This is a genomic window from Streptomyces sp. NPDC104309, assembly GCF_055584025.1.
The window spans coordinates 113,941-229,283 of record NZ_JBVJMV010000011.1 but is presented as its reverse complement, the minus strand read 5'-3'; the positions used below and the strand labels follow the sequence as shown (position 1 = coordinate 229,283).

Genomic DNA, 115,343 nt, shown 5'->3' with positions numbered 1-115,343 from the left:
CGAGGTGGAACAGCCGGGCGCCATACCGCCGTTCAGTGGACGCTGGGCGCCGAAGCCGCCGCTCGTGCAGCACATGCCCGTACAGGAGCCCGGAGCGCGCCCGGCCCGTGCGCTGCCGTACCAGCCGGACGCCCAGGCGAAGCTGGTGGACGGGGCGGTGCGCGTGGCGCTCAGCAACACGGGGCGCTCGTCCGCGCACTTCGCGCTGTACCCGTACGCGGGCGAGTTCCCCGTTCCGCAGCACCGGGATGTAAGGGGCACGGCGCAATGGACGGTGCCCCTTACCGGTGCGGCGTACCGGTTCACGGTGACGGGACCGAACGGCTTCCGGCGCGAGTTCGCCGGGCCCGCGAAGGGCGGCGTCTGTGCCGGGGCCGAGGTCGCCTCGCGGATCGACGCGCACGAGCGGGACCTGCACGTCACCCTGCGCAACACGGGACGGACCACGCTCACCTTCACCGTACGGCCGCTGGGATACGTCGAGGAGGCGGATCTGCGGGACTGGACCAGGACGGTCAAGGTCAAGCCAGGACGCAGCCGTACGGTGGTGCACTCGGCGGCCGACGCGCACGGCTGGTACGACCTGGCCGTCACCGTCGACGGGGACGACGCCTTCCGGCGCAGGCTGATGGGGCACATCGAGACCGGCCGGGCGAGCGTCTCCGGTTGACGGCTGACGGGCTGCGGGCTGACACGCCGACGGGCTGACGGGCCGGTCGGCGGGCCCTTGTACGTACGGGAGTTCGGCGCTCGACGGAACCACCGGAGCATGGGCCGCGTTTACTTGATCATGCGTGCACCGATCGAGAAATGGGCCGGGGTCACGCCGGGCGCCGCTCCCGAGGAGGCGGACCCCGTCGTTCTGGAGTGCGCCCGCCTGCTCGTCGCCGAGCCGGGCGGTGAGCAGGCGGTCCTGCTCACCCTCGGTCTGGTGAACATGGCGCCGTACGTCCTCGGACGGCGTGGCGCCCCCGTCGAACGGGCCGCAGTGGACGCGCTCGCCGCCGCGGCGAAGGCCCTGGACGCGCGGTTCCCGGGGGCCGACGGCTGCGGACACACGGCTCATCCGTACACCGGGAGCCTGGAGAGGTGGGACACGGACGCGAGCGCGCTGCGCGACGCGCCGGACGTTCGGGTTCCGCGCGCTGCCCCGGACGGGGCCGAGGCCTGCCCCCGCAACGCCGCCGGCTGGGCGCGGACAGCCGCCGATGTGATCCTGCCGGGCAGTGTGGAGGGCATCCCCGACATCGTCCCGGAGGACCACCTGAGCAGCATCAGCAGCCTGGGGAGCGTGCTCAACGACTATCCGAACGCCGATCCGTTCCGGGACCTGGACGCCCACACCATGCCGCCCGGCACCCTCTCCCGGGCCGCTCTCGCCGGCTATGTCGTCGTCGCCCACGCCAACTGCTGGTACGCGGCGCCCGGACGGATCCGGCAGCGCTCGCTGCTCGACGACATGATCGAGGGTCTGGAGTCCGTGCTGCCGCTGCTGCCGGACGCGGCGTGCGCGCACGGGGACGGCGAGCACCCGGCGCTGAGCTCCGGCAGCGACGAGCAGGCCGCCGAGGGCATCCACCTGCAGAGCCCCGGCGGCCGGGCACTCCTGCGCCAGGAGCACGAGGACGGACACGGCGCCTCGCTGGAGGCATGGACCTGCACCACCTTCCTGCACGCCCTCGCCGTCGAGGCCCGTGACCATCTGCGCGGCGGGCTCGACGCCCTCTTCGGCACCCGGGAGACGGCTCATCTGGACGCGGTGTACCTGCGTCCCGACGGCCGCCTCGCCATCGAACCGCTGAGCGAGCGCCATGTCCCGTTCAAGGACGAGACGGCCTCCGCGGAAGCGGCGCTCTGGGCGGCCCGGAGGTACGAGGAACTCGGCCCCGGCGGACCCGCGCTCGACCGGTCCGTCCTGCTGCTCCTGATGGGAACGGCGGCCGAGTCCCTGGAACTGCCGTACGGGGTGGCCCGGGAGATCCTGGGTGTCCTGCGTACCGCTGCCGCCACCCTGCACGGCGAGGCGTGCGCCCACGAGGACGGCCACGCCCCCCGGCGTGAGCGCACCGCCGACCGCATGGCCCGTGTCGCGCACCTCTACGCCCCCGAGACCTGCCCCGCCCCCGGCCCCGGCCCCGTCTCCGTCCCCGGGAGCGGGCCGCTGACCTGCCCCGCCCACCTGGCGGAGGTCGTGGCGAAGGGCATCGCGGAGATCGAGGAGCGGTTCGAGGCGGAACTGGAGGCGGAGGAGGGGCGGCCGGCCGGGTGAGCAGGAACCCGCGGTGAGTCCCGAAGCCATTGTGAGTATGGCCACGAAAGGGGCAAATGATCACCATCGACTGCAAGAGTGGCTGTTCTCAGGTCATGTGTTCTTTACGGGTAATTCATGTTTTGTCCCGCTGAAGAGCCACGAACCCTCAGGGAGCACGTCCGTTGGCTGCCATTGCCCGTTGGTGCATCAGGCACCGCCTCATCGCCGTTCTCATCTGGCTCCTCGCCCTCGGCGGTGCGGCCACCGCGGCGGGTTTCGCGGGTTCCGCGTACTCCAACGACTACGAGGCGCCCGGTACGGAGTCCGGCCAGGCCGCCGAACTCCTCAAGAGCGGCTTCACGGACCTCGGCGGTGACACCGACACCATCGTCTGGCACACCACCGACTCCACCGTGCGGGCCGCCGATGTCCGCCAGACGATGACCCGGACCCTGCACGAGGTCGAGGCACTGCCCGGCGTCGGAGCCGTCACCGGGCCGTACGGGGCGTCCGGAGCCGGGCAGATCAGCGAGGACGGACACACCGCCTACGCCACGATCACTTTCGACCGGCAGTCCGACGACATCCCGGTGCAGCAGGCACAGGCCGTCGTCGACACCGCGAAGGCGGCCGCGAGCGAACATCTCCAGGTGGAACTGGGCGGCTCGGCCGTGGCCCTCACCGAGGCGCCGTCCGTCCACTTCAGCGAGGCCATCGGGGTCGTCGTCGCGGCTGTCGTCCTGTTCCTGGCCTTCGGCTCGCTCGCCGCCAGCATGCTGCCCATCGCCACCGCCCTCGTCTCCGTCGGAACGGCGTACGCGGGCATCGTGCTGCTCGGTCACGTGATGACCGTCGCCGACTTCGCCCCCATGCTGGGCATGCTGATAGGGCTCGGCGTCGGCATCGACTACGCGCTGTTCATCGTCACCCGGCATCGCACCGGGCTGCGCAGAGGCATGACGGTCGCCGAGGCGGCGCGGAACGCCGTCGCGACGACCGGGCGGGCCGTCGTCTTCGCCGGAGCCACCGTCTGTATCGCACTGCTCGGCATGCTGATCCTGCGGCTCGGCTTCCTCAACGGCGTGGCGGTCGCCGCCTCGCTCACCGTCGTCCTGACCGTGGCCGCCTCCGTGACCCTGCTGCCGGCCCTGCTGTCCTTCATCGGCATGAGGGCGCTGAGCCGGCGCGAGCGCAGACAGCTCGCCGAACGCGGGCCGCAGCCCGAACTGCCCACCGGCTTCGCCGCCCGCTGGTCCGCCTTCGTCGAACGCCACCCCAAGCTGCTCGGCGCGTTCGCCGCCGTGGTGATGCTGGTGCTCGCGCTGCCCACGTTCTCCCTGCACCTGGGCACCTCCGACCAGGGCAACAACCCGTCCACGTCGACCACCCGGCAGGCGTACGACCTGCTGGCCGACGGATTCGGGCCCGGCGTGAACGGACCGTTGACGATCGCCGCGCAGATAGACGGCGCCGGCGACCGGCTCGCGATGGACGGCCTGCCGGCCACCCTGCGGGCCACCGACGGCGTCGCCTCGACCGGCCCGGTCACTTACAACAGCGACGGCAGTACGGCCTTCGTCACCGTCGTACCGAAGTCGGCACCGCAGTCGCAGGAGACCAGCAAGCTCGTCGAGCATCTGCGTACGGAAGTCCTCCCGAAGGCCGAGGCGAACACCTCGCTCCGGGCCCATGTGGGCGGAGTGACGGCCAGCTACGACGACTTCGCCCAGGTCATCATCGGCAAGCTCCCGCTCTTCATCGGCGTCGTCATAGGGCTCGGCTGTCTGCTCCTGCTGCTGGCGTTCCGGTCGATCGGCATTCCGCTGAAGGCCGCCGTGATGAATGTGGCCGCTGTCGCCTCCTCGTTCGGAGTCGTCGTCGCGATCTTCCAGTGGGGGTGGGGGAGCGAACTGCTTGGACTGGGCAGCTCCGGTCCCATCGAACCGTTCCTGCCGGTGATCATGGTGTCCGTGCTCTTCGGGCTTTCCATGGACTACCAGGTCTTCCTGGTGGGGCGGATGTACGAGGAGTGGCTGGAGACCGGCGACAACAGACGGGCGGTCCGGGTCGGCCTCGCCGAGACCAGCCGCGTGATCAACTCCGCGGCCGTGATCATGATTTCGGTCTTTCTCGCGTTCGTCCTCAGCGGGGACCGGGTCATCGCCATGTTCGGCATCGCGCTGGCCGCGGCCGTGGCCCTCGACGCCTTCGTTCTCCGTACGCTGCTGGTCCCCGCGCTCATGCATCTGCTGGGCGGCGCGAACTGGTGGCTGCCGCGCTGGCTGGACCGGCGGCTGCCGCGGATCAGCATCGAGTCTCCCGAGTGCCGCGCGCCGCGTGCGAAGATCCCGCAGACAGCACAACCGGTGGATCCGGTGGACGTGACGCATTCGGCGCACGCGGTGGACGCGGTTCGAGAAGGAGCATGATGTTCGCGATATCCCTGGGCGACGACGGAGCGGAACTGCGTCCGTTGGAGATCTGGCAGGCGGAGGAGTTCCTCGCCCATGTGGACCGGGCCCGCGAGCTCGTCGATCCCTGGATCCCCTTCGCCTCCCACGCCACAGACCTGGACTCGGCGCGCGCCCTGCTCCGGCGGTACGCGGAGAAGCAGGCAGCCGACACGGGACGGCTCTACGGCATCTGGCTGGACGGCACCCTCGTCGGCGGCGTCCTTTTCCGGATCTTCGACACGGCGTCCGGAAACTGCGAGATCGGCTGCTGGCTGGAACCGGCTGCGCAGGGGCGCGGGCTGATCACCCGGGCGGCACGGAAGCTGATCGACTGGGCGGTGTTCGAGCGCGGCATGCACCGCGTGGAGTGGGACGCGTCCGCCGCGAACACCCGCAGCATCGCCGTGGCCGAGCGGCTCGGCATGAAGCGGGACGGGGTGCTGCGCGAGAACTATCTGTACCGCGGCGAGCGGCACGACTCGGAGATCTGGTCCGTGCTGGCACCGGAGTGGCGGGCGCGGAACGCCTGAGGACGGCCGGGGCGGGGGACCGCGACGGGCCGGGGGCGGTCGGAGGGGGCGGGCGTTAAGAGGGTTCTCATCCGGGCCGCCTAGCGTGCGGGACATGAACCCCAGGACTCCCACGAACCCCACTGACCTCACCACCCCCACCGGACCCGCCGCTTCCGACGCCGAGAAGACGGGTGCCGAGCAGACCGCCGCCGAGGACGCGGCGTACCGCCTCGACGAGGGAGCGGCCGAAGCCGGGGGAGAGCGCACGGTGGCCGCCGGGGGCACGGTGGCGGGCGCCGCCCCGGAGCCCGCGCGGGATCTCGGCCCGGACACCGGCCTCGGGGAATCCGACCTCACGGACGTCGATCGCGAGGACCTGGACCTCAAGGCTCCGGGCCTCAAGGATCAGGGCCCCAAGGACTCCGAGTTCACGGACTCCGAGTTCACGGACTCCGAGTTCGAGAACTCCGACAAGGGGCCGTCCGGTCTCGTCCCGGCTGCCGCGGCCGTGGCCGCCGCCGGTCTCGGCGTCGTCGCGCTCAGCGGCTCCTGGACCGGCAAGGTCGTCGCCGAGCGCGAGACCCTCATCGGGCAGATCAGGACCTCGACCGGCAGCTCCGCCGCCCAGCAGATCTCCGAGATCTACGGCGACGCCTGGCACTCCACGGCGCTGGTCAACGGCCTCTTCGCGCTGCTCGCCGTGCTGGTCGGCGTCTTCGCCCTGGTGCGACCGGCCTTCGGCACGCCCTCCCCGCACCCGCAGCCCGGCTGGGTGCGGGCCGTCGCGACCGCCGGCATCGCGCTCGGGGTCCTCGGTGTGGTGATCTCCATCGGTATGTACTTCGACCTCATCGTGTCCCTGCCGACCGCGGGCATCACCAAGTGAGTACGCACCGCCCCGCGACCGCCTAAGGCATCGATCCGGTCGGCCCCTTGCCGTATGCGGCGGTGTCCGCGCCCGGCTAAGGACCCCCGGCCCGAGAAGATGCGGAACTCGCCCGATGTGGCGGCACCCCCTGGGAGACGACAGTGGGAGCACGGCAGAGGCACTGCCGTCCCCAGGCCCGAACGGGCCGTCGTCCTCAGGGAGAAGCACATGTACACGCTCGAACTGCACCAGGTGAGAGAGTCCGAACTGCTGCGCCAGGCCGAGCGGGAGCGGCTTGTCGGGGAGGCCCGCCGCGTTCGCCGGGCCGCTCGTCGGGCCGCCCGTGATGCCGTACGCAAGGAGGCGGAGGGGCCGGTGAGTGCGGACAGGGACCGGTTCGCCCACGCCGCGTAGCGGCCGGGTGACGACCGTGGTCATGTCGGACGAACCGATTCCGGGGCCCGGACTGTCGGACCCGTGTGCGATGCTCGGCGACGTGGAGACCAGGTCCGTCAGTCCCGTGTTCGTCGGCCGCGCAGGTGAATTCGCCTCGCTCGTCGACGCGCTCACCCGCGCCGGCGCCGAGGACACCGACCGGGTCGACCGTCCCGGCGGCGAGCCGCAGGCGCTGCTCATCGGAGGCGAGGCGGGGGTCGGAAAGACCCGGCTGGTCGAGGAGTTCCTCGCGGCGGCGGTGCGCCGCGAGGCCGTCGTCGCCGTCGGCGGCTGCGTCGAGATCGGCGCCGACGGCCTGCCCTACGCCCCGTTCTCCACGGCCCTGCGCGCCCTGCGCCGTACCCTGCCCGACGAGATGGCCGCGGCCTGCGCCGGGCAGGAGGGCGAACTCGCAAGGCTGCTCCCCGAACTCGGCGAGGCCGACCGGGACGCGACCGACGAGCACAGCACCGCCCGGCTCTTCGAACTCACCGCCAGACTCCTGGAGCGCATCTCCGCGCAGCGCTCCGTCGTCCTCGTCCTGGAGGACCTGCACTGGGCCGACGCCTCCACCCGGCATCTCCTGGCCTACCTCTTCCGCACCGTGCGCAGCGGGCGCCTCGTCGTGATCGGCACCTACCGCTCCGACGACATCCACCGCCGCCACCCCTTGCGTCCCCTCATCGCCGAACTGGACCGGCTCCGTACCGTCCGCCGGATCGAACTGGCCCGTTTCAACCGCGCCGAGGTCCGCCGCCAGCTCACCGGCATCCTCGCCGCCACTCCCGAGGCCGCCCTCGTGGACGAGATCTTCGAACGCTCCGACGGCAATGCCTTCTTCGTCGAGGAACTCGCCTGCAGTCTGGAGAGCGGCGACCGCTCCCGGCTCTCCGAGTCACTGCGCGACCTCCTGCTCGTCCGCGTCGAAGCGCTCCCCGAGGACGCGCAGAAGATCGCCCGGATCGTGGCCGAGGGCGGTTCCACCGTCGAGTACGGACTGCTGGCCGCGGTCGCCGGCCTGGGCGAGGACGAGCTCATCGGGGCGCTGCGGGCGGCCGTCGGTGCCAACCTGCTGCTCACCACCCCGGAGGGCAACGGCTACCGCTTCCGGCACTCCCTGGTCCGCGAGGCCGTCAGTGACGATCTGCTGCCCGGCGAGCGCTCCCGGCTCAACCGGCGGTACGCGGAAGCCCTGGAGATCGACCCCACCCTGGTCCGCGCCGGTGAACGCGCCACCCGGCTCGCCAGCTACTGGTACGGCGCGCACGACGCGGCCAAGGCCCTGCCCGCCGTGCTGAAGGCCTCGGTCGAGGCCCGCCGCCGCTACGCGTTCTCCGAGCAACTCCGTCTGCTGGAAAGGGCGATGGAGCTGTGGGACGACGCCCCCGACGGAGTGCGCCGCACCCTGCGCCCCATCGACTACGCCGAGAGCTATCCGGCCTGCGGCTGCGACCCCGAGGTCACCCCGCTGCGCTATCTCGACCTGATGGCCGAGGCCACCGTCGCCGCCCGGTTCGGCGGCGAACGCGAACGCGCCCTGGCCATCGCCAAGAAGGCCATGCGCGTTCTCGACAGCGAGGACGACCCGCTGCGCGCGGCCTGGTTCTGGGTCCAGCGCTCCCGGCTGATGCAGGACCTCACCCGTGGCGACGGATGGCAGGAGCTGGCCAACGCCCAGGAGCTGGTCCGGGGCCTGCCCCCGTCCGCCGTGCACGCCGACGTCCTGATGAGCGTGGCGGGCTGGGGCGCCCTGCACCGGCCGGGCGCCGAGACGCTGCGCGCCGTCGACCGTGCCGTGGAGTACGCCCGACTCGTCGGCGACGAGTACATCGAACTGCATGCCAGGCTGACCCGTGGCTGGCTCACCGCCGACGCGGGTGGTGTCGACGAGGGCATCGCCGAGATGTACGCCGTCCGCGACCGAGCCGACGAACTGCACCTGGTCGGCATCATGAGCCGGGCCGGCATCAACCTCCCCTCCACCCTCGAAGCCATGGGGCGCTCGCTGGAGGCCGTCGCGGCCGCCGACCACGGCATCGAGATCAGCCGCAGCCACGGCATCGTCGACATGGAGGCATGGGTCCGCTGCAACCAGGCGACCTCGCTCTTCTCCCTCGGCCACTGGGACGAGAGCCGGGCCACCACCGACGCGGCGGCCCGCGCCGCCCAGTCCAGCAAGGCGCAGGGGCTCGTCGCCGCGCACCGTACCGAACTGGCCCTCGCCCGGGGCGACCTGGCCGAGGCCGAGATCCAACTCGCCCTGACCCGGCGCCATTTCGGATCACGCGACCCGCAGCCCCAGCACCTCATCTCCCCCGTGCGCCATGCCATGGCCCTTGCCGTGCAGCAGGGCAGGCTTCCCGAGGCGCGGGCCGCGTTCGAGGCCCAGGCGAAGGAGGGCTTCCCGCCCGGCACCCAGCGGTACGCGCTGCCGCTGCTCCATGTCGCCGCCGCCGCCGAGGCCGACGCCCGGGGTCTGCCCGCCGCCGAACCCGGCCGTCCCACGATCCTCGCGGGCATCCGGACCCACCTGAAGCGGCTGCCGATGCTCATCCCCATCTGGGCCGCCTACGGTCTCCTGGTCGACGCCGAACTGGCCAGGGCCGAGGGTCTCGACACCCCCGACCACTGGTCCCGCGCCGCCGCCGCCTTCGCCCCTCTGCAACGCCCGTACGAGCTGGCCCAGATCCACCACCGCTGGGCCGAGGCCCTCCTCATCGCCTCCGGCGACCGGTCCGCGGTCACCACGCTGCTGCGCGACGCCCACCGCACCGCCCGGCGGCTCGACGCGCGCCCGCTGACCGAGGCCATCGAGTTGCTGGCCGGCCGGGCCCGTCTCGCCCTCGCTCCGCCCGACCGGACCCCGGCCCCCGGCGCGGTCCACGAGATACCCGTCGCCGTCCCCGCCCGGGACGGTACCTCCGACGAGGCCATGGACCGCGAGCAGACCGAGCACCACCTGCGCGAGGCGGCCGCGGCGGCGGTGGAGTCCTTCGGGCTGACGCGACGCGAACAGGACGTGCACCGTCTGGTCGCCGCCGGTCACACCAACCGCAGGATCGCCGAGGAGCTCTACATATCGCCCAAGACCGCGAGCGTGCACGTCTCGAACATCCTCGCCAAGCTGGGCGTCGCCAGCCGCGGCGAGGCGGCAGCGCTGGCCCACCGGTTGCGTCTGTACCCGACGGGGAGTGCCTCCTGACCCCGGCAGCGCCCCTCCGGTCCCGGAACGGCCCCGGGCCGCCCGGACCGGCTCCCGGCTCGTGAAGTCGCACCCCGGCCGTCCCGACCGTCGTCCTGCAGCGATGCGTCCGGACCGGCCTCTTTACGGCCGTGTGTCCGGACCAGCCTTCCTGCGGCCGCGTGTCCGCACCGGCTTCCCTACGGCCGTGCGTCCGGACCAGCCTTCCTACGGCCGTGCGTCCGGACCAGCCTTGCCACGGCCGCGTGTCCGCACCGGCCTTCCTGCGGCCGCGTGTCCGCACCGGCTTCCCTGCGGCCGCGTGTCCGCACCGGCCTTCCTGCGGCCGCGTGTCCGCACCAGCTTCCCTACGGCTGTGCGTCCGCACCGGCCTCCTACGGCCGCGAGTCCGCACCGGCCTCCTACGGTCGCGCGTCCGGACCGGCCCCCGGAGCGTCCGGGGCATCCGGCCCGGACGTCCCGTCCGGATCGTCCGCGGCCCGGTCCTGACCGGACAGCGCCCTGCGACCGGCCTCGGGACCGCTGTCGATACCTGGGCCGCTGTCCGTGCCCGCGCCGCCATCGGCCCCGGGGCCTTCGTCCCCGAGGGAAGCGTCGTCCGCACCGGCGCCGCCATCGGCCCCGGGGCCCCCGTCGACACCCGAGCGCTCGTCCTTGCCCGGAGCACCGACCGCACCGGCCCCGCCACCGCCGCCGGAACCCCCGTCGGTACCGGAGGCTCTGACGATCACCTTTCCGGAGGCCAGGTCTATCGGCCCGCGCCCCGGGTCGCCGATGCCGAGGTCCACCCGGGTCAGCTCCAGGCGCTTCTGCTCCTCGGCGGCATGCTTGCGGCCCGGCGCGAAGAGTTCCTCGAAGAAGTTGAACACCGGTCGCACGCCCTTTCGCCTGCTGTAGCCGCTACCGCACCCGCAGCACCAGGATCCTGTCGTCTCCCGGCTTCGGGGTGCCACGGGTGTCCGTATTGCTCGTGACGAGCCAGAGCCTGTCGCCGCCCGCGGCGAGCACGGTGCGCAGGCGGCCGTACTTCCCCTTCAGGAACGCTTGCGGGGCAGCCAGGGGTTCCCCGCCCTCCGTGCCGGACAACGGAATCCGCCAGAGCCGCTCACCGCGCAGGCCCGCCATCCAGATCGAACCCTCGGCGAACGCGATCCCGCTCGGAGACGCTTCGGACGGCTTCCACTGTGCCACGGGATCGATGAAACCCTTCTTCCCCGCCTTGCCCTCGACCTCCGGCCAGCCGTAGTTCCCACCCGGCACGATCCGGTTCAGCTCGTCCCAGGTGTCCTGCCCGAATTCGGACGCCCACAGCTGCTTGTGCCCGTCCCAGGCCAGCCCCTCCACATTGCGGTGTCCGTACGAATACACCACGGAGTCGGCCTCCGGATTGCCGTGCAGTGGCAGACCGTCGGGGGTCATCCGCAGGATCTTGCCGGCCAGCGACTTCTTGTCCTGCGCGAGCTCGCGGTCCCCCGTCTCCCCGGTGCCCGCGTACAGCATGTGATCCGGGCCGAAGGCGATCCGTCCGCCGTTGTGGATCGAGCCCTTCGGGATGCCCCGGAGGACCGTGTCCGGGGCGCCCAGCAGCCGGCCCGGCGTGGTGCCCTTCTCGTCGTACTGCATGCGCGCGATGCGGTTGTCGGACGCGGTCGTGAAGTACGCGTACACCAGATGGTCCGAACCGTACGTGGGGGACACCGCGATGCCCAGCAGCCCGCCCTCGCCGCCGGGTGACACCCCGGGCACGGCGCCCAGCAGGGTCTTCTTCCCGTTCTTCGCGTCGATCCGGGTGATCGTGCCCTTGTCGCGCGAGGAGACCAGCAGATCGCCGCCGGGCAGCTCCGCCAGCCCCCACGGGGAGTCGAGACCCTCGGTGAGCGTGGAGACCACCTTCACCGAGCCCTTCGCGGGCGGCAGGTCGGCCGACGGGGACGGGTCGGCCGACGGGCCCGAGGCGGCCGGGGAGGGGCGGGACGCCGACGGCATGTCTCCGCCGCCCGCCGGGCCGCCCGCGCCGTCGCCCGGGGAGCACCCCGCGGCCAGCACCAGCGTGCCCGCGGCCAACGCGGCCACCGTCCCCCGGCGCCCGCCCCGGCGACGTCCCCGACGCCCCGCCGGGCCTCGAACAGATCCGAACACAACAGCAGATCCGAACAGAACAGCGCGCACAGCATCGATCCCTTCGACGGCCAGCCGACTACTGTTCTTACACCGCGGCCCCGCCACGGGTTCCCACGCGCGCCGAATTTCTCCAGCGGTGATCACGAAGACGGCCGGTTGATCAGTCCCACGACCCTCGCGCCGCGGGCAGCCGGGCGATCTCCACCAGATCCTGCGCGGTCAGCGTCAGCCCGGCCGCCCCCGCGTTCTCCACCGCCCACCGCTCCCGCTTGGTCCCGGGCACCGGCACCACGTGCGAGCCCTGCCGCAGCACCCAGGCCAGTGCCACCTGTGCGGCAGTCGCCCCGTGCCGCTCGGCGATCCGTCGCAGGCCGACCACCACCGGCTGGTTCGCCGCCATCATCTCGGCCGTGAACCGGGGATGCCGGGCCCGCAGGTCCTCCGGCTCGAAGCCCTGCCCCGGGGTCAGTGTCCCCGTCAGGTAGCCGTTCCCCAGCGGCATCGCCGCCAGCAGCCCCACACCCCGCGCCGAGCACCACGGAAGCAGCGACTCCAGCGCCTTCGGGGACCAGACCGAGAGCTCGGCCTGCACCGCGCTCACCGGGAAGACCTGCTGCACCCGCTCCAGCTGACGGATCGTTTCGTCATACATGCGGGCACCCGACCGGCGTGAGGCCCGCGCCCCGACCGCACAGAGCCCGAGCGCCCGCACCTTGCCGGCGGTCACCAGGTCCGCCATCGCGCCCCAGGTCTCCTCCACCGGCACCTCGGGATCGGCCCGGTGCAGCTGGTAGAGGTCGATCACATCGGTCTGGAGCCGCCGTAGCGAGGCGTCACAGGCCCGCCGCACATAGCCGGGGCGGCCGTTGGCGACGATGTGCTGATCGCCCACCAGCAGACCGCACTTGGTGGAGACGAAGGCCTCGGACCTGCGGCCCTTCAGCGCCCGGCCCACCAGCAGCTCATTGGTGAAGGGGCCGTACATGTCGGCCGTGTCGAGCAGTTGCACCCCCGCGTCGAGCGCGGCGTGCACCGCTCGCAACGCACGGTCACCGCGCTGCTGCGAGGCGCTGTACGCCCAGCTCATCGGCATACAGCCAAGACCGACCGCACCCACGGCAAGCGCCGCCGCCCCGAGACTCCTGCGCTCCAACTCCCCGAACCTTTCCTAGGTCCCGCCGTCGCGGGACCACAACGCACCCCCAACGTAGCCTCTGCCGACCGCGACCCCGCGCGCAGCCTCCCGGCGATTAGCCTCCTGACCATGACTTCGACGAAGACTCCCGACGTATGGCTGCCTGTTCCCGCCGACGAGATCGAAGGACTCCCCGACGGTTTCAACTACCGATTCTGGGACGGCGGGCGGGACTACCCCGCCGACCCGGCCGACTGCGTGTTCTATGTGGTGCCGTACATGAAGGGTTCCGAGATCGCGGTCCGTCCGCTCGCCGGCATGGCTCGGATCCGGGTCGTGCAGACGCTCACCGCGGGCATCGACCATGTCGAGCCGGGCCTCGGCCTGCTGCCGGCCGGGGTGCGGCTGTGCAATGCCAAGGGGGTCCACGAGGCGTCGACCGCGGAGCTCGCGCTCGCCCTGATCCTCGCCTCCCTCCGCGGCTTCCCCGGGTTCGTTCACGGCCAGGACAAGGAGGAGTGGCGGGCCGGCTTCTACCCCGCTCTCGCCGACAAGTCCGTACTGATCGTGGGATACGGATCGATCGGCGCCGCCATCGAGGACAGGCTCGCGCCCTTCGAGTGCGCGCGGGTGACGCGCGTCGCGCGCTCCGCACGGGCAACAGCACGCGGCCCCGTACACGCACTCGACGACCTGCCCGCACTCCTGCCCGAGGCCGATGTCGTCGTGCTGTCCACCCCGCTGAACCCGTCCACACAAGGCCTGGTGGGCGCGGAGTTCCTCGCCGCGATGCCGGACGGGGCGCTGCTCGTGAACGTCGCGCGGGGCGGCGTCGTCGACACCGAGTCGCTGCTCCTCGAACTCGCATCCGGGCGGCTGCGCGCCGCCCTCGACGTCACCGACCCCGAACCCCTGCCCGCCGGCCACCCCCTCTGGCATGCTCCGAACGTCCTGATCACTCCGCACGTGGGCGGCAGCACCTCGGCGTTCCTGCCGCGCGCCAAGCGTCTGATGGCCGGGCAGCTGAATCGATTCGCCTCGGGCGAGCCGATGCGGAACGTCGTACGCACCACGGAATGACCACGCTGTGAGTCCGCACCGTTGCGCACTGTTCCGGCAACCTCGCCAGTCGTCACGGAGCGTAGATAAGCTATGTCCCTGTGTGACTGGTCTGGTGTATCGTCCCGAAAGGGGCGCTGCCCCGAGGAAGGGACGGCGTCGGGGAGGACGCAACACACGAGGGGGCGACGGGCGATGTACGGCCGATGGGCGAACAATCTGCTACCACGGAGTGGTCGACGGCGACCGGGGTCTGCCCCGGTTCTCCCGTCGTCCGCCCGTGAGGTGGGTGTCGCGGCGTCCCCCGGGCGCGCCCGCAGGGCGGCGGGCCGTCCGCGTACCGCAGGCGCCCGGCCTGGACCGGTGACGCGGCGGGCGTGGGCGCCGGGTGCCATGGCGTGGGCGGGAGATCCGGAGTGGGCGCCGGCGTGGGGTGCGCCCCGGTGAGCGCGCCGGCCGGAGCGCTCGGGGCGTTCTTCTCCCGGCGGTCGACCGTCGGCGGCGCGTCCGCACTGGTTCCGCAGGTCCTGCTCGGCCTTGTCTGCGGGGGTTACGCGGTGGGGGCCGCCCTCGGCTGGGGGTCCTCGGAACTGGCACTCCTCATGGGGGACTTCGGCCTCAGCGCCGCCGCGCTGGTCGCGGCCGTCTCCTGTTTTCTCTACGCGCGGTCCGCCGGCGACCGGTGCCGGCCCGCCTGGCTGCTGTTCTCGATCTCCTCGCTCATGGCCGCCGGGGGCAACGCGGTCTGGGGCTGGTACGAGGTGGTGCTCGGGCGCTCGGTGCCCAGCCCCTCTCTCGCCGATGTCTTCTTCCTCTGCTTCGCCCCGCCCGCCATCGTCGGGCTGCTGGTCCTGGCCAAACGCCCCGTCACCCGGGCCGGCTGGGTCTGTCTCGCCCTGGACTCCTGGCTGATCGGCGGATCGCTGCTCACGCTCTCCTGGAGCCTCGCCCTCGCCCACACCGCCCATCTCGTGGACGCCGAGGGGGCGAGCGTGGCCCGCGCGGCGCTCTCGCTGGCCTACCCGCTGCTCGACATCGTGCTGGTCTCCATGGTGCTGGCCCTGCACTTCCGGCGATCCAACGCCAACCGTTCCGCGGTGAACACCGCCATCGTCGCCCTCGCCCTGACGGTCCTGTGCGACGCCCTGTTCACCTCCCCGCTGCTGCGCCAGAGCTATCACTCCGGGCAACTGCTGGACGCCGGCTGGTTCGGCGGTTCCCTGCTCCTCGCGTACGCCCCCTGGGGCGCCCACAGTGCGACGGGCGACGCTCTCCCGCCGCGGGGCGCGCCCCGCCCGACCAGCCGCCCCATCGCGGGATCGCTGGCGGCGCTGACGCCGTATCTCGCCGCCGCCGTCTGCACCCTGGGCATTCTCTACAACGTCATCGAGGGTCGCCGGGTGGACCGCGTCGTGGTCTTCACCGGCTGCACGGTGGTGCTCGCCCTGGTCGTCCGGCAGGGCATCATGCTCGTCGACAACATCGCGCTCACCCAGGAACTGGCGCAGAAGGAGAACCACTTCCGCTCCCTGGTGCAGGGGTCCAGCGACGTCATCATGATCGCCGCCCCGACCGGAGTCCTGCGGTATGTGAGCCCCGCCGCCGCCGGGGTGTACGGGCGTGATGCCGAAGACCTGGTCGGCGCCGAACTCGCCTCGATCATCCACCCCGAGGACCTGGGACGAGTGGTCCACGAGGTGCGCAGGTTCCTCGCCGCCCCGCCGGGCGAGGAACCCACCACCCGGATCGAGTGCCGCTTCAGATCAGGTACGGGGGACTGGCTCAACGTCGAATCCACGGTCAACCGCCACCAGGGCGGGCTGATCCTCAACAGCCGTGATGTGACCGAACGGGTGCGGCTGCAGGCCCAGCTGCAGCACAACGCCGAGCACGACCCGCTCACCGACCTGCCCAACCGCGCCCTCTTCACCCAGCGGGTCCGTCAGGCCCTCGGCGGCCGCCGCTCCGGCGACCCCGGCACCGCCGTTCTCTTCGTCGACCTCGACGGCTTCAAGGCGGTCAACGACCGCCTCGGCCACCAGGCGGGCGACGAACTCCTCGTCCAGGCCGCCCGCCGCCTCCAGGAGTCCGTGCGGGCCGGCGACACCGCGGCCCGCCTCGGCGGGGACGAATTCGCGGCCATCATCCTCGGCGACGGCACCCGTGACCAGTCCGCCCGGGAATGCCAGGTCCACGAGATCGCCGACCGGCTGCGCCTCACGCTCTCCCAGCCGTACCGCATCGGCGCCGGTGAGGTCCGGGTCGCCGCGTCCATCGGGGTCGCCTTTGCCGAGCCCGGCATCACCCCCAGCGACCTCATGCGCAACGCCGACCTCGCCATGTACCGCGCCAAGGCGGGCGGCAAGGACCGCGTCGAGCTCTACGCCCCGCAGATGCAGGCCGAAGTCGTCCGCCGCTCCGAGCTGGCGGCCCGGCTGCGCACCGCGCTGCGCGACGGCGAGTTCGCCCTGCTCCACCAGCCCGTGGTCCATCTCGCCAGCGGCAGCGTCGTCGCCGTCGCCGCACAGGCCCGCTGGCGTTCGGCCCAGGGCATCCTGTTCACCCCGGGCGAATTCCTCCGCGTCGCCGAGGACAGCGACCGCACCGCCGAGCTCGGCCGCTGGCTCCTCGAAGAGGCCGTCGAGCAGGCCGCCGACCGGGCCAGGGCCGGACACCCGGTCTCCGTCGCCGTGCGGCTCTCCGCCCGCAGGCTTCTCGACAAGGGCATGCCGTTCGGCTCCATCGAGGCGCTGCTCACCCGGCACAGCCTGCCCTCCGGCGCCCTGATGATCGAGGTGTCCGACAGTGACCCGCGGATCTCCTTCGACGAACTCGAACAGCGTCTCGTCGCGCTGCGCCGGCTCGGCGTCCGCATCGCGCTCGACGGCTTCGGCAGCGGCTACGCGGCGATCAACGCCCTGCGCCGGCTCCCCATCGACGTGCTGAAGCTGGACCGCGGTCTCGTCGAGGGAGTCGTGGAATCCGCCCGGCTGCACAAGATCACCAGCGGCCTCCTGCGCATCGCCTGCGACCTCGGCATGCAGTCCGTGGCCGATGGGGTCGACCTGCCGGAGCAGGTCCTCGCGCTGCGCGCCATGGGCTGTACGCACGGCCAGGGAATGGCCTTTTCCGGGCCGCTCGACGAGTACCGGCTGCGCCGTGCCCTGGCCCGGGGCGAGTTCCCGGTGCCCGGCAGCGCCACCGCCCAGCCGGTGCTGGCCGGTGGCTCGATCCCCCTTCTCAGTAGCTCACATTCTGAGACGCCCGTCCCACCTACTTGACACGCCGCGTGCGTCGGAGAGAGGGTCATTGCCATGCGCACCCGAATTCTCGTACTTGGAAAGCGCGTCGGCTGAAGCTGAGTCCCTCGTAGGCACTCTGCAGACCACTCCGACGCGCTCCCCTCGCTTGCCTCACGGCACGAGGGGTTTTTTGTTGCACTGGAATCACGCAAAACGTCGCAAAACACCCGCAAGAACCCTCAGCTTCGAGAAGAGAATGCCGATGACCGAGCAGGCCACCGGGGCCCACCATCCCCAGCCGCGGGCCCGTAACGGCGGATCGTCCGCCGCCACCGTTGAGCACGTCACGGGTGCGCAGTCCCTCATCCGGTCTCTTGAGGAAGTGGGTGCCGACACGGTATTCGGCATTCCCGGCGGCGCCATCCTTCCGGCGTACGACCCGATGATGGACTCCACCCGGGTCCGTCATGTGCTGGTCCGTCACGAGCAGGGCGCGGGACACGCCGCCACCGGCTACGCGCAGGCCACCGGCAAGGTCGGCGTCTGCATGGCTACCTCGGGCCCCGGCGCCACCAACCTGGTCACGCCGATCGCCGACGCCCACATGGACTCCGTCCCGCTGGTCGCGATCACCGGCCAGGTCGCCTCCAAGGCCATCGGCACGGACGCCTTCCAGGAAGCCGACATCTGCGGCATCACCATGCCGGTCACCAAGCACAACTTCCTGGTCACCAGGGCCGAGGACATCCCGCACACCATCGCCGAGGCCTTCCACATCGCCTCCACCGGCCGTCCGGGCCCCGTCCTCGTCGACATCGCCAAGGACGCCCTCCAGGCGCAGACCACGTTCAGCTGGCCGCCCACCCAGGACCTGCCCGGCTACCGCCCGGTCACCAAGCCGCACGCCAAGCAGATCCGTGAGGCCGCCAAGCTGATCACCCAGGCCAAGCGCCCGGTGCTCTACGTCGGCGGCGGCGTCATCAAGGCCGGGGCCACCGCCGAACTGAAGGTCCTCGCCGAGCTCACCGGAGCGCCCGTCACCACCACACTGATGGCGCTCGGCGCATTCCCCGACAGCCACCCGCTGCACGTCGGAATGCCGGGCATGCACGGTGCGGTCACCGCCGTCACCGCGCTGCAGAAGGCCGACCTGATCGTCGCCCTCGGAGCCCGATTCGACGACCGCGTCACTGGCAAGCTGGACAGCTTCGCCCCGTACGCCAAGATCGTCCACGCCGACATCGACCCGGCCGAGATCGGCAAGAACCGCGCCGCCGACGTCCCGATCGTGGGCGACGCCCGCGAGGTCCTGGCCGATCTGGTCCAGGCCGTCCAGGCCGAGCACAACGACGGTCACGTCGGTGACTACGACGCCTGGTGGAAGGACCTCAACCGCTGGCGCGACACCTACCCGCTGGGCTACGACCTGCCCGAGGACGGCAGCCTCTCGCCGCAGCAGGTCATCCAGCGGATCGGGCAGCTCGCCCCCGAGGGCACGATCTTCGCGGCGGGCGTCGGCCAGCACCAGATGTGGGCCTCGCACTTCATCCAGTACGAGCAGCCCGCCACCTGGCTGAACTCCGGCGGTGCCGGAACGATGGGCTACGCGGTCCCGGCCGCGATGGGCGCCAAGGCCGGCATGCCGGACCGCACGGTCTGGGCGATCGACGGCGACGGCTGCTTCCAGATGACCAACCAGGAACTCACCACCTGCGCGCTCAACAACATCCCGATCAAGGTCGCCATCATCAACAACGGCGCGCTCGGGATGGTCCGCCAGTGGCAGACTCTGTTCTACAACCAGCGGTACTCCAACACCGTGCTGCACTCCGGTGCCGACACCGAGGGCGTCCCGGCGAAGGGCACCCGCGTCCCCGACTTCGTCAAGCTGTCCGAGGCCATGGGCTGCTACGCGATCCGCTGCGAGGACCCGGCAGAGCTGGACAAGGTCATCGAAGAGGCCAACTCCATCAACGACCGCCCCGTCGTGATCGACTTCATCGTCCACGAGGACGCCATGGTGTGGCCGATGGTCGCCGCCGGCACCTCCAACGACGAGGTCATGGCCGCCCGCGGGGTCCGCCCCGACTTCGGCGACAACGAAGACGACTGAGAGACAGAGAGAGACCGACTCCATGTCCACCAAGCACACGCTCTCCGTCCTGGTCGAGAACAAGCCCGGTGTCCTCGCCCGGATCACCGCGCTGTTCTCCCGCCGCGGCTTCAACATCGACTCGCTCGCGGTCGGTACCACCGAACACCCCGACATCTCGCGCATCACCATCGTCGTCAGTGTCGAGGACCTGCCTCTTGAGCAGGTGACCAAGCAGCTCAACAAGCTGGTGAACGTCCTCAAGATCGTCGAACTGGAGCCGAGCGCTGCGATCCAGCGTGAGCTCGTCCTGGTGAAGGTCCGCGCCGACAACGAGACCCGCTCCCAGATCGTCGAGATCGTCCAGCTGTTCCGCGCCAAGACCGTGGACGTCTCCCCGGAGGCCGTCACGATCGAGGCGACCGGCGGCGCCGACAAACTGGAGGCCATGCTCAAGATGCTGGAGCAGTACGGCATCAAGGAGCTGGTCCAGTCCGGCACCATCGCCATAGGGCGCGGCGCGCGCTCGATCACCGACCGCTCGCTGCGCGCCCTCGACCGCACGGCCTAGCCCCGCACGGCCTGGCCCCGCACGGCCTGGCCCCGCACGGCTGGCGCCGTTGCCGCGACGCCGGGGCGCCGCCCCCCTCGCCGCCCGTATGGCGAGACCCGAAATCGCATCTCAAGCACCCCGCCGTACGGTGGGACGCAACACCTGCACACCAAGGAGAGACCCAGTGGCCGAGCTGTTCTACGACGACGATGCCGACCTGTCCATCATCCAGGGCCGCAAGGTCGCGGTCATCGGCTACGGCAGCCAGGGCCACGCCCACGCGCTGTCGCTGCGTGACTCGGGTGTCGACGTCCGTGTCGGTCTGCACGAGGGCTCCAAGTCGAAGGCCAAGGCCGAGGAGCAGGGCCTGCGCGTGGTGACCCCGTCCGAGGCCGCCGCCGAGGCCGACGTCATCATGATCCTCGTCCCGGACCCGATCCAGGCCCAGGTCTACGAGGAGTCCATCAAGGACAACCTCAAGGACGGCGACGCGCTGTTCTTCGGCCACGGCCTGAACATCCGCTTCGACTTCATCAAGCCGCCGGCGGGCGTCGACGTCTGCATGGTCGCCCCGAAGGGTCCGGGTCACCTGGTCCGCCGTCAGTACGAGGAGGGCCGCGGCGTTCCCTGCATCGTGGCCGTCGAGCAGGACGCCTCGGGCAACGGCCTGGCGCTCGCCCTGTCGTACGCGAAGGGCATCGGCGGCACTCGTGCCGGCGTCATCAAGACGACCTTCACCGAGGAGACCGAGACCGACCTGTTCGGTGAGCAGGCCGTGCTCTGCGGTGGTACCGCCGCTCTGGTCAAGGCCGGTTTCGAGACCCTGACCGAGGCCGGTTACCAGCCGGAGATCGCGTACTTCGAGTGCCTGCACGAGCTGAAGCTCATCGTGGACCTCATGTACGAGGGCGGCCTGGAGAAGATGCGCTGGTCCATCTCGGAGACCGCCGAGTGGGGCGACTACGTCACCGGCCCGCGGATCATCACGGACGCCACCAAGGCCGAGATGAAGAAGATCCTCGCGGAGATCCAGGACGGCACCTTCGCCAAGAACTGGATGGCCGAGTACCACAACGGTCTGCCCAAGTACAACGAGTACAAGAAGGCGGACGGCGACCACCTCCTGGAGACCACCGGCCGCGAGCTGCGCAAGCTCATGAGCTGGGTCAACGACGAGGACGCGTAACACCGGCGCCCCCGGGACGGGTCTTCGGACCCGCCCCGGGGGCGTTTTCCTTCACCGCCGGAAGAGGCGGCGTCGTACGTGTGTACAAGTCGTCCACCCCCGTGTGGGTGATCCTTCCATCGGGGCGCAGTATGCGCCCTGGCGCATGACTAGACTTCTCCACACATACACGCGTCAGGCCCACAGTGTCGTGCGTCTTCCACGCGGCAAGCCCCTCCACCGCCTGCGGCCGTCGGGACGGCCGTCCGCACTGGACCTGTGAGGACTCACGTGAGCTCGAAACCTGTCGTACTCATCGCTGAAGAGCTGTCGCCTGCCACGGTTGACGCCCTGGGTCCGGATTTCGAAATCCGGCACTGCAACGGCGCGGACCGCGCCGAACTCCTCCCCGCGATCGCCGACGTCGACGCCATCCTGGTGCGCTCCGCCACCAAGGTCGACGCCGAGGCCATCGCCGCCGCGAAGAAGCTCAGGGTCGTCGCCCGCGCGGGCGTCGGTCTGGACAACGTCGACGTCTCCGCCGCCACCAAGGCCGGCGTGATGGTCGTCAACGCGCCGACCTCCAACATCGTCACCGCCGCCGAGCTGGCCTGCGGTCTGCTGGTCGCCACCGCGCGCAACATCCCGCAGGCCAACACCGCCCTCAAGAACGGCGAGTGGAAGCGCTCCAAGTACACCGGCGTCGAGCTGAGCGAGAAGACCCTCGGCGTCGTCGGCCTCGGCCGCATCGGTGTCCTGGTCGCGCAGCGCATGTCGGCCTTCGGCATGAAGATCGTCGCGTACGACCCCTATGTGCAACCCGCGCGTGCCGCCCAGATGGGCGTCAAGCTGCTCGCGCTGGACGAGCTGCTGGAGGTCGCCGACTTCATCACCGTGCACCTGCCCAAGACCCCCGAGACGCTCGGCCTGATCGGCCACGACGCGCTGCACAAGGTGAAGCCCTCGGTACGTATCGTCAACGCCGCGCGCGGTGGCATCGTCGACGAGGAGGCGCTCGCCTCCGCCCTCAAGGAGGGCCGGGTCGCCGGCGCCGGTCTCGACGTGTACGCGAAGGAGCCCTGCACGGACTCCCCGCTGTTCGAGTTCGACCAGGTGGTCTGCACCCCGCACCTCGGCGCCTCCACCGACGAGGCCCAGGAGAAGGCCGGCATCGCGGTCGCCAAGTCCGTTCGGCTGGCCCTCGCCGGTGAGCTCGTGCCGGACGCGGTCAACGTCCAGGGCGGCGTGATCGCCGAGGACGTACGTCCGGGCCTGCCGCTCGCCGAGAAGCTCGGCCGGATCTTCACCGCGCTCGCGGGCGAGGTCGCGGTCCGCCTCGACGTCGAGGTGTACGGCGAGATCACCCAGCACGACGTCAAGGTGCTCGAACTCTCCGCGCTCAAGGGCGTCTTCGAGGACGTCGTCGACGAGACCGTGTCCTATGTCAACGCGCCGCTCTTCGCGCAGGAGCGCGGTGTCGAGGTCCGCCTCACGACCAGCTCCGAGTCGCCGGACCACCGCAATGTGGTCACCGTTCGCGGCACGCTCTCGGACGGCGAGGAGATCTCGGTCTCCGGCACGCTGGCCGGACCCAAGCACCTCCAGAAGATCGTCGCCGTCGGCGAGTACGACGTGGACCTGGCGCTGGCCGACCACATGGTGGTGCTGCGTTACGAGGACCGTCCCGGTGTCGTCGGCACGGTCGGCCGGATTCTGGGCGAGGCCGGTCTGAACATCGCGGGCATGCAGGTCTCGCGGACGGGCGCGGGCGGCGAGGCGCTGGTCGTGCTCACCGTCGACGACGACGTCCCGGCGTCGGTGCTTGCCGAGATCTCCACGGAGATCGGTGCCGCGTCGGCCCGCACGGTGAACCTGACCGACTGACGACCCCCTCGCCTCGCGTACCCGGCATCTAGACGTATGTTTTACACAAACGTCTGCACGCCGGGTACGCTGCTTTCCATGGGACACCGTGAGGATCTGCTCGAAGGCGCCAAGCGCTGCCTGCTGGACAAGGGGTACGCCCGGACGACCGCCCGTGACATCGTGGCCGCCTCCGGTACGAATCTCGCCTCCATCGGCTACCACTACGGCTCCAAGGAGGCCCTGCTCAATCTCGCCTTCCTCAAGGTGACGGAGGAGTGGGGCGATGTGCTCACCGAGCAGCCGGACGAGGCCGCGGAATCCGACGGCGGGCCACGGTCGCCGCTGGACGAGTTCCGTGACACCTGGGAGCGGGTGATCGAGAGCTATGAGCAGACCCGTTCCGTCTGGCAGCTCCAGATGGAGGTCGTCTCCCGGCTCGACCAGGACCCCGAGCTGAGGAAGGCCCTGGTGGGCCCGCAGCGCGAGGGCCGTGACGGGCTCGCCGAGAACATGCTCGGCATCGATCCGGAGACGGACCCGGAGAGGGCGCGGGTGGCCGGGCTGTTCTGTCAGGCGCTGCTCGCGGGGGTGATGGTGCAGTGGCTGATGGACAGTGATTCGGCGCCTTCCGCCCAGGACCTGACGGACGGGCTGAAGGTGGTACTCGAGGGGCGGGCGCGGTAGCGGGGGCGCGTACGGGCAGGGGCTGCGGCATCGGCTGGGCCGTCGGGCGCCGGACGGGCGCGGAGGCACCGGTGCCGGGTCGGCGGCGGGCCCGGCTCCGTTCCCGCCGGGCGGGCACGGGGATGCGCCGGTGCCGGGTCGGCGCACCCGGTCCGGTGCGGTGATCCAGCCCGTGTCCCGCGCGTACCGGCCCAGTGGAAAGCGGGTCGCGGCCCCGCCCGTACCATCAGCCGCCTGATCCCGCGCTGGACCGTGCGCGCCGACGCGCCCAGCCGTTGCGCCATCGCCTCGTCCGTCAGCCCGCTGAGCATCAGCGCCGGCACCGCGGTGTCGTCCTCGCCGCGCGCCTCGGCCGGCATCGGCCGCGACCGGGCCACGGCGGCGGGCACCTGCGAGTGACACCGCCCGGCCACCCCGAAGCCGCACCGGAGTACGCGGCTTCGGGGGAGGCGCGCCGGGTCAGAGCCGCGCGCCCTTGAGCGTCATGTGCAGCAGCAGCCGGTCCTCGCCGTCGTTCAGATCGAGGCCGGTGAGCTGCTGGACCCGGGAGAGCCGGTAGTAGAGCGTCTGGCGGTGGATGCCGAGCGCGGCGGCCGTCCGGGACGCCTGGCCCGCGCAGTCGAGGAACACCTCGGCGGTGCGGGCCAGATCCCTGTGCGACGGGGTGAGCAGGGCGCGGACCGCGGGGTCCGCGTGCGCCTGCGCGGGCAGGGCGGTCAGCAGCCGGTACGGGCCGATCGCCGACCATTCGGCGACCGGGCCGAAGCGGGCCTCGGCCGCCGCCGCGCGGGCCGCGGCCGACGCCTCGTGCCAGGCCCCGGCCAGATCCGCCAGCCCGCGCCGGGGTACCGCGACCCCGGCGGTGGCGTCCCGGCCCGCGCCGGAACGGAGCCGGTCCGCGGCGGAGTGTGCCGGGTCGAGGACATCGGTGGAGCGCAGCCGGATCAGCGCGGCCAGCGAGGGGGGCCCGGCCGCCCCCGGAGCGGGGACCGAGGACAGGGCGGCCGCTGCCGACACCGTACGGACCGACGGCGGATCGTCCGCCCACGGGGTCACGCACACCACGGTGTGCAGCCCCTCCGCGTCCCGGCCCAGCGCCTCCTGCAGCGCGGCCACCGCCATGTCGTGCTGCCAGCCCCGCCCGGCGGTGAGGACCGCACCGAACTCCCGGGACAGATCCGTGCCCGCCCGCGCCTCGTCGGAGAGCAGCCCCCCGATCCGGGCCGCCACCTCCATCGCCGCCGTCAGCTGCTCGTCGGTCGGTCCGGGGTCGGCGTCGAGCAGCCATACGTAGCCGAGCACGACACCCCGATGGCGCACCGGCAGACAGATCCGGTCCCGGAACACCCCGGCCTCCGGGGCGGCCGGAATACGGACCGGGCCGGTGGCGCGGGTGATGCCGAAGCCCTCGAACCAGGCACGGACCGCGGGCGTGGAGCGCCGGGTCAGGATCGAACGGGTGCGGACCGGGTCCATCGCCGTGTCGTCGTCGCTGTCGTGTGCGCCGAAGGCGACCAGGCCGAAATCCCGGTTCTCCAGCGTCGCGGGGGCGCCGAGCAGCCCGGAGATCTCGTCGACCAACTCCTGGTAATCGCCCTTCACCCGATCATTCTCGCACCCCTTCAGACATATGTCTGAGAACCCGGGAACGGATGCGTGACAGCTGTCGATGGCACACGATCGGAGGGATCCTTAGATTTCACGGTGGTTCTCCGTGCTGTACCGCTCTGTTCCCCCTCTGCCGGTACGGCCTTCGTTCGTACTTTCCGTGGAGGTGCCCCGTGCTGGGTCCCGTGATTCTCGCCGCGTCCCGCAGCGACAAGATGCGCCGTTTCATCTCGGCCGCACCTGGCACCAAGCAGGTCGTCGACCGGTTCATCGCCGGTGAGACCGTCGACCAGGTCGTCCGGGTCATCGAGGACGCCGCCGACAAGGGCCTCGAAGTCACCCTCGACGTGGTCGGCGAGGACATCACCACCCCCGAGCAGGCCGCCGCCGCCCGCGACGCCTACCTCGAACTGATCGACCGCCTCAAGGACCTGGGCCTGGGCACCAGGGCCGAGATGTCCGTCAAGCTCTCGATGTTCGGCCAGTCGCTGGACGGGGGCCACGAGCTGGCGCTCGCCAACGTCCGCCCGGTCGTCGAGGCCGCCGCCGCGATCGGCACCACGGTCACGCTGGACGCCGAGGACCACACCACCCTCGACTCGATGTTCGCCATCCACGAGGAGCTGCGGAAGGACTTCCCGCAGACCGGCTGCGTGATCCAGGCCTACCTGTTCCGCACCGAGGAGGACGCCCGCCGCCTGGCCGACGCCGGCAGCCGCGTCCGCATAGTGAAGGGCGCCTACAAGGAACCCGCCTCCGTCGCGTACCAGGACAAGGCCGAGATCGACAAGGCGTACGTCCGCATCCTGAAGACCCTGATGGAGGGCGAGGGCTACCCGATGATCGGGTCGCACGACCCGCGTCTGATCGCGATCACCCAGGAGCTGGCCCGCAAGGCGGGGCGCAAGCTGGACGAGTACGAGTTCCAGATGCTGTACGGCATCCGCAGCGACGAGCACGTCCGGCTCGCGGCCGAGGGCCACCGGATGCGCGTCTACACGGCGTACGGCACCGACTGGTACGGCTACTTCATGCGCCGTCTCGCGGAGAAGCCGGCGAACCTGCTGTTCTTCGGCCGCTCCATCCTCACCAAGGGCTGACCTGCCCGGCTGACCCCCACCCCCTGACACAAGGAGACAAGGCACTCATGGACGCTGTGACCCAGGTCCCCGCGCCGGTCAACGAGCCGGTCCACTCCTACGCCCCGGGCTCCCCGGAGCGCGCCCGCCTGGAGGCGAAGCTCAAGGAGCTCAGCCAGAACCCGATCGACCTTCCGATGACCATCGGCGGCGAGAAGCGGATGGGCGGCGGCGAGCGCTTCGACGTCGTACAGCCGCACAATCACAAGGCCGTCATCGGTACGTTCGCCGGCGCCACGCAGCAGGACGCCCAGGACGCGATCGACGCCGCGCTGGCCGCCGCCCCGGCCTGGCGCGCGATGTCCTTCGACGACCGCGCCGCGATCATCCTGCGCGCCGCGGAGCTGCTGTCCGGCCCCTGGCGCGAGACGCTGGCCGCGTCCACGATGCTCGGCCAGTCGAAGACCGCCCAGCAGGCCGAGATCGACACTCCCTGCGAGCTCGTCGACTTCTGGCGTTTCAATGTGCACTACGCGCGCCAGATCCTCGCCGAGCAGCCCCCGGCCAACTCGCCGGGCGTGTGGAACCGCATGGACCACCGCCCGCTGGAGGGCTTCGTCTACGCGATCACGCCGTTCAACTTCACGGCCATCGCGGGCAACCTGCCCACCGCCCCCGCCCTCATGGGCAACGTCGTGGTGTGGAAGCCGTCCCCGACGCAGACCCACGCCGCCGTGCTGCTGATGCAGCTCCTGGAAGAGGCGGGCCTGCCCAAGGGCGTCATCAACCTGGTGACGGGCGACGGCATCGCCGTCTCCGAGGTGGCCCTGAACCACCGCGACCTGGCCGGTATCCACTTCACCGGCTCGACCCCCACCTTCCAGCACCTGTGGAAGACGGTCGGCAACAACATCGCCAACTACCGCACCTACCCGCGGCTCGTCGGCGAGACCGGCGGCAAGGACTTCGTCGTCGCCCACCCGTCGGCCGACCATGCCGTCCTGAAGACCGCGCTGACCCGTGGCTCCTTCGAGTTCCAGGGCCAGAAGTGCTCGGCTTCGTCCCGCGCGTACGTCCCGGCCTCCATCTGGAACTCCGGTTTCAAGGAGAAGTTCGCCGCCGAGGTCGACTCCATCACCATGGGTGACGTCACCGACCTGTCGAACTTCATCGGCGCCGTCATCGACGAGCGCTCGTTCGCCAAGAACAAGGCCGCGATCGACCGTGCCGAGTCGGACCCGTCCTGCACGATCATCGCGGGCGGCACGTACGACGACTCGGTGGGCTACTTCGTCCGCCCGACCGTCATCGAGTGCACCGACGCCTCGAACGAGGTCTTCACGACCGAGTACTTCGGCCCGATCCTCGCCGTGCACGTCTACGAGGACGACACGTACGACGAGATGCTGGAGCAGATGGAGTCGGTCTCCGACTACGCGCTGACCGGTTCCGTCATCGCGAACGACCGCGCCGCGGCCGCGCACACCATGGAGAAGCTGCGGTACGCCGCGGGCAACTTCTACATCAACGACAAGTCGACCGGCGCCGTCGTCGGCCAGCAGCCCTTCGGCGGCGGCCGTGCCTCGGGGACCAACGACAAGGCCGGTGCCCCGCAGAACCTCCAGCGCTGGACCCTGACCCGGGCCATCAAGGAGACGCTGGTTCCGCCGACCGACTACACCTACCCCCACCAGGGCTGACCCCCTCCGGGGCGCCGCACACCCCCCGGCGCCCCGCCACGATTCCCGCCTCCCGCCCGGTTCCCCTGCCGGTCGGGAGGCGGTTTCCATGTGGGCCGGCGCTGTGGAGCGGCGGGTTCAGATCTCCACGAGCACCTGGTCCAGGGACTTGCGCACCAGGCCGGGCACCTCGCAGTCGTCGGCCGGATAACCGACCGGGATCACCGCGAACGCCTTCTCGTTCTCCGGGCGGTCCAGCACCTCGCGCAGGAACCGCATCGGGCTCGGCGTATGGATCAGCGCGGCCAGGCCCGACAGATGCAGGGCCGAGAGCAGCATCCCGACCGCGATCCCGACGGACTCGTCGACGTAGTAGTGCTTGCGCCGGGTGCCGTCCTCGCCCATCCAGTACCGCTGCTGGAACACCACGACGAGGGCCGGGGCATCCGTCATATGGGCCTTGACGGAATCCGTGCCCAGCGGGCGCAGCGCCGCCAGCCACTCCTCGCCGAGCCTGCCGTCGTAACTGATCCGCTCCTCGTGCTCGGCCGCCTCCCGGATGCGCCGCCGTACCTCCGGGTCCTTGACCAGGACGAACGTCCACGGCTGCTGATGGGCGCCGGACGGTGCGGTCGCGGCGCAGGCGATCGCGTCCTTCACCACCTGTTCCGGCACGGGATCCGCGGAGAACCGGCGTACGGTTCTGCGCTCGTCCATCCGCCGTCGCAACTCCGCGGAACGGGAAAGGGACTCGGCGGCCGGGGCCCGCTCGGGACGGTAGGGGACCGGCAGGTACGGCTTTCCATGGGTGGGAGTCCACCGCGGGGGCAGGGCTGTGGTGTCAGACATGTCGGCAGTGTGGCGGCGACGGCAGGTCCGGACCAGGGGGTCGTCGGACAGAAACGGCGCGCCCGGCCGGTCGGTGTCCGGAGAGCGGGCAGGTGCTGGCCCCGTACCGGGGCCCGGGAGCACGGAGGCCGTTCCCGCGACCGGCTCCCGTGCGGCGCACGACTCCTCGGCGCGTGACGGGTACGAGGGCCGGCGCCGGCGGCCGCGGTGTCCGGGAGACTGGGGCGCATGAGCGAGCCGACCGACCCGATCCCGCGCACCACGCACACCCACCGGCTGACCCCGGCCGCCCTCGACGAGATCCGCGCCTTCCTGGACGCCGCCTTCGAGGGGGAGTTCAGCGCCGACGACTGGGACCACGCCCTCGGCGGCATTCACGCCCTTGTACGGGACGACAGCGGGCTCCTCGCGCACGGCAGCGTCGTCCAGCGCCGGGTCATCCACGAGGACCGCTCGTACCGGGTCGGCTACGTGGAGGCCGTGGCCGTCCGCGCCGACCGGCGCCAAGAGGGGCTCGGCGGGCGGGTGATGGCCGCGCTGGAACAGGTCGTCGACGGGGCGTACGCCTTCGGGGCCCTGTCCGCGTCGGCTGCCGGGGCGGCGCTCTACGCGGGGCGCGGCTGGCAGGTGTGGCCCGGACGGATCGCCGTGCAGGGAAGGCACGGGGTGGAGATGCTGCCCGACGAGGAGGGCAGCACCTACGTCCGCGGTGGGGCCGGCCGCGCGCTGCCCCGGGTGTCCGGGACGCTGATCTTCGACTGGCGGGACGGGGACGTGCTCTGAGCCGAGCCCGCCCACCGGCCGAGCCCGCCCACCGGCCGAGCCCGCCCACCGGCCGAGCCCGCCCACCGGCGGAGCCCGCCCACCGGCGGAGCCCGCCCACCGGCGGAGCCCGCCCACCGGCGGAGCCCGCCCACCGGCGGAGCCCGCACCCTGGCGCCCCGCGCCCCATGGTCTGCCGCGCCGTGTGGCCGGCCCGCTACAGCGCGCCCGCGTCCCGGGCCGTCCACACCGACGGGTACAGCGGCCGGTAGCCCAGCTCGTCGCGGGCCCGGCCGGTCGACATCAGTCCGTACCAGGGATCGGGGTCGGCCCGGTCCGCCAGCTCGGCCGGCACCGGTACCCCGTTGAGCTGGTGCAGCTCCACCGCCGTGACCGGGGCGTCGTCCGAGACGTTGTAGCGCCGGCCCGCCAGACCGGGAGCGAACAGCAGTCGCAACAGGGCCTGCGCGATGTCCGCGTGATGCACCATCGCCAGACGCTGTGTCGCGGCCCAGCCGCCCACCCACTGCATCGACTGCGCGAGGTGCGGGTCGCCCTCCCCGTACACGAAGGGCAGGACGGCGATCCGGACGTCGAGCCCGTGCTCGCGGTGCAGGGCGAGAAGGCCCTCCTCGGCGGCCGCCTTGGACTGCGCGTACGCACCCCACATGGGGCCGCCGGGCACCGTCGCGTCTTCCTCCGTGAGCGGCCTGCCGCGCCCCGTACCGTACGAGAGGTTGGTGCTGACCTGGACGAACCTGCCCGTGCCCGCCTCCACCGCCGCCCGTGCGAGCAGCAGGGCCGCGTCACGGTTGACCGCCCACATCTCGTCGTCCGGCACCTCGCGGAACGCCGCCGCGATGTTCACCACCGCATCCGTCCCGGCCACCGCCTTCGCCACGTCCGCCGGGTCCCGCAGATCACCCACGACGACCTCCGCCCCCAGCGCCGCGTACCGCTCACCCCGCTTCGCGTCCCGCACGATCACCCGGACCGTGTCGCCGGGCGCGGTCCGCTTCAGCAGCCGGGGGACGAAGCGCCGTCCGACCTCGCCCGTCACGCCCGTCACCAGAGTCAGCATCATCGGTTCCTTCCGTCCGTCACCGCCGTGTGCCGGCGGCCTGTCGTGATCACTCTGCGACGGGTCGGGAAACGGCGGGAGAGACGCGGTGATCCAGGGACCGGCTCTCCCTGGATACGGATCGGGCCCTCGACGATGATGTGCGCGTGGACCTCGACAGAACCGAACTCGCCGACTTCCTGCGCCGCTGCCGCGCCCGCCTCGAACCGGCCGACGTCGGTCTGACCGCAGGCTCCCGGAGGCGTACGCCGGGGCTGCGGCGGGAAGAGATCGCCCAGCTCACCGGCGCGTCCGTGGACCACTACACGCGCCTGGAGCAGAGCCGCGGTTCGCGCCCCTCGCGCCAGATGCTGTCCGCGCTGGCGCGGGCGCTGCGGCTGAGCGAGGACGAGCGCGACCATCTCTTCCATCTGGCGGGGGAGGAACCGCCGCGCGACCGGCTCGGCCCCACGCAGCATGTGCGTCCCGGTCTGCTCATGGTCCTCGACCGGCTGCACGACGCGCCCGCCCAGGTCTTCAGCGACCGGGGCGAGGTGCTGGCGCAGAACGCCATGGCCATCGCGCTGGTCGGTGAGACACGGCCGGGGCACAACGTCGTCCGGTCGTGGTTCACCGACCCGGCCACGCGGACGCTCTTCCCGCCCGAGGACCACGAGACGCACTCCCGCGTCTATGCGGCCCAGCTCCGCGCGGTGTCCGCGGCGCGCCCCGACGACGCCCAGCTGGGCGCCCTGGTCAGGGAACTGCGCGAGGGGAGCGCGGAGTTCGAGGCGCTGTGGACGGAGCATCAGGTGGCGCTGCGGCGCGCGGAGCACAAGCGGTTCCTGCATCCGGTCGTCGGGCTCCTGGACCTGGAGTGTGAGGTGCTGCTCAGCGCGGCCTGCGGGCAGAGCCTGGTCATCCATACGGCGAGGCCGGGCAGCGAGGCCCACGAGCGGCTGAAACTGCTGCGCGTGGTGGGGGTGCAGGAGTTCGGACAGCGCGTGGGATGAGTGCCGGGGTCCTTCGTTCGGATCAGGCCGGATCGGCGCGCGATTCTGCCGGAGCCGTCACTCGAAGGAGCGCCGGACCCGGTCGGGACCACCGCTCCCGGGCCGGGGCGTCCGACGCGCTCGATCGGCCATGTCACCACCTCTGAGCAGGCACGATCGCACGTCGTCCGGGTCCTGATCCGGGAATCCTGGGCGGACGGCCGTAAACCTCCGTCTCAGATAGTAGGAAGTCCGAGTAATTGTGGAGACAGACCGGCCGGACTGCCCTAGCTTTGTAGGAGCCGAACGTCTCGCTAGATCCAGCGACTGGCGGTCGTGAGCGCGCGCTCCGTGCAGGCAACCCCTGCGGCGCCCGCTTCCCGCCCCTTCCGGCGCCTCGAAATCCCGATCTCGAAATCACGTTCACGGTTTTTCGATCTCGAAATCCTCGCGATCTCAAGGAGTCGATCCATCATGGCCGAGACGACTGTCCGCCGCGTCCGCCACACCCGCCGCCCGACCGAGTCGGAGCGCCAGAACGCCGCCGCCGCCCTGCAGCGGGCCCTCGACCGCCGGGACAACGGCGGCTCCACGGGCCACTGAGACGGGACGCCGGTACGAGCCGCCCGTACGGGTCGTCGATACGAGCCGCCCGTACGAAACCGCCCGTACGAAACCGCCCGTACGAGCCGTCGGTACGAGCCGCCGAGAGACCGGCGGCTCGCCCCGATCGGCTGCCGCCCCGATCGGCTGCCGCCCCGATCGGCTGGGCCGGCCCGGGGAACACCCGCTCCGCGGATGTTCGGCGGGTGCTCAGCCGCGGCTGATCTCGAAATGGTCGATCCGTTCGCCCGACTCGGCGAGCGCGGTGACCTTCATCCGGGCGTGCCGACCGGGCTCCACCTCCACCGCCAGGAACGAGAAGCCGGTGTAGCGCACCCGCGACCACTCCACGGTCTCGCTCGCCTTCCCGCCGCCCTTGACCACGTGGTACGTGGCCACGCTGTCCTGGTCCTTCACGTGCCCCTCGTAGCTGTCCGGCGCCGGGAAGTTGTACAGCGCCTTGCCCGCGCCGCCCGCCGTGACATACACGATGCCGTCCCGCGTCGGGTCGGTGCGCTCGCCGATCGGCACCTTGCGCCGCACCGCGTTCTTCAGGATCGCGTCCGTGCGCTCGTAGACGTGGTTGTGGCCGTTGATGACCAGGTCCACCTGGTGCTTCTCGAAGAGCGGCACCCAGGCGTCGCGCACCCCGCCGTCCGAGGCGTGCGCGTTGGTCGTCGAGAAGGCACAGTGGTGGAAGAAGACCACGACGAAGTCGATGTCGTGACGGGCCCGCAGCTCACCGAGGCGCCGGTCCAGCCAGCGCGTCTGCCGGCCGTCGCTGATGCCGAAGTTGGCCGGGATCTCGTACGAGACGTCGTTGGCGTCGAGGGCGACGACCCCCACGTTGCCGTGCACGAAGGAGTACGCACCGGGCTGGTTCACCGGGTCCGGGCCGTTGTCGGGCAGCGTCCAGCGGGCGTTCTGGCCGCCGTAGCCGTCCGGCGAGTACCACGCCTCCATGTCGTGGTTGCCGGTGGTCACCATCCACGGCACGGTCTTCGACACGGTCTCCGTCTGCGCCAGGAACTGGTCCCAGGTGCGGGCGTCGTAGGTGTCGGTGCTCTGCCCGGAGCCGGACGGGTCGGCGTAGCAGATGTCCCCCGCGTGCAGGTGGAACGCCGGGTTCTGGCCCAGGATCAACTGGTCGTTGCCCAGCGCGTGGTAGCTGACGCCCTGGTCACCGAAGGCGGTGAAGGTGAAGGTCTCGGCGCGCGAGGGCGCGGTGGTGAAGGTGCCGAGCGTGCCCAGGTTGCGGGTGTCGGCGGGGTCGAAGCCGTCGTGGCCGACGCCGTAGTAGTACGTCGTGCCGGGCCGCAGCCGCTCCAGGCTCGCGTGCAGGTAGAACTGCTCGGCCGCCGCGATCTTCCCTCCGTTCAGCTCGGGCGTGGTGAGGTGGCGCACCTCCGCGTCGATCCGGCGGCTCAGCGCCCACGGCTTGAGGCCGATGCGGATGTACGGCCGCCGCACGGCGAACGGGACCTGCCAGGAGACCGCCATCTGCGTCTTCGGGTCGGCCCCGTACGCCAGGTGCCGGCCGAACGGCGCCACCAGCGAACCGTCCACCTGGGTGGAGGTGTGACGCGAGGTCAGGACGGTCGGAGCGGCGTAGGCGGGCGGGGCGGCGAAAGAGGTGCCGAGACCGGCACCGGCGACGGCCGCGGTCGCCACGCCCGTGCGGAGCGCGCCACGCCGGGTCAGCCGGGTGCGCAGATATTCGTGCTGCTCGGCCATGCTCATACGGTCGGCGAGCTTCTCGGGAATTCCGAAACGGGGGATGTCCATGGAGCCGAACATCCACCCGCCGCCTGACGCCGTCCCGTCGAGTGGATGAACGGTACACGTACAGCTTCCCGTGTGTCCGTATGGTGGACATGACGTGTCATGGGGTGGGACGCGCAGTAAGGTGCGGACATGTCTCGCAGCATCAATCTCGCAGTGATCCCCGGTGACGGTATCGGCCAGGAGGTCGTGGCCCAGGGCCTCAAGGTCCTCAACGCTGTTCTCCCGCAGGATGTGAAGCTGGAGACCAAGGAGTACGACCTCGGCGCCCAGCGCTGGCACCGTACCGGCGAAACCCTTCCGGACGCGGAGCTGGCAGCCCTCAAGGGCCACGACGCCATCCTGCTCGGCGCGATCGGTGACCCCTCCGTGCCGTCCGGTGTCCTGGAGCGCGGGCTCCTGCTGAAGCTGCGGTTCGCCTTCGACCACTTCATCAACCTGCGGCCGTCGAAGCTGTTCCCGAACACCGCGACCCCGCTGGCCGGCCGTCCGGACATCGACTTCGTCGTCGTCCGCGAGGGCACCGAGGGCCCGTACACCGGCAACGGCGGTTCGCTGCGCACCGGTACGCCGGCCGAGGTCGCCACCGAGGTCAGCGTGAACACCGCGTACGGTGTCGAGCGCGTCGTCCGTGACGCCTTCGAGCGGGCGAACTCCCGCCCGCGCAAGAAGCTGACGCTGGTTCACAAGAACAACGTCCTCGTGTACGCGGGCCACATGTGGAAGAACATCTTCGACCGGGTCGCGACCGAGTACCCCGAGGTCACCACCGACTATCTGCACGTCGACGCCGCGACGATCTTCTTCGTCACCCAGCCGGAGCGCTTCGACGTCATCGTCACCGACAACCTCTTCGGTGACATCCTCACCGACCTCGCCGCTGCCGTGACCGGCGGCATCGGCCTGGCCGCGTCCGGCAACATCAACCCGACGGGCACCTTCCCGTCGATGTTCGAGCCGGTCCACGGCTCCGCCCCCGACATCGCGGGCCAGGGCAAGGCCGACCCGACCGCCACGGTTCTCTCCGTCGCCCTCCTGCTGCGCCACCTCGGCTACGAGGCCGAGGCCGTGCGCATCGAGGACGCCGTCTCCGCCGACCTCGCGGAGCGCGACGGGGTGACGACCCGTACGACCGATCAGATCGGCGACGCGCTCGCGGTACGCGTAGCGAGCTGACCCGACGACTCCGTTTCGAAGCCGCCGGGTCGCAACCGCACCCGGCGGCTTCTCCTGTGCGGCCCCGGGTGCAACCATCGACCACTGGACCGCATTCGCGTCATTTCGTGCACGGCCACCCGGGAGCGATAATCGAACGGGGCCGTGGCTCGCACTGAAGCTCGGACGTCCTAGCACCTGCCCGGCAGGAGCGGCGCGAGCGCGGTCCAACACACACAACCGGTGAAGGACACGCACTCATGACGACGCCCACGATCGAGCTCAAGCCCTCCTCGAATCCGCTGTCCGACGCGGAGCGCGAGGCGATTCTGGTCAAGCCCGGATTCGGCCGCTACTTCACCGATCACATGGTGACGATCAAGTGGACCGAAGGCCGCGGCTGGCACGACGCCCAGCTCGTCCCGTACGCACCGCTGTCGATCGACCCCGCCAACATGACCCTGCACTACGCGCAGGAGATCTTCGAGGGCCTGAAGGCCTACCGCCAGCCCGACGGCTCGGTCGCCACGTTCCGTCCCGAGGCCAACGCCAAGCGCTTCCAGGCGTCCGCGCACCGGCTCGCCATGCCGGAACTGCCCGTCGAGACGTTCATCGCGGCCTGTGACGCGCTCGTCGAGCAGGACAAGGCATGGGTTCCGACGCACGGCGGCGAGGAGTCGCTCTACCTGCGCCCGTTCATGATCGCGACCGAGGTCGGTCTCGGCGTGAAGCCGGCCAACGAGTACCTGTTCCTGGTGATCGCCTCGCCCGCGGGCGCGTACTTCCCCGGTGGCGTCAAGCCGGTCTCGATCTGGCTCTCGGAGGACCGGGTGCGGGCCGTCCCCGGCGGCATGGGCGACGCCAAGACCGGCGGCAACTACGCGGCGTCCCTGCTCGCCCAGGCCGAGGCCACCGCGAAGGGCTGCGACCAGGTCGCGTACCTCGACGCGGTCGAGCACAAGTGGGTCGAGGAGCTCGGCGGGATGAACCTGTACTTCGTGTACGGGAACAAGATCATCACGCCGGCCCTGACCGGCTCGCTGCTCGCCGGCGTCACCCGTGACTCGCTGCTCAAGGTCGCCCGCGACCTCGGCTACGAGTCCGAGGAGGGCCGGGTCTCGATCGACCAGTGGCGGGCCGACACCGAGAACGGCACCCTCACCGAGGTCTTCGCCTGCGGCACCGCCGCCGTCATCACGCCCGTCGGCACCGTCAAGTCCGCGGGCGGCGAGTGGGCCCAGAGCGACGGCGCGCCCGGCGAGGTCACGCTGAAGCTGCGCGAGCGCCTGCTCGACATCCAGCGCGGCATCGCCGAGGACACCCACGGCTGGATGCACCCGCTCGGCTAAGGGCTTTCGCCGGGCTCGTGTGCCCCGGCACCGCGCCCCGTCGATCCGTCGATCCTCCTGATCCGAACGAAAGATCCCGGCCGACCCCGTCCGTCGTCCGCGCGAAGGCCGCGCCCGGTTTCCTGCCGGGCGCGGCCTTCGTCGTGTGCCCGAAGCGGTCGCACAGTTGGAGCGCTGCTCAAAAGTGACGCATTCGAGCTTTCGTTCACCGTTGCCTCGCGGTTAGAGTGCTGCTCTAAACAGGAGGTGTTCGGGCGTGCGACTGACCCCGACGGAACGTGACCGGCTGCTGCTCTTCGGCGCCGCCGAACTGGCTCGGGCCCGCCGCGCGCGGGGGCTGAAGCTGAATGTCCCCGAGGCGACCGCCCTGATCGCGGACACGGTCTGCGAGGCCGCCCGCGACGGGCGCAGGCTCGCCGAGGCCATCGAGGCCGCGCGGTCCGTGCTCGGGCCCGACGACGTGCTGCCCGGGGTCGCGGATGTCGTCACCGAGGTCCATGTGGAGGCCGTCTTCGACGACGGTTCGCGGCTCGCCGTGGTCTCCCGGCCGCTGGGCGACGGGCTCGGCGACGACGCGCCCGGCGCAGTCGTCCCCGGCCCCGCCACGCCCGAGCCGGAGCCCGCGGCGCGGCTGACCGTCCACAACACGGCGACCGTGCCGGTCTCCGTCACGTCGCACTTCCACTTCTTCGAGGCCAACCCGCGGCTCGACTTCGACCGGTCCGCCGCCTACGGGATGCGGCTCCACGTCCCCGCCGGGTCCTCCGTCCGCTTCGGGCCGGGGGAGTCGGTCGAGGTCGGTCTCGTGCCCATCGGTGGTGGCCGGATCGCCATCGGGTTCGCCGGTCTGGTGGACGGGCCGCTCGACGCGCCCGGAGCACGCGAAGAGGCCCTGCGGCGCGCCGCGGCCTGTGGATATCTGGGAGCCGAGCGATGAGCATCGATCCGTACGAATACGCCTCCGTGCACGGCCCGCGCGCCGGGGACCGGGTCAGGCTCGGCGACTCCGGGCTGACCGTCCGCGTCGAGTCCGACGCCCAGCGGTACGGCGAGGAGTTCCTCGCCGGGTTCGGCAAGACCGCCCGCGACGGGCTGCACCTCAAGGCCGCGGCCGTCCGGGACACCTGCGATGTCGTCATCAGCAATGTGCTGGTCATCGACGCCGTGCAGGGCATCCGCAAGGTGTCGATCGGTATCCGCGAGGGCCGGATCGCGGCGATCGGACGGGCCGGCAATCCCGACACGCTGGACGGTGTCGACGTCGTCGTCGGCACGGGGACGACCATCGTCTCCGGTGAGGGGATGATCGCGACGGCGGGCGCCGTCGACACCCATGTCCATCTGCTCTCGCCACGGATCATGGAGGCCTCGCTCGCCTCCGGCGTCACCACGATCATCGGCCAGGAGTTCGGCCCGGTCTGGGGTGTCGGCGTCAACTCGCCGTGGGCCCTGCGCCACGCCTTCAACGCCTTCGACGCCTGGCCGGTCAACATCGGCTTCCTGGGCCGCGGTTCGTCCTCCCACCAGGCCCCGCTGGTCGAGGCACTCGCGGAGGGCGGGGCCTGCGGCTTCAAGGTCCACGAGGACATGGGCGCCCACACCCGCGCCCTGGACACCGCGCTGCGGGTCGCCGAGGAGCACGACGTCCAGGTCGCCCTGCACAGCGACGGGCTGAACGAGTGCCTGTCGGTCGAGGACACCCTGCGGGTCCTGGAGGGCCGCACCATCCACGCCTTCCACATCGAGGGCTGCGGCGGTGGTCACGTCCCCAACGTCCTGAAGATGGCGGGCGTCGAGAACGTCATCGGCTCGTCCACCAATCCGACGCTGCCCTTCGGCCGGGACGCCGTCGCCGAGCACTACGGGATGATCGTCTCCGTACACGACCTCAAGACGGACCTGCCGGGCGACGCGGCCATGGCCCGCGACCGCATCCGCGCCGGGACGATGGGTGCCGAGGACGTCCTGCACGACCTGGGCGCCATCGGCATCACCTCCTCCGACGCGCAGGGCATGGGACGGGCCGGCGAGACGGTGCGCCGCACCTTCGCGATGGCCGGGAAGATGAAGGCCGAACTCGGCCCGATGGACGGCGACGGCCCCGCGGACGACAACGCCCGGGTGCTGCGCTACATCGCGAAGCTCACCATCAACCCCGCCATCGCCCACGGCCTCTCGCACGAGATCGGTTCCATCGAGACCGGGAAGCTCGCCGACATCGTGCTGTGGCGGCCGGAGTTCTTCGGTGCGAAACCACAGCTCGTGCTGAAGTCCGGCTTCCCGGCGTACGGAGTCACGGGCGACCCGAACGCCGCCACCGACACCTGCGAACCCCTGATCCTCGGGCCGCAGTTCGGTGCGTACGGAGCCACCGCGGCCGATCTCTCCGTGGCCTTCGTCTCGCAGGCCGCGACCCAGCTCGGCGCCGACCTGATGCCCACGCGCCGGCGCCGCGTCGGGGTGCGCGGCACCCGGGGCATCGGCCCCGGCGACCTCGTCCACAACTCCCGTACCGGAGAGGTCGCCGTGGACGCCCACAGCGGTCTGGTCACCCTGGACGGCGACCCGTTGCGCTCCGAGCCCGCCGACTCCGTCTCCCTCAACCGCCTCTACTTCCTCTGACGCCCCCTAGGAGACTTCATGACCTTCCGCATGCCGCCCGAGTGGGCCCCGCACGAACGCACCTGGATGGCCTGGCCGGGCCCCAACCCCACCTTCGACACCGACGCCGAGCTGGACGAGGCCCGCGGCGCCTGGGCCACCGTCGCCCGCGCGGTCCGCCGCTTCGAACCCGTCACGATGGTCGTCGGACCCGGCCAGGAGGACGGTGCCCGCGCCCTCCTCGGCCCGGACATCGAGCTGGCCGTCCGCCCGCTCGACGATGCCTGGATGCGGGACATCGGCCCCACCTTCGTCACCGACGGACGTCAACTGGCCGCGGTCGACTGGACGTTCAACGGCTGGGGCGCCCAGGACTGGGCCCGCTGGGAGCACGACCGGCATATCGCCCGCTCCGTCGCCGAGCTCGCCGACGTCCCCGTGCACGGCTCCACGCTCGTCAACGAGGGCGGTGCCATCCACGTCGACGGCGAGGGCACCGTCCTGCTCACCGAGACCGTCCAGCTCGGCAAGGAACGCAACCCCGAGTGGACCCGCGAGCAGGTCGAGGCCGAGATCCACGCCCGGCTCGGCACCGAGAAGGCCATCTGGCTGCCCCGCGGGCTGGCCGGTGACTACGGGATCTACGGCACCCTCGGCCATGTCGACATCGTCGCCGCCTTCGTGCGCCCCGGCACGGTCGTCGCCCACGTCCAGCCGGACCCGGCCCACCCCGACCACGAGATCACCCGGGAGACCGTGCGCGTCCTGCGCGCCGCGACCGACGCCAGGGGCCGCCCCCTGGAGGTCGTGGAGGTCCTGGCACCCACCGTGCTGGAGGCCGACGGCGAGTGGGTCGACTACTCCTACATCAACCACTACCTCTGCAACGACGGCGTGATCCTCTGCGCCTTCGACGACCCGCGCGACAAGGAAGCGGCGGCCGTCTTCGGCGAACTGTTCCCCGACCGTACGGTGAGCCTCGTCGACGCCCGTACGATCTTTGCCGGCGGTGGAGGCATCCACTGCATCACCCAGCAGCAGCCGAAGGTCTGAACCGTGCCCCCCGCTCCACGCCGTCGCAACACCGCCCCGCCCCGCGAGGAAGTGCTGGCCGCCGCCATGGCCACCATCGCCGAACGGGGCCTGGACGGCCTCACGATGGCCGGGCTCGGCCGTGAGGTCGGCATGAGCAGCGGACATCTCCTCTACTACTTCCGCACCAAGGACGAGCTGCTGCTCCAGGCCCTGGAGTGGAGCGAGGGACGGCTCGGCGCACAACGGCGCATCCTGCTGTCGGGGCGGGTGACGGTCCGCGAACGGCTGGACGCGTACATCGATCTGTACCTGCCCGACGGTCACCGCGATCCGCACTGGACGCTCTGGCTGGAGGTCTGGAACCGTTCGCGGAGCGCGGACGACGACGCACGTGCCCGGCAGGCCGCGATCGAGGGCGCCTGGCACCGCGACCTGGTGGCGCTGCTGGCGGAGGGCGCCTCGCGCGGCGAGTTCCGTGCCGTCGACGCCGAGCGGTTCGCGACCCGGCTGCGCGCCCTGCTCGACGGGTTCAGCGTCCATGTCGCCGTCGGCATCCCCGGCACCGGGCGCCCTCAAGTCCTCGAACAGGTCAGGGAGTTCATCGACGATTCGCTCACCGTCGGGGAGCCGCGCCCGTCGCGGTGAACGAAACGCACGTAAGTACGCATGATCGTTGCCCGCCCGGCCCTTGTTGTGCTCCCGGCTGTTCGGGCACGGTGACGGACCATGGGACGAGAGCAGTGGAAGAAAATCTGGGTCGGCTCGGCGGGCAACATGGTCGAGTGGTTCGACTGGTTCGTGTACGCGACCTTCGCGGTCTACTTCGCGGATTCGTTCTTCCCCGAAGGCAATGAGACCGCCAATCTCATGAACACCATGGGCATCTTCGCCGTCGGCTTCTTCATGCGGCCGGTCGGTGGCTGGATGCTCGGCCGCATCGGTGACCGCAGGGGCCGCAAGGCGGCGCTCACCCTCACCGTCACCCTCATGTCGGCCTCCGCGATCCTCATCGCCGTCGCGCCGACGTACGACGTCGCGGGATACGGCGGGGTCGCCGTCCTGCTGGTGGCCCGGCTGCTCCAAGGTCTCTCCGTCGGGGGCGAGTACGCCGCCAGCGCCACCTATCTGACCGAGGCGTCCGCACCCCACCGGCGCGGCTTCGCCTCCAGCTTCCAGTACGTGTCCATGACGGCGGGCCAGCTCATCGGCCTCGGCCTCCTGATCGTCCTGCAGCGCAACATGTCCGACGCGGCCCTGCACAGCTGGGGCTGGCGCATCCCGTTCATCGTCGGCGCGCTCGGCGCCGCGGTCGTCTTCTATCTGCGCCGCTCCATGCTGGAGACCGAGGTGTACGCGGAGTCCGGAGTCGCCGAGCAGGCGGACCGCGGCACGCTGAAAGCGCTGTGGCAGCACAAGCGCGAGGCGTTCCTGGTGATGGCGCTGACCATGGGCGGGACCGTGGCGTACTACACGTACACGACGTACCTCACCAAGTTCCTCTCCAAGAGCGCGGGCATGGAGAAGTCCACCGCCTCGCTCGTCAGCTTCTGCGCCCTGTTCGTCTTCATGTGCATCCAGCCGCTGGCCGGTCTGCTCTCCGACCGGATCGGCCGCCGCCCGCTGCTGATGACCTTCGCCCTCGGCTCCACCTTCCTGACCGTGCCGATCATGACGATGCTCAAGCACGCCGGCACCTTCTGGCCCGCCTTCGGCCTGGCGCTGCTCGCCCTGGTCGTCGTCACCGGGTACACCTCGATCAACGCCTGTGTGAAGGCCGAGCTCTTCCCGACCGGCGTCCGGGCCCTGGGCGTCGCCCTCCCGTACGCCATCGCCAACGCGCTCTTCGGCGGCACCGCCGAATACGTGGCGCTCTGGTTCAAGAAGGCGGGCGTCGAGTCCGGCTTCTACTGGTACGTGGCGGGCTGCGCCGCGGTCTCCCTGGTCGTCTACCTGGCCATGCGCGAGACCCGCGACATCGACCTGGGCCGGGTCGGCGCCGGTGAGTCCGCGCGGGGGCGGTCGGAGCCGTCCGGCGCGACGAGCGTCACGCCCGCATCCTGAGACGGGGCACGGCACGGAGGCGGCCCTGTGCAAGACTGCCTCCGTGCCCTCGTTCGTCATGATTATTGGCAACAGGCGCGCCGGTCCGCAGTGACTGTCCGTACCACCACGTACGGCACGGCCACCGTGCCCCAGACCCGCGCGCAGACCTCTCGCACCCGCGAGGGGTTTTTTCGTTTTCCGGCCCTCACCTCGGCCGGGGCGAGGCGCGCGGGATGATGGGGGCAAGTGGAGCCTGAACGTCCGGATCCACTCATCCGACAGGAGTCAGACCAGCATGACCACCAAGGCCAAGCCCACCGACGACAGTTTCCATGTCTTCGACACCACGCTGCGCGACGGCGCCCAGCGTGAAGGCATCAACCTGACGGTCGCGGACAAGCTGACCATTGCCCGGCACCTGGACAACTTCGGCGTGGGCTTCATCGAGGGCGGCTGGCCCGGCGCCAACCCCCGCGACACCGAGTTCTTCGCCCGCGCCCAGCGGGAGATCGAGTTCGAGAACGCCGAGCTGGTCGCCTTCGGCGCGACCCGCAGGGCCGGTGGCAAGGCCTCCGAGGACCCGCAGGTCAAGGCCCTGCTGGAGTCCGGCGCCCCCGTGATCACGCTGGTCGCGAAGTCCCACGACCGCCATGTGGAGCTCGCGCTGCGCACCACCCTCGAAGAGAACCTGGAGATGGTCCGCGACACCGTCTCCTTCCTTCGCGAGCAGGGCCGCCGGGTCTTCGTGGACTGCGAGCACTTCTTCGACGGCTACCGCGCCAATCCCGAGTACGCCAAGTCCGTCGTCCGCGTCGCCTCCGAGGCCGGTGCCGATGTCGTGATCCTCTGCGACACCAACGGCGGCATGCTCCCCGCCCAGGTCCAGGCCGTCGTCTCCACCGTGCTCGCCGACACCGGCGCCCGGCTCGGCATCCACGCCCAGGACGACACCGGCTGCGCCGTCGCCAACACCCTCGCCGCCGTCGACGCGGGCGCCACCCACGTCCAGTGCACCGCCAACGGCTACGGCGAACGGGTCGGCAACGCCAACCTCTTCCCCGTCGTGGCCGCCCTGGAACTCAAGTACGGCAAGAGCGTCCTGCCCGAGGGCGCGCTCGCCGACATGACCCGCGTCTCGCACGCGATCGCCGAGGTCGTCAACCTGACGCCCTCCACGCACCAGCCCTATGTGGGTGTTTCCGCCTTCGCCCACAAGGCCGGACTGCACGCCTCCGCCATCAAGGTCGACCCCGACCTGTACCAGCACATCGACCCCGCGCTGGTCGGCAACACCATGCGGATGCTGGTCTCCGACATGGCCGGCCGTGCCTCCATCGAGCTCAAGGGCAAGGAGCTCGGCATCGACCTCGGCGGCGACCGCGAACTCGTCGGCCGGGTCGTCGAGCGGGTCAAGGAACGCGAGCTCAAGGGCTACACGTACGAGGCCGCCGACGCCTCCTTCGAGCTGCTGCTGCGCGCCGAGGCCGAGGGCCGGGTACGCCGCTACTTCCGCACGGAGTCCTGGCGCGCCATCGTCGAGGACCGCCCCGACGGCACGCACGCCAACGAGGCGACCGTGAAGCTCTGGGCCAAGGGCGAGCGCATCGTCGCCACCGCCGAGGGCAACGGCCCGGTCAACGCGCTCGACCGGGCGCTGCGCGTCGCCCTGGAGCGGATCTACCCGCAGCTCGCCAAGCTGGAGCTGGTCGACTACAAGGTGCGCATCCTCGAAGGCCGCACCGGCACCGAGTCCACCACCCGAGTCCTCATCACCACGGGCGACGGCAACGGCGACTGGGCGACGGTCGGCGTCGCGGAGAACGTCATCGCGGCGTCCTGGCAGGCGCTGGAGGACGCCTACACGTACGGGCTGCGGCGGGCCGGGATCGAGCCGACGGAGTAGCCCCCCCCGGGGCGGGCCCGCCGCACGCTCGCCGTGGGCCCGCCGGACCGGCCGTGCCGCTCAGGCGGTGGAGCGCGGAAGGCCGAGGGAGCGCATTTCCTCCACGACTCGGTAACCGGCGCTCGTGTACAGGTTCATGGCCACCTCGTTGCCGCCCCACACGGTGAACATCAGCGTCGAATCGCCGGCCGCCAGCGTCGCCTGTTCGCCGGCCGACATCGCGGCCCGGCCGTACCCCTTGCCGCGGTGCCGCTCCTGGACGTGCAGCGAGTAGCCGTAGGTGACCCCCGGGAGGTGCCCGTGCTTCAACCAGCCGGTGCCGATCGGCTCGCCCGCCGCCTCCAGCACCAGGAACGTGTTGTCGCGCGTGGCCAGGCCCTCGGGGATCAGCTCCGCGAAGTCGCGGTCGGACTTGAGTACGGCTTCCTCGCGGCTCAGGGCTCCGGCCCGGACGATGTCACCGACGTAGGCGACCTTCTCGGAGGCGAGCCACTCGGGATACTCGGTCTGCGTCATCGGCCGGGCGGTGACGCCATCGACCGGTTCCGGTGGGGAACTGACGCGCCGCGCCCTGAGCTGGCCGCGGACGTCGTAACCGTCGAACAGCTCGCCGGCGGGCTCGGTGAGCCGTATGTCGAGTCGGCCTGCGCCGCGCTCCACGCACCATCCCTCGGCCCAGTCCCGGGCGGCCCGCTCGTGCCCCCGGCCGATGTGGAGCGCATCGACGTGGAGGTCGCCGATACGGCCCGCGAGCGCACCGTTGTCGTCGGCCACGACCACGGCGACATGTCCCACTCGGGTCCCGGCGTCCGTGATCTCGGCGACGGTCCAGTTGCCGATGCCGTCGCGTACGTCTTCGAGCATGCGCTCCGCCGCGGCCACACCGAGCCCGGCCGCCGTGTACGAGGCGCGCAGCCGCCGCTCGAAGTCCTTCTGCCAGTCCGTGTTGTCGCCAAGGACGCCGAATTCTGTCATCCGATCACACTAGCCGGGGTGTTGTGGAGGGCAGCCGCCGATCGAGCAGAGGGTGAATTGCTCCTGAATCGCCGGTCAAGAAAGTGTGCGTTCAGAAGGTGAACGCTCAACACCCTCTGCCTGCAAGGGAGATGAGGTGCGGGATCGGTGCGGACCCATGTCGGCGTGAAGTATCGACGGCACTGTTCCGGCGGGGTCGACTCACGCCGCAACGCCGGTACCGGTGCCAAGTGGTAGCGGGACACCATCCGCCTCACCCGCGACGCGTAGGGCCTCTCGTCCGGATCGGGCCGGCCCGGCGTCCTGCCCGGCGCCGCTCGCTGATCCGGCCCGACCGGACGAAAGACCCCGGGTCGGCCGGCGTCCGGCCCGGCGCACGGGGAGCCGGTCCGGGTGGGTGACCGCGCAGCCGCCACCCACCTGGGTTAGCTTCGAACTATGCGGAACAGACTGTTCCCGACGCTGCTGGCCGGTCTGCTGCTGATCCTCTCGGCGGCCGTGCTCGCCATGGCACCGGGCGTAGCGCCCGCGGCAGTCGGCGCGTCGACCGTCAACGATGTCGCGCAGGCGCTGCGCAAGAGCCCGGTCTACGTCGACCCGGCCGTCGCCGACCAGCTCTCCCCGGGCCAGGCCGCCGCCCTGACGAAGAAGATCGAGGACGCCGACAAGCCCGTGTTCGTCGCGGTACTGCCGCGGACCCCGGCGTTCCCCGAGCAGACCGTGTTGCCGGCCCTGCGCACCGACACCGGCATCACCGGTGTGTACGCGGTCCGTCTCGGCAATGGGTTCAACGCGGGCGCCGATCCCCGGGTCATGACCACCCGAGCGGTCCAGAACCTCACCGCCGCCGTGAAGACACCCGGCACGGACACCGATGCCGCGACCCAGCTCAACGCCTTCGTCGACCACGCCGTCGAACAGGCCCGGGGCAGCGCCCCCGCCTCCTGGGGCGGATCGGCCGCGGGCAGGGGATCGTCGTCCACCGCCGGACTGATCGCGGTCGGCGCCGTTCTGGTGCTCGGCGGCGGCACGGCCTACGCGCTCGTCCGGCGCAACCGCAGGCGCAAGGAGGAGGACGAACGGGCCGCGCTCGCCAAGCTCCGGGTCGTCGTGGACGAGGACATCACCGCGTACGGCGAAACCCTGGACCGTCTCGACTTCCATCCCGCCGAGGCGGGCGCCGACGACGCCATGCGCGCCGACTACGAGCGGGCGCTCGACTCCTACGAGACCGCGAAATCCCGCATGGACCGGGCCCGGCGCCCGTCCGACGTGCGCGGGGTCACCCAGGCCCTGGAGGACGGCCGCTACTCCCTCGCCGTGCTGGAGGCCCGCCGCACGGGCGGTGAGCTGCCCGCCCGCCGCCCCCCGTGCTTCTTCGACCCGCGCCACGGGCCCTCGGTCGCCGACGTCCGCTGGTCCCCGTCCGGCGGTACGGGCCGCGAGGTCCCGGTCTGCGCGGCCGACGAGATCCGGCTGCGCGAGGGCGAGGAGCCATTGAGCCGCACCGTCGACACGGGCGACGACCGCCGCGGCCCGTACTGGGAGGCGGGCCCGGCATACGGCCCCTGGGCGGGCGGCTACTTCGGCGGCGGACTGCTCCCCGGGCTGCTGGCCGGCACGCTGCTCGGCTCGATGCTGTCGTCCCCCGCGTACGCGGCGGAGTACGGCGGTGGCGACTTCGGCTCCGGCGGGGACTGGAGCGGCGGGGACTTCTCCGGCGCCGACTTCGACCCGTCGGGCTTCGACGGCGGAGGTTTCGGGGACGGCGGCGACCTCGGAGGGGGCGGCGGCTTCGACGGCGGCGGGTTCTGAGCCGCTGATCGGCGAACTCTCGGGCAGGGGCGATCCATGCTAGACCTGAAGTTATGTCTGGTATCGGCCGATTCCGGGCGAGGCTGGGACGCTCCGTCCGGCGTTCACATCGGCACGATGGGGGGCGCTCGGGCCGAGCCACCCCCGCGCCGCCGCGCCAGGAGACGACTCGGCGCTCCCCGGGCCGCGACCTGCTCGCGCTGTTCAGCGTGCGCACCGTGGCAGGCCAGGTCTTCTGCTTCGTGCTGGGGCTTGTCGTGCTGCTCATCACGGGTTTCGCGGTCGCACTGGTGCTGCAGGGGCGCCGCGACAGTCTGCAGGAGGCCCGGACGCGCACCCTGAGCGTGGCCGAGACCTTCGCCCACTCGCCGGGCATCGTGGCGGCGCTGGACAGCAAGAACCCCACCGCGATTCTGCAGCCACGCGCGGAGCAGGTGCGCAAGGGCGCCCACGTGGAATACGTCGTCGTGGCCAGCACCCAGGGGATCCGCTACACCCATCCGGACCCCGCGCTGATCGGGAAACCCCTCGTCGGCCCCTGGAAGGAAGCGGTGACCGGCCCCGGCTTCACCCGGACGTTCAAAGGCAGCCGGGGGGCCTCGATCAACTCGGTGGTGCCCGTGCCGAGGCCCGACGGATCGGTGGCCGGACTGGTGTCGGTGGGCATCACCGACCGGTCGGTGAACAGCGTGGCCGACCGGTCCGTCCCGTTCAGCATCGGTGCCGGGGTGGCGGCCCTGGCGGCGACCGCGGCCGGCGCGGCGCTCGTGAGCAGACGGCTGCGGCGGCAGACCCGTGGGCTCGGGCCCGGGGAGATGACCCGGATGTACGAGCACCACGACGCGGTGCTGCACGCGGTCCGCGAGGGCGTCGTCATCGTCGGGCCCGGCCGCCGGCTGACACTCGCCAACGACGAGGCCCGCAGACTGCTCGGCCTTCCCCCCGACGCCGAGGGCCGGGAGGTGACGGACCTCGGACTGGAGCCCGCCACGGCCGAACTGCTCGCCTCCGGCCGGACCGTCACGGACGAGGTACTGCGCAGCGGCAACCGGCTGCTGGCCGTCAACCTCAGACCGACGGACGCGCGGGGCGGGCCGCCCGGCACCGTGGCGACCCTGCGGGACACCACCGAGCTCCGCAAGATCACGGGCAGGGCGGAACTCGTCCACGAACGCCTGCTGCTTCTCTACGAGGCCGGCGCCCGCATCGGCACCACCCTCGACGTGACCCGGACGGCCCAGGAGCTGGCGGAGGTGGCGACGCCCGGATTCGCCGACGTGACCACCGTCGACCTCGCCGATCCCGCGATGCCGGGGCAGGAACCGACCGCTCAGTCCGACACCCCGCTGGACATGCGCCGTACCGCCGTCGCCGCCACGGACCCGGACCAGCCCCTGTACCCGGTCGGCCGACTGGTCGGATTCGTTCCCTCCAGGATCCGCGCCATGCGGGTGAACAGCGCGGAGACCGGGCTGGGGCCCGAGGTGATCACACAGCTCGGCTGGCGGTACTGGGATCCCGAGCGGGCGGCGGGCATCATCGACTACGGCTTCCACTCGGTGCTGTCCGTACCGCTGCACGCGCGTGGCGTCATCCTGGGCCTGGCCAACTTCTGGCGCGCGTCGGGCAATCCCGAACCGTTCGACGACGACGACCAGTCCTTCGCCGAGGAACTGGTGGCGCGGGCAGCCGTGAGCGTGGACAACGCCCGCAGGTACACACGCGAACACGAGATGGCCGTGACACTGCAGCGCAGCCTGCTGCCCAGCGACCTGCCCGAGCAGAACGCCCTCGATGTCGCCCACCGCTACCTGCCGGCGCGGGCCGAGGTGGGCGGCGACTGGTTCGACGTCATCCCGCTGTCCGGCGCCCGGGTCGCCCTGGTCGTCGGCGACGTGGTCGGGCACGGGCTGCACGCGGCGGCCACCATGGGGCGGCTGCGCACCAGCATCCACAACTTCTCCGCACTGGACTTCGCGCCCGACGAACTCCTCGGGCACCTGGACGAAGCGGTCAGCCGGATCGACCAGGGCGAAACCTCCGACGGCGGCAGTGCCGAGATCACCGGTGCCACCTGTCTGTACGCGATCTACGACGCGGTATCCGGCAACTGCTCGGTGGCCCGAGCCGGCCATCCCGGCCCCGCGCTGGTGCTCCCCGACGGCACCGTCGAGTTCCCCGAGGTTCCGGCCGGCCTGCCCCTCGGCATCGGCGGCATGCCTTTCGAGGCGGCCGAGTTCCACGTACCCGAAGGGAGCCGGCTGGTCCTCTACACGGACGGTCTCATCGAACTCCGTGACCGCGACATCGACGCGGGCCTGGAGCTGCTGCGCACCACTCTGGCCGGCCGCGACCGGACACCGGAGGAGACCTGTGACGACCTGCTCGACGCGATGCTGCGCGAGCAGCCGTCCGACGACGTCGCGCTCCTCGTGGCCCGTACCCACACGCTCGATCCCGACCAGGTCGCGCAGTGGGACGTCGCCACCGATCCGGCGGCCGTGGCCGGAGTCCGCAAGAACGTCGCCGAGTGGCTCGCCGACCGGGGCCTGGACGAGGAGGCGTTCACCACCGAGCTGATCCTGAGCGAACTGGTCACCAACGCGGTGCGCTACGGCAGCGGACCGATCGAAGTCCGCCTGCTCTACGACCGCAACCTGATCTGCGAGGTGTCCGACACCAGCAACACCTCACCGCACCTGCGCTACGCGACGACGACGGACGAGGGCGGCCGGGGCCTGTTCCTCGTCGCCCAGATCGCCGAACGCTGGGGCACCCGTTACACCGAGACGGGCAAGGTGATCTGGTCCGAGCAGACGGTCGGCGAACCGGAGGAGGAGGGAGAGGAGGAAGAGGGAAGGGAGGAGGCCCGGAGTGCTGACGAAGAGCCGCCGTGACACGCTGGAAGGGGGGACGGGGATCTCGCCGGTCCCGGCATGACCGCCGGACCGATGGTTTCGTCACCCGAGGAGATCGACATGGCCAGTGACACCACCGGGGCCGCAGCAAGCCGCACGCACCCGAGCCCCACGCACGCGCCCACGTCCGGCACCACCTTGCTGGCAGCAGTCCTGATGATCATCGGTGGAGCGATGGCGATCTTCGAGGGGATCGCGGCCCTTGCGAAGGACCATCTGTTCGTCGTCACGCGCCACTACGTGTTCGAGTTCAGCCTGATGGGCTGGGGCTGGGTCCACCTCATTCTGGGCATCCTTCTCGTCCTCGCCGGCTGCGCCGTGTTCAGCGGAGCCCTGTGGGCGCGCTTCTTCGGTGTCGCCGTCGGCGGCCTGGGCGCGATCGCCAACTTCCTGTGGCTGCCGTACTACCCCTTGTGGGCCCTGGTGCTGATCGTCGTCAACATCATCGCCGTCTGGGCGCTGTGCATGGGCATGCACCGAGAAGCGGACGCGGGCCTGACCGCCTGACCCGGCACGTTCCGGGCCGAGCGGCGTCACCGCCTCCTGTCCGCGCTCCACGAAGGCCTGCGGGGACGCGGAAAACCGCTCCTTCTGTGGCACTTTCGCCACGACGGCCCGCAACACCCGCTTCATGTCGGGCAGTTCGTCCGACCGCGTGAACCGCTCTGTCCTGTCGACGCCCGAGTTCGCCGTACCGTCAGGACAGGTGCCGTCGGGACAGGACCCCGCGGCTGACGGCGCCGAGAGTTCCGTGCGCAACTTCTCGTACGTCGGAGCCAGTTGACGCAGGCTCTTCGCCAGGGCCGGGTGGTCCCCGGTGACGAGCGGGTGCTGCAGGCCGCCCAGGATGCGGGACTGCTCGTTCAGTACGGCCGCGCAATCGGACAGGCCGATCAGCTCCAGGCAGGCCGCCGCATCGCCCAGCCGACGGGCGCCGACGCGTACGCCGAACCCGCAACACACCGTGACAAGGTCAAGGATTTGCCGCTTCGGCAACGAAGATTGCCGTTTTCGCGCTCGGCGTGGACGCTCTCCAGTGAACGGAGGTGCTTCTCATGAACGACATGGGCGACACGAAGGACACGGACGGCATGAACGAAGCGGGTCAGCGGTACGACGTGGTGGTGATCGGCGGTGGAGCCGCCGGGCTGAGCGGAGCCGTGTCGCTGGCCAGGGCACGACGATCGGTGCTGGTGATCGACGCGGGCCGGCCGCGCAATGCCCCCGCGTCGCACGTGCACAGCTATCTGGGACGCGAGGGCACGCCGCCCTCGGAGCTGCTGGCCGCCGGCCGTGACGAGGTGACCGGTTACGGGGGCGAGATCGTCGAGGGCACGGTGGTGGCCGCCGAGCGGCTGCCCGGCGACGAGGGGTTCCGTGTCGAACGGGAGGACGGGGCCGCCGTGGTGGCGCGCCGGCTCCTGGTGACCACCGGCCTCGTCGACGAACTGCCCCCGGTGCCGGGCGTGGCCGAGCGGTGGGGCCGTGAGGTCCTGCACTGCCCGTACTGCCACGGCTGGGAGGTCGGAACCCGCCCGATCGGCATTCTCGCCACCGGCCCCCTGGCCGTGCACCAGGCGCTGATGTGGCGCCAGTGGAGCGCGGACATCACCTTCTTCGTCCACACCGGGCCCGAGCCGGCCGAGGAGGAGTACGAGCAGCTGGCCGCGCGTGGCATCGCCGTGGTCGACGGGGAGGTGGCCGGTCTCGAAGTGGCGGACGACCGGCTCACCGGGGTGCGGCTGGCGGGCGGCCGGGTGATCGCGTGCGAGGCCGTCGTGGTCCAGCCCCGCTTCACCGCCCGTGCGGGCGTCCTCACGGGACTGGGTCTGACGGCGGCCGAGCAGGAGATGGGCGGGCAGGTCATCGGCACGTACATCGCCGCCGATCCGACCGGAGCGACGGAGGTCCCCGGCGTCTGGGTGGCCGGCAATGTCGCCGACCCGAAGGAACAGGTCATCGGCGCGGCCCACGCGGGGATGCGGGCCGCAGCGGCGATCAATGCGGACCTGATCGCCGACGAGACCCGCAGGGCGGTCGCCGCCCGTCGCCGCACGGCCTTCTCGGCGGCGGCGGAGCGCGAAGTCTGCGAGCGGGTGCTCGGGGAGCGGCGACACGGTCTGTGACCGGCCGGCCGGCCGGCGGGGGCGTACGTCGAGCGGCCCGGTCCGGCCGGAATCGGTCACCGCACGGCCCCCCGAAGCCGAGCGCCCGCCTTCCGTCCCTGGCGGGGGAGAGGAGGAAGGCGGGCGCGCTCGGGTTCGGGCGTGAGGCGGCGGGAGTGTCAGGCCTGCGCCGCCGCGGCCTTGATCGCGGAGATGTCGAAGGTGAGCTTGACCTTGTCGCTGACCATCACGCCGCCGGTCTCCAGCGCCGCGTTCCAGGTCAGGCCCCACTCGGAGCGCAGGATGTCGGCGCTGCCCTCGAAGCCGACGCGCTCGTTGCCGTAGACGTCGGTGGCCGAGCCGTTGAACTCCAGGTCGATGGAGAGGGGGCGCGTGACGTCCTTGATCGTGAGGTCGCCGGTGATGCGGTACGCGTCGCCGCCGAGCTGCTCGGCCCGCGTGGAGCGGAACGTCATGAGGGGGAACTTCTCGGCGTCGAAGAAGTCGCCGCTGACCAGGTGGCCGTCGCGGTCGGCGATTCCGGTGTCGACGCTGGCGATCTTGACATCGATCGACGCGGTGGAGCCGGCGGGGTTGTGACCGTCGAGCTTCAGGCTGCCCTCGTGCTCGCCGAAGGAGCCGCGCACATTGGTGACCATGGCGTGGCGCACGGTGAAGCCGATGCTGCTGTGCGCCGGGTCGATCGTGTAGTCACCGGTGAGTGCGGCCAGGGCCGGGTCCACAGCGGTGGCGGTGGTGGTGGCGGACGGGGCGTTGTTGTTCTTGCGGTTGAACAGAGCCATGGCTCCTCCTCGGGGGACGTGATCGAGTGCGGGTCGAAGTTGTTGTTTAACCTTCAACGAGATTGACTGTAGCGGGATCTAGTTCAAAGTTCAACATCAAGGGGCACGGATTGTTGCGGAGGATGCCTCCGGTGTCCTCGCCCTCTGGCGACGCGCGTAGAACTCGGGCAGTATCTCCCTGCCCCTTACTTGTCATGAGCAGGAGGATCCCCCCATGGTGTCCCGTATGACACTGCGCCCCGTCCTGACCGCCCTCGCCCTCGTCCTGGGCGTCCTCTTCGCCCCCGGCGTGGGCGTCCTCGGCGGCGGTGCCACCCAGGCCCATGCCGACACGAAGCTCACCCACGCCCAGGCCACCGCCCGGTTCAGCTCCTCCGGGATCACCTGGTCGTCCTCCGGCAACTGCTCCAACCGCAACGTGGCCACCTGCACCTCGTTCGACCAGCTCAACCTGGCCACCGCACAGGGCGCCCAGACCCTCAAGAGCGCCACGGGCTGCGCGCTGAACATCACCGGCGGCACCGAGACCGGGCACGCCAGTGGGACGTACTCGCACTGGAACGGCTACAAGCTCGACTTCGGCAAGTCCACCTGCCTCACGAACTACGTCCACGGCGTCTTCACCTACATAGGGCTGCGCGGCGACGGCGCACCCCAGTACCAGGCGGGTTCCGGCAACATCTACGCCGACGAGGGCAACCACTGGGACGTGACGTACTACAACTGCGGCGGCTGCTGACCGCGCGCCGTACCCGCTCGCACGGGTGCCCCGTTCCGCCACGGACGCCGTGGGCCGATTGGGGGTCCGCGTGACCTCGGCCTCCATGACCCGCTCACGGTCGTGGAGGCCGAGGTCGTCGTGGGGGGCGGCACGGGCGGAAGGGCAACTCGGCGCGGACGCCGGCGCGTTCATCGTGGCCGGCCACGGCGAACGGGCCCGTCGGCCCGAGGCCGGTGCCGTCGCCGTGCTCTGTCCGGAGCATGCGAAAAAGCTGTGCGCGGGAGCCCGGGGGCGAGGTAGGGTCCCCGGCATGCATTTCCATCAGATCTACGGCTGACACGAGCGGGCGGAGCCCCCGGCTCCTCTCCCGCACATCCGTGCGCCCCGACGAAGGACTTCCTCTCGGACGGTGGCGCACCGCCTCGTCGTGTCCCTTTCGCCGTAGACCTGAAATGAGTGATCCTCCATGGCCCGTCGCCGTGCCCACATCGCGATGCTCGGCATCCCCGTCATCAGTCACGTCCTGCCGAGCCTCGAAATCATCCGCGAACTGGTGGCCCGCGGCCACCGGGTGACCTACGCCAACGACCCGGCGGTGGCGGACCTGATCGCCACCACCGGCGCGGAACTCGTCCCCTACGGCTCCGTCCTGCCGGTCGGCGACAACAGTTGGCCGGAGGATCCCGTCGCAGCGATGGGCGTCTTCCTCGACGACGCCGTCCAGGCCCTCCCGCAACTGCGTGCCGCCTACGACCACGACCGGGCGGACCTCTACCTGTACGACATCGGCGCCTACGCCGCGCGCGCCCTCGCCGAGGCCCAGGGCCGCCCCCTCATGCAGCTGTCACCGACGTACGTCGCCTGGCAGGGCTACGAACAGGACGTCGCGGCGCAGCTGTGGCAACTGCCGGGCGCCGACGCGTACCGAGCGAGGTTCACGCGGTGGCTCAGCGACTGCGGGGCGTCCACCACCGACATGGACACCTTCTGCGGACGCCCCGCGCATACCGTGGCCACGGTCCCCCGAGCCATGCAGCCGCACGCCGGTCAGGTCGACACCGACACGGTGGCGTTCGTCGGCCCCTGCTTCGGCACGCGGGCGGCCGACGGCGCCTGGACGCGTCCGGCCGATGCCGAGAACGTGCTGCTGATCTCGCTGGGCTCGGCGTTCACACACCAGCCGGAGTTCTACCGCCACTGCCTGGCCGCCTTCGGTGACCTGCCCGGCTGGCACGTCGTGCTCCAGATCGGGAAGCGCACGGACCCGAGGGAACTCGGCGACATCCCGTCCAACGTCGAGGTGCACTCCTGGGTGCCGCAACTCGCGGTGCTGGAACAGGCCGACGCCTTCGTCACCCACGCGGGGATGGGCGGCAGCAGCGAAGGGCTGTTCACCGGTGTTCCCATGATCGCCGTCCCGCAGGCCGCCGACCAGTTCTCGAACGCCGACAGGCTCGTCGAACTGGGAGTGGCCCGCCGCATCGACACCGCGGAAGCCACCGCGGCGAATCTGCGGGCCGCTCTCACCGGACTCGTCACCGATACGGCTGTCACCCGGCGTTCGGCACTGCTGCGAGCCGAGGTACGGGCCGAGGGCGGCACCGCACGGGCCGCCGACCTGATCGAGAACATGCTGCGCTGATCCCCGTCCCACCGGGGGGCGTGGGGGTGGAGAGGCGGCACTCCGTGTTCTCCACCCCCACGCCCCTGACTCGCCGGCGCCGTCGGCATCCACCTCCATGTGTGGCCGCGCCCCCGCATGCGAGGAAGCGCGACCGGCCGCGCACAGAGGTCAGCTGTCGCGGTCCGGCAGCGGGCCTTACCCTCCGGATGGCGCATGAACGGCACGGAGTTCCCCGCCGGTGCCCCTGCCCGCAGCGAGCCCTCCCCCAAAGGAGCTTCCACGCACGGATCCAGCCGCCCGGACCGCTTACCGCCGCTGACGCGAAGGGCGCTTCCGCGCTCAACTGCGGCAGCGGAGCACGGAGTTGCTGGCATCGCCACGGGCGCACCGACCGCCGGCGCCACGGTGCAGCGCGCGACGTTCGTGACCGGCGGGAAGGCGCTCGACCGGGCCGGGCACCGGGCGCGGTCGCCACCCTCATCGACTCACAGTCAGTGAAGGCCGCCGAGACCGTCGGCAAGGACTCCCGAGGCCACGACGGGGCGAAGAAGACCAATGGTCGCAAGCGGCACCTGGTCGTGGACACCAAGGGCCTGCCGCTGTTCGTCACGGTCACCACCGACCTGTTCTGTGCCCTCGACGGCAAAAGCAGCCCCCGGTCCGTGGGTCAGTGCTCTCTCCGCCTGCCGGAGCTTTCCGCGCCGGAGCCGGCCACGGTCGGAGCGGACTTCCCAGATCGCTGGTGACATCTGCCATGCCCGGACCCAGGGAGCGACACCGGCTTTCCCCGGAAGCATCCGATCGAGTACGGATACTCTCCGTTGAGGTGGTAGTGGTACATGACGACCTTCTTGCCGCCCCACATGATGGCGTGCGTGTGCCCGTGGCAGACATCAAGGTCTTTGTTCCTGACGATCTTCCCGTTCTCGCCGCGCGGGCCGTAGATGCCGAAGCCGTCGATGGCGTACCCCACGAGCGGTGAGTGCCGGGATTTCCCGTGCCCAGGAGCTCTGGAGGTCTTGCCGAAGCAGACCTGCGACGGACCGTGGTAGTGGTACTCGCCCTCGTAGGTATGGCCCCAGCAGCGGTCGAGGGGCAGTGCCGCGTTGGGGTCGACCGGACGGTCCTGTGCGTCGGAGGCCACCTCCAGGTGGAAGGTTCCCCCGGCCAGGGCGACTCCCGTCGTCAGCTGGTCGATGCACGTGGGCTCTGGCGCGACCGATGGATTGCGGGGAACGGTGATGTCGAGATTCCAGGGCTTGATGGGGATCGCGGCGGCGTTGGGATACCCCGTGGCGGGAATCTCCGCGTAGTACTTGTAGGCAGGAGTGCCCTTCTGCACCGGGAAATGCCCGGTCGGATGCCCGGGAAGCCCGTTGCCTTTGAAGTGCCTCGTGGTCGCCGTCGTCCTCACCTTGAGCTTGCCGTGCCAGTGCATGGTCCCGGAAACGAAGGGGCGCTTGCGCACGTCGATCACCCCGTGCGCGTCGATCCACGGGCGATCAGGTCTCGTAAGGGTTCCCCCGCGGCAAGCGAAGAGGGTGTTTCGCGCGGGTGCCGCGAGCGATGTGCCGGTGGGAGGTGTATGCAGACGCGTGATCAGGGCGCTTTCACCCTCGCTCCGCGAATCCGTGGCCTCCTGGCCGGGATGAGGTACGGAAACGGCGCCGGCCGGGGCCGTCGCCGAGCCCAGCAGCGCGCAGACCGTACTGACCGCCACCGCAACAGGTTGGAGTACGCCGTGCATAAAGCTCCCAATCTCAACAAGGACCGGAAGGCGGCGCACCAGCGGTCTTGGCCCCGGTTCCCGCCACCGATGTCACCTCACCACGCCCGGCCACCGTTGTTCCGCTGACACGAACAGGCAATCGAGTGAGCACTTGAGCAGCCCGGCCGGCGTCGGTTTCCTTGGTTTCCTTTGGGACAGGCCCGCCGCTCTCCACCAAGGATCAACCTGGCAGTACCTCGTGCCCACCGTGCCCGGCCTGGAGTTCGGGAACGCGGTGGCGAGCCCGTACGGCGGATTCATCATGCCCGGGTCGGCCTTCGCCGACTCCCACATCGCCGTCAGCCAGTGGTACGACAAGCAGAGCTACCGGGTGATGCAGTACCGGATCAACGGGCTGAATGCCTGAGACCCGTGCGGGGACGGGGCCGGGCCGGGGCATCCGGCACGGACGGGACGGTCCGGCCACCGTGCCGCCACGACGACCGGCCCGTCCCCCGCCGCCGGAGGCTCAGGCCCCCACGCTCACCGTGAACCGCCGCGGGTTGCCGTCGTTCGCGGCGCCCGAGACGTCCGGCTGCCCGTCGGGGCGTACGTCGTCGTACGGGAAGGCGTAGCCGATCGGGGTGTTGGCGTGGACCACCCGGGACCAGTGGCTGGTCGCCACGCCCTGGTAGTAGTCCGCGGCCGAGGTGCCGTTCGGCTGGTCGGGGTGGGTGAGCATCAGGGAGCGGTTGAAGCCGGCCGCGAGCCGGGCCAGCAGCGCCTTCTTGTCGTCGGGGTCGCCGGGGTTGTTGGCGAACGGTCCGTGATTGCAGGTGAAGACGTCCTTGGAGGCCGGCTTGGTGAAGGAGTGCCCGCCGTCGAAGGTCAGGAGGTCGCCGTCGACCCGGCCGGTGCGGACACCGCGGCCACCCTGCAGATCGATCCGCAGATCGGTGGTGCGGTACTTCTCCCAGACCTGGTCGACGTAGGCCGTGAACACGTCGCGGAACGGCATCTCGTCCGGCCGGTCGAAGAACGGCGCCATCAGGTTCTGCGGCGAGATCACCCGCAGCACACCGCCGTCCGCACCGCGGATCACCAGCTTGTCCCACGGCTGCCCGTCGGCGGCGGCCTGGGCGGTGAGACCGTCGGCGATCCGCTGCACCGCGCCGTCCGGGAGCGGGGCCACGGTGTGCGTGCTGTCGCCCTCCAGGGTCAGGCCGATCGGCAGCGCGGTGACCAGGTCGACGTAACTGATGTTCGCGTACAGCTGCTGAGGATTGAAGGTGAACTCGCAGAACGACCAGGTCCGCCCGTAGTTGGCGTCCGTGGACGTGGCGAACGCCGGCTCGACGAGGGCGGGGCCGGGGTTGAGATAGAAGGTGAGGGTGTCGTCGCGCACGAAGTAGACGCGCGCTCCGTACATCTGAGGAAGCGTCAGTAACACCGGCGCGCCGCCCGCCGCGTTCAGCGGGATCGCGCAGTCGACCGGCAGCGGTGTCTGCGGCGCGGCCGGGGAGTCGGGACGGTAGACCCCGCCGTCGGCCCGCAGCAGCACCCAGCGGTCGGTGCCCTGCTCGTGGCCGGTGACGTAGGCGGTGACCCCGCCCGGCAACGAGCGGTTCTCCAGGGCGAGTTCGCAGGTTGCGGGGGCGGCGGAAGCGTATGGGCTCAGGGCGGATCCCCAGAGGGGGCAGGTGAGAGCGGTCGCCGAGGCGGCGGCGCCACCCGTCAGGAACAGTCTGCGCGAAATCACGAGAGGACTCCCGAGGTGTGTGGGGGGCCACGGACGGGGGGTCTTGCCGGAACGGGGCGGGGCGTCCGCGGTGCGCACCACTCTCGTGATGGCCGCGATGGGCGTCAAGACTTGCGGGTGAGAGCGCTCTCAAGAAGGGGAAGTCTTCACAACTCGACGCTTTGAAGGGGCGGCTGCCGCAGAACCGGCGCAGTGCCGTGGCCGCCCGCGCGATGCGGCGAGACGCGGACGCGTTGATCCGCCGAGTGCCCCCGGCCGGACACTCGGGTTCGAGGAAGCCGGCCGGGCCGCGCCGGCATCCAGGATGGCGCCACATCCGGACCGCCGGTCCGGTACGGGTCACGTGCGCTCGACGTGCGTGACGCGCACGGACGCGATGTCTTTGACGGTTCCGTTCTCGATCTCCGAGTCCAGCGGTGCCGAGTCCCCCGTCTTCGTCTTCCCCGGGCCCAGTTTGTCGGCCGTCACCCCGGTCTTCCCGAGGACATCCCCGTCCTTGTCCAGGAACTCGAACTGCGCGAAGTAATTCGCGGCTCCGCTCCCGCCGTTCCTGATCGTGTAGTGCACGACGTACGCGTGAGGACCCCAGACCTCATCGTCCTCGAACCCTGCCTTCGCGATCTTGACGTCCCTCGTCGGGTTCTCCGCCGAGGCCTCCTCGCTCCAGGCCCAATCCTTCGGCGCCGACGAGCTGTCCTCCTTCGCGGAGTCGCCGGAGCCCTCCGCACCCGAACACGCAGTGAGCAACCAGGCGGCGGTCGCGACCGTGGCTACGAACAGCCAGAACTTGCGCATGACGCACTCACTCCCTGTAGTCGAAGGCCAGACCATAGCCGCGCCCCCCGGTGCACGAGGCGTGGCACACGGGGCGAACCCTCTGACGAGGCAACCGTCGACCGCATGAGCGAAACCTGCCGGGTTGTCTGTCGGGATGGTGTGACGGAGTGTCCGAGCTCGCGGGCCTGATCGGCTCGCGAACCGGGCCGACCTCACGGCCACTCACTCCGGCGGCGCATGGGTGGCCGATCACGTACTTCGACATACAGGATCCGGCCATCCACGACGTCCAGGCACAGCATGCCTCGCGAGGGCAGGAGCGGCACGCATCGATGGCCGGCGCCCTATGGCTGCCCTTGCTGATGAGCTGCGGTCCGGAAGCTCTGGCAAAAATCATCGCTGCAGTGGCACTCGTCGACCGGACGAAGATCCCACGCGCAGATGGCCGGCTCCCGCTCTCCTTCGTTCTCCAGGAGAGTGATCAGTTCTGCGACGAGATCCGGGAAGACACCGCGGACGAGGGGGTGGTCCTGCTCCATGACCGGAGAGTAGCCGGAGCCGTCGGCGGAGCAGGTCGCTCGCCATCCAAGGGCTGCCGGGGACTCGGTCACTGATGGCAAGTCCGCCGGCGCACGACGCTCAGCTCTCCCTTGGCGGGCGAGCCCGCCTGGCGCGTGATCCCCTCGTGGGCGATGGTGGCGCCTGGGACGGCTTGCTGCCGCCCGCCTGCGGTTCGTGGCCGAACGGGCCGGGGGCTCGCGCATCGCGGAGATCGACCCCACGCATGCGGTGCCGGCCTCACAGCCCCAGGCTGCCACCGCCTCCTGAAGGAATCAGTCATGTCGAACTTCACGCCGTACCTGGAGCGCAACCAGGCTTTCGCGGCCTCCGGTGCCCAGGCCGACGTCCCCCAGCTCCCCTTCATCCCCTTCGAGCAGCTGTACCTGATCACCTGCATCGATCCGCGCGTGGAGCCCGCGGCCGTGCTGGGTGCCCGGCTCGGGGAAGCGATCGTCGCGCGTAACGTCGGCGGCCGCGTGACGCCGGCGGTCATCAAGGACCTCGCCTGGATCGTGCACCTGCACGAGAACAAGACCCCCGACGCGGACTGGTTCGAGATCGCCGTCATCCACCACACCGACTGCGGCTCGGGACTGTTCGCCGACGACGAACTGCGCGCCGGCTACGCCGCCCGCGGCGGCTGGGACGAACAGACCTCCTTGGAGATGGCCGTCCTGGAGCCGTCCGAGACGGTCCGGAAGGACATCGCCAAGCTGCGCGCGGCACCCGAGCTCGCGCCGGGCATCGGCAACATCAAGATCGGCGGCTACGCCTACGACATCGGGACCGGGAAGATCACCATCGTCGTGCAGCCCGGCTGAACACAACCCGGTCCGGGCTGGTGAACGTGACCTCGGCGATCTTCGCTCTCCAGGAACGTCCCCACCTTGGCCGGCCGCTGTCCCATGGGCGTGTCCAGCCCGAGCGTCCCGGCTGCCGCCATCGCGGCGTGCGCCGACCGGAGCATCTGCCGCGAGCTGATCACGATCGAGTCGTACCAGGCGTCGTCGACCGCATGGATGTTGCGACGCCGCCGCGGATCACGCTCGCGCCGGACCTACCCCTACTGGACCAGGAAGTTCACGGCCACGGAGACGGAGGCCGGGCTGACCTTCAGCCTGCGGATCAGCTCGGCTGTGATGCGCCTGCCGTCCTCGGGCGGCAACAGGTCGACGTGCACACGCGCTGTTATTCGCCCGCGGCATTCCCGACCGGACCGCCAGCTCGATGATTTCCTCTGCCATCGTGCCGCTCGGCACTCCTGGCGCGCGGGGTGCCGGTGTGCCGCGCTGCACGCGCTGGGCCGCGCCCGGTGCGCCTGCCGGGGCCGAAGCCGTCGGGGCCGCCGTTGGGTGTGTCCGGTGCGGTTGGAGGCTGCGCCGCCAGGCGCAGGTGAAGCGCCCCGGCCGCCGTCAGGAAGCGCCGCCGTCAGGAAGCGCCGCCGTCAGGTGCGGACCACGTCCGCAGTGATACCCGGACGACGGGGCGCCTCCGTGATCCAGTGCCCCGTCAGCGCACTCCAGCGATCCGTGACCGCTGGGCCAGCGCCTGAGCCGTCGACCGGCGACGCACCCACCCCTTCAGCGCGGCCCGTTGGGCATCGGTCACCGACAGGTTTTCGCCGCCTACGCCTCGGCTGAGGGCCGGACCTTGGTGGACTGGTAGGTGCACCCGCCGGAGAGATGGACTAGCGGTCGGAACCGATGCCGGGCAGCGAAGATCCCCGATGAGCATCAGTTCGCGACCGAAAGCGAGCCGGCGCGGGTCATGATCCGCAGGGCCCCGGCCGCGCCCCTGCCGATCGCCTGGGTGACCGATGCATGCGCGTATGGCCAGGATGCGGCGTAGGTGCGGGCCGAGGCGGCAACTCGTCCGCATGACCGACGGCGAGTGATCGCCGTCACGCTTGACCTCAAGTCCGATTGAGCTTGCAGGATCTCGCCAGGGCGTGATGCCGGATGGCGTCACAACAGGCTAAGGGCTGTCCCGTAATCCCTGGTGGGCGCGCGACGACAGCTACTTCCCCAAGCTCTCGGCTGCGCTCGAACAGGGGAGGCCCCATCCTCGCCGCGTTGTCGGAACGTCCGCATACATCCAGTATGCGGACGTCCCTCCACCTTGCGATGCACCGCATCCGACGCCGCGCGCTGATCCACCACGGATTGCGGGACAGCCCTTAGGGAGAATCCAGCATGAGTACCGATTCCGGCTTCTATTCGATCATCGACTACTCGGTCGACGGCGCACAGACCCAGGAGGAACTGGTGGCAGTCTTCGCCGAGATCCAGGAGCGGTGGGTGCGCTTCTATCCCGGCTACCGGTCGGCCCGATTCCATGTGAGTACCGACGGCACCCGCGTCTACAACATCGTGCACTGGACGAGTGAGGCGGACTACCGCAACTTCGTCGAGACGTCGGACACCGAGGGGCGCATGGCGGCCGTACAGGAGGCGTTGGCCGGGCTTTCCGGCGAGGCGGAGCCCCGTATGAGCGGAGCCCCGACCTACCGGGTTGTGCGTGAGATCGGCGCTGGGCCGCGGAGGACCGGCGTCTGATGCCTTCGACCGGCCGTGAAACGGTCGACTGCACACCCCTTGCCCGGGGGGATCGCTGTTTGTCCCCCCACGCGCATCGGATGGTAGAGACGACCCGTGTCGAGCCGCCGCGCCGCCACCCACCCGTTGCGCCCTCGTCGTGATCTCTACCTGGAGCCGGCCGACGACGTCCTGTGCGTCGAGGTGCACGACAGCGGCGACGGGGAGGTGCGCCCCGTCGTCGCGGACCCGGCTTCCGACGCGGAGGGCGGGCGCGGGCCGCTGCTGCTGGTGGCGGCGCTCGCCGACAAGTGCGGGGTGGGGGAGTGGAAGCCCGGCAAGGTGGTGTGGTGCGAGTTCGCGGTACGTGGGCCCGCCCCGTGCGCCGGGCCGTGTGGGTCTGCCGAGGCGCTCCCCGGATGACCGGACGGGGCGACGCGGTCGCCGCCGGGACGTCCGGCGGCCGGTCGGTTTTCGGCGCAGGCGGAGGATTCTTGCCACCCGACCTATTCGGCCGACAGGTGCAGCAATAGGGGATTAATACCGACCGGGTCGAAGTGGCCGAAGTGGCTGTCGTCGCACAATGAATACCTCACTGTCTCTCTCGGCCCGGCTTGTCTTCCTTGTCGCGTACCGATATCGGGCATCCCGGGCCGAGGGTGCCGGAAGTCGGAAGATTTCCTTGTCGCGCGGTTTGCCGCCGGGGCGCGCGGTGTACTACTGGGTTGTTCGACGCGCCGCAAGATCGACCACAACCTGTCCACCGCCGTTCATTTCTTGTAATGTTCCTGCCAGTCACCGCGCGTAGAATTCCCGATGGACACCGAGTCCTGACAGGTAGTCGTTCCCCACCTCCGCGCCCGGACTGCCGTTTGTGCTGGACGGTCGTGGTGTTTGCAGTAGTTCCTGACCTGATCCGGTTGTCAGGGGGCACCCGTACGGCCGGCCGAGAGTATGAGGCACGTTCTGTGAAGGTTCGTACGAGGCGGTCGAGCATCCTCATCGCCGGTGGATTAGCAATGGCCCTGCTGACAGGCTGCGGCTCCGACGACCAGATCTTTGCATTCGACAGCAAGGCGAAGATGGTCGTCGGGATGTCCGACGGCATCCTTGCGACAGATCCGGCCGCGGGGTACGACCCCGGGTCCTGGCTGCTGTTCAACAATGTATTCCAGTCCTTGTTGAGCTTCCCGCCCGGGGCTTCCATACCCGTGCCGGAGGCCGCCAAGAACTGCGGGTTTTCCGACGGCAGCCGGACCTACACCTGCACTTTGCGTGACGGGTTGAAGTTCAGCAACGGCCACAGCCTCACGTCGGAAGACGTCAAATACTCCTTCGACCGGGCAATCGAGATCAACGACCCGGCGGGCCCGGCGCCCTTGCTCTCCACCATCTCGGCGATCAGCGCGCCGGACGACAAGACGGTCGTGTTCCGTCTCAAGGTGCCGGACGCCATCTTTCCCAGCAAGATCGCATCGGGTGCCGGCTCCATCGTGGACCACAGGGTCTATCCCAAGGACAGGCTGCTCCAGGGCGGCAAGGCGGTTGGTTCCGGTCCCTACATGCTGGATTCGATCGACAAGTCGAAGGCCGAATTCTCCGTCTATTCCGGCTACCACGGCACGGCCGAGGTGAAGAACGGCGGCGTGACGCTGAAGCTCTTCCGCGGAGACCAGCAGGCCCTCAAGACGTCCCTGGAGAAGGGCGATGTCGACATCGCCTACCGTGGCCTCACCGCCAAGGCGATAGCCGCCCTGGACACCTCGCCCACCGCGGAGAAGAACGGCATCGAGGTGGTCCAGGGCGACAGCGCCGAGGTCCAGCACATGGTCTTCAACATGGCCGACCCGGTGGTCGGCAAGCTCGGTGTGCGCAAGGCCATCGCCTACCTCGTCGACCGCAACTCCCTGGTCAGCAAGGTCTACGAGTCCACGGCGGCGCCGCTCTACTCGATCATTCCGGCCGGCATCACCGGCCACGGCACGTCCTTCTTCGACACCTACGGCGACAGTGCGCAGCCTCAACGCGCGAAGGATGCCCTGCAGGCCTCCGGTATCACCGACAAGGTGAAACTCACCCTCTGGTCCACCCCGAGCCGTTACGGGCCTGCCACCGACGACGAGTTGCAGACCATCGCCGACCAGCTCAACAAGAGCGGTCTCTTCGAGGCGAAGATGAAGTCCGTCCCGTTCGACCAGTACGAGAAGGACATCGCCGACGGAAAGTACGGGATCTACGTCAAGGGGTGGGTGCCGGACTATCCCGACCCCGACAATTTCACTCAGCCGTTCTTCGGCAAGGGCAATGTCCTGTCGAACAACTATGAGAACAGTGAGATAACCAAGCAGATCATCCCGCAGACTTCGTCCGTGACCGACCGCTCGAACACCCGGGAGGATTTCGGCAAGCTGCAGGACATCGTGGCGCAGCAACTGCCGCTCCTGCCGCTCTGGCAGGGAAAGCAGTACGCGGTCGCCCACGAGAATGTCCGGGGCCTGCAGAACTGCCTGGACACGTCGACCGTCTTCCGGTTCTGGGAGCTCGGCACCGCGCCGTGACGGCTGTCCCGTGATCCGTGGCGGAGACCGGGGAGACGGTCCGGCGCGCTCGGTTCCCGCAACCGGAACGCCTTTGGCCGGGCGTCGTCGGGTGTGGGCCGGGCCGCGCCGTCGGCGGCCCTGCCGCACACGGCCGCACCTGGCACCGGCACCGCGTACCCGCACGGCAGGCCCGGTCCAGGCCCGGTCCAGGCCCGGTCCCGTCCAGGCCCGTCCCGGCCCGTTCCGGCCTGGAACGACCCGTTCCGACCAGGAACGCCCCGCCATCGCGGCGCCGGCCGGCGGACACGTACCGTCCACTTGGACTTACGCACGGCGGTTGTTGGACTGGAGCGCCCCGAGTCGCCGCACGTCGTTGACGGTGTCCGGCCACGGGCACTACTCAGAGCACATGTCACCAAGATTCACTTCGGCGGGCGCTGTCGCCGCCGCCTCAGCCGCCGTCCTGGCGCTGGTGGGGACCGCGCTCCCCGCCGACGCCGCCGCCCCATCACCCGCCGCAGTCGAGTCGGCCGTGTCCGCGGACGCCACCGTCCTGCAGTCCGCGCAACTCTCGGTCGCCGTCGCCGACGACTTCCCGCGCGTCCTGGCGTACACCGACAAGGCCAGCGGCAGCCGGCTGCTCGGCAGCACCCGGCCGGTCACCGCCGTCACCCTCAACGGCACCGCGCACCCCGTGAAGCTCAAGGGCTCGCCCGAGGTCACCGGCTCGACCGCGCGGTACACGCTGACCTTCACCGACCTGCCCGGCGTCGAGATCGACGCCTCGCTCTCCGTCGCCGGACGTGCCACCACCTTCAAGGTCATGGCTGTCCGCGACACCGAGGCGTTCCGTGTCGGCACCATCGACATACCCGGCCACGACCTGGTCTCCGTCGGCTCCGCGGACAACGGCGCCGCCACCGCCTTCACCCGGCTGGACAACGACTCCACGAGGACCGCCGACGTCTTCGCCCCGGTCACCACCGACACCGCCGCCGACAAGGACCCGGTCGGAGCCACGTACGCGTTGCTCAACACCGGCTCCCTCGCCGCGGCCGTCGAGTCCAACTCCTCGTACGACAAGCCCTCCGGTGCCACCGGCGGCGACAAGGCCCGGTTCTGGCACCAGGCGCGCAAGGCCGACGACGGCAGTGTCCGGGTCGGCGTGTGGTCCGGACAGTGGACCTACCGGGGTGAGGGAGCGGCCAAGCCGGAGAGCGGGGACGCCCTTCCCTGGGCGAAGGTCGTCGTCACCCCCGACGCCAACGGCGACAAGAAGGTCGACTGGCAGGACGGAGCCGTCGCGTTCCGCACCATCGGCATCACCGCGCCCGGCAGCCAGGACACCCCGGACCGGGTCATCACCCACATCCCGTTCAACTTCGCCAGCCAGGCCACCCACCCCTTCCTGCGCACCCTGGACGACGTCAAGCGGATCTCGCTGTCCACGGACGGTCTCGGGCAGCTGGCCGTCCTCAAGGGGTACGCCTCCGAGGGGCACGACTCCGCCCACCCCGACTACGGCGGCGACTACAACAAGCGCGCCGGCGGGCTGAAGGACCTCAACGAGCTCCTCAAGGATGGCAAGAAGTGGGGCGCCACCTTCGGCGTCCAGGTCAACGCCACCGAGGCGTACCCGGAGGCCAGGGCGTTCGACGAGCAGCTCGTCGACAGGACCAGGCCGGGCTGGAACTGGCTGGGCCAGAGCTACTACATCGACCAGCGCCGCGACATCAACAGCGGCGACCTGGCCAAGCGCTTCCAGCAGCTGCGCGACGAGACCGACCGCAATCTGAGCTTCCTCTACATCGACGTCTACTACACACACGGCTGGATCGCCGACAAGACCCTCCAGGCCGTGCAGAAGCAGGGCTGGAACGTCGGCAGCGAGTGGTCCGACAAGTTCGAGCGCGGCACCCTGTGGTCGCACTGGGCCAACGACCTCGACTACGGCGGGGCCACCAACAAGGGCCTCAACTCGAAGATCATCCGCTTCATCCGCAACGGCGAGCGGGACACCTGGAACAACGACCCGGTCCTCGGCCAGAGCGCCATCGACGAGTTCGAGGGCTGGACCGGCGAGACCGACTGGAACGCCTTCTACAACAACATCTGGCAGCGCGACCTGCCCGCCAAGTACGCCCAGCAGCAGAAGATCGTCCGCTGGGACGGCAATGACATCACCTTCACCGGAGATGTCCGGGGCACGGTCGAGGACGGCAAGCGGACCTTCTACGACCACGGCCGCAAGGTCCTCAGTGGCACCGACTACCTGCTGCCGTGGGACGGCGGCAAGAAGCTCTACCACTACAGCAAGTCCGGCGGCACCAGCACGTGGGCCGTGCCGTCCAAGGGCACGTACACCGTCTACGAGCTCACCGACAACGGGCGCGTCAAGACCGGCACGGTCAAGCCCGTCGACGGCAAGATCACGCTGACCGCCGCGGCGGGACAGCCCTACGTCCTGTATCCGGACCAGGCGCCGAAGGCCGCCGACGTCAAGTGGGGCCAGGGCACCCCGGTCGAGGACCCCGGCTTCAACGACAACGGGCTCAAGGCCTGGTCGAAGACCGGAACCGTGGCCCGTGAGACCGACGACAAGGGCCGCAACAGCGCCGAGCTCTCCGGCGGTTCCACCGCGGCGCTCTCGCAGCGCGTCGACGGCCTCAAGCCCGGCAAGCGCTACACCGCGTCCGCGCTCATCGAGGTCCAGCCCGGGAAGACCCGGCACACGACGCTCTCGATCGGCGGGCAGTCCGTCGCGGTGGACCGCTCCACGGTGAAGGACTACGTCGCCGCGTCCGACTGGCACGGCACGTACTTCCAGCGCGCCAAGGTCAACTTCACCGCCCCGTCGAACGGCCGTGCCACCCTCCGTATCGAGGCGGCCGAGGGCAGCACGGCGCGTGTCCGGGCCGATGACGTACGGATCGTCGCCAATGCCCCGGCGACCAGGAAGAACACCGTCGTGTACGAGGACTTCGAGGACGTCGACCAGGGCTGGGGCCCCTTCCTCAAGGGCGACGCGGGCGGCTCCACCGACCCTCGCACGGTCATCTCGCAGCTCCACGCCCCGTACACCCAGGCCGGCTGGAACGGGAAGCTCGTCGACGACGTGATCGGCGGCAAGGAGTCCCTCAAGGCCCACGAGGAGAACGGCGGACTCGTCTACCGCACCGCGCCCTGGACGGTGCCGATGACCGACGGCCACCGGTACAAGGTGGAGTACGACTACCAGTCCAGCCACGCCGGGGCCTATGAGTGGGTCGACGGCTACGACCGGATCACCGCGGAAGGCAAGCCGAGCTCGGTCGAGACCCGCGCCACCCCCATCGGGCAACAGCGCACCACCGGCCACTTCTCCGAGACCGTCACCGCGGGCTGCGGCGACACCTGGACCGGGCTGCGCAAGCGCGGCGACGCCCCCGACGGCGCCGACTTCGTCCTCGACGCGTTCACCGTGACCGACCTCGGCCCGGCCCCCGCCGGTGACATCGCCGCCTGCGGCACGCTCGCCGTCGACCCGGGCGCCGAGACCCTGGAGCCGGGCACGGCCAACACCGTCAAGGCGAGCTTCACCAACTACGAGGCCACCGCGGCGACCGGTGTCGCGCTGAGCCTGACCGTCCCCGAGGGCTGGAAGGCGGAGCCCACGGGCGCCGTCACCTTCGACTCGGTCGCGGCGGGCGCCCGGGTCACCGGCAGCTGGCGGGTCACCCCGCCGGTGGACGCCAAGTACCAGACCTACAGCCTGGGTTCAGAGGCGTCCTACACGGTCGGCGGCGCACGCCGCACGCTCGGCGCGCAGACCTCCGTACGGACCCTGCCGCCGCCGCCCACCACCGACAGCTGGGCCAGCGACCTCGACTGGACGGCCGCCGAGAACGGCTGGGGCCCCGTCGAGCGGGACCTCTCGAACGGTGAGCAGGGCAGCGGCGACGGCACCCCGCTGACCATCGGCGGCACCGTCTACACCAAGGGCCTGGGTACCCACGCCCCGGCGAAGGTCCGCTACTACCTGGGCGGCAGGTGCACCTCCTTCACCGCCCAGGTGGGCGTGGACGACATCCAGGGAGCTCGCGGCAGCGTGCAGTTCGGCGTCACGGCCGACGGCACCGAGAAGGTGAAGTCGCCGGTCCTGAAGGGCCCCGACAGCGCCTGGTCGCTCACGGCGGACGTCACCGGCGCCAAGTACGTCGAACTGGTCGTCGGCGACGGCGGGGACGGCAACGGCAACGACCACGCGGACTGGGGTGACGCACGGTTCCATTGCGGTAGTTGAGACCGCAGGATGCGGGGTGGGTGCGCATCGTGCGCACCCACCCCGCATCCCGCGTGCGATGGCGTACCCCCCGACGACCTGGAGCCGCACATGCCGAACCCGCCCGTATGGCCGCGCCGCACCCTGCTGACCCTCTCGGCCGCCACCGCCCTGGCGCTCTCCCTTCCCGGATCCGGCACGGCCGCCACCGCCACCGCTGCCGAGGCCGACGAGTTCGACGTCCTGCGCCGGCGCTGGGCCGACATCGCGCTCGGTTCGGGCTACGACGAGGCCGCCGAGCCCTTCGTCTCCCGTCTTACCGAGACCGGCACGCTCGCCCGGGGATTCCGCACGACGATGAGCCCGGCCACCGGCTCGCTGTGGCCCGGCATCCCATACGACCCGCCGTCCGGCATCACCCAGAGCTACGGCCGCCTGTGGACGATGACCCAGGCGTACGCCCAGCCGGGCACCGGATCCACCGGCGACGCCGCCCTCCTCGCCGACATCGTCCGCGGCTACGACCACCTGGTGCAGACCGCCTACCACGCCTCCGTCACGCCGTACGGCAACTGGTGGGAGTGGCAGATCGGCAGCCCGCGCATCCTCATGGACATCAGCTCCGTCCTGTACGAGCAGCTCGGCACGGCCCGCGTCGAGGCCGCCTGCGCCGCCGTCGACCACTTCATCCCGGACTCCGTGCTCCAGGACTACAGCGGCACCTCCACCGGCGCCAACCGCGTCGACCTGTGCCGCTCCGTCGCCCTGCGCGGCGTCCTCGGCCGCGCTCCCGCCAAGGTCGAGCTGGCCCGGGACGCGCTGTCACCCGTCTTCCCGTACGTCACCGGGGGAGACGGCCTGTACGCGGACGGATCGTTCATCCAGCACACCACCATCGCCTACTCGGGCACCTACGGCCAGGTCATGCTCGACGGCCTCGGCCGCCTGTTCGCGCTGCTCGCCGGGTCGAGCTGGGCGGTCACCGACCCGGCCCGGCAGGTCATCCTCGACAGCGTCGAGCGGGCGTACACGCCGCTGATCTACAACGGCCTGGTCATGGACAGCGTCAACGGGCGTGCCATCAGCCGCGGACTCCTGAAGAACGACGAACTCCGGGTGATGCGCGGCGACCACTTCCACGGGCAGGGGATCATCGCCGGGATCGCGCTCCTCGCCGCGGGCGCCTCGGCGGCCGAGCGCGACCGGTGGCACGGGCTGATCAAGGGCTGGATCGCCCGCGACCGGACCAGCCCGGTCCTCACCGCCCGCCAGTTCGGCATCGCGGACCTGGCCCGGCTGCACGCCGTCCAGGCCACCGCCGTACCGGCCGCGCCCGAACGGGTGGGCCACCACCTCTTCGCCGGCATGGCCCGCGCCGTGCACCGGCGCCCGCACTGGGCCGCGGGCATCTCCATGGCCTCGGACCGGATCTCGCACTACGAGTGCGGCAACGGCGAGAATCCGCGCGGCTGGCACACCGGCGCCGGAATGCTCTACTGGTGGCCGGGCGAGAACGAGAACGACCAGTACACCGACTGGTTCTGGCCGACCGTGGACTTCTACCGGCTGCCCGGAACGACCGTGTCCACCAAGCGGCTCGCCGACAGGGCGGGCGGCGAATGGGGTGCGCCCAAGCCGGCGGTGAAATGGGTCGGCGGCGCCACGGACGGCGAGTTCGGCGCGGTGGGCCAGCACCTCAAGGGCCTCGGCTCGACCCTGGAAGCCCGCAAGTCGTGGTTCTGCGCCGCCGACACGGTCATCTGCCTCGGCGCGGGAATCACCGCCACCGACCAGGTCCCGGTCGAGACGATCGTCGACAACCGCATGCTCGGCGAGGGTGGCACGCAATCGCTCACCGTCGACCCCTCCGCCGGCCCCCGCTGGGCCCACCTGGAGGGCCACGGCGGCTGGGTCCTCCCCGGCGGCGCGGACCTGCGCACCCTGCGCGAGGACCGCACCGGCGCCTGGTCCGACATCAACACCACCAGCTCCACCGAGCGCCGCACCCGCCGCTACCAGACGCTCTGGCTCGACCACGGCACCGACCCCGTCGACGCCGACTACGTCTACCTGCTGATGCCCGGCGCCTCCCGGCGCGCCGTCACCGCCCGCGCGGCCGACCGGAAGTGGCTGACGGTGCACGCCAACACGGCCGCCGCGCAAGCGGTCGCCGTCCGCTCGCTGGGGCTGACCGCCGCCAACTTCTGGCAGCCGGGCGCGGCCGGTCCGCTCTCCGTCACGGCCGCGGCGAGCGTGCTCGTGCGGGAAGGGCGGCACACCACCACGGTGTGCGTCAGCGGGCCGGACCGGAGCGGTGCGCCGGTGGACGTGGTCTGGGAGCGGCCGGTGCGCGAGGTCGTCACGGCGGACCCCGGCATCGAGGTGCGCGCCACCGGCCGGCGACTGGTGCTGAGGGTCCGCCCGGGGACCGAGGGAGGCACCCTGCGGTGTGACGTCCGGTAGACACCGGGTGACCGGAGTATGTCCGGGGACTGGGAACGGCCCCCGCCCCGCGCGTACTCTCTTGCGCTATGGGGGAGTTGAGGGCGGACTGGCGGCTGCGGCTGCGGCGTGACGACCCGCACGGCCCAGTGTGCGGGGCCGGCGTGCTGCTCACCCAGGACCGGGCGCTGACCTGCGCCCATGTCGTGGGGGACCCGGACGCCCGGATGTGGGTGGAGTTCGCCGAGAGCCCCGGCATCGCGCCGGTCGGGGCGCGGGTCGCCGAAGGCGGCTGGCTGCCCGGTCTCGGCGCGACCCGCGAGGACATCGCCGTACTGGCCCTGGACAGCCCGCGTCCGCAGGCCACCCCGGCCTCGCTCCGACGGAGTCTGGAGCGGGGCCGTGAGGTGTGGATCGGCGGATACTCGCGGAACTTCGCCGACGGCATGTGGCTGACCGGGGAGATCGAAGGGGCGCACGGTGCGTGGATCCAGCTCGGCGCCGAGCGCAACGAAGAGGTGGTGCGGCCGGGGTTCAGCGGCGCCGCCGTGCAGGTGCGCGGCGAGGGGGACGGGGCGCCCGAGCAGGTGATCGGGATCGTGGTCGCCTGGCGCGGTGACCTCGATCTGACACCGGCCACCGAGAACGCACTGGCGTTCTCCTACATGGTCCCGATCGACCGCATCGCCGAACTCGTGCCACTGGTAGCCGAGTTGAGCGGCCCCGATGGCTGGGACCAGGGGCTGGCGCGGCGTCTGCGGGACTGGTTCGCGGGCGGCGAGCAGCCCGCGGTGCGTTTCAGCGTCGTACCGCGCGGCGGCGGTCGCGACCGCACCCTGCGGCATCAGCTGCACCGCGCCCACCTCGTCTACCGGGGTGGCCGCGCCACGCCCGAGGAGTTCGTCGACGAACTGGTGATACGGCTGCGCCCGCCGCAGCACCAGTTCCAGGCGTACCGCGACTGGCTGCTGGAGGGCGGCACGCAGCCGGACCGGCCGCAGGACCTGCGGCCCGGCACCTCCGGGCCCACGCTCGCCGTGATCGGCCTCGACGAGGAGCGGCAGCCGCGCCGGCTGGTGCCGTTACTCGCGCGGGTGCGGGCGCTCGGCTTCCGGCTGCTGATCATCGCGAGGGACGGCGGCGGTGAAGGCGTGACCGAGGTGGCGCGGCACCTGCTCCTCCCCGCCCTCGACGAGCGGGCCACGCTGCTGATCCGCCGCGTCGAGGACATCGAACGGAACTGGGCCGGGCTGAACGGCATGGTGGAATCGGCCTCGCTGGGCCCGCCGCCCCGGGGGGACTCCGCGGGTCGCCGCCGACAGCTGGCACGGGTGCGCGCCCTCACCGACCCCCATGCACAACTCGGATCCCTGCGCGCCCTGTTGCGCGAACTGGACACGGACCTGGACCGTCACGACGGCGCCGGCCGGGCGGACGTTCCGGGGCCGCGCACGGACCGGGGCCGGGCGGAGCGCTGATGAGGATTCCCTGCCCGCACCGCCGGTTCACCGGAGCCCCCTGCGGCGGCGCGGTGCAGTCCACCGGCTACTGCGACACGTGCGGCCGTTCCGAGAACGGCCCCGGGCTCCGACCACTGCCCAGTGCCCCGGAGAAGTACGGGCCGGGCGGACTGCTGGAACTCCCCCCGCTCGAACCGAGTCCCCCCGACCGGCGGCTGGAGGCCGCCAAGGCGCAGGCCCGCATCCTGATGAGCTGCTCCGCCAAGTCCTGCGCCACCGACTTCGTCGCGCCGTACACCGCCGCCCCGCCGCCGGACGAGGGCCACTGCCCCAAGTGCGGCGCCCCGTACTCCTACCGCCCCGAACTCACCGAGGGCGGGCCGTTGCTCCAGGACCAGTACCGGATCCGCGGGCCCATCGCCCACGGCGGCCAGGGCTGGGTCTATCTCGCCGAGGACACTCATCTGGAGGAGCACGTCGCCGTGAAGGGGCTCCTCAACCGGTACGCGGAACGGGGCGCCGCCCAGGCCGACGAGGAGCGCCGCAGCCTCGTCGCCATCCGGCACGAACGCATCGTCCAGATCCGGGACTTCGTCAGTACCCGCAGAGCGGACGGCACGGTGTCCGGCGGCTACATCGTGATGGAGGACGTCGGCGACCGGACGCTCTCCGCGATCATCGAATCGACCCGGCAGGGCGTCTTCGTCCTCGACATCGAACATGTCATCACCTACGGCTGCCAGATCCTGGAAGCCCTCACCCATCTGCACGGCATGGGATTCCTCTACGGGGACATGAAGCCGTCCAACGTCGTCCACCGGCACGACGGCATCAAGGTCATCGACCTCGGCGGGGTGCGCAAGCGCGGGTCCACCGAGCCGCCGCCGGTGATCACTCCCAGATACGCGGCGCCCGAGACCGACGGCGGCAATCCGCTGACCGCCGCCCATGACATCCACACGGTCGGGATGACACTGGCCGAACTGGCCGGCTGGGCGGTCGGTGACGACGTACCCGGGCTCGGCACCAGTTCCTTCCGGCTGGTGGTGGAACGGGCCACGGCCTTCGACCCGGAACGCCGGTTCGAGACGGCCGAGGAGATGGCGGGCCAGCTCCGCGGAGTGCTGCGCGAGATCCGGGCGCTGCGCGGCAAACGGGACCAGCCCGAACCGTCCACGTACTTCACCCCGTCCACCGAGCTGCTCGGTGCCCGGCTGGGCTCCGTACCCGACTACGCGCACTGGCTGCGTCGTCCCCTCCACCGCCGCCACGAGACGCCCGACGCCCCCGTCCTGGACTCCGGGCTCCCCACACCCACCGAGATCGCCCGTCGGCTGCCCGTGCCGGTGCCCTATCGGGGCGACCCGGAGTCCGCCCGGTTCCTGGTGAGCAGTTACGACCCCGGCCAGCCGCTGACCCAGCCCGCCGAGGGGGAGCGGTCGGTGGAGATCTGCCTGCACAACGTTCGGCTGCTGCTCGGCCAGGAGGGCCCCGACGCGCTGGACCGGGCCCGCGAGCAGGTGCGGGCGGCGGACGCCATTCCGGGGCCGGGGCCGGTACGGCAGTGGCGGCTCAGCTGGCACCGGGGGCTCGTCGCGCTGCGCGGCGCCGACGTGCTGGACGACCGGCAGCGACTGCTGCAGGAGGCGCTGGGGCACTTCGAGGCCGTCCACCGGGCGCTGCCCGGTGAGTACGCGGCGAAGCTGGCGCTCGCGTACGTCGCGGAACAGCTCGGCCCGGACCACCCGGCCGGCGCCACTCCTTCGGCGTACGAACTCTTCCGGGCCGTGCACGCCCGCAACCCCTCGCATGTCGGCGCCGCGCTGGGGCTGGCCAGGCTGGCCCTGGCACGCGGCGACCGGGAAGCGGCGGCCGGCGTCCTGGACCTGGTGCCCGACGAGTCCCGGGACCACGCCGTCGCACGCATCGCCGCCCTGCGCATCCGGGCGGCCAGGCTCGCGACGGGGGACCGGCCGCTGCCGGAGCGCGCGGAGATCGACGCGAGCCTTGCCGCGGTCGTCCCGGGGCCGATCGTGGCGGGTGACGAAGCGGCCTGGCTGCTGCGCACCGAGCTGTACGAGTGGAAGCTCGACACCGTCCGCGCGGGCGGTGGTCCGCCCCGGCGCACCGGGTGGCTGCGGCTGCGGCACGGACTGCCACCGCTTCCCGTGGCCGGCGAACGCGCGGTCCGCGAACAGCTGGAGGACTGCTACCGCTGGCTGGCCCGGCAACGGCAGAAGCCCGACGAGTACGAGCGGCTGATCGACCTGTCCCACGCGGTCCGCCCGCAGACCCCGTTCTGATCCCGACCCGGTGCCGTATCCACTGGAGGCAATCCCATGGGCCGTACCGCCCCGTTGCCCGGCCTCGACATGAAGCTGAACGTCGACGTCCTGCGCGACCAGCAGCCGCACCACGAAGCGCGAGTCGACGCCCATGTGCGAGTCGAGGCGGTCGGCGTCGGGCCGCGGGACGAGATGCCCGCGGTCGAAATCGCCGTCGTCATCGCGGTGGACGTCACCGCAGCGCGTCGGGACACGACCGAGACAGCCCTGGCCGCCGCCCTGCGGGCCCTGCCCGACGGGATCTCCTTCACCGTCCTGGGCGGCGCACCGGCCGACGGGCCCGGACCCTCCCGGTGTTATCCGCTGAGGGGCCACTGGGCGCTGGCCGACGGCGCGGAGAGACGCCGGGCCGCGTTCAGCGCCGGCCGGATCGCCCCTGCCGTCGGCGGAGATCCGCCCATCGGGTACGCGAGGTGGCTGGCGACGGCCCGCGAGCTGTTCGCCGAGCGCGGTCTGCCGGTACGGCATCTGCTGCTGATCACTGACGGGAGCAGCCGGGACGACGAGGACGACGCGTTCCGCGAGAACAGTGGTCTCCTCGCCGAACTCGCTTCGTGCGAAGGGGCGTTCACCGCCGATGTGCTCGCGGTGGGCAGCGACTGGGATCCGGGAGCACTGCTCGCCGTCGCCGAACGGCTGCACGGCGCCGCCGAGTCCGTACCCGACCGGTTCGGCCCCGCCGTCAGCGGGGCGGTCCGCCGGCTGCGCCGGGTCCGCAGCCCCGAACTGCCCGTCGAGGTGACCCTGCGCCCGGCCGTGCTCGCGGCGGAACTCACCGAGACCGCGCCCCGCCAGCAGTCACTCGACGCGGTGTACCGGCCGGACCGGGTCGACTTCCTCACCCACCAGTGGGAGCCGGGCATCCGCGACTACCTCCTCGCCCTGCGCGTCGACGCGAGCGCCGATCCTCTGGGTGTACCGCTTCAGCTCGCCACCGTCTCCGTCGGCGGCGCCACTTCCCCGGTCGTGGTGCGCTGGCTGCCGCCGGGCGCCGCCGCCGGGCCGACCGGCGGCGGGGGCGGCACCGTTCAGGCGGTGAACGACACCACCCGGATGCGGACCGCACTCAAACGCGGCTACGCCGCACTCGACCCGCTGAACCGCGGCGAGGCCGAGCAGCAACTCGGCCTCGCCGTCCGGCTGGCCGACGAGATGGGTGTGCAGTGGGTCCTGGAAGGCATCCGCGAGGTCGTCGAGATCGTCGACGCCCGGCAGGGCCGGGTCAGGGTCGGGCCGACCGTCGACCCGGCCGGCGTCCGCCAGGGACAGCTGCACATCGCCTCCGGCCACATGGTTGAGCTGCCCGAAGGCCCGGCCGGTCGACCGGTCCACTGCCCGGACCCCGGCTGCCGGTACCCCGCCGGTTCGCACGCCCGGTTCTGCATCAAGTGCGGGAGGGAACTGTGATGCCCTGGCCGATCCGAGGGATGCGCGCCTCCCGGACCCGCCGGCTGGGCGGTTCCAGAACCAGGCGACTGCTGGCATGGCATCTGATCGCGATTCCGGTGGCCTCGGTGGTCTCGCTGAGCGCGCTGCTGGTCTCGTACCGCGGGGTGCAGATCTCGGCAGGTGAGATGCGCAACCATGGCGCACCCGCCGTGCAGGGGGTGGCCGCCACCCAACTCGCCCTGCTGCGTGCCCACCAGGAGGCCCAGTACTCCGTCGACGAGGGCATCGACGGCGTGGTCGGCACCGGTGCGCGGTACGAGAACCAGCTCTCCGCCGCCGGCCAGGGCCTCTCCCGGCTCTCCGACGTACAGATCGACGGGGACCGCGGCCGCGGGGTACTCGAAACCGTCAACGGCCTGCTGACCTCGTACAGCAGTTCCATCACTCCCGGTGCGGTGAAGTACGTGTCGGACGAGGACGAGCTGATGCAGCAGGAGAAGTTCAAGGAGGCCGAGACGCTCCTCAGCCGCGAGGGCACCGGCGTGGTGCCGCGCCTCGGCGTCCTCCAGCAGCACCAGATGGATCGGATCGAAGCGGTCAGCTCGATGGGCACCCTCCGGCGGACCGGCTGGGCGATCGCCGAACTCGGCCTGCTGATCACCGTCCTGGCCATTACGTCCGCGCTCTGGCTACTGCGCAGCCGCTGCGGTCGCAGCATCGACCCGTGCCTGCTGGTCTCACTGGTGGCCGCCGTCGCGCTCGCGGTGTTCCCGCTGTGGGCGACCACGATCACCCAGCACCGACTGGACACCGCGCGCGACGGGCTCGTCGGGATCGAACGAACGGCCCGCGAACACAGTGACCTGGCCGAGTCCCAGCAGCGCGCCACCGCCAAGCCGACGCGCGCACAACAGGTCGGCGAACTCAAAAGACTGGCCGAGTCCCAGCAGGGCGTCACCGAGGCATCGACGAAACTGCGCACCGATCTGGCCGCCCAGGGCTGGCAGAGCCTGACCTACTACGGGGCTCTGAGCGGCAGTGCACTGATCGTCCTCCTGCCCGCCGTCGGCATCGGCAGACGTCTCAACGCCGACTACTGGAGGGCCGGATGATTCCGCGCGTCAGAGCCGTACTGCTCGTGCTGGCTCTGCTCCTGACCGCGGCGGGCTGCGGACTCGCGGCCCCGGGCGGCGGCGACGGGGAGCCGAGGGTGACGATCCTCGGCTCCTGGACCGACGACCAGGAGAAGCAGTTCAGGGACGTCCTGGACGGGTTGGGCATTCCGTACACCTACCAGGGCACCGCCGCCACCCGGGAAGTCCTGCTCGCCGAGGTACAGGCGGGCAATCCGCCGGACATCGCGATCCTGCCGGGCCTCGGCGACCTCGTCGAGTACGCCGCCGAGGGCAGGCTGCACGCCCTGAAGGGCCTGTACGAGCCCAAGGAGTACGGCCGGCCGTGGCGGCCCACGGCGAAGGACATCGCCGACAATCTGTGGGTGCCGCTCAAGGCCGACCTCAAGAGCATCGTCTGGTACCCCAAGGGCCGGACCCCGCCCTCCGGCCCCGCGCCGATGGCCTCCTGGTGCATCGGCATGGGCGACGACGGGGCCTCCGGCTGGCCCGGCAGCGACTGGATCGAGGACCTGATCCTGCAGAGCGAGGGGCCGGACGCGTACGAGAAGTGGGCGACCGGGGGCATGAAGTGGACGGACGATCCGGTGATCGACGCCTGGACCCGGTGGGCCGGGCTGCTGGCCCGGGATCCGGAGGCCGCCGACCGGGCCCTGCTCCTCGATCACCGGGGCGGACCCGGCGGGAACGGGCTGCTCTTCGGCGGCGGCGGCTGTTACCTGGAGCACCAGGGCTCCTTCGCCCGGTCCTTCTACAAAGACCTGAAGGAACGGGCCGCCTTCACGGACTCCGCGCGACTGCTGCCCGGTGGCCCGTCGATGAGGGGCCGTGAGGTGTCCGCCGACTTCGCCGCCCTCTTCGGCGAGTCCGCGCAGGCCCGCGATCTGCTCAAGCGGCTCGCCTCCCGGAAGGTCCAGGAGGAATGGGGCCACAAGGCCGGGGTATTCTCGCCGAACTCCGCCGTGCACGCCAAGGACGGAGAGGTCGAGAAGCAGATCAGCAGCCGGCTCACCGACCAGCGGGTGCCGCTCTGCCTGGACGCCTCCGACGTCATGCCGGCAGCGGTGCGGGACGCCTTCTACGAGGCGGTGCTGCTGACCATCGCTCACCCCGGCGACCTGGTTCTGGACCGGCTCGCAGACGTTCAGAAGGTCCAGGACGCCCAACCGGAGCACACCCGGAGGCTGACAGGAGTGTGCAGCAGACCACAGTGAACCTTTGTCGGACCCGCACAAAGACGGACCCGCGGGGGCTGGTACTTCGCGTACATGCCGCCGTGATTCTGTCCGGCTCCACCAGGAAACAGGTCAGGAGACTGTACGGAGTCGACGGCAGGATTTGCTTGCCGGGCTTCGTAGGGTCGGTACATGACCGTTGTGGACGAAACCCCGGGCGAGCCGAGTGACACCCGTGGCCGTGTGGCCGAGCTGCTGGCACTGCGCGAGCAGGCCCGCCGCGGACCGAGTGACCGCGCGACCGAGGCGCAGCACGCCAAGGGCAAGCTGACGGCGCGTGAGCGCATCGAGCTGCTGGTCGACCCGGGTTCGTTCAAGGAGGTCGAGCAGCTGCGCCGGCACCGGGCGACCGGCTTCGGCCTGGAGGCGAAGAAGCCGTACACCGATGGTGTCATCACCGGCTGGGGCACGGTCGACGGCCGTACGGTCTTCGTCTACGCGCACGACTTCCGGATCTTCGGCGGCGCCCTGGGTGAGGCCCACGCCACCAAGATCCACAAGATCATGGACATGGCCATCTCGGCCGGTGCCCCGCTGGTCTCGCTGAACGACGGCGCGGGCGCCCGTATCCAGGAGGGTGTGTCCGCACTCGCCGGATACGGCGGGATCTTCCAGCGCAACACCCGGGCCTCCGGTGTCATCCCGCAGATCAGCGTGATGCTCGGCCCGTGCGCGGGCGGCGCGGCCTACTCCCCGGCGCTCACCGACTTCGTGTTCATGGTCCGCGAGACCTCCCAGATGTTCATCACCGGACCGGACGTCGTGAAGGCGGTCACCGGCGAGGAGATCACCCAGAACGGCCTCGGCGGCGCCGATGTGCACGCCGAGACCTCGGGTGTCGCGCACTTCGCGTACGACGACGAGGAGACCTGCATCGCCGAGGTCCGCTACCTGATCGGGATGCTGCCGTCCAACAACCGGGAGAACCCGCCCACCGTGGCGAGCGACGACCCGGCCGACCGGCGCGGCGACGTCCTGCTGGACCTGGTGCCGGCCGACGGCAACCGTCCGTACGACATGCACAAGGTCATCGAGGAGCTCGTCGACGACGGCGACTACCTGGAGATCCACGAGCGCTGGGCGCGCAACATCGTCTGCGCCCTGGCCCGTCTGGACGGCCAGGTCGTCGGCATCGTGGCCAACCAGCCGCAGTCCCTCGCCGGTGTCCTGGACATCGAGGCGTCGGAGAAGGCGGCCCGGTTCGTCCAGATGTGTGATGCATTCAACATCCCGATCATCACTCTTCTGGACGTACCCGGCTTCCTCCCCGGGGTCGATCAGGAGCACGGTGGAATCATCAGGCACGGTGCGAAGCTGCTCTACGCGTACTGCAACGCCACCGTGCCCAGGATCTCGCTGATCCTGCGCAAGGCCTACGGCGGTGCCTACATCGTGATGGACAGCCAGTCCATCGGTGCGGATCTGACGTACGCCTGGCCGACCAACGAGATCGCGGTGATGGGCGCCGAAGGCGCCGCCAACGTCATCTTCCGTCGGCAGATCGCCGACGCCGAGGACCCGGAAGCCATGCGGACCCGCATGGTCAAGGAGTACAAGGCCGAACTGATGCATCCGTACTACGCCGCCGAGCGTGGCCTGGTCGACGACGTCATCGACCCCGCCGAGACGCGCGAGGTGCTGATCGCCTCGCTGGCCATGCTCCGCTCCAAGCACGCGGACCTGCCGTCCCGCAAGCACGGCAACCCCCCGCAGTAGTCCGCCGCCCTCGCAGCGACCCTGCCGAGCCCGCGAAGACCTGCCGAGAAGACGGAGAAACCACTCATGAGCACTGCCAGCGAGTCCGTGCTGCGCGTCGAGAAGGGTCTTGCCGACCCCGAGGAGCTGGCCGCGATAACCGCGGTCCTGCTCGCCCGCGCCGCCGCCAAGCCCGACGCGACCCCCGCCCACCGCGGTCGCAGCACCGCCGGATGGCGCCGCCTGGAGCGCACCCCGGGCTTCCGCGCCCCGCACTCCTGGCAGGGCTGAGTCCTCTTCGGCCCCAGGCCGCAGCGCAAACGGAAGGCCCCGCACTCCCGAAGGAGCGCGGGGCCTTCCGCATGTCCGCCGGGCCCTACCGCAGTCGCGCCATCAGCGCGTGCTCCACGAGCGTGATCAGCGCGCTCTTGGCGTCCGCCCGGTGTCGTGCGTCCGTGGTCAGAATCGGGGTGTCGGGTCCGATCTGGAGGGCTTCGCGGACTTCGTCGGGGGTGTAGGGCTGGTGTCCGTCGAAGCCGTTGAGGGCGATGACGAAGGGGAGTCCGCTGTTCTCGAAGTAGTCGACGGCGGGGAAGCAGTCGGCGAGACGGCGGGTGTCGACGAGGACGACGGCGCCGATGGCGCCGCGGACCAGGTCGTCCCACATGAACCAGAAGCGGTCCTGTCCGGGTGTACCGAAGAGGTACAGGATCAGGTCCTGGTCCAGGGTGATGCGGCCGAAGTCCATCGCCACCGTCGTGGTGGTCTTGTCCCCGGTGTGCGTCAGGTCGTCGATGCCCGCGGACGCGGACGTCATCACGGCTTCGGTGCGCAGCGGATTGATCTCCGAAACGGCACCGACGAACGTGGTCTTACCCACGCCGAAGCCCCCTGCCACCACGATCTTCGCCGAGGTAGTGGAGCGGGCTGCTCCGCCGCTAGAGCTTGCGAAGTCCACTGAGCACCCTTTCGAGCAGTGTCACATCTGGCTGGCCGCCGGCGGACTCGTCGCCGCCGGGCTGATGGATAGCGACGAGTCCGGCCTCTGCCAGGTCGGCTACGAGGATTCGGGCAACGCCGAGCGGGATCGAGAGCAGTGCCGAAATCTCGGCGACCGACTTGATCTCGAAGCACAGCCGGCAGATCCGCTGGTGCTCGGGCAACTGCCCTTGCAGCCGGGACGGATCAGCCGTGGTACTGACCAACGCCTCAATGGCGAGTTGGTAGCGCGGTCGGGTCCGGCCGCCGGTCATGGCGTACGGACGGACCAGCGGATTGTGCGCGAACGGGGCGACCGGCTCGGGGGCCTGCCGCGGCTGCACGGGCTGAATGCGGGGCGACGGGGGCGAGTCGTAGCGGTGCGGCCGCTGCGGAGGCCACCCGGGACCCTGGGGGGAGCCCGGCTGCTGCTGCGGCTGCTGATAGGGCTGGTACGGCTGCTGGGCGCCCTGTCTGCTGGGTGTGGAGGGGAAGTTGAAACGGTTGTCCCCGTGCTCACCCGGTACGTTCTGGCCACCGTCGTACCGGTGTCCGCCTGGGGGTGTTGTCACGATTCCTCCTCCGCCTGCCGGTCCCGATTCCAGTGGGTCCGCGCCACCGCACTTTATGGTGCGGTGGCGCGAAACGCACTGTCTGTCTATTAGTTAAGAAGACTTCCCTGAAGTTCGGCACGGAGGTCCGGGGTGAGGACGGTGCCCGCGCGGTCGACGAGAAGGGCCATTTCGTACCCGACCAGACCGATGTCGGCGTCCGGGTGGGCGAGTACGGCCAGTGAGGATCCGTCGGAGATGGACATCAGGAAGAGGAACCCGCGTTCCATCTCCACCACGGTCTGGCTGACGGCGCCGCCCTCGAAGATCCGCGAGGCGCCCGCGGTCAGGGAGGTGAGGCCGGAGGCGACGGCGGCCAGTTGGTCGGCGCGGTCGCGCGGGAATCCTTCGGACATGGCCAGCAGGAGTCCGTCGGCGGAGACCACCACCGTGTGCGACACCCCGGGGGTGTTGTCCACGAAGTTGGTGATCAACCAGTTGAGATTCTGCGCCGCCTGGCTCATCGGGCTCACACTAACGCTCCTGGTTGTAGGTATTACTTGCGTCCGAACCCGCGTTACGTCCCCGCAGCACGCCCCGCCGCAGGTTGCTCAACCTGCCGCGGACGTCCTCGGGGGCGCGGGAGACCTGAGGGCCGTCCTGCAGGGTCTGCTCCGCCGTACCCTCGACCAGATTGGCCTTGGGCACCCGCCGGGGAAGTCCGGACGGGGTGATCCCGCCCGCCTTCGGCTCCCGGAGCTTCTCGGCCCGCTCCCAGCGCTCGTCGTTCGTCGAGCGCCAGTCGTCGGAGCCGTTTCCGTCCTGCTGCGCGGGCGACTGCTGCTGCGGCAGTTCCTCCTGCTGCGGCTGTGGCTGCTGCGCGGCGACGGGCCGGTTGTTGCCGCGGCCGGTGGGCTGCCAGTGCTGCTGACCGCCCCGGCGCGGCAGACCGGCTTCGGTCAGCTCGTGGCCGGAGTTCGGGGTGGGTCCCGGACGGTCGAAGCCTACGCGCTCCTGCGGCTCGGCGGGGGTGCTCGGGACAGATTCCGCTTCGACCTGTGCCGATGGCTCGTACACACCCTGATAGGTGCCCTGATTCGGCCACTCTGCCTGGTGAGGCTGGGAAGCGAACTGCTCCTCGTACAACGGCTGTGCGGTCTCGCCGGCCCTATAAGCCGCCTCCGCATAGCCACCCTGCGGGGCGTGTTCGGCCGGCTCGGCGAAGCCCTCGTCACCGCGGTAGGGGTCGTAGCCGCCCCCGTACGGCGCCTGCTCGTACGGCCCAGGCCCCAGACCCTGCCCCGGTTCCTGGGCGTACCCGGCCCCGGCGTACGGGCCGTCGGCGGCCTGGTTCGCGGCGTACGGCTCCTGCGGGAACCGCGGGCGCTCGCCACCCGTCTGGGCCTCCAGCGCCGCCCGGCGCTCCTCACGGACCAGCGAGCGGCCCACCGGATCCAGCTGCGCGGGGTCCACCGACTGCTGCTCGTAGCGCGAGTCGTCGAAGCCCAGCTCCGCCGCCGTGCGCATGAGGGGCTGGGGCGCCGGCTGTTCGAAGGTCTGCTGCTGCGGAATGATCGAGGAGACGGTGAAGTCGTCCTGCGCGGAGGCCGGTTCGCCACCGCCACCGTGGGTGATGGCGTCCGGCAGCATGACCAGCGAGGTGGTTCCGGCCTGCTCGCCCGAGGGGCGCAGCTGGACCCGGATGCCGTGCCGGTCGGAGAGACGGCCGACCACGAACAGACCCATCCGCTGCGAGACCGCGGCGTCCACGGTCGGCGGGTTGGCCAGCTTGTGGTTGATGTCGGCGAAGTCCTCCGCGGTGAGACCGATGCCCTTGTCGTGGATCTCGATCATCACGCGGCTGTCGGGCAGCCGGGTCGCCGTGACCCGCACCTTGGTCTGCGGCGAGGAGAACGTGGTGGCGTTCTCCAGCAACTCGGCCAGCAGATGCACGAGGTCGGTGACGGACTGGCCGTGGATCTCGGTCTCCGGCATCCCGGAGAGCTCGATGCGCTCGTACGACTCCACCTCGGAGGCGGCGGCACGGAGCACGTCGACCAGCGGGACCGGCTGGTTCCAGCGGCGGCCCGGCTCCTCGCCCGCGAGGACGAGGAGGTTCTCGCCGTTGCGGCGCATCCGGGTGGCCAGGTGGTCGAGCTTGAAGAGGCTGTCCAGCTGGTCCGGGTCGGCCTCGTTGTTCTCCAGGTCGGTGATGAGGGTCAGCTGGCCCTCGATCAGCGACTGGTTGCGGCGCGACAGGTTGGTGAAGATCGCGTTGACGTTGCCCCGCAGCATCGCCTGCTCGGCCGCCAGCCGGACCGCCTCGCGGTGCACCTGGTCGAAGGCGCGGGCGACCTCGCCGATCTCGTCCCGGCTGGTGATCGGGATCGGCTGGACGCGGGTGTCGACCCGTCCCGGATCGGTCCGGGACAGCTGGTCGACCAGCATCGGCAGGCGCTGCTCGGCTATCTGGAAGGCGGCGCTGCGCAGCCGGCGCATCGAGCGGCTCATCTGCCGGGCCATCAGCCCGGCCAGGACGAAGGCGGCCAGCAGGGCGACGATCACGACGGCGGCGTTGACGACGGCGTCGTTCCTGGCGCCGGACGAGATGTTCGCGGCGTCGGTCACCGCCTTGTCGACCAGCTCGTTCTCGACCGTGGTGTACCCGTCGAACTTGGCGGTGGCGGCCGCCATCCAGGTCTCGGGGGTGATGCCCTTCGCGGCCAGCTTCTCGGGGGACCGGCCCTGCCCGATCTGCTGGGCCATGCCGTCGAAGACCGACCCGTCGACGCTGGGCGGCTCGACGAACGGGACACCCGCGGCGTCGGCCTGCTCCTTGGCCTTCTTCAGCTTCTTCGACCCCTCGGCCGCCTTGGCGGCCAGGACCTCCTTCAGCCGGGCCGCGTCGGCGTCCGTGCCACCGGAGATGAACTCGCCGAGCGCGATCTGCTCCAGGTAGTTGTACGAGCCGAAGGCCTTGACCTGGGCGTCGAACTTGGCGCTCTGCCGGCTCGGACGCACCAGCAGATGCATGCCGATGGAGCGCTGAAGCGATTCTGCAGCCTTGGCGAGCTCGATCGCGTAGACCGTACGGCCATAACTGGTGATGTTGCCGGTGCCCAGACCGAGCTCGTTGCAGAACTCCATCAGGGAGTGCTGCACCTGGACGTAGCCCTCTTCCGTCTTCACCGGGTCCATGGCCTCGGAGAAGGCGGCCTTGCGCAGCTCGGGGAGTTTGGGCTCCTCCAGCCGGAACAGCCGGAGCCGCCGCTCCAGGCCCTGCTTCTTGGGCAGGTCCTTCACGGCCGTGTCGAACTTGTCCGCGGCGGCGTCGGTGGTGGCCCGGACCCGGTCGATGACGGCGGCGTCGCGCTTGTTCGAGAGGATCGGCTGAGCGGTGAGGTCGCGCTCGTTGAGGAGGGCCTGTCCGTACTCGGAGGCCGCGCGCACGACCAGCGCGGTCTTCTCGGCGTCCTGCGCCTCTCCCCAGGTGTCGATCGACCCCTTCACCTGGAAGCCGCCCATGACCAGGCCGACCAGCACGGGGATCAGGAGGATCGCGTTCAGCCGAGTGGGTACGCGCCAGTTGCGCGGGGCCAGCCGGCTGGCGCTGCCGCCGGGCGCCGCCTCGTCGGACACAGCGGCAGGCGACCCCGCGGCGCGCGGCGGCGGGGTGAAGTTGCCCCGCTCCAGCTGCGCCGCGGAGCCCTCGTTGTTTCGCCTCACTCGACCAACAACCTCTCGGCGTCGGCACCAACGTTGTGCCGTGTTTCGTTCAGGGCCGTACTACTCGGGAGTTCGTCGAATTCCAGCACGGGGACCGGCCGCGTTCCAAACAGTCGGAACCAGCCATTCCGAGTGGTCTAAGCCTCAGATATAACGGGCATAAAGAGCGAGCCCCGTCAAAAGGCGGGGCTCATGTGAGCGCAGTGGCACCGATCGAACGCATCGGGTGTTGAACGCGGGGCAATTCTCTGTCGAAACGTTATGAACACGGGGGTGGATCGCGTCAAAGGACACAGTCCACCCCCGTTTGACTAAGGTAACTGCCGTATGTCAATACCGACTTGTGACTACTTCAGTCGCGCCATCAGCGCGTGCTCCACGAGCGTGATGAGGCCGCTCTTGGCGTCCGCCCGGTGTCGTGCGTCCGTCGTGATGATCGGGGTGTCGGGTCCGATCTGGAGGGCTTCGCGGACTTCGTCGGGGGTGTAGGGCTGGTGTCCGTCGAAGCCGTTGAGGGCGATGACGAAGGGGAGTCCGCTGTTCTCGAAGTAGTCGACGGCGGGGAAGCAGTCGGCGAGACGGCGGGTGTCGACGAGGACGACGGCGCCGATGGCGCCGCGGACCAGGTCGTCCCACATGAACCAGAAGCGGTCCTGTCCGGGTGTACCGAAGAGGTACAGGATCAGGTCCTGGTCCAGGGTGATGCGGCCGAAGTCCATCGCCACCGTCGTGGTGGTCTTGCCGCCGGTGTGCGTCAGGTCGTCGATGCCCGCGGACGCGGACGTCATCACGGCTTCCGTACGCAACGGGTTGATCTCCGAAACGGCACCGACGAACGTGGTCTTACCCACGCCGAAGCCCCCTGCCACCACGATCTTCGCCGAGGTGGTGGCGCGGGCCGCACCGCCGCTAGAGCTTGCGAAGTCCACTGAGCACCCTTTCGAGCAGTGTCACATCCGGCGCGCCGCCGGCCTCTCCATTGCCCGGCTGGTGAATGGCCACCATGCCGGCTTCCGCCAGGTCCGCGACAAGAATCCGGGCCACACCGAGTGGCATCGACAGCAGCGCCGAGACCTCGGCCACTGACTTGACCTCACGGCAGAGGTGGCAGATCCGCTGGTGCTCGGGGAGCAGCGTCGCCAGATGCGCGGGGTCGGCCGTGGTGGAGACCAGCGCCTCAATGGCGAGCTGGTAGCGGGGCCGGGTCCGGCCGCCGGTCATGGCATACGGGCGGACCAGCGGCTGGTCGCCTTCACCGTCGTACGACGCGTGGTGCAGTGCGCCGTACGGATCGGGTGAGGCGGGTGGCGGGGTCATTGAATCCTCCGGGCGTGACGGCAGGTTGTCTGCTTGCCGTCGGATGGGGCCGGTGGGGGCTCTGAGCGGCCTGTCGGGCGAGGGATGAGGGCGTTGCCTGGGTCAATCAAAGTCTGTCATCGCTCCAGGGCCGCCTAATGGAGCAGGCTGCCTTGGAGCTCGGCGCGGAGGTCCGGGGTGAGGACGGTGCCCGCGCGGTCGACCAGGAGGGCCATTTCGTACCCGACCAGACCGATGTCGGCGTCCGGGTGGGCGAGTACGGCCAGTGAGGATCCGTCCGAGATGGACATCAGGAAGAGGAATCCGCGTTCCATCTCCACCACGGTCTGGCTGACGGCGCCGCCCTCGAAGATCCGCGAGGCGCCCGCGGTCAGGGAGGTGAGGCCGGAGGCGACGGCGGCCAGTTGGTCGGCGCGGTCGCGCGGGAATCCTTCGGACATGGCCAGCAGGAGTCCGTCGGCGGAGACCACCACCGTGTGCGACACCCCGGGGGTGTTGTCCACGAAGTTGGTGATCAACCAGTTCAGATTCTGCGCGGCCTGACTCATCGGGCTCAACTAACGCTCCTGCTGGTGAGTGGGGCCGAGTGGAAAACTGCCGGTGGACTGGCCGTTGGCCTGCCGCCCCTGCTGGATGCCCCGGCGGAGATTGGTCAACCGCCCGCGCACATCGTCGGGCGCACGCGACACCTGAGGACCGGACTGGTGGTTCTGCTGCTGCGCGGTGCCCGGCACCAGATTGGCGCGCGGTACCCGGCGAGGCAGTCCGGAAGTGGTGACTCCGCCTGCCGCGGGCTTCTTGACCCGCTCCGCCTGCCGTACGAGTTCGTCGTTCGGCGACGGGCGCCAGGTGCTTGTGGTGCCGCCCGGGTCGCCTCCGCCGTGGTGCGGCCCGTCCGGAGCGTGACGCTCCTGGGCCGGCTGCTGCGGGAAGGCGGGCGACTGCGGCTCGGCCGCGGGCTGCTGCTGGCCACCCTGCTGCGGGCCGTGGAACCAGTTCGTCTCCAGGGTGTCGTACAGCGGCGTACGACCGTCCCCGGGGCCGGCCGCGGGCGGCAGCGCCTCGGGCTGCGGCTGCGGCGGCAGAACCGGACGGTACTGCGCGTCACCGCTGGGCGCGGCGGGCGGACGCGGGGCATCGAAGTCCCCGTTGTCCCGGCCGCGCTGCCGCGGAGCGGGCAGTCCCTGGTCCCGCGCCTGGACGGGCTGCGGCTGTCCGAAGTCGGGGCGGGCGAACTGCGCGGTGCTCGCCGGGTCCTGCGCCGGTCCGTCCTGCGGGAACTGAGCCTGCGGGAACTGAGCCTGCGGGGCCGGAGCCGAGAAGTCGGGACGGGCGAACTCGGCGGTGGAGCCGGGTCCCTGCCGGTCGTCCACGGGCGGTCGCGGAGTGAGCGGCGGGCTCATCGGCCGCTGGAACTGACCGGTGGTCTCGGGCTCCTCGTGGCCGCGCGGGGCGTCCAGCGGAGCACGCCGCGGCGCGGACGGGTCCTCGGCGCCCCAACTGGTGGTCTGCGGGCGCTGCGGCACGGGGTTGCCGCCGGGCAGCTCCGCACGCGGACCGCCGACCGGGGGCAGCTGACGGCCGGGCTCGGCCGGGCCGCCGGACTGCGGGAAGCCGCCCTGACCGGGCGGGTTCTGCCGGGCCTGCTGCGGCTGCCACGGAGCGGGGCCGTTGGACCGGCCCTGCTGGTCGTTGCGGTCCTGACGGTTGCGTCCCTGGCTGAACAGGTCCGGCTGACCGGAGTCCGTATGCCCCGTTCCGTCGCCCTGGCCGCGGGCACCGAGCCTGGCACCGTTGCCGAACGCACCGGCGAGGCCGCCGCCCTGACGCTGCGGCTCCTGACGCGGGAAGTCCTGCGGACCGGTGCCGGCCGGCCCGGAGGGCGGGAAGCCGGGGTTCTGCTGACCGGGCTGACCGGGCTGGTTCTGCCCCTGGCGGGGGCCGCCGTCACGCGAGGGCAGCGCGGCGCGCGGTCCCGATCCCGTACCGACCTGACCACGCGCGGGGCCCGACCCCGCGGCGAGCCGGCCGGCCGGGGCCGACGGAGCGCCGCCGAGGCCCGGACGGGCGCCGTTGCCCGGGGCCGTACCGCTGCCGGCACCGAGCAGACCACCGGGGGCGGTGGACTGCTGACCCGGTGCCTGCTTGGCGGCCGGCTGCTTGCCGCCGTGCGCGAGGTCGACCGGCAGCATGACCAGTGCGGTCGTACCGCCGGAGTCGGAGGGCCGCAGCTGGATCCGGATGCCGTGACGCAGGGACAGCCGGCCGACCACGAACAGACCCATGCGGCGGGAGACCGAGACGTCCACGGTGGGCGGCGAGGCGAGCCGCTCGTTGATCGCCGCGAGGTCCTCGGGGGAGAGGCCGATGCCGGTGTCGTGGATCTCGACGAGCACCCGCCCGTCGGGCAGGGCGTGACCGGTGACCCGGACCTTCGTCTGGGGCGAGGAGAACGACGTGGCGTTCTCCAGCAGCTCGGCGAGCAGGTGCACGAGGTCGTTGACGACACGGCCGGCGACCTCGGTGGCGGGCACCGCGGCCAGTTCGATGCGCTCGTACTGCTCCACCTCGGAGGCGGCGGCACGGAGCACGTCGACCAGCGGGACGGGGCGGGTCCACCGGCGGCCCGGCTCCTCGCCCGCGAGGACGAGGAGGTTCTCGCCGTTACGGCGCATACGGGTCGCGAGGTGGTCGAGCTTGAACAGCGAGGACAGCTGGTCCGGATCGGCCTCGCGCGACTCCAGTTCGGAGATGAGCGAGAGCTGACGCTGGATGAGGCCCTGGCTGCGGCGCGAGAGGTTGGTGAACATCGCGTTGACGTTGCCCCGGAGGAGGGCCTGCTCGGCGGCGAGGCGGACGGCCTCGCGGTGCACGTCGTCGAAGGCCGCGGCCACCTGGCCGATCTCGTCCCGGGAGTGCACACCGACGGACTCGACCGAGGTGTCGACGTCCTGCGGGTCGGCCTCGGAGAGCTGCTTGACGAGCTCCGGGAGCCGGTCCTGGGCGACGCGCGTAGCCGTGTCCTGCAGTCGTCGCAGCGAGCGGATCATCGACCTGGCGACGACGAAGGCACCGACCAGCGAGACGCCCAGCACCAGCAGAATGAGCGCACCGCTGATGATCGCTTCGCGCTTCGACTGGTCGCGGAGCTCGCGGGCCTTGCCCTCCATGTCGCTGAGGAGGGTCTCCTCGATGGTCTTCATCGCCTGGATCTTGGTGGAGCTCTGGTCGTACCAGTCCATGTACGAGCGCCGCGCCGTGCCCGTCATGCCCGAGGGGCTGTCCAGCACCTTCTTCGCGTAGGTGTTGGCGGCCTTGATCTCCGGGTTGCCGTCGTCCAGCGTGGCGGTCAGCTCTTCGGCGTTGTTGCCGGTGGCCGCGTAGACCGCGGTGAAGGAGCGGCGAGCCGTGTTCTCCTTGCGCAGCGCGGCGCGGCCGAACTGCTGGTCGTTGTCGTTGAGGTGCGGTTGCTTGTCGTTGCCGCCGGGCAGCGCCGCGGCGATGATCGCCCGCTGGACCGAGGCGTACTCCTTGGCGGAGGAGAAGGCCGCCAGCGCCCGGGTCCGCTTGATCATCTCCGAGTTGCTGGTCGCCTGCGCCATGTCCTGGGAGAGGCTCAGCAGCGAGGTGATCAGCTGGCTGTACTGGTCGACGGTCTGGAGGCTCGGGGTGCCGTGTGCGTACGCCGTCTTGCGGATCTCGCGGATCCCGGTCAGCTGGCTGGCGATCTGCTGGACGCTCGAATAGATGCCCTCAAGGGCCTCGTCGCCGGAGGGGTCGCCGATCGAGTTCGTCGCCTCCAGGAAGGCCGTCTTCGCCCGGTCGGTCTTCTTGCGGGGCTCGGTGACCTTGAAGTCGTCGGGCTTCACGCCGTTGGAGAGCGGACCGGCCGAACGGTCGCGCTCCTCCTGGAGCGCCTGGGCGAGCGTGGTCGCCTGCTTGGTCATCTTGGTCAGCAGCTGCATGTGGTCCAGCTGCTGCATGTCGTTCATCGAGTCGTTGATCCGCAGGCCGCCCAGCGTGGTCGCGGCGACCACGGGAAGGGCGAGCAGGGAGACCAGACGCGTGCTGATGCGCCAGTTGCGAAGAGCTACGCGCGAGCCCGTGCTGACGGTGCCCCGGGGCTTGAGCGACGAGATCGGATCGGTGCCGCTGCTCGCCGTGACACCGGGGCGCCGGTCGCGCTCGCCGCTGTCACCGGCCGCGGCCGGACCGGGGTTCTGGGCGTGCGGGGCCGAGGAACCGCGGTCGGTCCCGCCGTGCGGCTCCTGCTCCGCCGCAGCGCTGCCATCCCTCTTGAAACGTCCCTGCACTAGCGTCGCAACCTCTGGACCAGGCGTCCCTCCGCACGAGGCGGGTGGGACGGTGTCGGCGTCGTGGGGCGTCGTATCCGCCCCATGGTGGTCGTGAGTGACCGGCGCTCTTCCCCTTCCCGCCGTCACTCGGCGCTGCGTTGCGCCCCCTGCGCGCCGGCCTGAAACCCGCGGCGGTGCGTGGAATTCCAGCACAGTGCCGGATCTCCAACAAGGGCCTCGCGCCGGGCTGTGACCTGGGTGACGCGTTGTGATGACTGAGTAACAAGCCGTGGAGCGTGTTCACGGGCAAAGTGGATCAATCAGGGTCAATCGGCGAAGGGTGAAGGGTGTCCCAGTCGACATGATCAGGAGCGGAATGGCTGATTCAGTGACGCAATGTCCGTTTCCTTCGAGTGGGTCGGGCGCCCGGAATGGGGTAATTGTCGATGCATTCGTGAGCAAACTCACATGATGATCGCCGTCTCATCCGGGCTTCCGAAGGGAATCGGATGTTTAGCCTGGCGCTTTACAGGGATGGCAAATCCGACAACCGGCGCCCCTCCGGGCGGCGCCCGTAACCGACAGGGTCCGAACGGCAGATGAAGACGACGATGATGTTCCGCAACATTGCCAACCCCCGGCGCACCACGCTGGCGCACCTCAAGGACGCCGACGAGCTGCGGACGCCGGACGTTCCGGAGCACGCGGTCGACCTGCCCACCCAGACGGCCAACCCCCGCCGCACCATCCTCATGGAAGCCCCGGTCCCCGCCGCAGCCGCGGAGTGACGCGTGCGGGCGGCGTCCCCTCGCCCGCGTTCGACGCCTCGCTCCGGGGGCTGCCCCTCGCGCCGCCCGGTCCGCTTCCCCGCCACGCCGCCCTCGGAGCCCCGGCGGCTCCTTCCCGGTGCTCCGAGCTCCGTCCGGGCAGGGCGGACCCCGTCTTCGAAGGCTTGCGGGCGCCATACGGGCGCACCCGCCGGACGGCGTCGGCGCACCCGCCGGGCGGCGTCGGCCCACCCGCCGGACGGCGTCGGCCCACCCGCCGGGCGGCGTTCCTTTCGGGCAAATCCCACAGAGCGAGGCGTTAGCCTGGAGCGTCAGTCTTCAGCCAGCCAGCAAGTGAGGGGCGACAGCAACCCGTGCGCATCGCCAGGTTCTCCATCGACGGCAATGTCGCCTTCGGCGCCGTCGAGGGCGAGGGGCCCGATGGTCTCGTCCTCGACATCATCAAGGGCATTCCGTACGCCGAGTTCGAGCTCTCCGGCACCAAGGTCCCGCTGAGCAAGGTCCGCCTCCTGCCGCCCGTGCTTCCCAACAAGGTGGTGGCCATCGGCCGCAACTACGCGGAGCACGCCGCGGAACTCGGCAACGAGGTACCGGACGTCCCCGTCGCCTTCTTCAAGCCCACCACCTCGGTGATCGGCTCCGGCGACGCCATCGAGTACCCCTCCTTCTCCAACGAGCTCCACTACGAGGCCGAACTGGCCGTGGTCATCGGCCGGATGTGCCGTGAAGTGCCGCGTGAGCGCGTGAAGGACGTCATCTTCGGCTACACCTGCGCCAATGACGTCACCGCCCGCGATGCCCAGAAGCGCGAGAAGCAGTGGGCCAGGGCCAAGGGCTTCGACACGTCGTGCCCGCTCGGCCCCTGGGTGGAGACCGACCTCGACCCCGGCGACCTGACGATTCAGGCCACGGTCAACGGCGAGCAACGCCAACTCGGCCGTACGAGCGACATGATCCGCTCGATCGAGGATCTGGTCGTCCACATCACGGAAGCCATGACGCTGCTCCCGGGCGATGTGATCCTCACCGGCACTCCCGCAGGGGTCGGACCCCTCCATGTCGGCGACGAGGTCGCCGTCACCATCGAAGGCATCGGCACTCTCACCAACAAGGTGATCAAGCGTGGTTAACACTCCCGTCCGCGTACGTTTCTGCCCCTCCCCGACCGGCAACCCCCATGTGGGCCTGGTCCGCACCGCCCTCTTCAACTGGGCCTTCGCCCGGCACCACGGCGGCACCCTGGTCTTCCGCATCGAGGACACCGACGCGGCCCGCGACTCCGAGGACTCCTACAACCAGCTCCTGGAGTCGATGCGCTGGCTCGGCTTCGACTGGGACGAGGGCCCCGAGGTCGGCGGCCCGCACGCCCCGTACCGCCAGTCGCAGCGCATGGACGTCTACAAGGACGTCGCCGAGAAGCTCCTCGCGGGCGGGTACGCCTACCACTGCTACTGCACCACCGAGGAGCTCGACACCCGCCGCGACGCCGCCCGCGCCGCCGGCAAGCCCTCCGGCTACGACGGCCACTGCCGCGAGCTGAGCGCCGAGCAGATCGCCGCGTACGAGGCCGAGGGCCGCACCTCCATCGTCCGCTTCCGGATGCCCGACGAGGCGCTCACCTTCACCGACCTGGTCCGCGGCGAGCTGACCTTCCAGCCGGAGAACGTGCCGGACTACGGCATCGTCCGCGCCAACGGCGCGCCGCTCTACACGCTGGTCAACCCGGTCGACGACGCGCTGATGGAGATCACCCACGTCCTGCGTGGCGAGGACCTGCTCTCCTCCACCCCGCGCCAGCTCGCCCTCTACAAGGCGCTCATCGAGCTGGGCATCGCCAAGGGCACCCCCGCCTTCGGCCACCTGCCCTACGTCATGGGCGAGGGCAACAAGAAGCTCTCCAAGCGCGACCCGCAGGCCTCGCTCAACCTCTACCGCGAGCGCGGCTTCCTGCCCGAGGGGCTGCTCAACTACCTCTCCCTGCTGGGCTGGTCCATCGCCGAGGACCGCGACATCTTCTCCGTCGAGGAGATGGTGGCCGCGTTCGACATCAAGGACGTCAACGCCAACCCGGCGCGCTTCGACCTGAAGAAGTGCGAGCACATCAACGCCGAGCACATCCGCAAGCTGGACGTGAAGACGTTCACCGAGGCGTGCGGCCCCTGGCTGAAGGCCCCGTTCGCACCCTGGGCCCCGGAGGCCTTCGACGCGGACCGGTTCGCGGCGATCGCCCCGTACGCCCAGACGCGCGTCACGGTCCTCTCGGACATCACCGCCAACGTCGACTTCCTCTTCCTCGACGAGCCGGCCACGGACGAGGCGTCCTGGGCCAAGGCGATGAAGGAGGGCTCCGACGCCCTGCTCGTCACAGCCCGCGCCAAGCTGGCCGCCGCCGAGTGGAACGCGGACGCCCTGAAGAACGCCATCCTCACCGCCGGTGAGGAGCACGGCCTGAAGCTCGGCAAGGCCCAGGCCCCGGTCCGCGTCGCGGTCACCGGCCGCACGATCGGCCTGCCGCTCTTCGAGTCCCTGGAGATCCTGGGCCGCGAGAAGACCGTGGCCCGCATCGACGCGGCGCTGGCCAGGCTGGCCGCCGCGTAGCCGTACGACTCACACCCGCAGGGGCGGCCACCGGATCACACCGGGGCCGCCCCTGCGCCGTTCCCCGGGAATCGGCCGGCGGACACCTGCGCGAACCCGCCACGCCCCGGACCCCGGCACATACGCTGGGGCGTATGACGATCCGCGCGGTCCTCTGGGACATCGACGACACGATCTTCGACTACACGGGCGCCGACCGCATCGGCATGAGCAAGCATCTCGAACAGGAGGGCCTGCCCGACGGATACGGCTCCGTCGAGCAGGCCCTGTTCGCGTGGCGGGCGATCACCGATGTGCACTGGGCGCGGTTCGCGGCGGGGGAGACGGACTTCCTGGGGCAGCGCCGGGACCGGGTCAGGGAGTTCGTCTCGCGGGCGCTGGAGGACGAGGAGGCCGACCTCTGGTTCGGGCGGCACGCGGCCCACTACGAGGCCGCCTGGTCGCTGTTTCCCGATGCGCTGCCCGCTCTGGACTCCCTGGCGAACGGGTTCCGGCACGGCGTGCTGTCGAACTCCAGCATCCACAACCAGGACCGGAAGCTGCGCACGCTCGGTGTGCGGGACCGGTTCGAGGCCGTGGTGTGCGCCGTGGAGCTGGGCGTCTCCAAGCCCGAGGCCGGTGCTTTCCACGCGGCGTGCGAGGCGCTGGCGCTGGAACCGCGGGAGGTCGCGTACGTGGGGGACGAGCCGGACATCGACGCGAGCGGCGCGGTCGCCGCGGGGCTGATGGGGATCTGGCTCGACCGGCGCGGACGCGGCGGGCGGCCGGAACTCGTCCGCATCAGCGGGCTCGATCAGCTGCCCGGCCTGCTGGTACCGGCCCGACCCTGATCCGAGGCACGGACCCTGGCGGGCAATACCCGTTTTGGAGCGCCGGACACCTTCGGGTAATGTTCTTCCTGCGCCGCCCGAGCGGAACGAAAGAACCGAACGGGAAGCGCAAGCCGAACAAAACCCCTTCTAGGGGTTGAGTTTTGGTGGGCTATGGTGTAATTGGCAACACTACGGTTTCTGGTACCGTCATTCTAGGTTCGAGTCCTGGTAGCCCAGCGCAGAAATGCAACAGCAGTACAAGCCCCCGTTGTGTAGCGGCCTAGCACGCTGCCCTCTCACGGCAGTAGCGCCGGTTCGAATCCGGTCGGGGGTACAGATCCTTCCCGCGAGATCATCTGGGTCGCACCCACGATCTCGATGCAGGATCGCTAGGGCCCCCGTTGTGTAGCGGCCTAGCACGCTGCCCTCTCACGGCAGTAGCGCCGGTTCGAATCCGGTCGGGGGTACTTCACCATGGGCTATGGTGTAATTGGCAACACTACGGTTTCTGGTACCGTCATTCTAGGTTCGAGTCCTGGTAGCCCAGCGCAGAAATGCAACAGCAGTACAAGCCCCCGTTGTGTAGCGGCCTAGCACGCTGCCCTCTCACGGCAGTAGCGCCGGTTCGAATCCGGTCGGGGGTACAACAGATCGACAGAGAAGGGCCCTTCACTTCGGTGAGGGGCCCTTCTCTGTCACTCCCTCACATCCCGTACCGCCGGGCCGACTCCTCCTCCTGGGCCATCCTGCGCAGCGACATCAGCAACGGCTCGTAGAGCACGGCCGACGCGACCGCCGTCTCCACCTGCTCCGCCTCCGTGGGGTACGTCTCCATCATGTCCAGGTCCTGGACGGCGACTTGGTGCATGAGCCGCGCCTGCTCGGTCAGGTACTCGACATCGCAGGGATAGCCGAGGCGGATGAGGGTGGCCACCGACGACACGAGCGCGCGATGCGCGGGGGACAGGGAGCCCAGCTCCTGCGAAGTGGCCCAGCCGAGCCGGTCCAGGAGCCGTTCGACCTCCTCGCGGGCCGCCGCCGTCTCCGGCGCCCCCTCGTCCGGGTCCGGGCCGTGAGGGAGGGACCACAGTGCGGCGCCCAGCCGGATCGTCCGGCCCAGGGAGTCGTCGTCGATGTGGGAGAGGACTTCGCGCGCCGTGGCCACGGGAAGGCGGCCCACCTGGAGCAGGGCCCGCACCAGACGCAGCCGGCGCAGGTGGCTCTCGTCGTACTCGGCCTGCGTCGCGCTGACCCGGAGGCCGGGTCGCAGCAGTCCCTCGCGCAGGTAGTACTTGATCGTCGCGGTCTTGACGCCGCTCTTCTCGCTCAGTTCCGAGAGCCGCATTGCCGTGCCTTCCCTTGCGCCACCTCTTGGGCAGTGTCACTATCCAACCATTGGATAGTGACACTCTCCAACAAGAGAAGGGATGCGGTGGCCATGTTCGCGAAGCCGATTCCGGGGCGGACGACAGCGGCGGCCGAGGGCGAGGTGGTCGTCCTGCTCATCGGGATGCGCATCAACCACTTGTGGGGCGTGCACCATTGGCTCCCCGTCCTGGTGGCGATGCCGCGCATGCTGCGGGAGTTGAGGAAGGACGCGAGTCGGGGCCTGCTCGGCTGCATGCTGCTGTCCGGCTCGCCGCGGACGTACTACGTCGTCCAGTACTGGGAGTCGAAGGAGAAGCTCTACGCGTACGCGAGCGCTCCCGACATGTTGCACCGCAAGGCGTGGGCGATGATCAACCGTAAGGAGAAGAAGTCCCGGCGGCATGTGGGGCTGTGGCACGAGACGTACGTGGTGCCCGAGGGCGGTTACGAATCGATCTACGCCGACATGCCGGCCTATGGGCTGGCCGCGGCCACCGGCGTACTGCCGATCGAGGAGCGCGGTCGACGGGCGGCGGACCGGCTCGCGCACCGTTCGTCCGCGAAGTGAGGTTCTGGCAGGGGCCGCCACGACGCTGGGGCGGCCAGGAGGTGTACGGGGACGTCAGCCGGTGCGGCGCAGGGCCTCGCTGAGCCTGGCGGCCGAGTCGATGACCGCCTGGGCGTGCATCCGGCCCGGGTGCCGGGTCAGCCGCTCGATCGGTCCGGAGACCGAGACGGCGGCGACCACCCGGTTCGAGGGGCCGCGCACCGGTGCCGAGACCGAGGCCACGCCCGGCTCGCGCTCGCCGATCGACTGGGCCCAGCCCCGGCGCCGTACGCCCGAGAGCGCCGTCGCCGTGAAACGGGCGCCCTGGAGGCCGCGGTGCAGCCGCTCCGGCTCCTCCCAGGCCATCAGGATCTGGGCCGAGGAGCCCGCCTTCATCGTGAGCGTGGAGCCGACCGGCACGGTGTCCCGCAGGCCGGACAGCCGCTCCGCCGCCGCCACACAGATCCGCATGTCGCCCTGGCGCCGGTAGAGCTGCGCGCTCTCGCCCGTGATGTCGCGCAGGTGGGTGAGTACCGGTCCCGCCGTGGCCAGCAGGCGGTCCTCGCCCGCCGCCGCCGCGAGTTCCGCCAGCCGGGGGCCGAGAATGAAACGGCCCTGCATGTCCCTCGCCACCATGCGGTGGTGTTCCAGTGCCACGGCCAGTCGATGGGCCGTGGGTCGTGCGAGCCCGGTCGCCGCGACCAGCCCGGCGAGGGTGGCCGGACCGGACTCCAGGGCGCTCAATACCAGAGCCGCCTTGTCGAGAACGCCGACGCCGCTAGAGTTGTCCATACGACGATACTCCCGTCTCACTCTGTGAAACGCAAGTTCAATTTTCGGCGGAAGTTGCGAACCTGTAGGGGCGGCCACACAACGGCCCGTAGCCACCGCCCCGCACGGGGGTACGGACGGCGGCGCACCGAATCTCTAGTTGGGCCGGCGAAGACGCCGGCCGGAGGGAAAGCGATGGGTAGGACACTCGCGGAGAAGGTCTGGGACGACCATGTCGTCCGGCGCGCCGAAGGTGAGCCCGACCTCCTCTTCATCGATCTGCACCTGCTGCACGAGGTGACCAGCCCCCAGGCCTTCGACGGCCTCCGGCAGGCCGGACGCCGGGTCCGGCGCCTCGACCTCACCATCGCCACCGAGGATCACAACACCCCGACCCTCGACATCGACAAGCCGATCGCCGACCCGGTCTCCCGTGCCCAGTTGGAGACCCTGCGCAAGAACTGCGCGGAGTTCGGTGTGCGACTGCATCCGCTGGGCGACGTCGAGCAGGGCGTCGTGCACGTGGTCGGCCCGCAGCTGGGTCTGACCCAGCCCGGCACCACGGTGGTCTGCGGCGACTCCCACACGTCCACGCACGGTGCCTTCGGCGCGCTGGCGTTCGGCATCGGCACCAGCCAGGTCGAGCACGTCCTGGCCACCCAGACCCTGCCGTTGGCCCGCCCGAAGACCATGGCGATCACCATCGACGGCGAACTGCCCGACGGCGTCACGGCCAAGGACCTGATCCTGGCGATCATCGCCCGGATCGGCACCGGCGGTGGCCAGGGCTACATCCTCGAATACCGCGGCTCGGCCATCGAGAAGCTCTCGATGGAAGCCCGGATGACCATCTGCAACATGTCGATCGAGGCCGGCGCCCGAGCGGGCATGATCGCCCCGGACGAGACCACCTTCGACTATCTCAAGGGCCGCGACCACGCCCCGCAGGGCGAGGACTGGGACGCCGCCGTCGCGTACTGGAAGACGCTGCGCACGGACGACGACGCGGTCTTCGACGCCGAGGTCGTCATCGCCGCCGCAGAACTGGCCCCGTTCGTCACCTGGGGCACCAACCCCGGCCAGGGCGCGCCCCTGTCGGCCAACGTCCCCGACCCGGCTTCGTACGAGGACGCCTCGGAGCGCAACGCCGCCGAAAAGGCCCTGGAATACATGGGGTTGACCGCCGGCCAGCCGCTGCGCGAGATCAACGTGGACACCGTCTTCGTAGGCTCCTGCACCAACGGCCGGATCGAGGACCTGCGCAACGCCGCCGCGATCCTGGACGGCCGCAAAGTCGCCGACGGCGTACGGATGCTGGTCGTCCCGGGCTCGGTCCGGGTCGCCCTGCAGGCCGTCGAGGAGGGCCTGGACAAGGTCTTCACCGCCGCGGGCGCCGAATGGCGGCACGCCGGCTGCTCGATGTGTCTCGGCATGAACCCCGACCAGCTGGCCCCCGGCGAGCGCTCCGCCTCCACCTCGAACCGCAACTTCGAGGGCCGGCAGGGCAAGGGCGGCCGCACGCACCTGGTCTCCCCGCAGGTCGCCGCCGCCACCGCCGTGCTGGGCCACCTGGCCTCGCCGGCCGACCTGTCCGACGTCCGTACGCCCGCCGGAGTCTGAGAATCATGGAAGCTTTCACCACACACACCGGCCGGGCCGTCCCGCTGCGTCGCAGCAACGTCGACACCGACCAGATCATCCCCGCGCACTGGCTGAAGAAGGTCACCCGCGACGGCTTCGAGGACGGACTCTTCGAGGCCTGGCGCAAGGACGGGGACTTCGTCCTCAACCGTCCCGAGCGCAGCGGCGCCACGGTGCTGGTGGCCGGCCCCGACTTCGGCACCGGGTCGTCCCGCGAGCACGCCGTGTGGGCGCTGCAGAACTACGGTTTCAAGGCCGTCATCTCCTCCCGGTTCGCCGACATCTTCCGCGGCAACTCGCTGAAGAACGGGCTGTTGACCGTGGTGCTCGACCAGAAGGTCGTCGACGCGCTCTGGGAGCTGACCGAGGCCGACCCGACGGTCGAGATCACCGTCGACCTGGAGGCCCGCCAGGTCCGTGCCGAAGGCATCACCGCCGACTTCGAGCTCGACGAGAACGCCCGCTGGCGACTGCTGAACGGGCTGGACGACATCAGCCTCACCCTTCAGAACGAAGCGGACATCGCGACTTATGAGGTGGCAAGGCCGACCTTCAAGCCGCGTACAATTAACGCCTGAGCAGCGCGTTTCCAGGACTGCGCCCCCTGCCTTCTGGTAGGGGGCGCAGTCGCTTGTTGAGACCCCGTCGGGCGACAACTCGCCCCAGATGGCACAATCGGTGCATGGAACGCGACAGCCAACTCAAGCTTTACGGCCAAGTCGCCGACCGATTGAAGGAAGCGCACACAAGAGTGCGTGCACTGCAAGTCCCGGAGGGCGTAAGGATGGCGCTGTCCCGGAAGCTGTTGGTCATCACGGCCGCGGCTAAGCACGATCTCCCGGATGCGGCAAGGCGTCTGGACCGGTTGATGAAGGACCTCGATGAGGGCCGATTCCCCGAAGGTGACTGACTCTGCGGAACTGTGCAGCGGTCGACTTCGTTGCGGCACTAGGGTGATTAGCCCGTTTCGTGTTTGATTTGCGGTATATATCTGCCTAACGTGCGAAAACGCTTGAACACTTTCGTTCTGGCAATGTCTCCGAAGGGGAAGACGTGAACAAGGCGCAGCTCGTAGAAGCGATTGCCGACAAGGTTGGCGGCCGTCAGCAGGCCGCGGACGCCGTCGACGCGGTGCTCGACGCGATCGTCCGTGCGGTTGTCGCGGGGGACCGTGTCTCGGTCACCGGCTTCGGCTCGTTCGAGAAGGTCGACCGCCCCGCCCGTTACGCCCGCAACCCGCAGACGGGCGAGCGGGTGCGGGTCAAGAAGACCTCGGTGCCCCGTTTCCGTGCGGGACAGGGCTTCAAGGACCTGGTGAGCGGCTCCAAGAAGCTCCCCAAGCACGACGTGGCCGTGAAGAAGGCGCCCAAGGGCAGCCTCACGGGCGGTGTTGCCCGTACGACGGCCAAGGCCGCGGCCAAGAAGGCCGTGGCGAAGAAGGCCGTGGCGAAGAAGGCCACCGTTAAGAAGGCCGTGACCGCGGCGAAGACCACCGCCGCCAAGAAGACCACCGCGAAGAAGGCCACCACCGCGGCGGCCAAGAAGACCACGGCGGCGGCGAAGAAGGCCACCACCGCGGCGGCGAAGAAGACGACGGCCGCGAAGAAGGCCGTCGCCAGCAAGACCGCGCCCGCCAAGAAGGCCACGGCGAAGAAGGCGCCCGCGAAGAAGACCACGGCGCGCAAGACCACGGCGAAGAAGGCCACTGCACGGAAGAAGTGAGGCCGAGCAGCGCAGGGCCTCTCACACGCGCCGGGCCGGGCTCCCCTCGGGGAGCCCGGCCCGCGGGCTGTTCCGCGCAGGGCGCGCGCCGCCGTTCAGAACGTCTGCAGGGTCACCAGGGTGATCCGCAGCCCCGCACCCTCGCCGGTGCCCTCGATCCGCACCCGCTGCCCCGGCCGCAGCAGCCGCAGACCGCCGGCGTCGAAGGCGCGGGCGTCGAATTCCACCGGGGTGCCGTCGTCGAGCAGCACACTGCCGGTGCGGGTCTCGGGGTCGTACGTGTACGAGGTCGCCTGCATGAACGGCAGCCTATCGGTCCGGCGAGGAGACCCCCGCGGCCCAGCGCCCCGCCGTGTGCGGGCCCACACCGAGGGCCAGTGCCGCCCGCAGGTCGTCGCCGGTGTCCACGTCCTGGCGGACCGAATCGATTCCGGCCAGGACGATTTCCACCGCGCCGGAGTCCAGATGCCGGGCCCGGGAGGAACCGCCGAAAGCCGGGCGCAATTCCACGCCCGGCGCAGCCGACAGAAATGTCGTTCCGATTCCTGCCGCATCGGTGACAAATGCACGGGGAAATGAGCCGGAATAATCGAGTACCCGGGCCAATTCCGTGGGGCGCAGTGCGGGCAGATCCGCGTTGAGGGCGGCGAGGGCGGCCCCGGGCCGCTCGGCCCGTACGGTCCGCTCACCGTGTGCCAGGGCGGCGTTGAGGCCGCTGTCCGGTTCGTCGGGCACGACGCGCGCCCCGAGGGCCGCGAGAGCAGCCCCGGCCTCCGTGTCGTCCGTGACGACCACCACATCCTGTACCGCCCGGCAGGACAGGGCGGCGGTCACGGTGTCCCGGGCGAACGCGAGGGCGAGGCGCGGGCGCAGCGCGGCGCCCGCCGCGGGCGCGAGCCTGCTCTTGGCCCGTGCCAAGGGCTTCAACGGGACGACCAGGGTCCAGGGACCGGCCGGGTCGGTGTTCGTGGCGATCTCCCCCTCGATGCGCTTCGCCGCCTATTCTCGCCTGCCGGTGCGAGAACCCGGAGGGTCGGTCCCGAAAGCGGGGCGTACGGTGTTCTCGACAGAGCAGGGGCCTGGGGCGAGACTTGACCGTCGGTAGCCAGGCAGAGTTCAGGTCCTTAGAGGAAGGTGTCCGAGTGTCCCGCCGCAGAATCGGCTTCTGGTACCGCCTGGCGGCGGTCATCGCAAAACCGCCGTTGGTGGTTCTGTTCAAGCGTGACTGGCGGGGAATGGAACACATTCCGGCCGACGGCGGATTCATTACTGCGGTCAATCACAACTCGTATCTGGACCCGCTCTCCTACGGCCACTTCCAGTACAACACCGGACGGGTGCCCCGGCTTCTTGCCAAGGCCGGCCTCTTCAAGACCCCCTTTGTCGGAATGATGCTGCGCGGCACCGGACAGATTCCCGTGTATCGCGAGACGACCAACGCGCTGGACGCCTTCAGGGCCGCCGTGGACGCCATCGGGCGCGGCGAGTGCGTCGCCTTCTACCCCGAGGGCACCCTCACCCGCGACCCCGACATGTGGCCGATGGCCGGCAAGACCGGCGCCGCCCGCGTCGCGTTGATGACGAAGGCCCCGGTCATCCCGGTCGCCCAGTGGGGCGCCAACCTGGTGATGCCGCCGTACGCCAAGGAGAACAAGCTCCGGCTCCTCCCCCGCAAGACCCTCCAGGTGCAGGCCGGACCGCCCGTCGACCTCTCCCGGTTCTACGACAAGGAACCGACGCCCGACATCCTGCGCGAGGCGACCGAGGTCATCATGGCCGCGGTGACCGCGCAGCTGGAGATCGTCCGGGGCGAGCCGGCCCCCACGGAGCCGTACGATCACCGCAAGGCCCGTGCAGAACAGCGGCGCAAGGCCGAAGGAAAGGGACCCAAGTGACGCACCCCGCAAAGGCGGCCGTCTTCGGAACCGGCTCATGGGGTACGGCCTTCGGCGTGGTTCTCGCCGACGCCGGCTGCGAGGTCACCCTCTGGGGCCGCCGCGCCGAAGTCGCCGAGGCCGTCAACACGACCCGTACCAACCCGGACTATCTGCCGGGCATCGAACTCCCCGCGTCGATCCGGGCCACCACCGACGCCGCCGAGGCGCTGGACGGCGCCGACTTCGCCGTGCTCGTGGTGCCCTCGCAGACGCTGCGCGCCAACCTCGCCGACTGGGCCCCGCACATCGGCTCCGACACCGTCCTCGTCTCGATGATGAAGGGCGTCGAACTCGGCACCGCGAAGCGGATGAGCGAGGTCATCGAGGACGTCACCAAGGTCTCCGCGGACCGCGTCGCCGTCATCACCGGCCCCAACCTGGCCAAGGAGATCGCCGAACGCCGCCCCGCCGCGGCCGTTGTCGCCTGCCGGGACGAGTCCGTGGCCCAGCGCCTGCAGACCGCCTGCCACACCTCGTACTTCCGCCCGTACACCAACACCGATGTGGTCGGCTGCGAACTCGGTGGCGCGGTCAAGAACGTCATCGGTCTCGCCGTGGGCATCGCCGACGGCATGGGCCTCGGCGACAACGCCAAGGGCTCGCTCATCACCCGGGGTCTCGCCGAGACCACCCGGCTCGGCCTCGCCATGGGTGCCGACCCGCTGACCTTCTCCGGACTCGCGGGCCTCGGCGACCTGGTGGCCACCTGCTCCTCGCCGCTCTCGCGCAACCACACCTTCGGTACCAACCTCGGCCGCGGAATGACGCTCCAGGAGACCATCGCGGTCACCAAGCAGACCGCGGAGGGCGTCAAGTCCTGTGAATCGGTGCTCGATCTGGCCCGCAGGCACGGCGTCGACATGCCCATCACCGAGACGGTCGTCGGCATCGTCCACGAGGGCAAGCCGCCGGTGGTCGCGCTGAGCGAGCTGATGTCGCGCAGCGCGAAGCCCGAGCGCCGCTGACGACAGGCACGGGGGCGCGCGGGGCGGTGAACGTTCTCGGACACCGCTCCAGCGGCCCCGGCCACGCTGACGCGAGGGGTACCAACAGGTACGCTCAACGCGATATGAGCAGCGAGAACCTCCCCCAGAGTCCGGAGCAGCAGCTCCGCAAGCCGCGCGTGGCCGTTGTGTTCGGTGGCCGCAGCTCCGAACACGGCATCTCGGTCGTCACGGCCGGCGCCGTCCTGAACGCCATCGACCGGACCAAGTACGACGTCCTGCCGATCGGCATCACGACGGACGGCCGCTGGGCGCTCACCGCCGACGAGCCCGAACGCATGGCCATCAAGGACCGGCAGATGCCGGACGTGGCCCAGCTGGCCGAGTCCATCGAGGGCAGTGTGGTGCTCTCGGCCGACCCCGGCAGCCGTGAAGTGGTGTACAGCGAGCCCGGCTCGGTCCCCAAGGCGCTGGGCGAGGTCGACGTCGTCTTCCCCGTGCTGCACGGCCCCTACGGCGAGGACGGCACCCTCCAGGGACTTCTGGAGCTCTCCGGTGTGCCCTACGTCGGTGCCGGGGTGCTCGCCTCGGCGGTCGGCCAGGACAAGGAGTACATGAAGCGGGTCTTCACCTCGTTCGGGCTGCCGGTCGGCCCGTACCTCGTGGTGCGGCCCCGCGAATGGGACACGGACCCCTCCGGTGCCCGCAAGCGCATCGTGGACTTCGTCGGTGACCACGGCTGGCCGCTCTTCGTCAAGCCCGCCCGGGCCGGTTCGTCCTTCGGTATCACCAAGGTCGACGACCTGTCCGGTCTCGACGAGGCGATCGAGGAAGCCCGTCGCCACGACCCCAAGTTCCTGGTCGAGTCGCTGCTGCGGGGCCGCGAGATCGAGTGCGGGGTGCTGGAGTTCGAGGACGGCCCGCGCGCCAGCGTGCCCGCCGAGATCCCGCCGGTCACCTCGCACGACTTCTACGACTTCGAGGCCAAGTACATCGACTCGGCCGCCGGGATCCTGCCCGCCCCGCTCACCGAGGAGCAGACGGCGGAGGTCCAGCGCCTCGCGGTCGAGGCATTCGAGGCCGCGTCCTGCGAGGGCCTGGTGCGCGCCGACTTCTTCCTCACCGAGGACGGCGACTTCGTGATCAACGAGATCAACACTCTGCCGGGCTTCACCCCGATCTCCATGTATCCGCGGATGTGGCAGGAGAGCGGCGTGAGCTACCAGGAGCTGGTGGACCGGCTGATCCAGGCCGCCTTGAACCGGCCGACCGGCCTGCGCTGAGACGGCTTCGCACCGTGGGGCGTGCACTCGCGACGCGGGTGCACGCCCTACAGGCTGCTGGGGACCGTCTTCTTGACGGCCGAGGCGAACGCGGCCAACGGGCTCGCGTCATGGGCGTACGCCGTCGAAAGGCTCACCTCGACGTACGCTTTGCGGTAGGTCGTCGTGAAGCGCGGGCCGGCGTTCTCCGGCTGCTCCAGCAGCCAGTTGACGCCGTTCGCCTCGGCCCCCTTCGCCATCGGGTCGTCCATCTTCGCGGGCCGGGGGACGCCGCAGCGCAGTACGATCGCTCCGTCCCCCCACTCGGCGGTCAGTTCGGACTTCGTCCCGGTGTCACCGCGGTCGAGACCGGCAACGGTCCTCGGCAGTGCCTTGTGCAGCGCACGACAGTAGGCCGCGGCTTCCGGAGGCGGAGTGGGAACCGTGATCGACGCCGCGGCGTCCGTCGAGGAGCAGCCCGCCGCGGCCAGCAGCAGCGCGGCAGCGGACGGACCGAGAAGCAGTGGGTGGCCGAACCGGCGGCGCAGTGATGTCACCGGCCCAGCGTAGACGGGGACTACAGATGAACGACCGGGCAGGTCAGGGTTCGGGTGATGCCTTCCACCTGCTGGACCTTGGCGACCACCATGCGGCCGAGTTCATCGACCGTGTCGGCCTGGGCGCGCACGATCACGTCGTAGGGGCCGGTGACGTCCTCTGCCTGGATCACTCCCGGAACTTTGGCGATGGTCTCGGCGACGGTCGACGCCTTGCCCACCTCGGTCTGAATAAGGATGTACGCCTGTACCACGGAACCTCCAGGGCGGCCACGAGGATCATGTGGGGGAAAGGGACGCCACGGTATCGCGTTGCCGCGGGCCGCGGGGAGACCTACGGGTCGGTTGACATCCACAGCGTGGCGTACGCAAGACACAGGTTGACGTATCTCTTGACAGTACCGACAGCAGTGACGGCCCGCGACCGCGAGCGCAGCGGTGCGAACGGGGGACGGGCGAGGAGAACCGGTGCAGACTGCTCCCTGCGGCGGCGGCCGGTCCACGATCCGGACCTCCGGCCGCTGAAGCAGCCCGGACGATCGTCCGGCGCGATAGATGAGAGGTGAGACTCGGTGAAGGGAACCGTGGGCGAGTTGGGGGAGTTCGGGCTCATCAGGGAGCTGACTTCCCGGCTCACCACCACTCCGGCGGTACGGCTCGGTCCCGGCGACGACGCCGCGGTCGTGTCAGCTCCCGACCGCAGGGTCGTGGCCAGTACGGACATCCTGTTGGAGGGACGGCACTTCCGCCGCGACTGGTCGACGGCGTACGACGTCGGCCGCAAGGCCGCCGCCCAGAATCTCGCCGACATCGCCGCCATGGGGGCCGTGCCGACCGCGCTGCTGCTCGGCCTGGTCGTCCCCGCCGAACTCCCGGTCACCTGGGCCGGCGAGCTGATGGACGGCATCCGTGACGAGTGCCAGGTCGCCGGCGCGGCCGTGGTCGGCGGGGACGTGGTGCGGGGCGAGACGATCACCGTCTCGATCACCGCGCTCGGCGATCTGCGCAACCACGAACCGGTCACCAGGTCCGGCGCTCAGCCCGGTGACGTCGTCGCCGTCACCGGCTGGCTCGGCTGGTCCGCCGCCGGGTACGCCGTGCTCTCCCGCGGTTTCCGCTCGCCCCGCGCCTTCGTCGAGGCCCACCGCCGCCCCGAACCGCCGTACCACGCGGGCCCCGCGGCCGCCGGGCTCGGCGCCACCGCGATGACGGACGTGAGCGACGGACTCGTCGCCGACCTCGGGCACATCGCCGAGGCCAGCCAGGTCCGGATCGATCTGCGCTCCGGACTGATCGACATCCCCTCGCAGATGTCCGACATCGGGCAGGCCGTCGGCGTGGATCCGCTGCAGTGGGTGCTGACCGGGGGAGAGGACCACGCGATCGTCGCCACCTTCCCGCCGGACGTGAAGCTGCCCGCCCGCTGGAAGGTGATCGGCGAAGTCCTCAACCCGTCGGCGCTGCCCCAGGTGACGGTCGACGGAGCGCCCTGGACCAGCAAGAGCGGCTGGGACCATTTCGGGGACATCGAGGACGCCCAGTAGATTGCGGCACATGCCCTTGACTGCTGCCGTACCCGCCCGAGTGCTCACCGTCGCCGGATCCGACTCCGGCGGCGGAGCGGGCATTCAGGCCGATCTGAAGACGATGCTGGCGCTCGGTGTGCACGGCATGAGCGTGCTGACCGCCGTCACGGCCCAGAACTCGCTGGGGGTGCAGGGCGCCTGGGAGTTGCCCGTCGAGGCCGTACGCGCCCAGTACCGCAGCGTGGTGGACGACATCGGTGTGCGGGCGGTGAAGACCGGCATGCTGTCGTCGGCCGTGCTCGTGGAGACCGTGGCCGAACTCCTCGCGGACACCGACGCCCCGGTCGTCGTGGACCCGGTCGGATTCTCCAAGCACGGGGACCCGCTGCTGGCCGCCGAGGCGCTCGATTCCGTACGGACGAAACTCCTGCCGGTCGCCACGGTCGCCACCCCGAATCTGGACGAAGTGGCGCAGCTCACCGGTGTGCATGTCACGGACGAGACCGGAATGCGACAGGCCGCCACCGAGGTGCTCGGGTTCGGGCCGCGCTGGGTCGTCATCAAGGGCGGGCACCTGTCCGGCGAACCCGTGGATCTGGTGACGGACGGCACGCAGGAGCACTGGCTGCGCGCGCCGAGGCACGACAACCGGCACACCCACGGCACCGGCTGCACACTCGCCTCCGCCATCGCCTGCGGACTGGCCCTGGGGCAGGACGTACCGACGGCTGTGCGGGCCGCGAAGGCCTACGTCACCGGGGCGATCGCGGCGGGCTTCCCGCTGGGCGCCGGGATCGGCCCCGTCGACCACGGCTGGCGGACGCGCGCCGTGTGAGCACGTCCCGGAGCACAGCAAAAAGCCGGTCCACCGAGGCGGACCGGCTTTTTGGGCAACCGGAAGGCTGCGCTACGACGGGAACGTCAGCGCGCGACCTTGCCGGCCTTGATGCACGAGGTGCAGACGTTGAGCCGCTTCGGCGTCCGACCGACCACGGCACGCACGCGCTGGATGTTGGGATTCCAGCGACGGGACGTACGGCGGTGCGAGTGCGAAATGTTGTTGCCGAAGCCCGGCCCCTTGCCGCAGACGTCGCAGTTGGCAGCCACGGGTCACTCCAAAGACTTCAGGTGCACTTACAGTGAATTCCGGCGCGCCGGATTCATTTGACTGAAGTGGCGGCACCAGAGGAATGGCCCGACTCTCGTCGGGCAACCGAAGCAGCATACAACGGCCGCGTCGGTAGAACGAAACTACCATGGGTTCCGCCGCCCCCCGCCCGCCCCTGTCCCCGCCGGACCCGGCGCACGGGGGCTACTCTGCGGTGCAGCCGGCCACGTACGGCCGATTCCGAGGAGGACCGACAGGTGCCGCAGACCGCCGACGACATGGACGCCGTCGCGGTGCGTACCTGGTGCTCACTGTCCCTGGAGGCGCTGGGCCGGGAGCGCGCTGAGATCGACGCGATCAATGTGTACCCGGTCGCGGACGGGGACACCGGCACGAACCTCTATCTGACCGTGGAGTCCGCGACCCAGGCCGTCGAAGCGGTCTTCGCCGCACACGAGACCGGTACGACGGCCCCCGTCGCCGCCGACGTGGTACGGGCCATGGCACACGGGGCGCTGATCGGCGCCCGCGGGAACTCCGGCACGATCCTGGCCCAGCTGCTGCGCGGGATGGCGGGGGTGCTCGGCGACGGGCACGACGCGGACCATCTGCGACGGGCGCTCACGGCCGCCGCTGCCGCCGCCCGGCAGGCCGTCGCCCACCCCGTCGAGGGCACGGTGCTGACGGTGGCCTCCGCGGCCGCCGAGGCCGCCGGGCGCACGGCGGACGACGCCGGAACCGCGGAGGTCGCGCGGGCGGCGTACGAGGGGGCGCGAGCGGCCCTGGAAGAGACTCCCGGACAGCTTGCGGTCCTCAGGCGCGCGGGCGTCGTGGACGCCGGGGGCCGGGGCCTGGTGACGATGCTCGGGGCGCTCGTCGAAGCGGTCTGCGGACAGGCGCCCGAACGCGTGTACGTGGCCGTGTCCGCGCCCCAGGTAGCGGTGGCGGAGGGCTGCGCGGAGGGCGGACCGGCCTTCGAGGTCATCTATCTGCTGGAGGCCGCGGACGACGCGGTGGACCGGCTGCGGAACCGGCTCGACCGGCTCGGCGACTCGCTCGTGGTGGTGGGCGGCGACGGGCTGTGGAACGTCCATGTGCATGTCGACGACGCGGGTGCGGCGGTGGAGGCCGGCGTCGAGGCGGGGCGGCCGTACCGGATCCGGATCACCCACTTCGGCGCGGACCGGGTGCACGCCCAGGCCGAACCCGTGCAGCGGGCGGTCGTCGTGGTGGTCCCCGGCGACGGCCTGCGCGGACTGTGCAAGGAGGCCGGGGCGACGACGGTCCTGGCGCGCCCCGGCGAGCCGCCCGCCAGCGGCGAACTGGTCGACGCGATCCGCCGGGCGCACGCCCGCGAGGTGGTACTGCTGCCCAACGACGCCGAGTTGCGCCACACCGCGGCCGTCGCCGCCGAACAGGCCCGCGCGGAGGGAGTCAGGGTCGCCCTGATCCCGACCCGGGCCGCCGTCCAGGGCATCGCCGCCCTCGCCGTCCACGAACCCGACCGCAGCTTCGACGAGGACGTGGTGGCGATGACCGCCGCGGCAGGCGCCACCCGCTACGCCGAACTGGCCGTCGCTGAGCGGCAGTCCTGGACCATGGCGGGCATCTGCCAGGCCGGCGACGTCCTGGGCCTGATCGACGGCGATGTCGCGGTCATCGGCGAGGACGTGCCGGAAACGGCCCGCACCGTGCTGGACCGCATGCTGGCGGCGGGCGGCGAACTGGTCACCCTGGTGCTGGGCGAGGACGTCCCCGACAGCCTGGCCGACGCGCTGGAGGAGCACGTGCGCGAGGGATATCTGGCGGTCGACACGGTGGTGTACCGGGGCGGCCACCAGCGCGCTCCCTTGCTGATCGGCGTGGAGTAGGGCCGGGGACGTCCTCAGCCGCCGGACGGGCCCGGCCTCCCGTCCACGTACTTCAGCAGCGCCTCGGCCTCCGCACGACGCTCCCGGCCCGTCTCGTCCGGCTCCCCGGTCCCGTAGATCTCAAGAACCCTTTGGGCCCGGGTCCGCGCGGCGTCCGGGCGGCCCAGGTCGGCCTCCGGCACCGCGGCCGCCTCCGCCGCCCGGCCCAGCCCCAGCAGCCGGCCGCCGAGCCGATGGCGGCAGCGCCCGTTCCGGGACCACCCCGGATCGAGGTGCTGGTGGACGGGCATGGACCCCGAGCGTCGCGCTCACGCCCGCCTCGTCCGCCCAGTGCGCGGCGTCCAGCGCGTGTTCGGTCGCCTCCTCGAACTGCCCGGCGGCGCCGAGGACTTCGGCGAGCCCGAGGTGCAGCTGGGCCCGTCCCGGAGCCGGGACGAACGGCGCTCCGTGCTCCAGCGCGGCGCGTGCGGCGCGTTCGGCCCGCCCGTACTCGTCGAGCCCGGCGGCGAGCGCGGCCGTCTTGGCCTCGTACTCGACGGCGTACCACGGCAGCCCGGCGTCATGGGTCTCGGCAGCGGCCCACGCGTACAGCTCCGGCGCGCCCCGCGGATCGCCCCGGTACCTTGCTACATCGCCGAGGAGATCCAGCGCCTCCGTGAACCGGGTGACGACCGAACCCTCCACGCGCAGCGGTTCGGTGAACGCGAGCAGTTCCCGCGCACCCTGTTCCAGACAGGCGACAGCCGCCTCGGAGGACCTCTCGTCCGGGGCCTCCCGCACCAGCCGGCCGAGAACATGGGCCCGGCACATCAGCACGGCACTCGCCTGCCGGGCGATGGCCTCGCCCCCGGCGTGCAGCGCGAGGGCCCGGCCAGTGCCTCCTGCGTGCCCCCGGGCTCCAGCGAGCGGGCGCACGCGGCCCTGGCCGCCGCGGCCGTGGCCTCGCCCGGGGCGCCGGCAGCCTCGTACAGTCCCGCGGCGGTCCGGAAGGCCACCACCGCCTCGGCGGGCTGCAGGGAGCCGTCCATCGCCCGGTGGTCCTCGACGCACGCGCGGTCGTGGTCCGACAGCCCGGTCGCCGCCTCCTCCGACTCGGCGGCACGGCGGGCGACGGCTCCCCAGGCGGATTCCGCGTCCGGGTGCTGGGTGTCCGAGAGGCGGTGCGCCTCGGCCGGCAGACCCGCCAGGTCGAGCGGTGCGTCCGCCGCCGTGCGCAGGGCCGCCGCCGTGCCCGGGGCCGCGCCCGGCTTCCCGGCCGCGGCGGTGAGGCGTGCGGCCCGTACGCCGAGCGGCAGCCGGTCCAGCAGCGGCTGCCGGTGCAGAGGCTCCCGCACCAGACCACTGATGTACGCGTTGTCGTTGCGCTCGTCGAAACGGGCAGCCGGCGCGAGCGCCCGCTCCCGGGCGTGCGCGGCCGGCGAACGCGCAGTCCAGTCGGTCCCCGCGGGCCCGGGTACGGCCTGCTCGCCGTGGCCGAGGGCGGTCAGCCGGTCCATCAGCAGGGCGGTGACGGCCAGAAGTCCATCCGGCTGCCGGGGTTCCCGCTGTCGGTGAAGTACGCGGGCCGTTCGGCGCTGATCTCAAGGGCGCGGGCCTCGTTGCCGGTCGGGGCGCAGAACTCGATGTGCAGGGCCGCGGAGTTCCGCATGCTCTCCATCGGCCGGACCATCCGGTACCCCCCCGCGAGTGGTTGGGCGCGCGCCTGCTCCGCGCGCCCCGTCCGCAGCAGCGGGAGGAGCGAGGTCGTCGCAGTGCCGGTGGGGGGACTTGCGACAGCGCGGGTCGGGCGATCCCACGAAGGGTGATCGCGAGCCGGAAGCGTGGGAGCCCTAAGGGCTGTGGCGACGATTCCGACCAGGGGATTCCGGTGTTCCGGGTGGTGCCCGCCGACATCTGTCAGTGGTGTGGTGTGCAATGGATCGCGTGTCTGCGTTCGATGAACCCCTCAAGAAGCTGCTCGGCGGAGCCACCGCGAAGGTGATGGCCGAACATCTCGACCTGCACACGGTCGGTGATCTGCTGCACCACTACCCGCGGCGGTACGAGGAGCGCGGCCGGCTCACCGCCCTGGCCGACCTCCCGCTGGACGAGCACGTGACGGTGGTCGCCCAGGTCGCCGACGCCCGCATCCTGATGTTCAACAACGGCCGCGGCAAGCGCCTCGAAGTGACCCTCACCGACGGCAACGGCCGCCTCCAGCTGGTCTTCTTCGGCCACGGGGTCCACAAGCCGCACAAGGAGCTGCTGCCGGGGCGGCGCGCGATGTTCGCGGGCAAGGTCTCCGTATTCAACCGGAAGATGCAGCTGGCCCATCCCACGTACCAGCTGCTGGACGCCGAGTCCATCGACGGGGCCGAGGCCACGGAAGCGGTGGACGCCTTCGCGGGGCGGCTGCTGCCGATCTACCCGGCCTGCAAACAACTGGACTCCTGGCGGATCGCCAAGGCCGTCGACACCGTGCTGCCCAGCGCCGCGGAGGCCGTCGACCCGCTGCCGCCGGGACTGCGCGAGGGCCGCGGATTCGCCTCGCTCCCAGAAGCGCTGCTGAAGGTCCACCGTCCGCAGACCAAGGCGGACATCGCGCAGGCCAGGGACCGGCTGAAGTGGGACGAGGCGTTCGTCCTCCAGGTCGCGCTGGCCCGCCGCAGATACGCGGACACCCAGCTCCCGGCGGTGGCGCGCAGACCCCGGCCCGGCGGACTGCTCGACGCCTTCGACGCCAAGCTGCCCTTCACCCTCACCGAAGGACAGCGGAAGGTCTCCGGGGAGATCTTCGACGACCTGGCGACCGAGCACCCGATGCACCGGCTCCTCCAGGGCGAGGTCGGTTCCGGGAAGACGATGGTCGCCCTGCGCGCCATGCTCGGCGTCGTCGACGCGGGCGGACAGGCCGCCATGCTCGCGCCCACCGAGGTGCTCGCCCAGCAGCACCACCGGTCCATCACCGAAATGATGGGCGAGCTGGCCGAGGGGGGAATGCTGGGCGGCTCCGAGCAGGGGACGAAGGTGGTGCTGCTCACCGGCTCCATGGGGGTCGCGGCCCGTCGCCAGGCGCTGCTCGACCTCGTCACCGGCGAGGCCGGGATCGTGATCGGCACACACGCGCTGATCGAGGACAAGGTGCGGTTCCACGACCTGGGCCTGGTCGTCGTCGACGAACAGCACCGCTTCGGGGTGGAACAGCGCGATGCGCTGCGCTCGAAGGGGAAGCAGCCGCCGCACCTGCTCGTCATGACCGCCACCCCCATTCCCCGTACGGTCGCCATGACCGTCTTCGGCGACCTGGAGACGTCCGTACTGGACCAGCTCCCGGCCGGCCGCTCGCCGATCGCCAGCCATGTCGTCCCCGCCAAGGACAAGCCGCACTTCCTCAGCCGCGCCTGGGAACGGGTCCGGGAGGAAGTGGAGAGCGGGCACCAGGCCTATGTGGTCTGCCCCCGCATCGGCGACGACGCCGAGGACGAGGCGGCCGACGGGAAGGGGAAGAAGAAGGCACCCGAGGACGACGGCGAGAAGCGCCCACCGCTCGCCGTCCTGGAGATCGCCGAACAGCTCGCCAAGGGCCCGCTGGCCGGTCTGCGCATCGAGGTGCTGCACGGCAGGATGAATCCCGACGACAAGGACGACGTGATGCGCCGCTTCGCCGCGGGCCAGGTCGACGTCCTCGTCGCCACCACCGTCATCGAGGTCGGGGTCAACGTCCCCAATGCCACCGCCATGGTGATCATGGACGCCGACCGGTTCGGGGTCTCCCAGCTGCACCAGCTGCGCGGCCGGGTCGGCCGCGGCTCGGCCCCCGGGCTCTGTCTGCTGGTCAGCGAGGCCCATGAGGCCGGTCCCGCCCGCGCCCGGCTCTCCGCCGTCGCCGCCACGCTCGACGGCTTCGAGCTGTCCCGGATCGACCTCGAACAGCGGCGCGAGGGCGATGTCCTGGGCCAGGCCCAGTCCGGCGTCCGCTCCTCGCTGCGGATGCTCACCGTCATCGACGACGAGGAGGTCATCGCCGCCGCCCGGGAGGAGGCCGCGGCGATCGTCGCGGCCGACCCGGAGCTGGAGCGTCTGCCCGAGCTGCGGATCGCGCTGGAC

The 115,343-nt window shown here is 70.7% G+C and carries 92 protein-coding genes, 5 tRNA genes and 4 pseudogenes (2 of these 101 only partly in view); 71 read left to right on the top strand and 30 right to left on the bottom strand.

From position 1 onward, the window contains the following. The 7 genes from ACZ68L_RS18665 to ACZ68L_RS18635 form a co-directional block, all read left to right on the top strand. A protein-coding gene (locus ACZ68L_RS18665; protein ID WP_469578032.1) for a phosphocholine-specific phospholipase C crosses the window boundary here: on the top strand, positions 1–670 show its 3' portion. It extends 1,454 nt beyond the left edge of the window; the window shows 670 of its 2,124 coding nt (coding positions 1,455–2,124); its start codon lies beyond the left edge, outside the window; it ends in the stop codon at positions 668–670. Between the two features lie 120 nt (positions 671–790). After that, positions 791–2,269 carry a hypothetical protein gene (locus ACZ68L_RS18660; protein WP_469578029.1) on the top strand — a complete coding sequence of 493 codons (1,479 nt, stop codon included), beginning with the start codon at positions 791–793 and terminating at the stop codon, positions 2,267–2,269. 164 nt (positions 2,270–2,433) lie between these two features. Beyond that, the gene (locus ACZ68L_RS18655; protein ID WP_469578026.1) at positions 2,434–4,680 is read left to right on the top strand and encodes an MMPL family transporter; all 2,247 of its coding nucleotides are present in this window, start codon (positions 2,434–2,436) and stop codon (positions 4,678–4,680) included. Continuing rightward, on the top strand, positions 4,680–5,234 hold the full coding sequence (locus ACZ68L_RS18650) for a GNAT family N-acetyltransferase (protein WP_469578024.1): 555 nt from the start codon (positions 4,680–4,682) through the stop codon (positions 5,232–5,234). The genes ACZ68L_RS18655 and ACZ68L_RS18650 overlap by 1 nt, the downstream gene beginning before the upstream one ends. Before the next feature lie 94 nt (positions 5,235–5,328). Next, entirely contained in the window at positions 5,329–6,102 is a 774-nt protein-coding gene (locus ACZ68L_RS18645; protein ID WP_469578022.1) for a hypothetical protein, read from the top strand. 210 nt (positions 6,103–6,312) lie between these two features. After that, positions 6,313–6,498, top strand: a complete 186-nt coding sequence (locus ACZ68L_RS18640) for a hypothetical protein (RefSeq protein ID WP_469578020.1) — start codon at positions 6,313–6,315, stop codon at positions 6,496–6,498. Positions 6,499–6,568: 70 nt separating this feature from the next. Further along, positions 6,569–9,721 carry a helix-turn-helix transcriptional regulator gene (locus ACZ68L_RS18635; protein ID WP_469578168.1) on the top strand — a complete coding sequence of 1,051 codons (3,153 nt, stop codon included), beginning with the start codon at positions 6,569–6,571 and terminating at the stop codon, positions 9,719–9,721. A 709-nt stretch (positions 9,722–10,430) separates the two neighbouring features. Here ACZ68L_RS18635 and ACZ68L_RS18630 read toward each other — a convergent pair. The 3 genes and pseudogenes from ACZ68L_RS18630 to ACZ68L_RS18620 all read right to left on the bottom strand — a co-directional run. Next, a pseudogene (locus ACZ68L_RS18630) lies at positions 10,431–10,590 on the bottom strand (DUF6191 domain-containing protein); the annotation flags it as partial. 31 nt (positions 10,591–10,621) lie between these two features. Beyond that, entirely contained in the window at positions 10,622–11,794 is a 1,173-nt protein-coding gene (locus ACZ68L_RS18625; RefSeq protein ID WP_469578016.1) for a PQQ-dependent sugar dehydrogenase, read from the bottom strand. A 208-nt stretch (positions 11,795–12,002) separates the two neighbouring features. Continuing rightward, complete coding sequence (locus ACZ68L_RS18620) at positions 12,003–12,995, bottom strand: aldo/keto reductase (protein WP_469578013.1); 993 nt, start codon at positions 12,993–12,995, stop codon at positions 12,003–12,005. Positions 12,996–13,106: 111 nt separating this feature from the next. Here ACZ68L_RS18620 and ACZ68L_RS18615 point away from each other — a divergent pair, with 111 nt between their 5' ends. The 7 genes from ACZ68L_RS18615 (at position 13,107) to ACZ68L_RS18585 (ending at position 23,638) form a co-directional block, all read left to right on the top strand. Next, complete coding sequence (locus tag ACZ68L_RS18615) at positions 13,107–14,057, top strand: 2-hydroxyacid dehydrogenase (protein WP_469578010.1); 951 nt, start codon at positions 13,107–13,109, stop codon at positions 14,055–14,057. A gap of 422 nt (positions 14,058–14,479) precedes the next feature. Then, on the top strand, positions 14,480–17,317 hold the full coding sequence (locus ACZ68L_RS18610) for a putative bifunctional diguanylate cyclase/phosphodiesterase (RefSeq protein ID WP_469578008.1): 2,838 nt from the start codon (positions 14,480–14,482) through the stop codon (positions 17,315–17,317). Positions 17,318–17,534: 217 nt separating this feature from the next. Next, a complete protein-coding gene (locus ACZ68L_RS18605; RefSeq protein ID WP_469578006.1) occupies positions 17,535–19,391 on the top strand; it encodes an acetolactate synthase large subunit in 1,857 nt (618 codons plus the stop codon). Between the two features lie 22 nt (positions 19,392–19,413). Then, the gene (ilvN, locus tag ACZ68L_RS18600) at positions 19,414–19,941 is read left to right on the top strand and encodes an acetolactate synthase small subunit (RefSeq protein WP_072486863.1); all 528 of its coding nucleotides are present in this window, start codon (positions 19,414–19,416) and stop codon (positions 19,939–19,941) included. 166 nt (positions 19,942–20,107) lie between these two features. Continuing rightward, positions 20,108–21,109: a ketol-acid reductoisomerase gene (gene ilvC / locus ACZ68L_RS18595; protein ID WP_469578003.1), complete on the top strand. Its 1,002-nt coding sequence runs from the start codon at positions 20,108–20,110 to the stop codon at positions 21,107–21,109. 270 nt (positions 21,110–21,379) lie between these two features. Further along, entirely contained in the window at positions 21,380–22,972 is a 1,593-nt protein-coding gene (gene serA, locus ACZ68L_RS18590) for a phosphoglycerate dehydrogenase (RefSeq protein ID WP_469578001.1), read from the top strand. Between the two features lie 78 nt (positions 22,973–23,050). Then, complete coding sequence (locus ACZ68L_RS18585; RefSeq protein WP_469577999.1) at positions 23,051–23,638, top strand: TetR/AcrR family transcriptional regulator; 588 nt, start codon at positions 23,051–23,053, stop codon at positions 23,636–23,638. Positions 23,639–24,097: 459 nt separating this feature from the next. Here the strand turns inward: ACZ68L_RS18585 and ACZ68L_RS18580 are convergent, their stop codons facing one another. Next, complete coding sequence (locus ACZ68L_RS18580) at positions 24,098–25,240, bottom strand: PucR family transcriptional regulator (protein ID WP_469577997.1); 1,143 nt, start codon at positions 25,238–25,240, stop codon at positions 24,098–24,100. Between the two features lie 179 nt (positions 25,241–25,419). Here ACZ68L_RS18580 and ACZ68L_RS18575 point away from each other — a divergent pair, with 179 nt between their 5' ends. Both ACZ68L_RS18575 and pruA read left to right on the top strand, forming a co-directional pair. Continuing rightward, positions 25,420–26,346 carry a proline dehydrogenase family protein gene (locus tag ACZ68L_RS18575; protein WP_469577995.1) on the top strand — a complete coding sequence of 309 codons (927 nt, stop codon included), beginning with the start codon at positions 25,420–25,422 and terminating at the stop codon, positions 26,344–26,346. A gap of 47 nt (positions 26,347–26,393) precedes the next feature. Next, positions 26,394–28,025: an L-glutamate gamma-semialdehyde dehydrogenase gene (pruA, locus tag ACZ68L_RS18570; protein WP_469577993.1), complete on the top strand. Its 1,632-nt coding sequence runs from the start codon at positions 26,394–26,396 to the stop codon at positions 28,023–28,025. A 117-nt stretch (positions 28,026–28,142) separates the two neighbouring features. Here the strand turns inward: pruA and ACZ68L_RS18565 are convergent, their stop codons facing one another. After that, the gene (locus tag ACZ68L_RS18565) at positions 28,143–28,853 is read right to left on the bottom strand and encodes a nitroreductase family protein (RefSeq protein ID WP_469577991.1); all 711 of its coding nucleotides are present in this window, start codon (positions 28,851–28,853) and stop codon (positions 28,143–28,145) included. Positions 28,854–29,081: 228 nt separating this feature from the next. On the opposite strand from ACZ68L_RS18565, the gene ACZ68L_RS18560 reads away from it, so the two are divergent. Next, entirely contained in the window at positions 29,082–29,636 is a 555-nt protein-coding gene (locus ACZ68L_RS18560; protein ID WP_469577989.1) for a GNAT family N-acetyltransferase, read from the top strand. Positions 29,637–29,832: 196 nt separating this feature from the next. Here ACZ68L_RS18560 and ACZ68L_RS18555 read toward each other — a convergent pair whose 3' ends face one another. Beyond that, the gene (locus tag ACZ68L_RS18555) at positions 29,833–30,696 is read right to left on the bottom strand and encodes an NAD-dependent epimerase/dehydratase family protein (RefSeq protein ID WP_469578165.1); all 864 of its coding nucleotides are present in this window, start codon (positions 30,694–30,696) and stop codon (positions 29,833–29,835) included. A gap of 146 nt (positions 30,697–30,842) precedes the next feature. On the opposite strand from ACZ68L_RS18555, the gene ACZ68L_RS18550 reads away from it, so the two are divergent. Beyond that, positions 30,843–31,688, top strand: coding sequence for a helix-turn-helix transcriptional regulator (locus ACZ68L_RS18550; protein ID WP_469577987.1), 846 nt, complete (start codon positions 30,843–30,845; stop codon positions 31,686–31,688). Between the two features lie 453 nt (positions 31,689–32,141). Further along, the gene (locus tag ACZ68L_RS18545; protein WP_382942278.1) at positions 32,142–32,270 is read left to right on the top strand and encodes a hypothetical protein; all 129 of its coding nucleotides are present in this window, start codon (positions 32,142–32,144) and stop codon (positions 32,268–32,270) included. A 210-nt stretch (positions 32,271–32,480) separates the two neighbouring features. Here the strand turns inward: ACZ68L_RS18545 and ACZ68L_RS18540 are convergent, their stop codons facing one another. Beyond that, positions 32,481–34,055, bottom strand: a complete 1,575-nt coding sequence (locus ACZ68L_RS18540; RefSeq protein ID WP_469577984.1) for a purple acid phosphatase family protein — start codon at positions 34,053–34,055, stop codon at positions 32,481–32,483. A 129-nt stretch (positions 34,056–34,184) separates the two neighbouring features. Between ACZ68L_RS18540 and ACZ68L_RS18535 the strand changes: the two genes are divergently transcribed. The 8 genes from ACZ68L_RS18535 (at position 34,185) to cimA (ending at position 44,138) form a co-directional block, all read left to right on the top strand. Continuing rightward, a complete protein-coding gene (locus ACZ68L_RS18535) occupies positions 34,185–35,228 on the top strand; it encodes a 3-isopropylmalate dehydrogenase (protein WP_469577982.1) in 1,044 nt (347 codons plus the stop codon). A 239-nt stretch (positions 35,229–35,467) separates the two neighbouring features. Then, the gene (locus ACZ68L_RS18530) at positions 35,468–36,556 is read left to right on the top strand and encodes a branched-chain amino acid aminotransferase (protein WP_469577980.1); all 1,089 of its coding nucleotides are present in this window, start codon (positions 35,468–35,470) and stop codon (positions 36,554–36,556) included. Between the two features lie 256 nt (positions 36,557–36,812). Next, the gene (gene ureA, locus ACZ68L_RS18525; RefSeq protein ID WP_469577978.1) at positions 36,813–37,493 is read left to right on the top strand and encodes an urease subunit gamma; all 681 of its coding nucleotides are present in this window, start codon (positions 36,813–36,815) and stop codon (positions 37,491–37,493) included. Beyond that, positions 37,490–39,178: an urease subunit alpha gene (locus ACZ68L_RS18520; RefSeq protein ID WP_469577976.1), complete on the top strand. Its 1,689-nt coding sequence runs from the start codon at positions 37,490–37,492 to the stop codon at positions 39,176–39,178. The genes ureA and ACZ68L_RS18520 overlap by 4 nt, the downstream gene beginning before the upstream one ends. A gap of 18 nt (positions 39,179–39,196) precedes the next feature. Then, the gene (locus ACZ68L_RS18515; protein ID WP_469577975.1) at positions 39,197–40,210 is read left to right on the top strand and encodes an agmatine deiminase family protein; all 1,014 of its coding nucleotides are present in this window, start codon (positions 39,197–39,199) and stop codon (positions 40,208–40,210) included. 3 nt (positions 40,211–40,213) lie between these two features. Next, complete coding sequence (locus tag ACZ68L_RS18510; RefSeq protein WP_469577973.1) at positions 40,214–40,837, top strand: TetR/AcrR family transcriptional regulator; 624 nt, start codon at positions 40,214–40,216, stop codon at positions 40,835–40,837. A gap of 81 nt (positions 40,838–40,918) precedes the next feature. Then, positions 40,919–42,253, top strand: a complete 1,335-nt coding sequence (locus ACZ68L_RS18505) for an MFS transporter (protein WP_469577971.1) — start codon at positions 40,919–40,921, stop codon at positions 42,251–42,253. A gap of 277 nt (positions 42,254–42,530) precedes the next feature. Next, positions 42,531–44,138 (top strand): citramalate synthase, encoded by a 1,608-nt coding sequence (gene cimA, locus ACZ68L_RS18500; protein WP_469577969.1) that lies wholly within the window; start codon positions 42,531–42,533, stop codon positions 44,136–44,138. Positions 44,139–44,198: 60 nt separating this feature from the next. Here the strand turns inward: cimA and ACZ68L_RS18495 are convergent, their stop codons facing one another. After that, complete coding sequence (locus ACZ68L_RS18495; protein WP_469577967.1) at positions 44,199–45,113, bottom strand: GNAT family N-acetyltransferase; 915 nt, start codon at positions 45,111–45,113, stop codon at positions 44,199–44,201. A gap of 438 nt (positions 45,114–45,551) precedes the next feature. Here ACZ68L_RS18495 and ACZ68L_RS18490 point away from each other — a divergent pair, with 438 nt between their 5' ends. From ACZ68L_RS18490 to ACZ68L_RS18475, 4 genes are all read left to right on the top strand, one after another. Beyond that, positions 45,552–46,928 (top strand): hypothetical protein, encoded by a 1,377-nt coding sequence (locus tag ACZ68L_RS18490; RefSeq protein ID WP_469577965.1) that lies wholly within the window; start codon positions 45,552–45,554, stop codon positions 46,926–46,928. 53 nt (positions 46,929–46,981) lie between these two features. Continuing rightward, positions 46,982–49,825, top strand: coding sequence for a SpoIIE family protein phosphatase (locus tag ACZ68L_RS18485; RefSeq protein ID WP_469577963.1), 2,844 nt, complete (start codon positions 46,982–46,984; stop codon positions 49,823–49,825). 81 nt (positions 49,826–49,906) lie between these two features. Beyond that, positions 49,907–50,353, top strand: a complete 447-nt coding sequence (locus ACZ68L_RS18480) for a DUF7144 family membrane protein (protein ID WP_469577961.1) — start codon at positions 49,907–49,909, stop codon at positions 50,351–50,353. A 557-nt stretch (positions 50,354–50,910) separates the two neighbouring features. After that, on the top strand, positions 50,911–51,972 hold the full coding sequence (locus tag ACZ68L_RS18475) for an NAD(P)/FAD-dependent oxidoreductase (RefSeq protein ID WP_469578162.1): 1,062 nt from the start codon (positions 50,911–50,913) through the stop codon (positions 51,970–51,972). A 158-nt stretch (positions 51,973–52,130) separates the two neighbouring features. On the opposite strand, the gene ACZ68L_RS18470 is transcribed toward ACZ68L_RS18475, so the two are convergent. Then, positions 52,131–52,754: a YceI family protein gene (locus ACZ68L_RS18470; protein WP_469577959.1), complete on the bottom strand. Its 624-nt coding sequence runs from the start codon at positions 52,752–52,754 to the stop codon at positions 52,131–52,133. Between the two features lie 214 nt (positions 52,755–52,968). Here ACZ68L_RS18470 and ACZ68L_RS18465 point away from each other — a divergent pair, with 214 nt between their 5' ends. The 3 genes and pseudogenes from ACZ68L_RS18465 to ACZ68L_RS18455 all read left to right on the top strand — a co-directional run. Next, complete coding sequence (locus tag ACZ68L_RS18465) at positions 52,969–53,493, top strand: hypothetical protein (protein WP_469577957.1); 525 nt, start codon at positions 52,969–52,971, stop codon at positions 53,491–53,493. A 448-nt stretch (positions 53,494–53,941) separates the two neighbouring features. Further along, positions 53,942–55,117: a macrolide family glycosyltransferase gene (locus tag ACZ68L_RS18460; protein WP_469577955.1), complete on the top strand. Its 1,176-nt coding sequence runs from the start codon at positions 53,942–53,944 to the stop codon at positions 55,115–55,117. 452 nt (positions 55,118–55,569) lie between these two features. Further along, positions 55,570–55,695, top strand: a pseudogene (locus ACZ68L_RS18455) (transposase); the annotation flags it as partial. A gap of 71 nt (positions 55,696–55,766) precedes the next feature. Here the strand turns inward: ACZ68L_RS18455 and ACZ68L_RS18450 are convergent. After that, a complete protein-coding gene (locus ACZ68L_RS18450) occupies positions 55,767–56,567 on the bottom strand; it encodes a YHYH protein (RefSeq protein ID WP_469577953.1) in 801 nt (266 codons plus the stop codon). 496 nt (positions 56,568–57,063) lie between these two features. Between ACZ68L_RS18450 and ACZ68L_RS18445 the strand changes: the two are divergent. Beyond that, positions 57,064–57,234: pseudogene (locus ACZ68L_RS18445) on the top strand (DUF4185 domain-containing protein); the annotation flags it as partial. 102 nt (positions 57,235–57,336) lie between these two features. Here the strand turns inward: ACZ68L_RS18445 and ACZ68L_RS18440 are convergent. Next, positions 57,337–58,566: a glycoside hydrolase family 64 protein gene (locus ACZ68L_RS18440; RefSeq protein WP_469577951.1), complete on the bottom strand. Its 1,230-nt coding sequence runs from the start codon at positions 58,564–58,566 to the stop codon at positions 57,337–57,339. A gap of 339 nt (positions 58,567–58,905) precedes the next feature. Continuing rightward, entirely contained in the window at positions 58,906–59,361 is a 456-nt protein-coding gene (locus ACZ68L_RS18435) for a hypothetical protein (RefSeq protein WP_469577949.1), read from the bottom strand. 149 nt (positions 59,362–59,510) lie between these two features. Here ACZ68L_RS18435 and ACZ68L_RS18430 point away from each other — a divergent pair, with 149 nt between their 5' ends. From ACZ68L_RS18430 to ACZ68L_RS18360, 15 genes and pseudogenes are all read left to right on the top strand, one after another. Next, positions 59,511–59,957 (top strand): hypothetical protein, encoded by a 447-nt coding sequence (locus ACZ68L_RS18430; RefSeq protein ID WP_469577947.1) that lies wholly within the window; start codon positions 59,511–59,513, stop codon positions 59,955–59,957. Positions 59,958–60,182: 225 nt separating this feature from the next. Next, complete coding sequence (locus ACZ68L_RS18425; protein ID WP_469577945.1) at positions 60,183–60,725, top strand: carbonic anhydrase; 543 nt, start codon at positions 60,183–60,185, stop codon at positions 60,723–60,725. 793 nt (positions 60,726–61,518) lie between these two features. Next, positions 61,519–61,743: pseudogene (locus tag ACZ68L_RS18420) on the top strand (transposase); the annotation flags it as partial. A 353-nt stretch (positions 61,744–62,096) separates the two neighbouring features. Next, positions 62,097–62,459 (top strand): antibiotic biosynthesis monooxygenase, encoded by a 363-nt coding sequence (locus ACZ68L_RS18415; protein ID WP_469577943.1) that lies wholly within the window; start codon positions 62,097–62,099, stop codon positions 62,457–62,459. 96 nt (positions 62,460–62,555) lie between these two features. Further along, complete coding sequence (locus tag ACZ68L_RS18410; protein ID WP_469577940.1) at positions 62,556–62,861, top strand: ATP-binding protein; 306 nt, start codon at positions 62,556–62,558, stop codon at positions 62,859–62,861. Between the two features lie 545 nt (positions 62,862–63,406). After that, the gene (locus tag ACZ68L_RS18405) at positions 63,407–64,996 is read left to right on the top strand and encodes an ABC transporter substrate-binding protein (RefSeq protein WP_469577938.1); all 1,590 of its coding nucleotides are present in this window, start codon (positions 63,407–63,409) and stop codon (positions 64,994–64,996) included. Between the two features lie 391 nt (positions 64,997–65,387). Continuing rightward, on the top strand, positions 65,388–69,260 hold the full coding sequence (locus ACZ68L_RS18400; RefSeq protein WP_469577936.1) for an endo-alpha-N-acetylgalactosaminidase family protein: 3,873 nt from the start codon (positions 65,388–65,390) through the stop codon (positions 69,258–69,260). Between the two features lie 90 nt (positions 69,261–69,350). Further along, positions 69,351–71,702 carry a polysaccharide lyase 8 family protein gene (locus tag ACZ68L_RS18395; protein WP_469577934.1) on the top strand — a complete coding sequence of 784 codons (2,352 nt, stop codon included), beginning with the start codon at positions 69,351–69,353 and terminating at the stop codon, positions 71,700–71,702. Positions 71,703–71,770: 68 nt separating this feature from the next. After that, the gene (locus tag ACZ68L_RS18390) at positions 71,771–73,159 is read left to right on the top strand and encodes a S1 family peptidase (RefSeq protein ID WP_469577932.1); all 1,389 of its coding nucleotides are present in this window, start codon (positions 71,771–71,773) and stop codon (positions 73,157–73,159) included. Then, entirely contained in the window at positions 73,159–75,444 is a 2,286-nt protein-coding gene (locus ACZ68L_RS18385) for a serine/threonine protein kinase (protein ID WP_469577930.1), read from the top strand. Before ACZ68L_RS18390 ends, ACZ68L_RS18385 begins: the two co-directional genes overlap by 1 nt. Positions 75,445–75,480: 36 nt before the next feature. Continuing rightward, positions 75,481–76,893: a vWA domain-containing protein gene (locus tag ACZ68L_RS18380; protein ID WP_469577928.1), complete on the top strand. Its 1,413-nt coding sequence runs from the start codon at positions 75,481–75,483 to the stop codon at positions 76,891–76,893. Next, on the top strand, positions 76,893–77,987 hold the full coding sequence (locus tag ACZ68L_RS18375; RefSeq protein ID WP_469577926.1) for a hypothetical protein: 1,095 nt from the start codon (positions 76,893–76,895) through the stop codon (positions 77,985–77,987). Before ACZ68L_RS18380 ends, ACZ68L_RS18375 begins: the two co-directional genes overlap by 1 nt. Continuing rightward, positions 77,984–79,222: a carbohydrate ABC transporter substrate-binding protein gene (locus tag ACZ68L_RS18370; RefSeq protein ID WP_469577924.1), complete on the top strand. Its 1,239-nt coding sequence runs from the start codon at positions 77,984–77,986 to the stop codon at positions 79,220–79,222. The genes ACZ68L_RS18375 and ACZ68L_RS18370 overlap by 4 nt, the downstream gene beginning before the upstream one ends. Positions 79,223–79,375: 153 nt before the next feature. Beyond that, positions 79,376–80,959 carry an acyl-CoA carboxylase subunit beta gene (locus ACZ68L_RS18365; RefSeq protein WP_469577922.1) on the top strand — a complete coding sequence of 528 codons (1,584 nt, stop codon included), beginning with the start codon at positions 79,376–79,378 and terminating at the stop codon, positions 80,957–80,959. Between the two features lie 66 nt (positions 80,960–81,025). Continuing rightward, positions 81,026–81,229 (top strand): acyl-CoA carboxylase subunit epsilon, encoded by a 204-nt coding sequence (locus ACZ68L_RS18360; protein ID WP_469577920.1) that lies wholly within the window; start codon positions 81,026–81,028, stop codon positions 81,227–81,229. Positions 81,230–81,314: 85 nt separating this feature from the next. On the opposite strand, the gene ACZ68L_RS18355 is transcribed toward ACZ68L_RS18360, so the two are convergent. The 8 genes from ACZ68L_RS18355 to ACZ68L_RS18320 form a co-directional block, all read right to left on the bottom strand. Next, complete coding sequence (locus tag ACZ68L_RS18355) at positions 81,315–81,896, bottom strand: GTP-binding protein (protein WP_014048542.1); 582 nt, start codon at positions 81,894–81,896, stop codon at positions 81,315–81,317. Further along, the gene (locus ACZ68L_RS18350) at positions 81,877–82,488 is read right to left on the bottom strand and encodes a DUF742 domain-containing protein (protein ID WP_469577918.1); all 612 of its coding nucleotides are present in this window, start codon (positions 82,486–82,488) and stop codon (positions 81,877–81,879) included. Before ACZ68L_RS18350 ends, ACZ68L_RS18355 begins: the two co-directional genes overlap by 20 nt. Positions 82,489–82,577: 89 nt before the next feature. After that, positions 82,578–82,991, bottom strand: coding sequence for a roadblock/LC7 domain-containing protein (locus ACZ68L_RS18345; RefSeq protein ID WP_469578160.1), 414 nt, complete (start codon positions 82,989–82,991; stop codon positions 82,578–82,580). A gap of 10 nt (positions 82,992–83,001) precedes the next feature. Then, positions 83,002–86,193 (bottom strand): sensor histidine kinase, encoded by a 3,192-nt coding sequence (locus ACZ68L_RS18340; RefSeq protein WP_469577916.1) that lies wholly within the window; start codon positions 86,191–86,193, stop codon positions 83,002–83,004. A gap of 347 nt (positions 86,194–86,540) precedes the next feature. Further along, positions 86,541–87,122: a GTP-binding protein gene (locus tag ACZ68L_RS18335; RefSeq protein WP_072487286.1), complete on the bottom strand. Its 582-nt coding sequence runs from the start codon at positions 87,120–87,122 to the stop codon at positions 86,541–86,543. Next, positions 87,103–87,510 (bottom strand): DUF742 domain-containing protein, encoded by a 408-nt coding sequence (locus ACZ68L_RS18330; protein ID WP_037689955.1) that lies wholly within the window; start codon positions 87,508–87,510, stop codon positions 87,103–87,105. The genes ACZ68L_RS18335 and ACZ68L_RS18330 overlap by 20 nt, the downstream gene beginning before the upstream one ends. A 134-nt stretch (positions 87,511–87,644) precedes the next feature. Beyond that, complete coding sequence (locus tag ACZ68L_RS18325; protein WP_003966009.1) at positions 87,645–88,067, bottom strand: roadblock/LC7 domain-containing protein; 423 nt, start codon at positions 88,065–88,067, stop codon at positions 87,645–87,647. Further along, the gene (locus ACZ68L_RS18320; RefSeq protein ID WP_469577912.1) at positions 88,068–91,823 is read right to left on the bottom strand and encodes a sensor histidine kinase; all 3,756 of its coding nucleotides are present in this window, start codon (positions 91,821–91,823) and stop codon (positions 88,068–88,070) included. Between the two features lie 581 nt (positions 91,824–92,404). On the opposite strand from ACZ68L_RS18320, the gene ACZ68L_RS18315 reads away from it, so the two are divergent. From ACZ68L_RS18315 to ACZ68L_RS18275, 9 genes are all read left to right on the top strand, one after another. Continuing rightward, a complete protein-coding gene (locus ACZ68L_RS18315; RefSeq protein WP_469577910.1) occupies positions 92,405–92,593 on the top strand; it encodes a hypothetical protein in 189 nt (62 codons plus the stop codon). Between the two features lie 353 nt (positions 92,594–92,946). Then, a complete protein-coding gene (locus tag ACZ68L_RS18310) occupies positions 92,947–93,723 on the top strand; it encodes a fumarylacetoacetate hydrolase family protein (protein WP_469577908.1) in 777 nt (258 codons plus the stop codon). Beyond that, complete coding sequence (gene gltX / locus ACZ68L_RS18305) at positions 93,716–95,191, top strand: glutamate--tRNA ligase (protein WP_469577906.1); 1,476 nt, start codon at positions 93,716–93,718, stop codon at positions 95,189–95,191. The genes ACZ68L_RS18310 and gltX overlap by 8 nt, the downstream gene beginning before the upstream one ends. A gap of 134 nt (positions 95,192–95,325) precedes the next feature. After that, a complete protein-coding gene (locus ACZ68L_RS18300) occupies positions 95,326–96,021 on the top strand; it encodes an HAD family hydrolase (RefSeq protein ID WP_469577904.1) in 696 nt (231 codons plus the stop codon). A gap of 147 nt (positions 96,022–96,168) precedes the next feature. Next, a tRNA-Gln gene (locus ACZ68L_RS18295) sits at positions 96,169–96,240 on the top strand. 24 nt (positions 96,241–96,264) lie between these two features. Further along, a tRNA-Glu gene (locus ACZ68L_RS18290) sits at positions 96,265–96,337 on the top strand. A gap of 60 nt (positions 96,338–96,397) precedes the next feature. After that, a tRNA-Glu gene (locus tag ACZ68L_RS18285) sits at positions 96,398–96,470 on the top strand. Positions 96,471–96,478: 8 nt separating this feature from the next. Then, positions 96,479–96,550: transfer RNA gene (locus ACZ68L_RS18280), tRNA-Gln, on the top strand. A gap of 24 nt (positions 96,551–96,574) precedes the next feature. Next, positions 96,575–96,647, top strand: a tRNA-Glu gene (locus tag ACZ68L_RS18275). A 59-nt stretch (positions 96,648–96,706) separates the two neighbouring features. Here the strand turns inward: ACZ68L_RS18275 and ACZ68L_RS18270 are convergent. Then, a complete protein-coding gene (locus ACZ68L_RS18270) occupies positions 96,707–97,348 on the bottom strand; it encodes a MerR family transcriptional regulator (RefSeq protein WP_469577902.1) in 642 nt (213 codons plus the stop codon). A gap of 93 nt (positions 97,349–97,441) precedes the next feature. Between ACZ68L_RS18270 and ACZ68L_RS18265 the strand changes: the two genes are divergently transcribed. Beyond that, a complete protein-coding gene (locus ACZ68L_RS18265) occupies positions 97,442–97,939 on the top strand; it encodes a DUF4188 domain-containing protein (RefSeq protein ID WP_469577900.1) in 498 nt (165 codons plus the stop codon). Positions 97,940–97,993: 54 nt separating this feature from the next. Here ACZ68L_RS18265 and ndgR read toward each other — a convergent pair whose 3' ends face one another. Further along, positions 97,994–98,710: an IclR family transcriptional regulator NdgR gene (gene ndgR, locus ACZ68L_RS18260; protein WP_014048551.1), complete on the bottom strand. Its 717-nt coding sequence runs from the start codon at positions 98,708–98,710 to the stop codon at positions 97,994–97,996. Positions 98,711–98,884: 174 nt separating this feature from the next. On the opposite strand from ndgR, the gene leuC reads away from it, so the two are divergent. From leuC to ACZ68L_RS18240, 4 genes are all read left to right on the top strand, one after another. Further along, positions 98,885–100,309 (top strand): 3-isopropylmalate dehydratase large subunit, encoded by a 1,425-nt coding sequence (leuC, locus tag ACZ68L_RS18255; RefSeq protein ID WP_469577897.1) that lies wholly within the window; start codon positions 98,885–98,887, stop codon positions 100,307–100,309. A gap of 5 nt (positions 100,310–100,314) precedes the next feature. Further along, positions 100,315–100,908 (top strand): 3-isopropylmalate dehydratase small subunit, encoded by a 594-nt coding sequence (gene leuD, locus ACZ68L_RS18250; protein WP_469577895.1) that lies wholly within the window; start codon positions 100,315–100,317, stop codon positions 100,906–100,908. 104 nt (positions 100,909–101,012) lie between these two features. Then, on the top strand, positions 101,013–101,240 hold the full coding sequence (locus ACZ68L_RS18245) for an SCO5555 family protein (protein ID WP_072487271.1): 228 nt from the start codon (positions 101,013–101,015) through the stop codon (positions 101,238–101,240). 143 nt (positions 101,241–101,383) lie between these two features. Beyond that, a complete protein-coding gene (locus ACZ68L_RS18240; RefSeq protein ID WP_469577893.1) occupies positions 101,384–102,052 on the top strand; it encodes an HU family DNA-binding protein in 669 nt (222 codons plus the stop codon). Between the two features lie 95 nt (positions 102,053–102,147). Here ACZ68L_RS18240 and ACZ68L_RS18235 read toward each other — a convergent pair whose 3' ends face one another. Both ACZ68L_RS18235 and cofC read right to left on the bottom strand, forming a co-directional pair. Beyond that, positions 102,148–102,351, bottom strand: a complete 204-nt coding sequence (locus tag ACZ68L_RS18235; RefSeq protein ID WP_469577891.1) for a hypothetical protein — start codon at positions 102,349–102,351, stop codon at positions 102,148–102,150. 10 nt (positions 102,352–102,361) lie between these two features. Further along, positions 102,362–103,039, bottom strand: a complete 678-nt coding sequence (cofC, locus tag ACZ68L_RS18230; protein ID WP_469578158.1) for a 2-phospho-L-lactate guanylyltransferase — start codon at positions 103,037–103,039, stop codon at positions 102,362–102,364. A 155-nt stretch (positions 103,040–103,194) separates the two neighbouring features. On the opposite strand from cofC, the gene ACZ68L_RS18225 reads away from it, so the two are divergent. The 3 genes from ACZ68L_RS18225 (at position 103,195) to ACZ68L_RS18215 (ending at position 106,216) form a co-directional block, all read left to right on the top strand. Continuing rightward, positions 103,195–103,947 (top strand): lysophospholipid acyltransferase family protein, encoded by a 753-nt coding sequence (locus ACZ68L_RS18225; RefSeq protein WP_469577889.1) that lies wholly within the window; start codon positions 103,195–103,197, stop codon positions 103,945–103,947. Beyond that, positions 103,944–104,954 carry an NAD(P)H-dependent glycerol-3-phosphate dehydrogenase gene (locus ACZ68L_RS18220; protein WP_469577887.1) on the top strand — a complete coding sequence of 337 codons (1,011 nt, stop codon included), beginning with the start codon at positions 103,944–103,946 and terminating at the stop codon, positions 104,952–104,954. Before ACZ68L_RS18225 ends, ACZ68L_RS18220 begins: the two co-directional genes overlap by 4 nt. A 104-nt stretch (positions 104,955–105,058) precedes the next feature. Continuing rightward, positions 105,059–106,216, top strand: coding sequence for a D-alanine--D-alanine ligase family protein (locus ACZ68L_RS18215; RefSeq protein WP_469577885.1), 1,158 nt, complete (start codon positions 105,059–105,061; stop codon positions 106,214–106,216). Between the two features lie 47 nt (positions 106,217–106,263). On the opposite strand, the gene ACZ68L_RS18210 is transcribed toward ACZ68L_RS18215, so the two are convergent. Both ACZ68L_RS18210 and ACZ68L_RS18205 read right to left on the bottom strand, forming a co-directional pair. Beyond that, entirely contained in the window at positions 106,264–106,752 is a 489-nt protein-coding gene (locus ACZ68L_RS18210) for a DUF3515 domain-containing protein (RefSeq protein WP_469577883.1), read from the bottom strand. Positions 106,753–106,772: 20 nt separating this feature from the next. Next, a complete protein-coding gene (locus tag ACZ68L_RS18205; protein WP_093899132.1) occupies positions 106,773–107,006 on the bottom strand; it encodes an Lrp/AsnC family transcriptional regulator in 234 nt (77 codons plus the stop codon). Between the two features lie 318 nt (positions 107,007–107,324). On the opposite strand from ACZ68L_RS18205, the gene ACZ68L_RS18200 reads away from it, so the two are divergent. Both ACZ68L_RS18200 and thiD read left to right on the top strand, forming a co-directional pair. Continuing rightward, a complete protein-coding gene (locus ACZ68L_RS18200; RefSeq protein ID WP_469577880.1) occupies positions 107,325–108,296 on the top strand; it encodes a thiamine-phosphate kinase in 972 nt (323 codons plus the stop codon). 10 nt (positions 108,297–108,306) lie between these two features. After that, a complete protein-coding gene (gene thiD, locus ACZ68L_RS18195) occupies positions 108,307–109,113 on the top strand; it encodes a bifunctional hydroxymethylpyrimidine kinase/phosphomethylpyrimidine kinase (protein WP_469577878.1) in 807 nt (268 codons plus the stop codon). Positions 109,114–109,199: 86 nt separating this feature from the next. On the opposite strand, the gene rpmB is transcribed toward thiD, so the two are convergent. Further along, positions 109,200–109,385 (bottom strand): 50S ribosomal protein L28, encoded by a 186-nt coding sequence (gene rpmB / locus ACZ68L_RS18190; protein ID WP_030928661.1) that lies wholly within the window; start codon positions 109,383–109,385, stop codon positions 109,200–109,202. A gap of 258 nt (positions 109,386–109,643) precedes the next feature. Here rpmB and ACZ68L_RS18185 point away from each other — a divergent pair, with 258 nt between their 5' ends. Further along, positions 109,644–111,257, top strand: coding sequence for a DAK2 domain-containing protein (locus ACZ68L_RS18185; RefSeq protein WP_469577875.1), 1,614 nt, complete (start codon positions 109,644–109,646; stop codon positions 111,255–111,257). Positions 111,258–111,377: 120 nt separating this feature from the next. Here ACZ68L_RS18185 and ACZ68L_RS18180 read toward each other — a convergent pair whose 3' ends face one another. From ACZ68L_RS18180 to ACZ68L_RS18170, 3 genes are read right to left on the bottom strand one after another with little or no spacing between them, the layout of a single operon-like run. Next, positions 111,378–112,073, bottom strand: coding sequence for a hypothetical protein (locus ACZ68L_RS18180; RefSeq protein ID WP_469577873.1), 696 nt, complete (start codon positions 112,071–112,073; stop codon positions 111,378–111,380). Beyond that, on the bottom strand, positions 112,067–112,753 hold the full coding sequence (locus tag ACZ68L_RS18175) for a hypothetical protein (RefSeq protein WP_469577871.1): 687 nt from the start codon (positions 112,751–112,753) through the stop codon (positions 112,067–112,069). Before ACZ68L_RS18175 ends, ACZ68L_RS18180 begins: the two co-directional genes overlap by 7 nt. Next, positions 112,753–112,914, bottom strand: coding sequence for a hypothetical protein (locus ACZ68L_RS18170; RefSeq protein WP_469577869.1), 162 nt, complete (start codon positions 112,912–112,914; stop codon positions 112,753–112,755). Before ACZ68L_RS18170 ends, ACZ68L_RS18175 begins: the two co-directional genes overlap by 1 nt. 257 nt (positions 112,915–113,171) lie before the next feature. Here ACZ68L_RS18170 and recG point away from each other — a divergent pair, with 257 nt between their 5' ends. After that, positions 113,172–115,343, top strand: the 5' portion of a protein-coding gene (recG, locus tag ACZ68L_RS18165) for an ATP-dependent DNA helicase RecG (RefSeq protein WP_469577867.1). Its footprint extends 45 nt past the window's final position; 2,172 of the gene's 2,217 nt are visible here — the first part of the coding sequence; its start codon is at positions 113,172–113,174; the stop codon falls past the right edge of the window.

What these genes read in the sequence shown, in the direction of transcription:
- ACZ68L_RS18660 (WP_469578029.1), top strand. Translation starts at nt 791, where the DNA reads ATGCGTGCACCGATCGAGAAATGGGCCGGGGTCACGCCGGGCGCCGCT.
- ACZ68L_RS18650 (WP_469578024.1), top strand. Translation starts at nt 4,680, where the DNA reads ATGTTCGCGATATCCCTGGGCGACGACGGAGCGGAACTGCGTCCGTTG.
- ACZ68L_RS18645 (WP_469578022.1), top strand. Translation starts at nt 5,329, where the DNA reads ATGAACCCCAGGACTCCCACGAACCCCACTGACCTCACCACCCCCACC.
- ACZ68L_RS18640 (WP_469578020.1), top strand. Translation starts at nt 6,313, where the DNA reads ATGTACACGCTCGAACTGCACCAGGTGAGAGAGTCCGAACTGCTGCGC.
- ACZ68L_RS18635 (WP_469578168.1), top strand. Translation starts at nt 6,569, where the DNA reads ATGCTCGGCGACGTGGAGACCAGGTCCGTCAGTCCCGTGTTCGTCGGC.
- ACZ68L_RS18615 (WP_469578010.1), top strand. Translation starts at nt 13,107, where the DNA reads ATGACTTCGACGAAGACTCCCGACGTATGGCTGCCTGTTCCCGCCGAC.
- ACZ68L_RS18605 (WP_469578006.1), top strand. Translation starts at nt 17,535, where the DNA reads ATGCCGATGACCGAGCAGGCCACCGGGGCCCACCATCCCCAGCCGCGG.
- ilvN (WP_072486863.1), top strand. Translation starts at nt 19,414, where the DNA reads ATGTCCACCAAGCACACGCTCTCCGTCCTGGTCGAGAACAAGCCCGGT.
- ACZ68L_RS18585 (WP_469577999.1), top strand. Translation starts at nt 23,051, where the DNA reads ATGGGACACCGTGAGGATCTGCTCGAAGGCGCCAAGCGCTGCCTGCTG.
- pruA (WP_469577993.1), top strand. Translation starts at nt 26,394, where the DNA reads ATGGACGCTGTGACCCAGGTCCCCGCGCCGGTCAACGAGCCGGTCCAC.
- ACZ68L_RS18565 (WP_469577991.1), bottom strand. Translation starts at nt 28,853, where the DNA reads ATGTCTGACACCACAGCCCTGCCCCCGCGGTGGACTCCCACCCATGGA.
- ACZ68L_RS18560 (WP_469577989.1), top strand. Translation starts at nt 29,082, where the DNA reads ATGAGCGAGCCGACCGACCCGATCCCGCGCACCACGCACACCCACCGG.
- ACZ68L_RS18555 (WP_469578165.1), bottom strand. Translation starts at nt 30,696, where the DNA reads ATGCTGACTCTGGTGACGGGCGTGACGGGCGAGGTCGGACGGCGCTTC.
- ACZ68L_RS18545 (WP_382942278.1), top strand. Translation starts at nt 32,142, where the DNA reads ATGGCCGAGACGACTGTCCGCCGCGTCCGCCACACCCGCCGCCCGACC.
- ACZ68L_RS18540 (WP_469577984.1), bottom strand. Translation starts at nt 34,055, where the DNA reads ATGGACATCCCCCGTTTCGGAATTCCCGAGAAGCTCGCCGACCGTATG.
- ACZ68L_RS18535 (WP_469577982.1), top strand. Translation starts at nt 34,185, where the DNA reads ATGTCTCGCAGCATCAATCTCGCAGTGATCCCCGGTGACGGTATCGGC.
- ACZ68L_RS18530 (WP_469577980.1), top strand. Translation starts at nt 35,468, where the DNA reads ATGACGACGCCCACGATCGAGCTCAAGCCCTCCTCGAATCCGCTGTCC.
- ACZ68L_RS18520 (WP_469577976.1), top strand. Translation starts at nt 37,490, where the DNA reads ATGAGCATCGATCCGTACGAATACGCCTCCGTGCACGGCCCGCGCGCC.
- ACZ68L_RS18515 (WP_469577975.1), top strand. Translation starts at nt 39,197, where the DNA reads ATGACCTTCCGCATGCCGCCCGAGTGGGCCCCGCACGAACGCACCTGG.
- ACZ68L_RS18505 (WP_469577971.1), top strand. Translation starts at nt 40,919, where the DNA reads ATGGGACGAGAGCAGTGGAAGAAAATCTGGGTCGGCTCGGCGGGCAAC.
- cimA (WP_469577969.1), top strand. Translation starts at nt 42,531, where the DNA reads ATGACCACCAAGGCCAAGCCCACCGACGACAGTTTCCATGTCTTCGAC.
- ACZ68L_RS18495 (WP_469577967.1), bottom strand. Translation starts at nt 45,113, where the DNA reads ATGACAGAATTCGGCGTCCTTGGCGACAACACGGACTGGCAGAAGGAC.
- ACZ68L_RS18490 (WP_469577965.1), top strand. Translation starts at nt 45,552, where the DNA reads ATGCGGAACAGACTGTTCCCGACGCTGCTGGCCGGTCTGCTGCTGATC.
- ACZ68L_RS18485 (WP_469577963.1), top strand. Translation starts at nt 46,982, where the DNA reads ATGTCTGGTATCGGCCGATTCCGGGCGAGGCTGGGACGCTCCGTCCGG.
- ACZ68L_RS18480 (WP_469577961.1), top strand. Translation starts at nt 49,907, where the DNA reads ATGGCCAGTGACACCACCGGGGCCGCAGCAAGCCGCACGCACCCGAGC.
- ACZ68L_RS18475 (WP_469578162.1), top strand. Translation starts at nt 50,911, where the DNA reads ATGGGCGACACGAAGGACACGGACGGCATGAACGAAGCGGGTCAGCGG.
- ACZ68L_RS18470 (WP_469577959.1), bottom strand. Translation starts at nt 52,754, where the DNA reads ATGGCTCTGTTCAACCGCAAGAACAACAACGCCCCGTCCGCCACCACC.
- ACZ68L_RS18465 (WP_469577957.1), top strand. Translation starts at nt 52,969, where the DNA reads ATGGTGTCCCGTATGACACTGCGCCCCGTCCTGACCGCCCTCGCCCTC.
- ACZ68L_RS18460 (WP_469577955.1), top strand. Translation starts at nt 53,942, where the DNA reads ATGGCCCGTCGCCGTGCCCACATCGCGATGCTCGGCATCCCCGTCATC.
- ACZ68L_RS18435 (WP_469577949.1), bottom strand. Translation starts at nt 59,361, where the DNA reads ATGCGCAAGTTCTGGCTGTTCGTAGCCACGGTCGCGACCGCCGCCTGG.
- ACZ68L_RS18425 (WP_469577945.1), top strand. Translation starts at nt 60,183, where the DNA reads ATGTCGAACTTCACGCCGTACCTGGAGCGCAACCAGGCTTTCGCGGCC.
- ACZ68L_RS18415 (WP_469577943.1), top strand. Translation starts at nt 62,097, where the DNA reads ATGAGTACCGATTCCGGCTTCTATTCGATCATCGACTACTCGGTCGAC.
- ACZ68L_RS18400 (WP_469577936.1), top strand. Translation starts at nt 65,388, where the DNA reads ATGTCACCAAGATTCACTTCGGCGGGCGCTGTCGCCGCCGCCTCAGCC.
- ACZ68L_RS18395 (WP_469577934.1), top strand. Translation starts at nt 69,351, where the DNA reads ATGCCGAACCCGCCCGTATGGCCGCGCCGCACCCTGCTGACCCTCTCG.
- ACZ68L_RS18390 (WP_469577932.1), top strand. Translation starts at nt 71,771, where the DNA reads ATGGGGGAGTTGAGGGCGGACTGGCGGCTGCGGCTGCGGCGTGACGAC.
- ACZ68L_RS18385 (WP_469577930.1), top strand. Translation starts at nt 73,159, where the DNA reads ATGAGGATTCCCTGCCCGCACCGCCGGTTCACCGGAGCCCCCTGCGGC.
- ACZ68L_RS18380 (WP_469577928.1), top strand. Translation starts at nt 75,481, where the DNA reads ATGGGCCGTACCGCCCCGTTGCCCGGCCTCGACATGAAGCTGAACGTC.
- ACZ68L_RS18375 (WP_469577926.1), top strand. Translation starts at nt 76,893, where the DNA reads ATGCCCTGGCCGATCCGAGGGATGCGCGCCTCCCGGACCCGCCGGCTG.
- ACZ68L_RS18370 (WP_469577924.1), top strand. Translation starts at nt 77,984, where the DNA reads ATGATTCCGCGCGTCAGAGCCGTACTGCTCGTGCTGGCTCTGCTCCTG.
- ACZ68L_RS18365 (WP_469577922.1), top strand. Translation starts at nt 79,376, where the DNA reads ATGACCGTTGTGGACGAAACCCCGGGCGAGCCGAGTGACACCCGTGGC.
- ACZ68L_RS18360 (WP_469577920.1), top strand. Translation starts at nt 81,026, where the DNA reads ATGAGCACTGCCAGCGAGTCCGTGCTGCGCGTCGAGAAGGGTCTTGCC.
- ACZ68L_RS18345 (WP_469578160.1), bottom strand. Translation starts at nt 82,991, where the DNA reads ATGAGCCAGGCGGCGCAGAATCTCAACTGGTTGATCACCAACTTCGTG.
- ACZ68L_RS18330 (WP_037689955.1), bottom strand. Translation starts at nt 87,510, where the DNA reads ATGACCCCGCCACCCGCCTCACCCGATCCGTACGGCGCACTGCACCAC.
- ACZ68L_RS18315 (WP_469577910.1), top strand. Translation starts at nt 92,405, where the DNA reads ATGAAGACGACGATGATGTTCCGCAACATTGCCAACCCCCGGCGCACC.
- ACZ68L_RS18300 (WP_469577904.1), top strand. Translation starts at nt 95,326, where the DNA reads ATGACGATCCGCGCGGTCCTCTGGGACATCGACGACACGATCTTCGAC.
- ACZ68L_RS18270 (WP_469577902.1), bottom strand. Translation starts at nt 97,348, where the DNA reads ATGCGGCTCTCGGAACTGAGCGAGAAGAGCGGCGTCAAGACCGCGACG.
- ACZ68L_RS18265 (WP_469577900.1), top strand. Translation starts at nt 97,442, where the DNA reads ATGTTCGCGAAGCCGATTCCGGGGCGGACGACAGCGGCGGCCGAGGGC.
- ndgR (WP_014048551.1), bottom strand. Translation starts at nt 98,710, where the DNA reads ATGGACAACTCTAGCGGCGTCGGCGTTCTCGACAAGGCGGCTCTGGTA.
- leuC (WP_469577897.1), top strand. Translation starts at nt 98,885, where the DNA reads ATGGGTAGGACACTCGCGGAGAAGGTCTGGGACGACCATGTCGTCCGG.
- leuD (WP_469577895.1), top strand. Translation starts at nt 100,315, where the DNA reads ATGGAAGCTTTCACCACACACACCGGCCGGGCCGTCCCGCTGCGTCGC.
- ACZ68L_RS18245 (WP_072487271.1), top strand. Translation starts at nt 101,013, where the DNA reads ATGGAACGCGACAGCCAACTCAAGCTTTACGGCCAAGTCGCCGACCGA.
- ACZ68L_RS18235 (WP_469577891.1), bottom strand. Translation starts at nt 102,351, where the DNA reads ATGCAGGCGACCTCGTACACGTACGACCCCGAGACCCGCACCGGCAGT.
- ACZ68L_RS18215 (WP_469577885.1), top strand. Translation starts at nt 105,059, where the DNA reads ATGAGCAGCGAGAACCTCCCCCAGAGTCCGGAGCAGCAGCTCCGCAAG.
- thiD (WP_469577878.1), top strand. Translation starts at nt 108,307, where the DNA reads ATGCCCTTGACTGCTGCCGTACCCGCCCGAGTGCTCACCGTCGCCGGA.
- ACZ68L_RS18175 (WP_469577871.1), bottom strand. Translation starts at nt 112,753, where the DNA reads ATGGACCGGCTGACCGCCCTCGGCCACGGCGAGCAGGCCGTACCCGGG.
- ACZ68L_RS18170 (WP_469577869.1), bottom strand. Translation starts at nt 112,914, where the DNA reads ATGGAGAGCATGCGGAACTCCGCGGCCCTGCACATCGAGTTCTGCGCC.